The 93014-nt window shown below is 70.9% G+C and carries 66 protein-coding genes and 5 pseudogenes; 38 read left to right on the plus strand and 33 right to left on the minus strand.

The annotated features are described in order from the left end of the window. Positions 1–65 precede the first annotated feature (65 nt). The 9 genes from eccD to ACSU6Z_RS28675 all read left to right on the plus strand — a co-directional run bounded on the left by eccD (position 66) and on the right by ACSU6Z_RS28675 (position 29766). Positions 66–1463, plus strand: coding sequence for a type VII secretion integral membrane protein EccD (gene eccD / locus ACSU6Z_RS28635; protein WP_437050008.1), 1398 nt, complete (start codon positions 66–68; stop codon positions 1461–1463). A gap of 17 nt (positions 1464–1480) precedes the next feature. Next, complete coding sequence (gene eccB / locus ACSU6Z_RS28640) at positions 1481–2953, plus strand: type VII secretion protein EccB (protein WP_437050010.1); 1473 nt, start codon at positions 1481–1483, stop codon at positions 2951–2953. 362 nt (positions 2954–3315) lie between these two features. Continuing rightward, positions 3316–3666 (plus strand): hypothetical protein, encoded by a 351-nt coding sequence (locus ACSU6Z_RS28645; RefSeq protein WP_437050012.1) that lies wholly within the window; start codon positions 3316–3318, stop codon positions 3664–3666. A gap of 68 nt (positions 3667–3734) precedes the next feature. Beyond that, positions 3735–4055, plus strand: coding sequence for a WXG100 family type VII secretion target (locus ACSU6Z_RS28650; RefSeq protein ID WP_437050013.1), 321 nt, complete (start codon positions 3735–3737; stop codon positions 4053–4055). 28 nt (positions 4056–4083) lie between these two features. Further along, positions 4084–4530: a type VII secretion system-associated protein gene (locus ACSU6Z_RS28655; protein WP_437050015.1), complete on the plus strand. Its 447-nt coding sequence runs from the start codon at positions 4084–4086 to the stop codon at positions 4528–4530. Positions 4531–4542: 12 nt separating this feature from the next. Further along, entirely contained in the window at positions 4543–8040 is a 3498-nt protein-coding gene (locus ACSU6Z_RS28660) for an AAWKG family protein (protein ID WP_437050017.1), read from the plus strand. 16 nt (positions 8041–8056) lie between these two features. Continuing rightward, the gene (locus ACSU6Z_RS28665; protein WP_437050018.1) at positions 8057–8569 is read left to right on the plus strand and encodes a YbaB/EbfC family nucleoid-associated protein; all 513 of its coding nucleotides are present in this window, start codon (positions 8057–8059) and stop codon (positions 8567–8569) included. 2 nt (positions 8570–8571) lie between these two features. Continuing rightward, complete coding sequence (locus ACSU6Z_RS28670) at positions 8572–8919, plus strand: hypothetical protein (protein WP_437050020.1); 348 nt, start codon at positions 8572–8574, stop codon at positions 8917–8919. After that, a complete protein-coding gene (locus tag ACSU6Z_RS28675) occupies positions 8920–29766 on the plus strand; it encodes a lonely Cys domain-containing protein (RefSeq protein WP_437050022.1) in 20847 nt (6948 codons plus the stop codon). It begins immediately after the preceding gene. Between the two features lie 674 nt (positions 29767–30440). Here ACSU6Z_RS28675 and ACSU6Z_RS28680 read toward each other — a convergent pair. Further along, on the minus strand, positions 30441–32249 hold the full coding sequence (locus ACSU6Z_RS28680) for a flavin-containing monooxygenase (protein WP_437050024.1): 1809 nt from the start codon (positions 32247–32249) through the stop codon (positions 30441–30443). A gap of 169 nt (positions 32250–32418) precedes the next feature. Between ACSU6Z_RS28680 and ACSU6Z_RS28685 the strand changes: the two genes are divergently transcribed. After that, positions 32419–33435, plus strand: a complete 1017-nt coding sequence (locus ACSU6Z_RS28685) for an SMP-30/gluconolactonase/LRE family protein (RefSeq protein WP_437050026.1) — start codon at positions 32419–32421, stop codon at positions 33433–33435. 14 nt (positions 33436–33449) lie between these two features. Here ACSU6Z_RS28685 and ACSU6Z_RS28690 read toward each other — a convergent pair whose 3' ends face one another. Both ACSU6Z_RS28690 and ACSU6Z_RS28695 read right to left on the minus strand, forming a co-directional pair. Continuing rightward, complete coding sequence (locus ACSU6Z_RS28690; protein ID WP_437050028.1) at positions 33450–34040, minus strand: helix-turn-helix domain-containing protein; 591 nt, start codon at positions 34038–34040, stop codon at positions 33450–33452. A 363-nt stretch (positions 34041–34403) separates the two neighbouring features. Continuing rightward, positions 34404–35030 (minus strand): TetR/AcrR family transcriptional regulator, encoded by a 627-nt coding sequence (locus tag ACSU6Z_RS28695; RefSeq protein WP_437050030.1) that lies wholly within the window; start codon positions 35028–35030, stop codon positions 34404–34406. Between the two features lie 139 nt (positions 35031–35169). Here ACSU6Z_RS28695 and ACSU6Z_RS28700 point away from each other — a divergent pair, with 139 nt between their 5' ends. Further along, the gene (locus ACSU6Z_RS28700; protein ID WP_437050031.1) at positions 35170–35931 is read left to right on the plus strand and encodes an SDR family NAD(P)-dependent oxidoreductase; all 762 of its coding nucleotides are present in this window, start codon (positions 35170–35172) and stop codon (positions 35929–35931) included. An 843-nt stretch (positions 35932–36774) separates the two neighbouring features. Here the strand turns inward: ACSU6Z_RS28700 and ACSU6Z_RS28705 are convergent. The 3 genes from ACSU6Z_RS28705 to ACSU6Z_RS28715 form a co-directional block, all read right to left on the minus strand. Then, complete coding sequence (locus ACSU6Z_RS28705; RefSeq protein ID WP_437050033.1) at positions 36775–38109, minus strand: MFS transporter; 1335 nt, start codon at positions 38107–38109, stop codon at positions 36775–36777. A 113-nt stretch (positions 38110–38222) separates the two neighbouring features. Further along, entirely contained in the window at positions 38223–39323 is a 1101-nt protein-coding gene (locus ACSU6Z_RS28710; protein WP_437050035.1) for an LLM class flavin-dependent oxidoreductase, read from the minus strand. A gap of 103 nt (positions 39324–39426) precedes the next feature. Continuing rightward, positions 39427–40194 (minus strand): MBL fold metallo-hydrolase, encoded by a 768-nt coding sequence (locus ACSU6Z_RS28715; RefSeq protein ID WP_437050036.1) that lies wholly within the window; start codon positions 40192–40194, stop codon positions 39427–39429. Positions 40195–40280: 86 nt separating this feature from the next. Between ACSU6Z_RS28715 and ACSU6Z_RS28720 the strand changes: the two genes are divergently transcribed. Both ACSU6Z_RS28720 and ACSU6Z_RS28725 read left to right on the plus strand, forming a co-directional pair. Continuing rightward, positions 40281–40889, plus strand: coding sequence for a CGNR zinc finger domain-containing protein (locus ACSU6Z_RS28720; RefSeq protein WP_437050038.1), 609 nt, complete (start codon positions 40281–40283; stop codon positions 40887–40889). A 141-nt stretch (positions 40890–41030) separates the two neighbouring features. Then, positions 41031–41636 (plus strand): MBL fold metallo-hydrolase, encoded by a 606-nt coding sequence (locus ACSU6Z_RS28725; RefSeq protein ID WP_437050040.1) that lies wholly within the window; start codon positions 41031–41033, stop codon positions 41634–41636. A 402-nt stretch (positions 41637–42038) separates the two neighbouring features. On the opposite strand, the gene ACSU6Z_RS28730 is transcribed toward ACSU6Z_RS28725, so the two are convergent. Continuing rightward, positions 42039–42521: a hypothetical protein gene (locus tag ACSU6Z_RS28730; protein ID WP_437050041.1), complete on the minus strand. Its 483-nt coding sequence runs from the start codon at positions 42519–42521 to the stop codon at positions 42039–42041. 55 nt (positions 42522–42576) lie between these two features. On the opposite strand from ACSU6Z_RS28730, the gene ACSU6Z_RS28735 reads away from it, so the two are divergent. From ACSU6Z_RS28735 to ACSU6Z_RS28750, 4 genes are all read left to right on the plus strand, one after another. After that, a complete protein-coding gene (locus ACSU6Z_RS28735) occupies positions 42577–44262 on the plus strand; it encodes an RHS repeat-associated core domain-containing protein (RefSeq protein WP_437050042.1) in 1686 nt (561 codons plus the stop codon). Positions 44263–44310: 48 nt separating this feature from the next. After that, positions 44311–45063 carry a hypothetical protein gene (locus tag ACSU6Z_RS28740; RefSeq protein ID WP_437050044.1) on the plus strand — a complete coding sequence of 251 codons (753 nt, stop codon included), beginning with the start codon at positions 44311–44313 and terminating at the stop codon, positions 45061–45063. Beyond that, on the plus strand, positions 45060–45206 hold the full coding sequence (locus ACSU6Z_RS28745) for a hypothetical protein (protein WP_437050046.1): 147 nt from the start codon (positions 45060–45062) through the stop codon (positions 45204–45206). Before ACSU6Z_RS28740 ends, ACSU6Z_RS28745 begins: the two co-directional genes overlap by 4 nt. Positions 45207–46096: 890 nt before the next feature. Next, the gene (locus tag ACSU6Z_RS28750; protein WP_437050048.1) at positions 46097–46861 is read left to right on the plus strand and encodes an IS5 family transposase; all 765 of its coding nucleotides are present in this window, start codon (positions 46097–46099) and stop codon (positions 46859–46861) included. A gap of 113 nt (positions 46862–46974) precedes the next feature. Here ACSU6Z_RS28750 and ACSU6Z_RS28755 read toward each other — a convergent pair whose 3' ends face one another. Then, positions 46975–47556, minus strand: coding sequence for a TetR/AcrR family transcriptional regulator (locus tag ACSU6Z_RS28755; protein ID WP_437050050.1), 582 nt, complete (start codon positions 47554–47556; stop codon positions 46975–46977). Between the two features lie 94 nt (positions 47557–47650). Here ACSU6Z_RS28755 and ACSU6Z_RS28760 point away from each other — a divergent pair, with 94 nt between their 5' ends. Further along, the gene (locus tag ACSU6Z_RS28760) at positions 47651–49096 is read left to right on the plus strand and encodes a dihydrolipoyl dehydrogenase family protein (protein ID WP_437050052.1); all 1446 of its coding nucleotides are present in this window, start codon (positions 47651–47653) and stop codon (positions 49094–49096) included. 325 nt (positions 49097–49421) lie between these two features. Here ACSU6Z_RS28760 and ACSU6Z_RS28765 read toward each other — a convergent pair whose 3' ends face one another. Both ACSU6Z_RS28765 and ACSU6Z_RS28770 read right to left on the minus strand, forming a co-directional pair. Next, positions 49422–50012 (minus strand): NUDIX hydrolase, encoded by a 591-nt coding sequence (locus ACSU6Z_RS28765; RefSeq protein ID WP_437050054.1) that lies wholly within the window; start codon positions 50010–50012, stop codon positions 49422–49424. Positions 50013–50225: 213 nt separating this feature from the next. Next, positions 50226–51293, minus strand: a complete 1068-nt coding sequence (locus ACSU6Z_RS28770) for an LLM class flavin-dependent oxidoreductase (protein ID WP_437050055.1) — start codon at positions 51291–51293, stop codon at positions 50226–50228. Between the two features lie 96 nt (positions 51294–51389). Here ACSU6Z_RS28770 and ACSU6Z_RS28775 point away from each other — a divergent pair, with 96 nt between their 5' ends. Next, a complete protein-coding gene (locus tag ACSU6Z_RS28775; RefSeq protein ID WP_437050057.1) occupies positions 51390–51980 on the plus strand; it encodes a CGNR zinc finger domain-containing protein in 591 nt (196 codons plus the stop codon). Between the two features lie 270 nt (positions 51981–52250). Here the strand turns inward: ACSU6Z_RS28775 and ACSU6Z_RS28780 are convergent. From ACSU6Z_RS28780 to ACSU6Z_RS28790, 3 genes and pseudogenes are all read right to left on the minus strand, one after another. Further along, positions 52251–53584: pseudogene (locus tag ACSU6Z_RS28780) on the minus strand (MFS transporter). A gap of 673 nt (positions 53585–54257) precedes the next feature. Continuing rightward, entirely contained in the window at positions 54258–55061 is an 804-nt protein-coding gene (locus ACSU6Z_RS28785) for an HAD hydrolase family protein (protein ID WP_437050059.1), read from the minus strand. Positions 55062–55196: 135 nt separating this feature from the next. Continuing rightward, entirely contained in the window at positions 55197–56264 is a 1068-nt protein-coding gene (locus tag ACSU6Z_RS28790; protein ID WP_437050060.1) for a GlxA family transcriptional regulator, read from the minus strand. A gap of 79 nt (positions 56265–56343) precedes the next feature. On the opposite strand from ACSU6Z_RS28790, the gene ACSU6Z_RS28795 reads away from it, so the two are divergent. From ACSU6Z_RS28795 to ACSU6Z_RS28815, 5 genes are all read left to right on the plus strand, one after another. Next, positions 56344–56973: an isochorismatase family protein gene (locus tag ACSU6Z_RS28795; protein WP_437050062.1), complete on the plus strand. Its 630-nt coding sequence runs from the start codon at positions 56344–56346 to the stop codon at positions 56971–56973. 310 nt (positions 56974–57283) lie between these two features. After that, positions 57284–58648 carry a rhodanese-like domain-containing protein gene (locus ACSU6Z_RS28800; protein WP_437050526.1) on the plus strand — a complete coding sequence of 455 codons (1365 nt, stop codon included), beginning with the start codon at positions 57284–57286 and terminating at the stop codon, positions 58646–58648. 36 nt (positions 58649–58684) lie between these two features. Further along, complete coding sequence (locus tag ACSU6Z_RS28805) at positions 58685–59050, plus strand: rhodanese-like domain-containing protein (protein ID WP_437050064.1); 366 nt, start codon at positions 58685–58687, stop codon at positions 59048–59050. Then, positions 59047–59784 carry a sulfite exporter TauE/SafE family protein gene (locus ACSU6Z_RS28810; RefSeq protein WP_437050066.1) on the plus strand — a complete coding sequence of 246 codons (738 nt, stop codon included), beginning with the start codon at positions 59047–59049 and terminating at the stop codon, positions 59782–59784. The genes ACSU6Z_RS28805 and ACSU6Z_RS28810 overlap by 4 nt, the downstream gene beginning before the upstream one ends. A gap of 182 nt (positions 59785–59966) precedes the next feature. Continuing rightward, a complete protein-coding gene (locus ACSU6Z_RS28815) occupies positions 59967–60542 on the plus strand; it encodes a rhodanese-like domain-containing protein (RefSeq protein WP_437050068.1) in 576 nt (191 codons plus the stop codon). A 165-nt stretch (positions 60543–60707) separates the two neighbouring features. Here ACSU6Z_RS28815 and ACSU6Z_RS28820 read toward each other — a convergent pair whose 3' ends face one another. The 4 genes from ACSU6Z_RS28820 to ACSU6Z_RS28835 all read right to left on the minus strand — a co-directional run bounded on the left by ACSU6Z_RS28820 (position 60708) and on the right by ACSU6Z_RS28835 (position 64728). Then, the gene (locus ACSU6Z_RS28820) at positions 60708–62156 is read right to left on the minus strand and encodes an MFS transporter (protein WP_437050069.1); all 1449 of its coding nucleotides are present in this window, start codon (positions 62154–62156) and stop codon (positions 60708–60710) included. A gap of 417 nt (positions 62157–62573) precedes the next feature. Beyond that, positions 62574–63440, minus strand: a complete 867-nt coding sequence (locus ACSU6Z_RS28825) for a cytochrome c biogenesis CcdA family protein (protein ID WP_437050071.1) — start codon at positions 63438–63440, stop codon at positions 62574–62576. Beyond that, entirely contained in the window at positions 63437–64186 is a 750-nt protein-coding gene (locus tag ACSU6Z_RS28830) for a DsbA family protein (RefSeq protein WP_437050073.1), read from the minus strand. The genes ACSU6Z_RS28825 and ACSU6Z_RS28830 overlap by 4 nt, the downstream gene beginning before the upstream one ends. Positions 64187–64233: 47 nt before the next feature. Next, the gene (locus ACSU6Z_RS28835; protein ID WP_437050075.1) at positions 64234–64728 is read right to left on the minus strand and encodes a hypothetical protein; all 495 of its coding nucleotides are present in this window, start codon (positions 64726–64728) and stop codon (positions 64234–64236) included. A 329-nt stretch (positions 64729–65057) separates the two neighbouring features. Here ACSU6Z_RS28835 and ACSU6Z_RS28840 point away from each other — a divergent pair, with 329 nt between their 5' ends. Further along, positions 65058–65315, plus strand: coding sequence for a hypothetical protein (locus ACSU6Z_RS28840; RefSeq protein ID WP_437050076.1), 258 nt, complete (start codon positions 65058–65060; stop codon positions 65313–65315). 43 nt (positions 65316–65358) lie between these two features. On the opposite strand, the gene ACSU6Z_RS28845 is transcribed toward ACSU6Z_RS28840, so the two are convergent. Beyond that, a complete protein-coding gene (locus ACSU6Z_RS28845) occupies positions 65359–65640 on the minus strand; it encodes a metal-sensitive transcriptional regulator (RefSeq protein WP_437050078.1) in 282 nt (93 codons plus the stop codon). 1168 nt (positions 65641–66808) lie between these two features. Between ACSU6Z_RS28845 and ACSU6Z_RS28850 the strand changes: the two genes are divergently transcribed. Continuing rightward, positions 66809–67621 (plus strand): IclR family transcriptional regulator, encoded by an 813-nt coding sequence (locus ACSU6Z_RS28850; protein ID WP_437050080.1) that lies wholly within the window; start codon positions 66809–66811, stop codon positions 67619–67621. On the opposite strand, the gene ACSU6Z_RS28855 is transcribed toward ACSU6Z_RS28850, so the two are convergent. The 4 genes from ACSU6Z_RS28855 to ACSU6Z_RS28870 all read right to left on the minus strand — a co-directional run bounded on the left by ACSU6Z_RS28855 (position 67618) and on the right by ACSU6Z_RS28870 (position 72537). After that, positions 67618–69087 carry an aldehyde dehydrogenase (NADP(+)) gene (locus ACSU6Z_RS28855; RefSeq protein ID WP_437050082.1) on the minus strand — a complete coding sequence of 490 codons (1470 nt, stop codon included), beginning with the start codon at positions 69085–69087 and terminating at the stop codon, positions 67618–67620. The two genes, ACSU6Z_RS28850 and ACSU6Z_RS28855, sit on opposite strands and share 4 nt — an antisense overlap. 92 nt (positions 69088–69179) lie before the next feature. Then, the gene (locus ACSU6Z_RS28860; RefSeq protein ID WP_437050084.1) at positions 69180–69701 is read right to left on the minus strand and encodes a flavin reductase family protein; all 522 of its coding nucleotides are present in this window, start codon (positions 69699–69701) and stop codon (positions 69180–69182) included. A gap of 62 nt (positions 69702–69763) precedes the next feature. Further along, the gene (locus tag ACSU6Z_RS28865; RefSeq protein ID WP_437050086.1) at positions 69764–71077 is read right to left on the minus strand and encodes a flavin monoamine oxidase family protein; all 1314 of its coding nucleotides are present in this window, start codon (positions 71075–71077) and stop codon (positions 69764–69766) included. Between the two features lie 35 nt (positions 71078–71112). After that, a complete protein-coding gene (locus tag ACSU6Z_RS28870) occupies positions 71113–72537 on the minus strand; it encodes an LLM class flavin-dependent oxidoreductase (protein WP_437050088.1) in 1425 nt (474 codons plus the stop codon). 353 nt (positions 72538–72890) lie between these two features. On the opposite strand from ACSU6Z_RS28870, the gene ACSU6Z_RS28875 reads away from it, so the two are divergent. The 6 genes and pseudogenes from ACSU6Z_RS28875 to ACSU6Z_RS28900 all read left to right on the plus strand — a co-directional run bounded on the left by ACSU6Z_RS28875 (position 72891) and on the right by ACSU6Z_RS28900 (position 76930). Beyond that, entirely contained in the window at positions 72891–74300 is a 1410-nt protein-coding gene (locus tag ACSU6Z_RS28875; protein WP_437050089.1) for an MFS transporter, read from the plus strand. Between the two features lie 27 nt (positions 74301–74327). Then, positions 74328–74543 (plus strand): helix-turn-helix domain-containing protein, encoded by a 216-nt coding sequence (locus tag ACSU6Z_RS28880; RefSeq protein ID WP_437050091.1) that lies wholly within the window; start codon positions 74328–74330, stop codon positions 74541–74543. 153 nt (positions 74544–74696) lie between these two features. Beyond that, positions 74697–75443: pseudogene (locus tag ACSU6Z_RS28885) on the plus strand (alcohol dehydrogenase catalytic domain-containing protein); the annotation flags it as partial. Next, a complete protein-coding gene (locus tag ACSU6Z_RS28890; protein WP_437050093.1) occupies positions 75424–75792 on the plus strand; it encodes a zinc-binding dehydrogenase in 369 nt (122 codons plus the stop codon). The pseudogene ACSU6Z_RS28885 and the gene ACSU6Z_RS28890, both read left to right, overlap by 20 nt. Before the next feature lie 170 nt (positions 75793–75962). Next, a pseudogene (locus ACSU6Z_RS28895) lies at positions 75963–76124 on the plus strand (mandelate racemase/muconate lactonizing enzyme family protein); the annotation flags it as partial. 44 nt (positions 76125–76168) lie between these two features. Continuing rightward, positions 76169–76930 (plus strand): enolase C-terminal domain-like protein, encoded by a 762-nt coding sequence (locus ACSU6Z_RS28900; RefSeq protein WP_437050095.1) that lies wholly within the window; start codon positions 76169–76171, stop codon positions 76928–76930. A gap of 90 nt (positions 76931–77020) precedes the next feature. On the opposite strand, the pseudogene ACSU6Z_RS28905 reads toward ACSU6Z_RS28900, so the two are convergent. The 4 genes and pseudogenes from ACSU6Z_RS28905 to ACSU6Z_RS28920 form a co-directional block, all read right to left on the minus strand. Continuing rightward, positions 77021–77640 (minus strand): annotated as a pseudogene (locus ACSU6Z_RS28905) (TetR/AcrR family transcriptional regulator). Positions 77641–77810: 170 nt separating this feature from the next. After that, positions 77811–78668: an MFS transporter gene (locus ACSU6Z_RS28910; RefSeq protein WP_437050096.1), complete on the minus strand. Its 858-nt coding sequence runs from the start codon at positions 78666–78668 to the stop codon at positions 77811–77813. Between the two features lie 376 nt (positions 78669–79044). Then, a complete protein-coding gene (locus tag ACSU6Z_RS28915; protein WP_437050098.1) occupies positions 79045–79611 on the minus strand; it encodes a TetR/AcrR family transcriptional regulator in 567 nt (188 codons plus the stop codon). Positions 79612–79742: 131 nt separating this feature from the next. Next, entirely contained in the window at positions 79743–81521 is a 1779-nt protein-coding gene (locus ACSU6Z_RS28920) for a hypothetical protein (protein WP_437050100.1), read from the minus strand. Between the two features lie 119 nt (positions 81522–81640). On the opposite strand from ACSU6Z_RS28920, the gene ACSU6Z_RS28925 reads away from it, so the two are divergent. Beyond that, positions 81641–82849: an MFS transporter gene (locus tag ACSU6Z_RS28925; RefSeq protein ID WP_437050101.1), complete on the plus strand. Its 1209-nt coding sequence runs from the start codon at positions 81641–81643 to the stop codon at positions 82847–82849. Positions 82850–83017: 168 nt separating this feature from the next. Here ACSU6Z_RS28925 and tpg read toward each other — a convergent pair whose 3' ends face one another. Both tpg and ACSU6Z_RS28935 read right to left on the minus strand, forming a co-directional pair. Further along, positions 83018–83575 carry a telomere-protecting terminal protein Tpg gene (gene tpg, locus ACSU6Z_RS28930; RefSeq protein WP_437050103.1) on the minus strand — a complete coding sequence of 186 codons (558 nt, stop codon included), beginning with the start codon at positions 83573–83575 and terminating at the stop codon, positions 83018–83020. A gap of 310 nt (positions 83576–83885) precedes the next feature. After that, entirely contained in the window at positions 83886–84839 is a 954-nt protein-coding gene (locus tag ACSU6Z_RS28935; protein WP_437050104.1) for an IS481 family transposase, read from the minus strand. A 305-nt stretch (positions 84840–85144) separates the two neighbouring features. On the opposite strand from ACSU6Z_RS28935, the gene ACSU6Z_RS28940 reads away from it, so the two are divergent. After that, positions 85145–85729: a hypothetical protein gene (locus tag ACSU6Z_RS28940; protein ID WP_437050106.1), complete on the plus strand. Its 585-nt coding sequence runs from the start codon at positions 85145–85147 to the stop codon at positions 85727–85729. Between the two features lie 76 nt (positions 85730–85805). Here ACSU6Z_RS28940 and ACSU6Z_RS28945 read toward each other — a convergent pair whose 3' ends face one another. Next, positions 85806–86282 (minus strand): GNAT family N-acetyltransferase, encoded by a 477-nt coding sequence (locus ACSU6Z_RS28945; protein WP_388298461.1) that lies wholly within the window; start codon positions 86280–86282, stop codon positions 85806–85808. Between the two features lie 62 nt (positions 86283–86344). Here ACSU6Z_RS28945 and ACSU6Z_RS28950 point away from each other — a divergent pair. Both ACSU6Z_RS28950 and ACSU6Z_RS28955 read left to right on the plus strand, forming a co-directional pair. Continuing rightward, positions 86345–86485, plus strand: a pseudogene (locus ACSU6Z_RS28950) (transposase); the annotation flags it as partial. Positions 86486–86543: 58 nt separating this feature from the next. Beyond that, positions 86544–86885 carry a hypothetical protein gene (locus tag ACSU6Z_RS28955; protein WP_190195500.1) on the plus strand — a complete coding sequence of 114 codons (342 nt, stop codon included), beginning with the start codon at positions 86544–86546 and terminating at the stop codon, positions 86883–86885. Here the strand turns inward: ACSU6Z_RS28955 and ACSU6Z_RS28960 are convergent. After that, positions 86882–87118: a hypothetical protein gene (locus tag ACSU6Z_RS28960; RefSeq protein WP_437050541.1), complete on the minus strand. Its 237-nt coding sequence runs from the start codon at positions 87116–87118 to the stop codon at positions 86882–86884. The genes ACSU6Z_RS28955 and ACSU6Z_RS28960 overlap by 4 nt on opposite strands. A 122-nt stretch (positions 87119–87240) precedes the next feature. Here ACSU6Z_RS28960 and ACSU6Z_RS28965 point away from each other — a divergent pair, with 122 nt between their 5' ends. Next, on the plus strand, positions 87241–87525 hold the full coding sequence (locus tag ACSU6Z_RS28965; protein WP_190195495.1) for a hypothetical protein: 285 nt from the start codon (positions 87241–87243) through the stop codon (positions 87523–87525). A gap of 107 nt (positions 87526–87632) precedes the next feature. On the opposite strand, the gene ACSU6Z_RS28970 is transcribed toward ACSU6Z_RS28965, so the two are convergent. Beyond that, a complete protein-coding gene (locus tag ACSU6Z_RS28970; protein WP_437050108.1) occupies positions 87633–88445 on the minus strand; it encodes a hypothetical protein in 813 nt (270 codons plus the stop codon). An 18-nt stretch (positions 88446–88463) separates the two neighbouring features. After that, positions 88464–88901 (minus strand): competence protein CoiA family protein, encoded by a 438-nt coding sequence (locus tag ACSU6Z_RS28975; RefSeq protein WP_437050110.1) that lies wholly within the window; start codon positions 88899–88901, stop codon positions 88464–88466. Between the two features lie 303 nt (positions 88902–89204). Between ACSU6Z_RS28975 and ACSU6Z_RS28980 the strand changes: the two genes are divergently transcribed. Further along, positions 89205–91205: a hypothetical protein gene (locus tag ACSU6Z_RS28980; RefSeq protein ID WP_437050111.1), complete on the plus strand. Its 2001-nt coding sequence runs from the start codon at positions 89205–89207 to the stop codon at positions 91203–91205. A gap of 485 nt (positions 91206–91690) precedes the next feature. On the opposite strand, the gene ACSU6Z_RS28985 is transcribed toward ACSU6Z_RS28980, so the two are convergent. Beyond that, a partial coding sequence (locus ACSU6Z_RS28985; RefSeq protein ID WP_437050112.1) for a helicase associated domain-containing protein occupies positions 91691–93014 on the minus strand: 1324 nt, incomplete at its 5' end.

The following is a 93014-nucleotide window of genomic DNA, read 5'->3' on the forward strand; positions in this document are numbered from 1 at the left end:
TGCCGCTGCCACCTTCCAGCCACCGCTCATCGCGTGGTCCGCCAGAAAGTGTGAACCCCGAACCCATGACTGAGATTCAGACGGCGAGCCTGTGCCGCGTCACCGTACGTGCTCCGGCCAGGACTGTCGACCTGGCCGTGCCCTCCGACGTCCCCGTCGCCGATCTGCTGCCCACGGTGATCGGCTACGGAGGGGACGGCCTGGAGGAGTCCGGCCTGGAGCACGGAGGTTGGGTACTCCAGCGCCTCGGCGGTCCACCGCTCGACCCCGAGAGTACCTTGGACTCCCTCGGTCTGCGGGACGGGGAGGAGCTTCATCTGCGTCCGCGCACCGAGGCACTGCCCGAGGTGCACATCGACGACCTGGTCGACGGCATCGCCGACGGCATGGGCCGCAGGCCGCACGGCTGGAGCCCGGAGGCGGGCCGGCGGCTGCTGCGCGGGCTGGCCGCGGCCACCCTCACGCTGGGCATCGTGCTGCTGGCCATGCCGGGCACGGCGGGCTGGATGCGGGCCGTCGCCGCCTCGGCCGCCGGACTGCTGCTGATCGCCGGGGCGGGCTCCGCCTCCCGCGCCGTCGGGGACGCCGGAGCCGGCTCGGTGCTCGGCCTCATGGCGGCCCCCTACTTCGCCCTGGCGGGCTGGCTGCTGCCCGGCGGCGACCTGGGCGGCGCCGACGGCGAAGCCGTCCTCGGCGCACGGCTGCTGGCGGCGTCCGCGGCCGGCTGCGCGGGCGCGGTGCTCGCCCTGGCGGCAGTCGGGGTGCACCCGGCGCTGTTCATCGGAGCGGCCTGCGTCGCGGCGGCGGGCGCGCTCGGCGCCGCACTGATCACCCTGGGCCTGGCGCCGGAGCAGGCGGCCGGTGTGGTGGCCGTCGTGGTGGTGCTCTTCGGCGGGTTCGTCCCGGCCTTGTCGTTCCGGCTGGCAGGCATGCGGATGCCGCCCCTGCCGACCAACGTCCAGCAACTGCAGCAGGGCATCGACCCGTACCCCTCCTCGGACATCGACGCGCGCTCCGTGCTGGCGGACGGCTGGATGACCGCCCTCTACGGCGCCATCGGCCTGGTCTGCCTGCCCTGCCAGGCGGCCCTCATGGCAGCGCCGGGCCTCGCCGAGGTCCTCACCGTCGTGGCCCTCTCCCTCCTCCTGCTCCTGCACAGCCGGGGGCTGGGCAACGTCTGGCAGCGACTGGCGCTGACCTGCGCCGGGGCCTGGGGCGCGGCCCTGCTGCTGTTCGTCTCCGCGCGCTCCCTCGCCCCGGTGGACCGGCTGACCCTGACGGCCGGTCTGATGGGGCTGGCCGCCGCGATCACCATCGCCTCGTGGACCGTGCCCGGACGGCGGCTCGTCCCGTACTGGGGACGCGCGGCCGAGCTGCTGCACTCGCTCGCCGCCATCAGCATCCTGCCGCTGACGCTCTGGTCGATGGGCGTCTACGGCTGGCTCCGCGGCATCAACGGCTGACCCGGGAGAACGGCGACATGCACAGCAAGCGCGACCAAGTACAGGCGCACCTCTTCGTCATGGGGCGGCTGGCCTCGGCCATGCTGCGGGCCGAGCCGGACGCCCCGGAGAGCCCGCTGGGCCGGACCAACCGCGGCGCCGCGATCGGCGTGATCATCGCGGTGCTGGTGTGCGCCGGCGCCTTCGTCTTCGGGCTCATCAAACCCGGCGGCAACGACTCGTGGCGCTCGGGGGAGAACCTGATCGTCGACAAGCAGACCGGCGCGCGCTACCTGTACCTGGACGGGAGGCTGCGACCGGTGCGCAACTACGCCTCCGCCCGGCTGGTCACCGGTGGCGACGTCGGCGTCACCACGGTGGGCACGTCCTCGCTGGCCGGCACCCCGCACGGAACGCCCGTCGGCATCCCCGACGGGCCCGAGGCGCTGCCGGGCACGGGCGACCCGGACCGCAGCCCCTGGCTGGTGTGTTCGGACGTCCTGCCGCGGACGACGGGTGTCGTCACGGCGACCACGACGCTCGCCCTCGGCACCGGAACCCCGCAGGACGTGCCCGGCGGCAGGCGCCTGGGCGAGGACGAGGGCATGCCGGTCACCGGCCCCGACGACGCCACGTACCTGCTGTGGCGGGGCAGCCGGCTGCGGCTGGACGAGCGGGCGAAGGCGGCCGAGGCCCTCGGGTACGGCGACGTCACCCCGCGTCCCGTCTCCGCGGCGTTCCTCGACGCCTTCCCGCTGGGACCCGACCTGGCCCCCGCCGAGGTGCCCGGCCGGGGCGGGAAGGGGCCCGAGCTGGCCGGCCGGAGCACCAGGATCGGGCAGCTCTTCAAGGTCGACGTCCCCGGCTCCGCCGACCGCTACCACCTGCTCACGCGGGAGGGGCTCGTCCCCCTCACCGACACCGGCGCCGCCCTCCTGCTGGGCGACCCGCGCACGCGGGAGGAGGCGTACGGCGGGGACGCCGCGACCGTGGCGACGCTCGGCGCGGACACCCTGGCCGGGCACCTCGCCCCCGACGCGCGGAGCGCGGAGTCGGCGAGGCTGCCCGCGACGCCGCCGAAGGCGGTCACCGCCGCCACCGGCTCGGTGGCCTGCGCCGAGGTCGACTCCGGGGACTCCGGCGTGCGGGTGGGTACTTCGGTGCTGCCGCGGAGCGCCCTGCCGGAGGCCGTGCAGGCGCCGGCGCCCGAGGTCGAACCGGGCTGCCTGAGGGTCGATTCCATCGCCGTACGGGCCGGAAAGGGTGGGCTGGTCAGGGCGTTGAGCGCGAGTGGCAGCGCACTGGGCGACACCACGTACCTGGTGACGGACGAGGGCGTGAAGTACCGGCTGCCGTCCCAGGAGGCGGTGACGGCGCTGGGCTACGAGGGCGTCGAGGCGCGGACGATGCCGTCCCCGATGCTGGCCATGCTGCCCAGCGGCCCGGACCTGACCCCCGAGGCGGCCTCCGAGGGCGAGGCGCGGGTGACGCTGCGGTGTCCCGGGCGGTAGCGGGCGGCCGGGTCCCGCCGGTGATCGTCGGGAAGGGAAATTCTTGGTGTCCGTCCGGTCACCGGGCGTTGAGTCGGGTGCCCGGCGGTCCCCGGCGGACGGCGCAGATATCCGATGTGTCCGGTCGGATTCACCGTGCCGCTCACATGAGCGGCATAAATTCCGGGTCATTGCTCAATTGAGCTTCCGGATAGGGGGCTTCGCGGTCCAGCGGGCAATTGCCAAACAAGTTGTGACCTGCATAGCATCTGGCCACCCCATGACCCCGGCGCGTCATCCGTGAGCGCAGGGAAGCCCTGTCTGCCCACAGGGTGAAATGAGGGCCGCAGCCCGGTGAGTTGTGCCGAAAAGGAAGTTCTCTCATGGCCATGCAGCAGTCCGAAGAACGCGCGACCCGCAACGGAATCCTGGCGCTGGAACAGGCATTCTCCGGTGTTCAGCGCTGTCAGCAGGACGTGCAGACCACGTCGCACACGCTCGCCTCGAATTACGGGGGCGTGGACGGCGGCAAGTACAAAAAGTTGCTGGAGCAGTGGGACGAGCACGTCGACACCATCCTGATCAACCTGGACCGGATGATCGACGAACTCAACGGCACCCTTCGGGAACACGGACTGGTGCAGGGATCCAGCAACGACGCGATCGACGCGGAGTACTCGCGCTCCACCCAGGTGTTCGACGAGCTCAACGGCACCGGCACGTCGTCGAACTGATCCTCGGCGCATCCGCCAGGCACTGCCCCTTCCCCACTCGTCATTCTCCCGGTGAATCGAGGAATCCGATGGACTTCTCCGACGGCTACATCTACGTCGACTACAACCATGCCGAAGGTGCGGCGGACGACATGGTCAGCCAGTCCAAGGCGATCATGAGCATCCTGGCCAACCTGGAGATGGAACTGACCGAACTCCGGAACAGCTGGATCGGTGACGACCGGGACGTCTACAGCGAGGTCCAGGCGAAATGGGACAACGCTGTCGAGAACATCAAGAACCTGCTCGCCAACCACTCCGGTCTGCTCACCGAGATCTCCTCCAACTACCGGCACACGGAACAGAACCTGTCGCAGCGGTGGGGCGACATCAGGATCGGCAGCCGCTGACGCCGGCCGGTGACGGAAGGGGGATCACGTGGCCGTCACGGTCCTCGACAGCACGTTCCTGAAGAATTTCATCAACAACCAGATCGACGGCTTCCGGACGTCCCTGGAGAACATCCTCAAGGACAGTCCGACCGCCGGCCCGGCGATCTCGTTCATCGCGGACAGCATCTCGACCACGACGATCCTGTCCTCGAAACCGCTCGTCCTCGGCTCCATGGCCGACGAGAACAGCTTGGTCGGCGGGGGTTCCCTGAACAAGGTCATCCGGCAGGGCGCGGGCGAGGTCGAGCGCATCCTGGAGGACCAGACGGTCCTCTTCGAGGACGTCGAACAGGCGCTGTGGGACACGATCGACGAGCTGGCCAAGGCCCAGGGCAAGAACCTCGAGAACATCACCGCGGACGAGTTCATGGACATCTTCGAGGATGTCGACAGTGATCTCGACAATCCGGGTGGCACCGAAGAGAAAGAGTAGCGGAGTTCGGCGATGGCCAACCCCGAGGACAACAACGACGACTACTGGAAAAAAGCAGTAGATCTGCTCACCGGCTACGTTCTGCCGGAGCGGAAGACGTTGTTCGACACCCTCAAGGGCAACGACGACATCCCGATGATCCACGTCCGGGTGGAGGACGAGGGCGGTCCGGGCTATTCGTCGGGTTTTCTGTCCTCGGGTGGTTGGGGCACGCACAACACCAACTACACCATCCCGTACTACCAGCCGGCCGGTAACGGCACGGACGTCTCCGAAGGCAGCCATCTCTACCAGTACCGCGTGTACATCACTTTTCTCGCCACGCCCTCGGCCGCGCCCCCGAGCGGGGAGAACGTGATCGCGAAGTTCGAGAAGACGAGCAAGGTCCTGATGGACAAGGGCGGCTCGAACAGCGAAGGCGAGAAGCTCGACTGGGACACCAGCGCCCTGGTCCAGTACATCTACGGTTCCAAGGCCGCCCTCGATCAGCTGACGATGTGGCCCTACTCCACCCACGGATTCGAGAACCGCGGCATCACGGTGGGCGACAGCACCTACGTCGACCTGCTCACCTTCACGAAGACGGCCCAGGCGTTCGACCGGGTCGTCAAGTTCTTCGAGGACAGCGCGGTCACCATCGGCAAGTGGGACACCGAGGACATCGGAGAGGGCAGCGACTCCTGGGACGGCACGTCGGCCGCCATCTTCAAGGAGCTCATCCACAAGCTGGCCCGGAACTACGAGGGGTACGCCGATCAGCTCGACGGCAAGGGCACCGGGGGCTCCGCGGTCACCATCGACACGGTGACGGTGACGTCCGAGCCGGCCCGGGCGCTGGCCGCGGCCCAGGGCGTCGTCCTCGAGCAGGCGCAGAATCTGCGCGACGCCTGGGTGGCGTGGAGGGCCGAGAGCAATCCGCAGCGCTGGCTCTACGACATGCTGCAGGAGGCCCGGTTCACCCTCATCGACAACCAGTTCGACAAGACGGATTTCGAAACGGTGTCCAGTGGCTCCGGGCCGTACACCACCTGGCACAACTACGTGGTGTCGACCGCCGGCTTCCGGAACGAGATCGTCATCGGGGAGAAGTCGTACGGCAAGCCGAGTGACATGACCACGTGGAAGGCGATCGCCGACGAGGCGGTGCGCCGTTGGGAACAGTCGGTGCAGGACTGGCTCAGCACGAAGGGCGCCGAGGCCATCGTGGCCATCAACAAGGCGTTCAAGGAAGCCGAGAAGGCGTTCGACACCAGCATCACCGACAGGGACGACCGCCCCCTCTCCGAGATCTCCGCCAAGGAGGAGGCCGACGCCGAGAAGAAGAAGGCGGAGGCCGAAGCGGCAGCGGCCAAGGCGGCGGCCGAGAAGGAGAAGGCCGAGGCGAAGGCGGCGCAGGAAGCTGAGAAGGCGGAGGCGAAGGCGGCGCAGGAGGCGGCGAAGGCGGAGGCTGCCAAGGAGAAGGCCGAGGCGAAGGCGGCGCAGGAGGCCGAGAAGGCGGAGGCGAAGGCGGCGCAGGAGGCGGCGAAGGCGGAGGCTGCCAAGGAGAAGGCCGAGGCGAAGGCGGCGCAGGAGGCCGAGAAGGCGGAGGCGAAGGCGGCGCAGGAGGCGGCGAAGGCGGAGGCTGCCAAGGAGAAGGCCGAGGCGAAGGCCGAGCAGGAGGCCGAGAAGGCGGAGGCGAAGGCGGCGCAGGAGGCGGCGAAGGCGGAGGCTGCCAAGGAGAAGGCCGAGGCGAAGGCCGAGCAGGAGGCCGAGAAGGCGGAGGCGAAGGCGGCGCAGGAGGCAGCGAAGGCGGAGGCTGCCAAGGAGAAGGCCGAGGCCAAGCAGGAGGCCGCCGAGCAGCAGGCGTTCGCCCTCGCGCAGAATCAGAAGGCACAGGACGAGGCGAAGAAGGAGCGGGAACGAGCCGCGGCCCAGGCCGAAGCCGACCGCGCCGAGGCCAAGGCCGAGCAGGAGGCGGCCAAGGAAGAGGCGGCCAAGGAGAAGGCCGAGGCGAAGGCCGAGCAGGAGGCCGAGAAGGCGGAGGCGAAGGCGGCGCAGGAGGCGGCGAAGGCGGAGGCTGCCAAGGAGAAGGCCGAGGCGAAGGCCGAGCAGGAGGCCGAGAAGGCGGAGGCGAAGGCAGCGCAGGAGGCGGCGAAGGCGGAGGCTGCCAAGGAGAAGGCCGAGGCGAAGGCCGAGCAGGAGGCCGAGAAGGCGGAGGCCAAGGCCGAGCAGGAGGCGGCCAAGGAAGAGGCGGCCAAGGAGAAGGCCGAGGCCAAGGCCGAGCAGGAGGCGGCGAAGGCGGAGGCTGCCAAGGAGAAGGCCGAGGCCAAGGCCGAGCAGGAGGCCGCCAGGACGGAGGCCGCCGCCGAACGGGAAGCCGCCGAGCAGGACCAGGACGACGCACGGGCCAGGGCGGAGGCCCAGCAGGAGGAGGCCCGCCGCGAGGCCCTGCAGGAGAAGCAGCAGGCCCGGCTGGACGCCGAGAACGCCAAGGCCGAGGCGCAGGCCGACTACGAGCAGCGGAAGGCCGAGGCCCGCGCCGAGCGTGAGGCAGCCCTCCAGGAGGCCGACCGCCAGGAGGCGGCGGCACGACGGGAGTACGAGCAGGAGAAGGCCGAAGCCCGGGAACAGCGGGACCAGGCGCGCCAGGACGCCGAACAGGAACGCGCCGAGGCCCGCCGGGAGTACGAGCGGGAGATCGCCGCCGGCACCGACGGGAAAGAGGCCCGCGAGGAGTACGACCGGCGGATCGCTGAGATCGACGCCGCCGAGCGGGAGGCCCTCGAACGGGCGGACGCCGCCGAGGCCGAGGCCAGGAGCGAGTACGACCGGGCGAAGGCCGACGCCCAGGCGGACCGCGAGGAGGCGCGTACCGGGGCCGAGCAGGCGCGCAAGGACGCCAAGGCCGAGTACGACCAGCGGATGGGCGACATCCAGGCCGAGTACGACCGGATCAGCGCCGGTGAGAAGAACATCGACGAGCTGATCCGGCAGCGCATCGCCGACCTTCCCCAGCCCCCCGATCTCTCCGCCTACAACGGGGGCGGCCCCACGGGCTCCGCCGGCTCCGCGTACTCCTCCGTGTTCGACGACAACCTCTACAACCAGGACGACCTCGCCTCGGCGCTCGGGCGTCCGCGGAGCGGCGACGCCCCGGCGGGCGCCTCCGCCGGCGACACCGGCACGGGGTCGGGATCACCGGGGATGTACCCGCCGATGACGCGCGGTGCGGGCGGCGAGGCCGGCGGTGGCAGCGGTGAGCGGACCAGGACCGTCATCGAGCCCGGGGTCGGCCGCTCCGGCCGGACGGTCGCCGCGCGGACGGTCGAGGACGAGGAGCACCGCGTCGTCCCCAGGACCACGCAGACCAGCAGCAGCTCGCCCTTCATGCCGCCGATGGGGCCCATGGGCGGGGCGGGGGACAGGCCGCAGACGGAGAGCGGGGACAGGGAACGGACCACGTGGCTGGCCGAGGACGAGGACGTCTGGGGCACCGACGAGGGCGGCGCGCCGCAGGCCCTGGGGCGCTGAGGGAAAGGGAAGCGGGATGAGTCAGTCGATGGAGGACCGGGTGGCCCAGGCGATGGCCCACCTCAAGGCGGCGGAGGAGGCCGCGGCCTCGGCACGGGCCGAACTGGACGCGGCGTCGGCCACCGCGCGCTCGGCGGACCGGTCGGTGCGGGTCTCCGTCGGCGCGAAGGGGGAGCTGACCAGCCTGGAGTTCCTCGACGGCAAGTACCGGACCATGGCCGCCGCCCAGCTCTCCGCGGCGGTGCTGGAGGCCGCGAACGCGGCGCGGGCCGAGATGGCCCGCCGGGTCGTCGACGTGCTCGACCCGCTCACCAGGATGACCGCGCGCGGTGCCGCCCCGGAGCGGATGGGCGTCGACTGGGGCTCGGTCTTCGGCTCGCTGCTCAGCGAGACCGCCGTGACGAAGGGACCCACGGCGATGAGCAGGCTCCGCGACGAGATCGTCGAGGACGACGAGGAACCCACGGCCCCGCCCGGGGCGGCCCGCGCCGCGGGCGACGGACGACGGGGACGACAGGGAGGCGCGTGACCATGGCCGGCAACTACTCCGCCGACATCCAGGCGATCCTGCAGGGTTCCCGGCACCTCGCCGACGCCGTGCGCTACGGCGACGAGATGCTGCCCCGGTTCGAGACCGGCTGCGCGAAATACGCGGGCTGGTGGGGCGAGGAGGGCGGCGACGACGAGTTCGCCAACGCGGTCGGCGAGCAGGTCCGGCGCGAACAACAGCAGGTGAGGGACACGGTCCTGTCCATCACCAGCGGTTTCTCGGCGCTGGTCGACGCGGTCGCCGCGGAGGCCGACCACGTGCGGCGGCCACAGGTCCAAGCGGTGGAGGACATCGAGGCGTACGGCTCGGAGAGCGGGAACAGGCGCTGAATGGCCATCATGTTCCCGCCCGGTCTGCGGGAGTTCATCGAGGTCTGGGTGGGGGCGAACGTCGCCACCGGCAACGAGGACCGGGGCTTCGACAGCCGTAACCCCTACAAGCGGCTGGCCGACGACGTCCGGGACCTCTCCGACGCGATGAAGGGCGCGATCTCCACCGCCGGGAACTCGCTCCCCCCGCAGATCGCCAAAGAGTTCGTCGCCGCGATGAAGCTCTTCGTCGACGACAACGGCCAGAACCACCTGCAGAAGTTCTCCGACGAGCTCCGGGACCTGGGCGCCCAGCAGGTGAACCGTTCCATCAAGCTGTCCGAGGCGAAGTACCAGATCCTCATCGAGTTCATCCTGATGAACATCGAGCTGGCCCTGATCGCCGCGCTGGCGGTCTTCACCGGCGGTACGTCGCTCACCGAGATCGCCATCCAGAAGGCGCGCACCGCGCTCGCCATCCTGCTGATCCTCCAGCGGCTGGGGCGCGCCATCCCCACGCCGCTCTCGGTGCTGCTGGAGGCGATCCAGGAGGCGTTCGTCGCGTTCGCCTCGCAGCTGATCTCCATGACCGCGCCGGACGACCCGGAGCGCCGGCGCATCAAGTTCGACTGGACGGACATCGGCCAGTCGGCGGTCGCCGGCGCGTTCGCGGGACTCTTCGGAGGCATCTTCGGAGAGGTCGGCGGAAAATTCATCAACAAGTACTTCAAGAACAACAACTTCTGGAAGGAGGCCTCCGAGCTCCCGTTCAGTTTTCTCAACGAGGGACAGGCGGAGACCTTCGCCGAGGCCTTCACCGGCCTGATCTTCCTGGGCACGTTCACCCTCAACCCCGGCACGTTCCTGAGCGCCGGCCTCAGCGGCCTGGTCTTCGAAGCGGCGTCGACCGGGGCGGAGTTCGGCGGGAAGTTCGTTTACAAGAATTACTTCCAGAACACCAACTTCGGCTCCGACGGCGTCAACGACCTGCCGGGCGGCGGCAGCGGGAACGGCGGCACGAGCGCGAGCGGCGACCGGTACGGGTACGAGAACCGCTACGACGCCGCGTACGACGGCGGAAGCACGTACCAGGACCTCTACGACGACACGTACAGCGACGTCTACAACGTCCCGACCTCCTCCGTGTGGCCGTACCGGTCGGACGACGAAGAATCGGTCCCCCGCGCCGACGCCATCGATGACGCCTCGCCGGTCCTCAGCGGCCCCAGTGATGCCGCATCGGTCCTCGACGGCGCCTCGTCCGTCTCCTCCTTCCCGGACCACGGCACGGTTCACGGCGCCGGCGACGACGTCAACGCCTACGGACTCCCGGGGACGACGGGCGCGGGCAAGCCGTCGTACCACACCCCTCCGCCGAACGCGTACGGTGACGCCTACCGGGACCCCCTGGTGGACGACACCGACACCGACACCGTCTTCTCCACCCTGAACCCGTCGGTGACCAGGACCCCGGGGAGCGACTGGAACACCGACACGGGCCACACCCCGCCGGTGGACCAGCCGGCCACCGTCGGCTCCACCGTTCCCGTACTGCCCTCGACCCAGACGGGTGGCGACGACTCCGTACCGGACGGGACCGAACGACAGCGGTCGACGGACGGCGACACGACCCGGTTCACCTCCGACGAGCGACAGCAACAGCAGCAGAACCCGCAGGCGCCCCTCGCGCCCGCCCCGCCGAGCACCACGTCCCCGGGCGGTCACGCCTCGCCGAACGCCACCCCGCAGTCGCGGCCCCAGACCACACCGTCCGGCGACCCGGCGGCCACCGTCGGGACGCCGGACCCGGACACGGCCGACCCGGACGACATCCGTACCCCCGCGCCCGAGGAGTCCGGGCAGTCCCGCCCGTCCTCCGCGGTGCCGAGGGCCGAGATCCGGACCACGTCCGACGTCCCGGAGCCCCACCGGCCCGTGCGCACCGAGTCCCAGGAACTGCCGGCCACCACCGGCCCCACGGCGGAGCCCACCCCGGTCGTCTCCCGCGAGGCGCCGGCCACCCAGCCCGTCACCGTCGACGAGACACCGCTCAGCTCCCGGGCGCCGGCCGAGATCCCGGCCGGGGAGTCATCCGGGCCCGGTTCCCCGGACTCGGTCGACATGATCATGGACTGGGAGAACGACCGGGACGCGTCCGAGCCGGACTTCGAGCCGGATCCCGCCACCGAGGCGCTGTACGACCGGCTGCTGGCGGACGTGTTCGGTCCCGCGATCACGACGAGCCCCCTCCACCCCGCCCTCCGCGACGCCCTGACGCACCTCGACCAGCTCCGGCAGACCGTTCCCGCGCTCCGCGGCGGCCCGCTCGACCTGGACGCCGTGACCCGCCAGGTACTGCTCCTGGACACCGCCCACCCGGTGACCGACGCGCAGCGCAGCGAGCTGCTCCGGGTGGCGATGGACCCGGCGGTGGAGTCGGCGGGCAGCCTGGCCGCCCTGGCCGCCTTCCACCTGGAGCTGCGCGGCGCGCTGTCCCCCACCCAGGCGCTGACCGCCGACGGCGGCGTGTGGGGCCGCAACTGGACGAACGCCGCGATCCCCGGCCTCGACCTCACCGAGGTGGGGAAGGTGGCCCGGCAACCCGACGGCACCCTGGGCCGCGGCGACGTGCAGTCCGCGCCCTGGCACCGGCCCGGTGAGCCGAAGCCGTACGTCGTCATGGCGGAGGGCGACCACCGGCGGATCGTCGTACGAGGCTACGACGGCGCCCCGCGCCAGGTACCGATCGACGTGTTCGCCGAACTGCTGGCCCGCGACCCCCGGCTCGCCGGGCTGCCTCCGGGCACCCCCGTGGTGCTGCTCGTCCCCGACGCCGGCGCCCGCGGCCTGGACCTCCCGCGCCGGGCGGCGGACCGGGTCGGCAGGGAGGTCTGGTCGGCCAACGGCACCGTGAAGGTGTCCCCGCAGCGGGACCCGTCGCAGCCGTACGTCGTCTCCCTGCTGTTCGGGGAGGGGCTGCCGCGCGCCGACTGGATCCGCAGCACCCCCGGCCAGGTGCTCGACCCGGCGGAGCGCGAGAACGCGCCGGAGTGGGAGCGCGAGGTGCTGTCGCACAGCGTCGTCGGCGACGGGGGCGTGACCATCGGCAGAGGCGTGTTCGAGGAGTCCGAGGCCCCGCGCCGGATCGCGGTGCTGAAGCTCGCGACACAGTCGTCGGAGCTGTGGCACTACAACCCGGTCACCAAGGAGTCGGTCAAGGACGACGAGCCGGTTCCGTTCGCCGGCAAGCCGGTGTACGTCTTCAGCGCCCACGCCCGGCCGGGCGCGACCCGGGTACCGACCACGACGGACCCGAGGCACCACACCCATCAGCGGGAGACCGGCGGGATGCTCAAGCGGCGTCCGAGCCTGGCCCGGCTCCCCGAGGACCACGCCGTGCTGATGGAGGCGTGCTCGAGCGCCGAGCCGCCGGGCGTGGTCCGTACCCGCGGCGGCATCGACGACACCTTCGTCCCCGACCCGCTGGCGGTCGTCAGCGAGAGCCAGCACGTCGCCAACGAGACCGGGCGCACGGCGTACGGCGGCACCCACATGGTCAGCTTCGCGACGCTGCCGGACGGGAAGTTCGTCCACCGCCTCTACACGGACTCGCGGGGACGGCGCGGGAAGTGGGTGGAGCACCGTCCGGAACCCGCCGGCGAGCTGCTCGACGACCGCGCCCGCGCGGCGGGCCTGCACACCGACCCCGCGCGGCCGGTCACGGAAGCCACCCGCGAACGGACCCTGCGGCTGGTCCGCGCGCTGCGGCTGACCTTCGGCGCGGCGATCGAGGACGACAGCCGGTACGGCGATCTCCTCGCCGGGATCGGCGCGCTGGAGTCCATGCGGGTGGCCGACCCGGTGCTGCGCGATCTCGGCCCGTTCTCCATGGACCTGTTCGAACGCGCGGCCCACGCGGGCGGGCAGCGCGGTCCGGGCACCGACGTCTACCGGGACCTGCTCGACCGGGCCGCCGGCGCCGTACGCAGACAGCCGGGCGCCGTGCTCTCCGACTTCGTCACCCTGCCCCACGTCACCGCCGCCGCGCAGCGGCTGGGCGGCCTGACGGACCAGGAACTGGACACCGAGGCCGCCCGTGTCCTGCACCTGGACGACGGCCCGGCGGCCGTCGGGGAGCCCGAGCGGGCCCGGCTGTTCTGGGCGACGGTGAAGGCCCTGGAGTGGGAGAGCCGGGTGCCCGACCCGGACGCCCTCACCGGCAGGGTCCTGCACCTGGACCGGCCCGACCCGGCCCGGCGGCCCGAACTGCTCGGCCTGGTCGCCCGAGCGGCGGCCGTCGGCGTCGACGTGGACAACCCGACCGAGCTGGGCGCGTTCCACCTGGAGACCCTGGGCGCCCTCGGGCCCCAGACCCGGTTGCTCGGCCTCGACGGCGTCCCGACCGGGCGGCGCTGGTCCCCGACCCCGCCGGACGCGGCCACGACCACACTCACCGACCGTGTCGTCGTCGCCGCCCCGCAACAGGGCGGCGGCTACCGGGCCGTGGGCCAGGAAAGCCCGCCGTGGAGCGCCCCCGGCAGAGCGCCGGCCTACCTGGTGTGGGCGGGCGGCGGCCGGGACCACCTCCTCATGACCCTGCCCGGCGGCTTCCGCGCCCGGGTCCCCTACGACGAGGTCGCCGAGCTGCTGGCCCGCGACCCGGTGCTCAACACCCGCCCGCAGGACACCACGGACGTCGTCCTGGCCGTCCCGAAGGCGGCCCCGGCGGCATCCACCGGACCGGCCGTCGGCGGCCCCCCGGACACCGATCCGCGGGCCGTCGTCAGTGCCGCGACCGGCCGTGCCGTATGGGCCTCGCAGGGCAGTGTGAGCCTGGCCCCGACCGGACCGTCACGGCCGTACGTCCCCTCCCTGCTGCCCAGCGCGCCGGGGCGTCCCGCGGCGGCCGACTGGGCGGCCGTCCGGCCCGGCGACCCCACCGCGCCCGGCGCCGGCGACACCGGAGGGGACGACGTCACCTTCGCGGACCGCCACGGGAACGGGACCCCTTCCGAACCGCCCGCCGCTCCCGCCGGCCCCCTCGGCCCCGGGCCGGCCGGGGGCCTCGACACGCCGTTGCCGAGTCCGGACGGCGTGCCGTACGGCTTCGACGCTCCGTTGTCCGACCCCACGGACGACGACGGGGACGGGAACCGGGCGGAGGAGCCGACCCCGGAGGAAGTCCGGCACCGGGAACTGCTGGCGGACGTCTACGGTCCCGACGTCACGTCGAGCCCCCTGTACCCGGACATCCGCGAAGGTCTCGCGCGCCTCGACCGGCTCCGCCGGACCGACCCCCTGCTGGGCTCCGGCCCGCTCGACCTGGACGCCGTGGCCCGCCGGGTGCTGCTCCTGGACCCCGCCGACCCGGTGAGCAACGTGCAGCGCAGCCGACTGCTGGGGCTGGCCACGGCACAGGAGGCACAGGCGGCGGGCAGTCCGGCCGCCCTCGCCGCGCTCCACCTCCGGCGCCAGGGCGTACTGTCGTCCACCCACGCCATGACCACCGGCCTCGACGGACGCCCCCGCGGCCGCGACTGGACCCGGGGCGAGGACGGGCTCGACGACCTGGACCTCACCCGTACGGGAAGAACCGGGCCCCGGGCCGACGGAAGCCTGTCACGCGACGAGGTGGGACCCGCGCCCTGGCACCGGCCCGGCGGCCCGGACCCCTACGTCGTGCGGGCGGACGGCGACCGTGACCAGGTCGTCGTACGCGGCCACGACGGCGCCCCGCGTGAGGTGCCCCTCGAGGTGTTCGCCGAACTGCTCGCCCTCGACGCGGAGTTGAGCGGACTCCCGGCGGACGTGCCGGTGCTGCTGCTCGTCTCCGACGCCGGCGGAGGAGGTCTGGAACTGCCGCGACGGGCGGCGGACCGGATCGGCAGGGACGTCTGGGCGGCCAACGGGGTCGTGGACGTCGCCGAAGGTCCGGACGGCAACGCCTCCCACCCGTACGTCGTGCCCCTGCGGAGCGGCCGGGGCAGCGACCGCACCGACTGGATCCGCAGCTCCCCCGGCCTGCTGTCCGACCCCGCGGAGTCCGCCCGCGCCCCCTTCTGGGAACAGGACCTGCAGTCCCACACCATCGTCACCGACCGGGGGCCGATCGGCAGGGCCGTGTTCCAGGACGGTGAGCGCGTGCAATTGCTGCGGGGGTTGCGGCACGCGGCGACGGCGACCGGGCTCTACCACGTCAACCGGCAGGACGGGACCTGGACCGAGGACGACGAACCCGTCCCGTTCGCCGGCAAGCCGGTGTACGTCTTCGCCGCGCACGGACATCCCGGCGAGACGGCGCTGCCGACCCGGTCGGGTCCCCGCCACCGGAAACGGGAACGGGCGACGGGCGGCATGCTCAGGCGCCGTCCGAGCGTGGCGCGGCTCCCCAAGGACCACGCCATCGTGATGCAGGAGTGCTTCGCCGCGACACCGCCGAGCATCACCCGCACGCGCAAACTGGTCACGGACACCTTCGTCCCCGACCCGCTGGCCGACGTCGGCCAGAGCCAGCACGCGGCCAACGAGACCGGCCGGACCGTCTACGGACCCACCCAGGAGGTCGGCTTCACATTCGGGGAGGACGGCCGGGTCTCCCACTACATCCTCACGGATTCGCGGGGCCGGCGCGGCCGGTGGGTGGAGCACCGGCCGGAACCCGGCGACGCCGCGCTCGACGACCGCGCCCGCGCGGCGGGCCTGCACCCCGGCCCGGTGGGACCGGCCTCGGAGGAGGTCCGTGAGCGGACGATGCGGCTGGTGCGCGCGCTGCGGCAGACGTTCGGGGCGGCGGTCGAGGACGACAGCCGCTACGGCGAACTCCTCGCGGGCATCGGTGCACTGGAGTCCCTGCGCGCCGCCGACCCGGTGCTGCGCGACGCCACTCCGTTCAGCCTGGACCTGTTCGAGCGCGCGGCCCGCGAGATCCGGGCGACGGAGCACGGCGACCCGGACGGCGAGTTGGGGCCCGACGCCTACCGGGACCTGCTGGCCAGGGCCGCCGACGCCGTGCGCCGGGACCCCGGCGCAGTGCTCACCGACTTCGTGACCCTGCCGCACGTGACCACCGTGGCCGAAGGGCTGGACGGTCTCACGGACGAGGAAGTGAACGACGAGGCCGCCCAGTTCCTGGGGCTGGACCCGGACCAAACGGTGATCGGGGCGTCCGAGCGGGCCCGGTTCTTCTGGGCGACCGTGAGGACCCTGGAGTGGGAGAGCCGGACCCCCGACCCGGTCGCCCTCACCGGCAGGGTGCTGCACCTGGGCCGGCCCGACCCGTCCCGGCTGCCCGACCTCCTGGACCTGGTGGCGCGCGCGGCGGCCGTCGGCGTCGACGTGGACGACCCGGTCGCGCTGGGCGCGTTCCACCTGGAGACCCTGGGCGCCCTCGCCCAGGACACCCTGCTGCTCGACGACTCGGGCGCCCCGGCCGGCCGGAGCTGGGTGCCGGGTCCACCGGGTGCGACGGTGGACGTCGACGCCGCCCTCGTCATGGCGGCGACACCGGACGGTGGTCACCGCCCGCTGCGCCCGGCGAGGATGCCGTGGACCACCGGCACCACCGGGCCCGCCCCGTTCCTGGTGCGGGGCGAGGCCGGACCGGACCACCTCACCATGGAGCTGCCCGGCGGGTTCCGTGCTGCGGTCCCCTACGAGGAGATCGCCGAACTGCTCGCGGTGGACCCGGCGCTGAACGACTTCCCGCGCACGGCCGACATCGTCCTCGCCTCCACCACCCCGGCCCCGACGGTCCCGCGGGTCACCGACCGGCGGGCCCTCGTCGGCGCCGGGACCGGTCGCGGGGTGTGGACCTCACCGGGACCCGTGGGTCTGCTCGCCCGGAGCGACCCGTCGAAGCCGCACGTCCTTTCCCTGCTCCCCATGGCGGACGGCCGGCGCCAGCAGGCCGACGACTGGTCGGCCGTCCGGCAGGACTCCGCGTCCCCGGCGGACACCCGCCTGTCACCCACCACGGCCACGACCGGGGGCGAAACCGGCACACCTCCCGGCCCGCCTCCGCCCCCGGAGCCGGATCCGCCGTCTCCGAACGCCCCGCGCCTCGACCCCGCCATGGAGCCCCCGCCGGTACGCCGCACCCCGGCCCGGTTCGAGGACGGCAGGCGGATGCCCGCGTACGTCGACGACCTCCGGTCGCTGCTGCCGTCCGACCTGTCCCCTGCGGAGCTCGAACAACTCCTCGCCAACCCGAGCACCTTCGGCCAGAGCACGGTCGTCCTGCGGGGCTGCGAACAGGCCCTGGACGCCATCGGCCGCGAGCTGGGGAGCCGGCCGGAGGCCCGGCCCGCGGACGGCGCACGGCTGTTGGCCGACATCAGGCAGACGCTCCGGGACAAGCCGAAGACACTGGCGGACGGCAGGGGACGCCCGTTCCCGTACGTCAACGCCGCGGGAAAGGCCCGCGTCGCGTGGGTCAGAGCGCGCCACCGCGGCAACTGGGTCCCGTTCGACGACGGCATCGGTGACTCGACGAAGATCGACAGCATGCACCGGGCGGCCGCGACCTTCGGGCTGACCAAGAACATGCAGGCCAACTCCCAGTACAACCTCGGCGGGCCGATCGGCCCGGTGGGCAGCGCGGCGTTCAGCGGCTTCGGCCGGCTCGCCGTGCGGTTCGGCTTCATCAACAAGGTCGGCTACACCCTGACCGACCAGCGGATGAACCAGATGGAGACCCGGACACTGGACAAGTCACGGGCGTACCTGGACGACATCCACTACGAGGTGCGCATCACGGACGCCGCCGGGCGGGACCTCACGGGCACCGACACCCGTACGGACAAGCCAAGGACCGACACCAGGACCAAGACCGACACCAGGACCGAACCGGTCCCGCCCGCCCGGTTCACCTTCGGCATCCGCAACGGCCTGCGCGTACGCCTGCCCGACAGCGTGACCAGAATTCCCAAGCCGGGCCGCATCCCCCGGTCGATCACCCTGGACCGCAACTCCCAGTACCGCTTCGTCCGCATCGAGGGGTTCGGCCCGGTCGCCGCGATCCGCGACTGGGCGGCCGCCCGGATCGGAGCCCTGCCCGGCAGCTCGGCCTACACCGAGCTGGACAGCTTCTTCTCCGGCGACAGCTTCCAGCGGCACGGCGGCACGATGGCGCGCGGCCGCATCACCACCCCGCCACTGTTCGCCGACGACAAGAAGAAGTCACCACTGGGCGCCTTCGTGGTGGAGGAACTGATTCCGCAGACGGCGGTGCTCGTCGGCGAGACCGACCAGGCCGAGATGCGGGACATCAACACCTCGACGGTCCGCAGCGAGCGGAGCCGGGCCGATGGCAGAAGCCTGCTGCTGCAAGCCTCCGCCGGACCCGCCTTCAACTTCCACGATCCCGGCACGGCCCCCTTCGACCTGCGGCTCCAGTTCGGGACGACCGCCCAGTACTCGTACGCGAAGACCTGGTCGGTCGGGCTCGGCGGGGCCGCCACCCTCAAGTCGGCCGGACAGGTCAAAGGCCCCAGGACCGCCCTCTACCTGGTCGTGAAGTCGGTGCGGGTGCGGCGGGCCGGCGACAACGCACCGCCGACGCGCTTCCTCACCTGGAGCCTGGACCGGATGACCAGCTCCGAGGCGCGGCGGCTGGCCGGATGGGACGACGGGACCACACTCGCCCTGCGCAACGGCGCCGCCCCGCCGTTCGTCCCGGCCTACCTGACCGTGGACCGCCCGCGTACCCTGGGCATGCACCGGGTGAAGGAGTTCACCTTCGACGACGGTCTGCGCACCCGGGTCGTCCCGGACGCGGCGGACGGCGTCGGCCGCACCCTGCTGGACGCGTTCGCAGACGGCCTGGTGGACTCCCTCGCGAATCTGCGCCAGGGGCTGGTGGTGCCCCTCGACCAGCTGCTTCCGCCGGACCTGCCGAAGGGCTGGCGCGCCCGTCTGGGCGATCTGCTCAAGCGCGAGCCCGGACAGGTGCTCCAGGCGGTCCAGAGCCTGCCCGCGCCGCCCCGGTGGGCCGATCCCGTCAAGTACCGGATCGCGCTCCAGAACACCCTGCAGGTCCTGGGTGTGCTGTCCCAGCAGAACGTGACCGCGAACCTGGAAGGGCTGACCACGGTCGGCCTGTCGATCAGACTCACGGACCCCGACACCGCCGGACAGACCCACTACACCGTCCGGGTGCGCGGAACCCTGACCGGGCGGCGGTACGAGGGCAGGGACGACAGCGAGGGCATGCGCTTCAGTGCCCAGGGCGTCGACCGGCTCGACGGCCAGGCAAGTGCGAAACGAGGCCTGGACCTGGGCTTCGAGGGCACGTTCTCGGGCCGTGACAACAACGTCGACGACCTCGCGGGCCTGCCCCGCAACACCCTCGGGCTGACCCTGGGCGTACGCCACGGATGGCAGTGGGAAACGGAGACCGGCTTCGGTTCGACCGTCATCAACGAGCCGATGTCGGTGAGCAACCAGCCCACCCACCTGTACCGCTACGACCTCTCCCTCACCGCGACCATGAGCGGCTACTGGCGGCCCCGCGGCCTGATCCGCGGCCTCGGCCTCGGGCTGCCGGGGCTGCTGGTCCTGGACGAGCCGGTCAACGTGCTCTTCGGCCGGACCCCGCTGGGTCACCTGCGGGGCGGCGGCCCGAGGACCGGAAAGGTGCTCATCGGCGTCCCCGTGCAGCACACCCCCGACGCGGACCCGCACGCGGACGGAGCGCTCAACCCCTATCTGTCCGACGAGCCCGCCCCCACGCACATGGCCACAGGGCGGGCCCTCGCCCTGGCGAAGGGCGACCTCGTGCTGCCCGCGGGCCCCGACGCGAGCCAGCCCGCCGGACGGCTCGCCGACCGCGGGACGGAGCAGTTCAAGGCGTTCCGGCAGCACCCCTTCGTCATCGTGAACGTGGTGCTGCCACCCGTCCTGCTCGCGGAGGTGGACCGGGTCCTGGAGGCGGCGTCGGGTGACGCCTGGCACCTGACGAAGGAGGGCGCCGTCACCCGGGACGCGATCGTCCGCTCCTTCACCCCCCAGTTCCTGGCGTCGGGCTTCGACCAGAGTTCGGGGCCGCTGGGTCAGGTGGGCAGCGGCCTGCTGGGCAAGGGGCCGTACGGCGAGCTGTGGGGAACCTTCCGGTACGCGACGACGGTCGGGAACCTGCGGGTCCTCACCCCGCCGATGTCCATGGACACCGAGATGACGCTCGGCGGTACCCGGCAGGCGGCCGGCAAGGCCAGCCACAGCAGAAGCCTCGTCTTCGGCGGCCAGTTCGTCTACTCCGTCGCCCGGAACCCGGGACACGGCCTCATGGGCGCGTACGGACTCGTCGCCAACCCCGTATCGACGTCCCACGCGCGCAGTCGCAGCGTCGTGCGCGCGGTCGTCGCGGACATGAACCGCAAGGGCTTCACCCACCAGGTGCTGGTGGCCGGTGACGTGCAGCACTGGTTCGCGCTGTTCTCCAGCCGGCTGGGCACGGGCCGGATCGGAACGGCCGCGGCGGCCGGCGCCCTCGTGCCGAACTCCCTCGCCGGAGCGGCGGGAACGGCACTGACCAGCCCGGGCGGTCTGCTGGGGCATCTGCCGGAGAAGAGCGCCCACCGGATGGGGCTGATCGACGACGGGCTGGGCGACGTCCCTCGCTACACAGGTCAGGGCTGGACGCCGCAGCCCTGGATGCGCGGCGCCGCCTTCGGCACGTACGCGGTGAACCCGCTGGACCCCACCGACGCACTGCTCGCGTTCGACAGGCGGATCGGGCGACTGGGGCTCGACGACGAGAGCCGGGAGCGGATCCGGCAGCTGGTGACGGGCCGCGCCACGCGGGCGCTGAAGGGACAGATGACGACCACCGCTCCGTCGACGTTGGTCAAGGCCGGAGGCTGGGGCTGGGACAGCATCCGGATCGGCAGCCGGCGGGTGCGGGCGCGCGTCGAGCTGATCCCCGGGACACCCGTGTTCGACGGACTCGACCACAGCGCGGAGCTGGAGGAGAACCGGCGGGCCGTCGAAATCGTCCAGGAGAACTCGGAGTCCTCCTCCGGGGCGGACGTGGGCCTCCTGACCAGCCAGCTGGTGTACACCGGCAACGCGCAGGTCCCGGCCGCCGGACCCGCGTACACCGAGGGCGGATCGAACCGGAAGACGGTCGCGTCGGGCCACACGGCCACCACCGTCACGATCTACCGGGCGGCGTCCACCGAACCGCACGCGGAGGTCGTCACCCCGTACCGGATGCGGATCACCCTGGAGGCCGACGACACCCCGAACACCGGCGCGCCGGCCGGCACGGAACCGGCGGAGGCGAAGCCCACGGCCCTCGACCGCTTCCGGGGCCGGCTGCGCATCACCGAGGAGGCCGACGTCGGCGAGTTGCGCGAGCACGTGCCGCTCAGCCTGATGGAGCCGGTGCCGCGGACGGCGGAGGGGACCGGCACCTTTGGAGCCGGCCGGCTGCTGCCCGCGCCCGATCCGGCGGCCGACCCCGCCCTGGCCGCTCCGCCCCGCCCCGTGCCCGTGTCCGAGGCGGGAGAGGAACTGACGGCCCGGAACGGTGACGGCGCCACAGGGACGTTCACCTTTCCCGAGAACGGCATGCACCCGCGCGGGATCATCGGCATCGAGAACATCCGCATGGCCGGCGAGCTCCTCCTCGCGAAGGCGTACGACGTCGGCTTCCCACTCCAGGCCCTGGAGGCCGAGGAGGGCCCCGACCACGGCACCCTCACCGAACTCCTGCGCAGGACCAGGGAGACCGGACTGACCCGGCTGGGCACCGGCTCGGCGCAGGCGCTGGAGGACGGCACCAGCTCCATGGCGGTCACGGCGTTCTTCCCGCGTACCACCGAACCGGACGGCTACCAGGTCGCGGGGCTGACCGAGAAGTCCTTCGTGGGCAGTGACACCGGACAGCTGACACTGCGCTCGGCGCCCGACTTCAGCCGCGCGCTGCTGCTGACGGTCGCCGACGGCAAGAAGCTGGAGGTGCTCAGACGGTACGGGGACAACACCGGCACGTCGTCATCGGTCGAGCACAGCCAGTCCTCGAGCCTCGGCGGCGCCTTCCTGTACGACTCCCCCCACAACGCGGGCCTCAACCAGATCGGAGCCTTCGGTCCCGGTCCCAACGACCTCGACGGCGACGGCATGCCGGTCGGGGACGACCACCTGACCTCGCGCAACCTCAAGCCCAGGACGGGCCGGTCCTTCCTGTTCGCCGTCCCGGCCACCTGGGTCGGCGTCGGCGACGTGCACCGCGCCATCGTGGACTCGAGGTTCGCGAACCGGGTCCGGGGCGGGACCTTCGCCAAGGCCAGATCGGGTCCGCAGGCGATGAGGTCCCAGGCGTACGTCGTCACCTGGGTCCGGGAGGACGTCGCCCGCGAACTGCGGATCATCACCGACACGAACTTCCCCGAACGCGTCTCGAAGGCGTGGGACGCGGTCGAGAGCGCGAGCAAGGCGTGGATCGACGCCGACAAGGCCTACTGGAAGAAGCGGCGCGCCTCCGGCGCGCTGCGCGCGGACCTCGACGCCGCGCAGGCCGCCCTCGACAGGGCAGCTGGGGTCGCCCGTGCGGCCGCACGCACGGTCGACCTGGCCCGGGCCGGCGCCGACGCCGCGGACACCGCCCTGCGGCAGGCCGGGAGCGACGCGCGCCGCGACCACGACCTCGCGGACAGGTCCGTGGCCGCCGCGCGGGCCGAAGTCGACGCGTTCGCCGGCAACGCGTACGGAGCCGCACCCGAGCACGACGGCTGGGCGGAGGTCCTGCGGGAGGAGGAGGACGCCGCTCTGGCCCGCCTGGCCGACGCGGAAGAGGCCGCCGGGAAGCTGCGGAGGGCGGCCGATCTGCGGCTGGAGACCGCGCGCACCGAGAAGGCGGCGGCCGACGCGCGGCTCGACGCGGCCCTGCTGTCCGCGAGGGCGCCCGGCCGGGACCTCGACGACGCCACCGCCCGCCGGGACGCGGCACGCGACGCCTTCGAGACCCGGCGCGCCGAACTGGACGCGCTCAGGGACGCGGCGGAGAAGGCCGCGGCGGAGTACCACCGGGTACGGTCCGGGGCTGACCAGCTCACCCGCTGGCACCGGCTCGCGGCCACCGCGGAGGGCCGCGAGGAGCTGGACGGTCTCGCCGAGCCGCCCGCGGTGACCTACCAGGCCCCGCCCGGGGCACCCGCGGCCAAGCCCCCGGCCCCGCCCCGCTACACCAGGAAGGCCGAGGGACCGGACACCGTCCTCACGTCCCCCGCGAACGAGACGTACACGCTCCAGGACGTGCCCAGGGACGGTGACGCCTTCTTCCGCGCGCTCGCCCAGGGACTCGAACACGTCGCCCCGGGGCTGCTGGCCGCGCAGGGCATCGACCCCGCCGGCCCGCGGGCGATGTCCGAGATGCGCCGGAGGATGGCCTCCTGGCTCACCGACCACGCCGACGAGGACCTGCTGGCCGCCGTCGCCCCCGACCACGACGACGCCTTCAGCGCGGAGGAGATCGCCGCGGCGGGCCTGGACCTCGGAACGGACACCCCCGCACGCCGTGAGTTCGACGGCCTCGGCGGTCTGATCCCGCACATCGCCGATCTGACCCCCGGGGTACGGGCCGAGCTGGCGATCATCCAACTCCTCCGACGGGGTGACGCCCCGTCGGAGACCGGTTGGAACCACGGTGCGGCGGACCTGCTCCCGCTGCTCGCGGCCCGCACCTTTGGCGTGCGCGTCACGGTGGTCGGAGGCGACGGCGGCTTCCAGGACTTCGCTCCCGGGGATCCGGCGGGCGACCTCCGGGGACTCGTCGAGACCCCCGCGCACTCCGGCGCCCATGTGGTGCTCAGCCTCGACGACCGCCACTACCGGCCGGCCCTGCCGACCGGCCCCGCCCCGGAGCCGAAGCCGCCTGCCCCGGAGCCGGACCCGAAGTCCAAGCCCCCGGTCCCGGAGCCGGACCTGGAGTCCAAGCCGCCTGCCCCGAAGCCGGAGCCGGAGCCGCCTCAAGGGGACGGCGGGACGGGTGCCGCGCCGGAGAGCGACAGCGGCCGGGCGAGGGGGCGCCGGGTGCCGGTGCCCGGCACGGGGGAGTGCCTTCTGTACTCCTTCATGGCCGGCGACCCCGTGCACGTCCGCAGTCGCCTGGGCGGCCTCGCCGCCACCGACCGCGCCGCGTACGACTGGCTCGGGGACCCCGACGCGGTACGTGCCGAACTGCGTCACCGGACCGCGGTCCGCGCCGTGACCGGCAAGGCCCCGACCGGCCCTTCGCAGGCCGCGCTCCACGCCATGCGGTCCTACGTGGCGGACTACGTGGGCCGCAGCGGGGGGCGGCTGCACCCGCAGGTCGTCGGCCAGTTCCGGCAGACGGCCGCCGACGCGTTCGCCGCCCGCCTCCAGGGGATGGACCGGGCCGGGATGCTCGCCCTCCTCGACCACCACGGTGTCCGGCGGATCCCCGTCACCGAGGCCCTCGACCCCGCCGAACTGCGCAGGCGGTACGTCGACGCCCGCACGGCGGCGCAGCCCGCCGACCCGGCCCTCTCCCCGCAGGACGTCCGGGCCGGCATGGAGGCGGAGGCCGAGGACCTGGGCCCGCGCCGCATGTTCGAGTACCTCGAGCGGCACGGCCTGCTGCCGGCGCCCCGCGACCTCGACGACACCGCACTGGGCCGTCTCCTGCGTACCGCCTACGCGCAGAGCACCGCGCCGCTGGACGACACGGAACTGCCCGCGCTCCTGGACGCCGTCGTCAACTGGGAGCGGCGCTGGGGGACGCCGGAGGGGGAGGCCTTCCTGCCCCTCCTCGCGCACGCGTTCGACCTGAGGGTCGACGTGGTGCGGTCGCTCCCGTCGGGCCCCCGACGGGTCGCCGGCGTCGGGCCCGACAACGCCACGCGGCAGACGGAGGTCTACTACAACGGCGTCGACCACTACGACGGCAGTGACGCCGGAGCCCGCGACCGGTTCGGTGCCCCGGTCCTCCCGAAGCGGATCAAGGACGAGGAACTCGACCGGGACGGCGACGTACGGCTCAACCCCCTGTGGGTGCCGTTGGACGAGGTCGATCCCGGCCTGCTGGTCACCGGCAACCGGGACGCGGTATGGCTGTACACGGTCACCGATGACGGGCGGGTGATCCTCGGCACGGAGGACCTGAGCGGGATCATCACGCCGGAGCAGTTCGACGCGCTGCTGGCGGGAATGCGGGAGAAGGACCCCGACCTGACGGCGGAGGCGCTGCGCAGGACGCTGGACGGGCTGGGCCACACCGGCATCGCCGCCGGTTTCGCCGACGACGGCGGTGGGACGGCCGGCCGGACGCTGCCGGGCCGCAGCCGGGTGTCCGGCGAGTTCCGCTGGAGCCGGGAACTGCGTTCCTGGGTGGTGAACGACAAGTCGGGCCGCTACATGAGCGAGGCGGTCCGGCCGGACCTGGACGCCGCGGAGGCCGCCGACTGGCTGACCAACGTGGCGGCCCTGTTCAGCGACCGGCTGGGTGTCGCCGTCCGGACCGACCAGGTGAAGACCGCCGCGGCCGTCCCCCCGCCTCAGCCCCCGCCGGAGCCCGCACCCCCGCCTCCGCCGTCGGCCCCCGCCGCCCCGGCCGGCCGAGGTGTCGCAAACTCCCCGCCCCGGCCGGACACGCCGTCCGGCGACGACAGCGCCAAGCTGGACGTCGCGCGCCGGGTCGGCGCCGTGCTGCACGGCCTCGGCCACCCCGTGGTGCTGGCCGGAGCCGCCCGCGGCCGGGTGCAGTTCGGCCAGTCCCGGCCGCTGGGCGCCGTGGAGTTCCGGCTGCCCGCGGCCACCCCGCCCACCGTCGCCGGGATACGCGGGGCACTGGAACGGGAGATGCCCGGAGCAACGGTGCGGGTCCGGCCCGGCACGAACGGCGGCCGTGTCCTCGACCTGTCGGTGGACGGCGTCGACATCACGGTCACGACGGTGGACCGGCCGGCCTCCGGCACGGTCACGGTCGACGGCTTCACCGTGCCGCGGCCCGCGGACTCCCTGGCCGACGCCGCCCTCGCCCTGGCCACCGGAACCGACCCGGAGCTGCGCGGCCGCGACCTCCTCGACCTGCTGTGGGCGCTGCACCGCACCCCCGCCGACGGCCCCCGTACGGTCACGCCGGCCCTCGCGCGCGAGGACGCCTACCGCTCCGCGCGGCCCGCCGGCGCGGCCCCCTCCCTCGCCGTACGGCTCAGCGAACTGCTCGACTCCGCCGCCCTGGACCCCGACGCCCTCGCCCGCCACGAACGGACGTGGCGCGTCCTCGGCGTCACCGACGCCGACCTGCCCGCGCTGCGCGCCGGGCTGACCGCGCTGGCCGACGGGCTGCGGGCCCGTCCTGAGGTGACCGCGGACCCGGTCCGGGCGCTCGCCGCCCGGCTGCCCGGCCTGTCCGCCGCCGACCGTGACACGGCGCTGGCGTCGCTGCCGCCCGCGGACCGCGAGCGGCTGGCCGCCGACCCCGCGCTCGTGGACGCCCTGCGCGCCGGACGCGACCCGGCCGAGTTCGCCTCGGTCGCGGCGCGCCTCATGACGCAGGTGCCCGACGGGGTCGAACAGCCCGTCTCCGCCGGCGACCGGGCCCGTGCCCAGATCGCGCGCTTGCTGCGGGACCCCGACGTCGCGGCACGGCTGCTCAAGAGCGGTTCGCGGGTCGTGGTGGTGCCCAGGGGCGAGGCCATGACCTCCCTGGACGCCTTCCGCTTCCTGCGGGGCGCCGTCACCGGCGACGGCCGCCCCTGGGACGGCGTCCGCGGTGTCGGCACGCGTACCGCGGCCGTCACCGAGGAGAACCTGCTCGGCGAACGCACCACCGTCGGCACCGGCACGTCCGCCTATCCCGACGGCTACTCGACCACCCTGCACGAATTCGCCCACACCATCCACCTGCACGGTCTGGACGCCGTCGACCGGCAGCGCATCACCGACGCCTTCCGCGCCACCGCACGGGCCGGCGAGGCGGGCAACTGGCCCGACGGCCCCCTCCATGGTTACGACGCCGACGGCCGCCGCAGCGCCCCCAACTACAGCAGCCGCGACGAACTCGAGTTCTTCGCCCAGCTCACCAACGTCTACCTCATGGCCAACGGCGGCAACGACCCCTACACCGGGCTGCCCCGCAACAACGCCGGCCCGGAGTGGGTGCGCACCCGCCAGCCCGCCCTGTACCCCCTGCTGCGACGGCTGTACGGCGAGGGCCCCCGGCCCCGGGCCCGCCACCCGCGCAGCGTCGAACCCGCCCGTCCCCGCGGGGCGCGTCCCGCGGACGTCAACCCCGTCGAGGCCACCGACGTGGAGAACGAGGCGCTGGCCCGCGCCCGCGCGCTGTGGGACGCCGCCGAGGGCGACCCGGGCGACGGCAGTGGCTCCTACGTGGCCGTGCGCGCCCTGTGGGACGGCACCACCGGCGCGCACGCGCCGCAGCCGCACACCCCCGCGCCGTTGCCGTCCCCCACTCCGGAGCCGGCGGCGCGGCCCGCCGCCGCACCGCCGCCCACCGACAGCGCGGTCCAGCGGCGTCTTCAGGAACTGTGGGCACTCGTCGACACCACCTTCGGCTCCCGGCCGCTCCCGCAGGAGTTGCGCACCGGGCTGTTCAACTCCCTGCGCGTGGTCGAAGCGGCACGCGCCCGGCACCCGCGCTTCGGCCGCGGCCCGCTGGATCTGGACGGCATCACCCGGACGCTGTTGCACCTGGCGCCGGACGCGCCGGTGGACGCGGCCCTGCACTACGACGCCCTGACCCTCGTGAGCAGTGCCCACCGCCGCGGCCGCGGCGGCAGCCTGGACGCCGTCGCCGCCTACGGGCTGACCCGGCAGGGCTATGCGCAGCAGTCCGTGCTCAGCGGGGCCGACGGCGTGCCGCACGGCAGGAACTGGACCGGACGTCCCGACATCCACCTGTACCTGGACGTAGTCGCCGATCCCGGGGGCGTTCGCCCCGCGCCCTGGGGCCCCGCCGCTCACGCGGTGCTGGCCGAACGGAACGCCGAGGGCATGGTGCTGGCGGACGGAAAGCCGGTGTCGGACGAGGAGTTCGCCGAACTGGTGCTGCACGACCCGGGGCGGCGGCCGGACGTGCCCGTGGTGGTCCTGGTCGGGGAGGAGGACGGCCGCAACGAGGCCCTCGCACGGGTGGTCGCCGACCGCACCGGCGCCCGCACCTGGTTCACCTACGGCGACCTGCGGCTCGAAAGGGCCCCGGACGGCCGCCGGGTGCCGGTCCTGGCCACGCCGGCCGCCGGGAGCGAACCGGCGGGGACCTGGGTCCCCGCCGACCCGGGACTGGTCCCGGACGACCCGGCGGCCACCGTCAGGGCCGCGAACGGCACCGTCTTCCCCGATGCCGACATCCACTCGTACCCGCTGGTCACGGTCGACGGGCGGACCCTGACCGGACGGGCCTTCCTCGACGCGCACGACATGGCGATGCGGGAGGAGGCCCTGCGGGTGGTGTCCGGCATCCAGCACTACACCAATGTCGAGGAAGGGCTGCCCGGTGTGTACGCCGGGCGGCAGGGCGGCCTGCTGCCCCTGCCGCGGGTCCTGGCCGACTCCTACGTCGTCGTCGGCCACGGCGACAGCGGACGCACCACCGTGCCCCGCCGCAGCACCGGCGCCAACCAGGCTCTCCATCCACGGCAGCTGGGCCGGATGCTGGCGCGGCGCGGGAGCCTGCGGGCGCTGTCTCCGGAGAAGCCGGTGTGGCTGCTGCTCTGCGAGCTGTCCATGACGCGCGCCGACCAGGACCTGCTCACCCACCCCTCCTCCGCCCAGTACGTCGCCAACGAGATCCGCCGCACCGTCTTCACCGTGGACCGGCAGATCTCGCCGAGCGAGGCCGAGGGCGGCCTGCCGCCGCGCCTGCTCGTGTACGACGACCCGGACAACCCCGTGGGCCACATCGGGGAGTTCCTCCCCGAGCCCGGGACCGACGCCCTCGACGCGCTCGCCGACCTGGGCGGACTGCGCGAGGGGCTGCCGGGCCGAGCCGACCGCGCCCTGCACTGGGTGCGGGCCCTGCGGCAGACCCACGGCGTGCACATCGACTCCGACCCCGACCGCGAGGCGGAGTTCCACGGGCTGATCGAGGGCTTCGGCGCCCTCGAAGAGCTGCGCTTTCAGGCGGCCGGCAACGCCGACCCCGGTCTGCTCACCTGGGATGAGCTCCGGCACGTCGTCGGTCGGTACGCCGCCCGGCAGGGCTGGGACCGGTCGCTGACCGCCGGCTCCCTGGCCCACCTGCTGCACGCCGCACGCACCGGCCGGCTGAGTCCCTCCGACGCCGCGGGACCCACCGCCCCCGCCGCGCCGCCGTCCGAGGAGGTCCGGCGCCGGTGGTTCGCCGGCCGGGTGAGCGCGCAGGACCTGCCCGGCGACCCGCCGGGGTTCACCGGCGCCGAGATCGTCACCCTGGACGAACTGAGGGATGCGGGCATCGGGATCACTCCCGGAATGGACGTCGAGGCGCAGCTCGGCGGAGGCGTGCGGGGCAGCGGACTGGCACCGCTCGACCAGGTGCGGCTGCTGCTGGCCCGCCCCGGCCCGTGGCCGGAAGCCCTCGACGCCGTCGCGGCCGCGGCGTCGCGCCGGATCTGGCGCTCGGCCTTCACCGACTTCGAGAACGCGACCCCGGACCCGAACGCCGCCCGGGCGTGGGACACGGCCATCGGGCTGCTCCTGCCGGGCGAACCGGCCTCCGCGCTCGCGGACTGGCGGTACGCCGCGGAGGCCTTCCGCGACGCGGTGTGCCGGCTCGCCGCCCTGCTGGTAGCGGAGGCGACGGACCCCCGGGCGGCGGCGAGCCTCGCCGCACGGCTCCGGGAAGGTCTCGGACTGCCGCCCCCCGGCACGGACGGCGAACGGGCGGAGGAGTGGGGCGACCGGTGAACGAGGCGAGTAACAGAGCGGAGCGGCAGCGATGCCCACGCCCCCGAGGACGTCGCCGGGGCCGCACGCTCGCGCCGGAGCACTGGATCAGCATGGTCGACGACGCCGAAGGCGGTGAGGGCCGCTTCGGGGCGAGCAGAGACAGGATCGGCGGGGGCGCCGGGGCCGCCGGGGAGGACCTGGTGTCCTGAGCCGGGAATTGGCTGGAACGCCGGAGAGCACGCTCACCGGGCAGGTCACCAACCGCGCCGGCGACGCCCCGTCGGCCGGCGAGCAGGCGATGCCATCGTTCCGGCGGTCCGCGCGGTCCGGTGCCGGCCGCGCGATGAGCCGTCGGGGGGCGGACGCGCGTGACCGGTACGTCTCCTGCCCCGCGCCCCCGGAGCGGACCGGCGGGGGAGGGGGCGGGTGGAGCGGACACGCACCGGGACGCTCGTGCCGGCCTGACGCAGGGCTGGTCGGTGCCGGGCGAGGGCAGCCCCGTAACCCCGCGCCCTGAGAACCGGAGCACGGCGTGTCCCCCTGCGGTGGCGAAGAAGCGAGATGCCCCGTGGTCCCTTTCGGCCGCTCGTCGGTCCCACGGCGCCACCCCTTCCGCATCGCGCCGTGTGCCGCTCGCGGACAGCCCCGTGAGCGGCACGGTCGCCGACGGCCGGTCCGTGAAGGCCGCGGCACTACGGCTGCGTGGCCGTCCTGGCGCGCAGGACCTCGCCCATGGACTCCTCGCGCCATCGCTTCAGCAGGTGGTGGAAGGCGAACGCACCATGGGGATAGGCGGTGGGGCCGTTCGGCCGGCCGCGCCCCTCGGCGTTGTAGTAGCCGGGGGTGCACTCGGCGTGGAACCACGCGTGATCGGGTGCGCCTTCGGACAGCACGGCGAGCCAGGCGTCCTCGGCCTCCCGGGACGGCTCGATCACGGCGTTCCCCGCCTCGGCCGCCGCCACGAGTGCCGCGGCGTGGACCGCGTGCTCGTCCAGCACGTGCGTGTAGTTGACGCTGCTGGCGCTCTGGACCCCGCCCAACTGGATCAGGTTCGGGAAACCGTTGCAGGTGAAGCCGTGCAGCGTCCGCGGTCCCTCCTCGGCCCACGCCTCCTGCAGCCGGATACCGCCACGGCCGTGCACGGGCAGCCGGCCCGAGTGGATGCCGGAGACCCCGACGGAGAAGCCGGTGGCGAAGATCAGGCAGTCGAGTTCGTACTCGGTGTCGCCGACCACGACGCCGCGCTCGGTCATCCGCTCGATGCCGTGCGTGTCGGCGGTGTCGACGAGGGTGACGTTGTCCCGGTTGAACGCCTGGAGGTACAGGTCGGAGAAGGTCGGGCGCTTGCACGCGTACCGGTACCAGGGCTTGAGCTTCCCGGCGGTGTCCGGGTCGGTGACGATCTGCTCGACGCGGGCGCGGATCTCGTTCATCTTGAGGGCGTCGGCGATCTCGTAGGCCGCCTCGAAGGCCGCTCGGTCGCCCTGTCGGCGGAAGCTCGGCAGGAGCTTTTCCAGGAGGAGGGCCGACCTGGTCCACCGGTCGGCGACGAGGTCCTGCTCGACGTCCTCTCCCGAGGTGACGCGCAGGAAGTTGTCGCGGCGTTCGCGTGCCCAGCCGTGGCGGTCGGCGCCGACGTCCCGGGCGGTGGTGCGGCGGTTGGCGCGCACGTCCACGGTGGAGGGGGTGCGCTGGAAGACGTAGAGGTGCTCGGCGTCCTCGGCCAGCTTCGGGACGACCTGGACGCCGGTGGCCCCGGTGCCCACGACACCCACGCGCTTGTCCGCGAGGCCGGTCAGACCCCCGTCCGGAGTGCCGCCCGTGTAGGCGTAGTCCCAGCGCGAGGTGTGGAAGGTGTGGCCCCGGAATGTCTCGATGCCGGGTATGCCGGGCAGTTTCAGTTCCGACAGCGTTCCGGTGGCCGTGATCACGTAGGTGGCCCGGAACCTGTCACCCCGGTCGGTCGTCACGATCCACGTCTCGGTGGTCTCGTCCCAGGAGAGGGAGGTCACGGACGTGGAGAACAGGGCGTCCGCGTAGAGGTCGAACTTCTCGGCGATCCGCACCGCGTGCCGGCGGATCTCCTCGCCGGGGGCGTACTTCCACCGCGGCACGTACCCGGTCTCGTCCAGCATCGGAAGGTACACGTGCGACTCGATGTCGCAGTGGATGCCCGGGTACCGGTTCCAGTACCAGGTGCCCCCGAAGTCGCCGCCCTTCTCGACGACGCGGACGCGCCCGATGCCCTGCTGCCGCAGTCGTGCTCCCGCCAGGATGCCGCCGAAGCCGCCGCCGACCACCACGGCGTCCACCCCGTCCCCCACCGGCGCGCGCTCAGCCGTCTCGCCCGCGTAGGGGTCGTCGGCGTAGTAACCGAACTCCGCTTCGGCGCCGAGGTACTGCCGGACGCCGTCGGGGCGCACACGCCGTTCCCGCTCGATCCGGTAACGCTGCCTGAGTTCGCTGAGCGTCCCAGGGGGCAGATCCTGCGAATGTGCCACGTGGGGGCCTCGTTCCTTCCGGTCGCAGCAGTGGGGCCGCCTTGTTCTGAACTCGAAGCAGTCGCACGGGTCTTGGGCAGCCATGCATTACCGTAACAACAACCGGACAGTGCTGTCCGGTTGTTGTCGGGTTACTTCCGCTTGCTTTCGGACAGGACAAGTGATTCGCATGCGACGACTGCCGTTCAGGGCTTGTGCCGGACTCACCGTTCTGGGCCTGCTGGGCCTCACCGGGTGCGGCGCGCAGGTCGGGCCTTCCGCGGCGGCCGCCCACGGCGAGAACAGGACGATCCGTGCGCAGCAGGTCATGCGGCTGACGACGGTTCACGAGCGGACCGGAATGACCCTGCTGGAGGGACCGGTCTTCGACAAGCACGGCAGGCTGCTCGTCGTGGACGTGACCGCCCCGGCCGGCGAACCGAAAGTGCTCCGCGTGGACGTCCGGAGGAAGAGGTCGGAACGGTTCCACACCGATGACCGGGGTGCCTACACCTCGGCCCAGTTCAGTCCCTACGACGGGCGGATCTACCTGACCGACTTCTCCCACGGCGACATCGTGAGCCTCGCCCCGGACGGGGGCGACCTGCGGCCCTTCTTCACCGGCGACGTGGACGGCGCGCCGATGAACCCCGACGACATCGCCTTCGACCGGGAGGGCAACCTGTACGTCAGCGACTCACGCGGCATGTCCGACGGCGAGGCCGAGGGACGCGTGGTGCGGATCGACCGCGAAGGGAAGGGCGCCACCGTCCTGGTGGACGGCCTCGCCGCGCCGAACGGCATCTCCTTCGAGGCGGACTACCGCGGGCTGTGGGTCAGCGAGCTCACGCAGAATCGCGTCTCCTACCTCCTCCTGGACGGTGGAGGCGCGGTGGCCTCGCGGCACACCGCCCTGCGGGTCGACGCCGGCATCGCGCAGACCGACTCGATCGCGGTGGACGCGGACGGCAACCTGTACCAGGGGTTGCACGGCCGGCCCGCGATGGCGGTCTACAGCAGGAACGGCGAACGCCTGGCGACCGTCGAGGTCCCGGCGCGTGCCGCCGAGGGGCTGGAATCAGCGACCAACGTGGCCATCGTCCCCGGCGGGAAGCGGGCGTACATGACCGTCAGCGGACCGGGTGGGGGCTACCTGTACGCCTTTGACGCGCTGGCGCGGGGAGTGCGGCAGTCCAACGGCGGCTGACCCCCACGCGGCGCTCACTCCTGGACCGGCCGCACTGGTCCCACCTCGACACCGAGCAACCGCCAGGCCGCGCGTGCCCTGTGTTCCCGGTGCTCACGAGTGGGCCCGGTGGCGGCACCCGCCACCATGGCGACGGCGAGCATCAAGTCGTCGGGGTGGGCGGCCAGCCGATGACCGTCCGGCAGTCGCGCCCGCACGGCCCGCTCCACTCGCGTCGACAGCGCAGAGGCGTAGGCGGGGACACCCGCGTGGCTCACCGCCCCCTCCGCGTGCAAGATGCCCACGAAGGCTGCCGACTCGGTCAGATGCCAGGTCAGCGCACCGAGGACCCGCGCGATGTCCGCGCCGTCCGCCGCCGCGACCTGCTCGATCTGCCGGACGTTCTCCTCCAGCACCGCGGCCGCCACGGCGGCCCGGTCGGGGAAGTGCCGGTACAGCACTCCCTGGCCTACGCCGGCGCGGCGCGCGATCGCGGACAGCGGAGCGTCCAGTCCCTGCTCCGCGTAGATCTCCCGGGCGGCGGCGATGAGAGCGGCCCGGTTCCCGGCGGCAGCTCTGCGACCGCGGTTGGCGGGCCGCTTCTCGTCAGACAGGGCTCGTATCACGCCGGGAGGGTACCTCCGCCTGCCGCTTGCGTCGGGTGCCCTCACCGCGCCGGCGGCACCGTGACATCGTGTTCGTCCCCTCCTCCGATGCGGACGCCACTGCCGGCGGGGCACCGGGAGCGGGGCCCTGGCCGGTCGGGGCGGTCGGGCGATGGCGGAGGGGAGACTCCGGCCGTCGAGCCGTTCCGGGACGCAGCCGGCGGACGAGGGGGTCGAGCGGTTGGCGGACCGTGCCGACGCCTTCGGAGCCGCCGGGGCGTGCACGAGCGCGTCCCGGACGCCGGGACGAGCGGGCGCCACGGCTGGGAGGTGTGCGATCCGGCCGGCTGCGGCTCGGACGACGTGCCTGTTCCGGCCGTGACGTCAGAGGAGACCGGCCGAGGTCATGGCCACAGCGGTGCGCAGGTTGCCGATGAGATCGGCGAGAGCCTCCTCGCGGTCGCTGCCCGGGTCGGTCGTACGGTAGGCGTGGTGCTCCACGGCCGCACGCAGTGCGGCGTTGAGCATGGCGGCCCCGATCGCCGGCCGTGCGTCGTCGGGAGGCAGGCCGGCACGTTCGGCGAGGGCGCGGGCGAAGGCGGGTTCCGCCTCGTCGTGGGTCTGCAGCCAGACCGCGCGCAGACCGGGTTCGGTACGGGTCAGACGTAGCAGGGCACCGATGTCCAGCCCGGGGAGGCGCGAGTCGACGGTCCACAGATCGTCGAATGCCTGCTCCAGGGATCGGCCGGGCTGCCAGCGCCGCAGTGCCGCGGCGACCATGTCGATGCCGGCCGAGAACAACGGCCGTACACAGCTCTCCTTGGTGGGGAAGTAGCGCCAGACGGTCCGCGCCGAGACGCCCGCCGCCCGGCCGATCTGCTCACCTGTGGTCGCGGTGACTCCTTGGGCGACGAACAGTTCGACCGCGGCGTGGGCGATCTCCAGTCGCACGGCGGCCCTGCGCTCCTCGGTCAGCGGCGGCCGTCCCGGCCGCCCGCGTGCAGTGGTCATGCGCCCCTCCGGCGACTTCGAGACACTCGGTGCCGCATTGTCCCCCGAAGACTTTATGTCACTGAGAGACAATAAATAGTAGGGTGCTGGTGCGACGGACACGAGTCAGCTGCGACGACACCTTCTGGACGGAGCTCGCATGACCGACGGCCTGAACGGACGGAGCGTCATCGTCACTGGCGCCGGATCGGGGATCGGGCGGGCCGCCGCCCTGGCCTTCGCCGCGCGGGGTGACCGCGTGGTCGTGGCGGACCTCGACACGGACGCAGCGGCCGCGGTCGTGAAGGAGATGGAGCGGGCGGGCGGCACCGCCGTGACCGTCGCCGGCGATCTGGGCGAGCAGTCGGTCGTGGACCAGGTCGCCTCGACGGCAGTGGAGCGCTTCGGTGGCGTGGACGTACTGGTGAACAACGCCGGGATCATGGACCGCATGTCGGCGGTGGCGGACGTGAGCGACGCCGAGTGGGAGCGGGTACTGCGGGTCAATCTGACCGCCCCGTTCCTGCTCACCCGTGCCGTGCTGCCGCACATGCTGGCCGCCGGCCGGGGCGCCATAGTGAACACGGCCTCCGAGGCCGGCCTGCGCGGTAGCGCGGCGGGAGCCGCGTACACCGCTTCCAAGCACGGCGTGGTGGGGCTGACGAAGAACCTCGCCGTGATGTACCGCAAGCAGGGCATCCGCGCCAACGCCATCTGCCCGGGAGGCACCGCGACCGCCATCACCGTGGACGCCGACCGGACCGCCCACGGCCCGGCGACGATCGGCCCGTACTTCGTGAACCTCGGCCGGATGTCCCGGCCCGAGGAGCAGGCTGCGGTCATCGTCTTTCTGGCGTCGGACGCCGCGAGCAACGTCAACGGCGCGATCATCCCCGTCGACGACGCCTGGTCCGCCGTCTGAACCGGCTTCTTGGCCACGAGGTGTGGCGCATCACGCAGGCGGTGATGCGCCACACCCCCTGTCTGCTGATCTGCGACCGGTACGAGGTTCGGCCGTGTCTGCGGGACGGGGCCGCCCAGTCGGGCGCGTCGGCGGGGGCGAAGGCGGCGACGAGTTCCAGTACGTCCGTCGTCGAGGTGAGGAGATGCTCGCGCGGCGCCAGTGGCCGCAGGGTCCCGCCGGCCAGTTCAGACGGACCGTGCAGGTGGTGCCGCCCATCCCGCCGGCTGCCGCCGACTCCACCGCCGCTACGAACGCACAGCCGGCCACTTCCCCTCGGGCGTTATCGCCGCCCCGGCCGAACGGATCGGCTGACGGCCCGGAGTGACCGGCCTGCACCCCATCGGAACGATTCGCTGGATGGACGAGGACGGCGGGCGACGCACACCCGCCCGGCTCCTCTCCCTAGGGTCTTTCGTTTGGATCAGGTCGGATCAGGGAGCGGGACCTGGTGCCGTGCATCGCAAGGCGGAGGAGGGCGCCATGGCGAAAGCCATGGCAACCGACGACAACGCGGCGAGGCACGGCACCAGGCCCCGCGAGCCCGGCATGATCCGAACGAGAGGCCCTAGTGAGCCGGTGACGCCCGACGCCACGTTCCGTGAGGCAGGGCGAAGTCCGGAGAGGGGTGGGTCTCGGGCTCGGGTCTCCGTCGACTTCTCTGTCAAGTTCAGCGTGTTGAACTCAATTGAGGCGAAGGGTTCAGTCGCCTCCGCCCCCGACCTGTGCGAGTAGCCGCGGCCGCCGTGGCACGGAGCTCTCCCGTGCCCGGCGGTTCAGTTGCTGCGGAGGATCTGGACGGGCTCAGGGTCCGGTGCTGCCCTGTCGGCGTTCCGAGTGAGGCGGGCCTTCCTGGGCGGTGACGATGACCGCGGGGAGGAGGACGAGGGCGAAGGCGGCGCCTGTGAGGGCGAGGAGGGGGTAGCCGGCCGCAGCGACGACGATCCCGGAGGCCATGCCGCCGGTGGCTCCGGCGATGGCGATGGCGACGTCGACCATGCCTTGGGTCCTGGCTCGTGTGGCCAGGGGGACGGCGTTGGTGATGATGGTGGTGCCGCTGACGAGGCCGAAGTTCCATCCGATGCCGAGCAGGATGAGAGCGACGGTGAGCAGGAGGACGGAGTCGGCCGGCGCGGTGGCGGCGAGGATGCCGGCGGCCAGCAGGGTCAGTCCGGAGGCGGAGGCCGTCGCGGTGGGGCCGTAGCGGTCGGTGAGCGCTCCGGTCAGGGGTGAGGGCAGGTACATCGCGCCTACGTGCAGGGCTATGACGAGGCCGGAAGCGGCGGTGCCGTGGCCGTGGTCGTGCATGTGCACGGGGGTCATCGTCATGATCGCGACCATGACGAGTTGGCTGAGGACCATCACCAGCACCCCCAGCGGCAGACCGGGGCGGCCGTGTGGGGCGGGCTGCGGAACGTCGGGTGCCGGTCCGGTGCCGGTGCGCTCGGGTGCCTCCGGCTCGGAGGGGAGGGTGCGGGCGAGCAGGAGCGGATCGGGACGCAGCCAGATCAGCAGGGTCAGTGCGGCCAGGGCGAACGCGGCGCTCGAGATGAGGAACAGGCCGCTCAGCGGGGGCAGTGCGAGGGCGGTGGCGAGGTGTCCGGCGGGGGCGGTGAGGTTGGGGCCGACGACGCCGCCGAGGGTGGTGGCGACCAGGACGGTGGACAGGGCGCGGGCGCGGTGACGCGGGGCGGCGAGGTCGGCTCCCGCGTAGCGGGCCTGGAGATTGGCGGCGGTGCCGGCGCCGTAGAGGAAGAGGGAGATGAACAGCAGGGCCGGGTTGTCGAGGACGGCGGCGGCGACGACTCCGGCACCGCCGATCGCGCCTGCGAGGTAGCCGGCGGCCAGGCCGGGGCGGCGCCCGCGGCTCTGCGAGACACGGCCGATGAGGACGGCGGCGAGGGCGGATCCTGCGGTGAGCAGGGCGCTGGGCAGCCCGGCCAGGGTGGTGGAGTGGAGCGTCTCCTGAGCCAGCAGGGCGGCAACGGTGACACCGGCCGCGAGTCCCACGCCGCTGAGGACCTGGGACGCCAGCAGGATGACCAGGATGCGTCTTTGCGTCTCGGGTATGGAAGGCGCAGGAGTGGCCGATGGGGCGTTCGTCGGCCCGCTGGGGGGCGTCGTCGCAGTGTTGTGCATGGTGTCTCCGTTACGAGCCCAGCGGTGGTGGGCGTGGTGTTGCGGCGCCTGGTGTGGCTGCCTGTCCGACTGCTTGATGGGGCCTGCGCCCACGGCCCGGCAGCGGGGCCGGTTCAGCGCGCGGACGCGAGGACCGGTGCGGAGGGCAGGGTGTAGGCGTCGGCGATGAGTTCGGTCGAGTGCAGGAGCGCCTGAGGGGTGTGGCCCACGCTGGCGATCATGATCTCGTCAGGGCGGGCTGCCTCGTGCAGGCGGTTGAGGTGCGCGGTGACCCGATCGGGGGTGCCGTGCAGGACGCTGTTGGTCCAGCGGTCGAGAACGTGCTGCTCGGAGGCGGTGTAGCGGTAGGAAGCCGCCTCGTCGGGGGTGGGTACGAGGTAGGACCTGCCGTGGAGCATGCGCATCATGCTGTGGGCGTAGCTGCGTGTCTGGCGCAGGGCCTCGTGCTCGTCGTCGGCGGCCATGACGGCGAAGCTGGCCAGTGCGTACGGTTCGGCGAGGACTGCTGAGGGGGTGAACCGGTCGCGGTAGAGCTGGAGGGCGGCGGCGACGTGATCGGGGGAGAAGTGCGCGGCGAAGGCGAAGGGCAGGCCCAGGTGGGCGGCGAGCCGGGCGGAGTATCCGGAGGATCCCAGCAGCCAGACCGAGGGGCGGCCGGTCGCCTGCGGAAGACCGTTCTCCTTGTCCTGTCCCGGCCCGGGCACGGCGTAGACGCGCTCGCGGTAGGGGTGCCCTTCGGGGAAGTCGTCGTCGAGGAAGCGCAGCAGCTCGACGACCTGTTGCGGGAAGTCGTCGTCGTCCGGGCGGCCTCGCCGCAGGGCGGCGGCGGTGGCCTGGTCGGTGCCCGGGGCACGGCCCAGACCGAGGTCGATCCGGTCCGGGGCGAGGGCCTGGAGCAGGCCGTACTGCTCGGCGACGATCAGTGGGGGGTGGTTGGGCAGCATCACTCCGCCCGCCCCGAGCCGCAGCCGCGTGGTGTGGGCGGTCAGCCGGGCCAGCAGGACGGCGGGGCTGGAGGAGGAGACGCCGGGCATGGAATGGTGTTCGGTCACCCAGTAGCGGGTGAAGCCGCGCCTCTCGGCGAGTCCGGCCAGTGCGATGCTGCCGGACAGGGCGTCGGCGGCGCTGATGCCGCGGCCGGCCAGGGCGGTGTCGAGGACGGACAGCGGCGCGGGAGCGGAGCCGCGGGCCGTGCCCTTGATCGGGTCGTTCACGGGGATTCCTTCTGCGGTGCGCCGGCCTGGCGCGAGTGGCCGGGCCGGGGAAGGGGCCGCCGCGGTGCGCTCGTGGCGCACCGCGGGGCCAGGGCGTTCGGTGTCAGGCCAGTTCGACGCGGTCGATCAGCCCGGCGGTGGTGAAGGCGTCCACGAGCCGCTCGCGGCCCTCGGTGAAGTGGGCCCAGCTGTCGTAGTGGACCGGCACGATCCGGCGGGCGCCCAGGATGCGGGCGGCCTCGGCGGCCTGGGCGCTGTCGAGCGTGAGCAGCGCGCGGTCCAAGAGGGGAGTGCGGACCGCGCCGGCGAACAGGACGGCGGTGTCCACCGGGCCGAAACGGCCGGCGATCTCGCGGACCAGGGAGAGCTGGGCGTTGTCGCCGCTGATGTAGACGGTGGGCAGGCCGTCACCGCTCAGGACGAAACCGACGACCTCGCCGACGACCGGTTCGAGGTCCTCGCGCGTCCCGGGGCCGTGCAGGGCCGGAACGCCGGTGACGGTGATCGTGCCGCCACCGGGGCGGTCGAGTTCGATGGACTCCCAGTCCTTCAGGGGGCGTGCGGTGCCGCCCAGCCTGCCTGCGCCACTGGGCGTGGTCAGGGTGAGGGGGACATCGGCGAGCAGGGCCCGGCCCGAGGCGTCGAGGTTGTCGTCGTGCTCGTCGTGCGACAGCAGCACCACGTCGATTCGGCCCAGGTCAGCGGGCCTGGCGGAGGCGGGCGCGGTCTTGGTCAGGCCCGACGGGTAGGTGCCGGGGGCGTCGAAGGTCGGGTCGGTCAGGAACCGCAGCCCGCCGTACTCGATGAGTGCGGTCGGACCGCCGAGGACACGGACGGGGACCTGCTCGCTGGACGCGCCGGTTGCTGTCATGACGAAATAACCTCACGGATAGATTGACCTACATCCGTGACCATAGGGGTTTGTCACGGATGAAGGCAAGCTGTAACGTGAGATGTGTGAGTGAGATCGATACCGTCGAAGCCGTCGGCACCGGGCTGCCGCCGGCACCGGGCGCTGAGCACTACCCCGCGCTCGACCTCGCCAACAGCGCCATCGCCCTGCCGGGCGGCCAGTTCCTCGACATGCTGGGAACCCCATCCGGCGCCAATCAGTGGCTGGTCGACCACAACCTGGCCCCCGCGGACGCCGGGCTGCAGGAGATCTGCGCGGCCCGCCTGCGCTCCCTGCGCGAACAGGTACGCGCCCTGCTCGCCGCCCAGGTCGGCGGCCACCCCGCCCCCGCCACCGCACTGGCCGCCGTCAACGACGCCCTCACCCGGGTCCCCACCGCCTCCCCGCTCGGCTGGGACTCCGTCCGCGGCATGCACCGCACTGCCCCGCACCCCATCGACCAGATCGTCGACCAGGCCCTGGGCATCCTCGCCGCCGACGCCGCCGACCTGCTCACCGGACCTGACGCCGAACGGCTGACGGCCTGCCCCTCCACCCCCTGCAACCGCTATCTGCTCCGCGCCGGGCGCCGCCAATGGTGCTCGGTCCGCTGTGGCGACCGAGCCCGCGCCGCCCGCGCCTACGCCCGCCGCACGCAGAACACCGCCGGCTGAGTCCGGCCGCCCTCGCCCCGCCGCCGGTTCACCGAACCGCGCCGGGGCGCGGTTTCGCACACCCTCGAGCCCCGGCATGGACGGCACACCTCGCTTTCCACCCGGCCACTCCCCACGATCGACGAAGGACCATCACCTCCCATGACGGCCACATTCACCCTGCTGACCACCGGCTACGACAGCCTCGACGCCCGCAATGCGGACCGCGACGGCCGCGAGAAGCCGTGGCACGTCGCCTCGACCGTCTGCCTCCTGCGCGACGGCGACACGATCGTCGTCGTCGACCCCGGCATGGTCGAGGACCGCAGACTCATCCTCGACCCGCTGGCCGCCGCCGGAATCAGCCCCGAGCAGGTGACCGACGTGGTCTTCAGCCACCACCACCCCGACCACACCCTCAACGCCGCCCTCTTCCCCAACGCGCGCGCCCACGACGTCTGGGCCGCCTACCACAACGACCTCTGGTACGACCGGCCCGCCGACGGATACCGGCTCTCCCCTTCGATCCGCTTGATGGAAACGCCCGGCCACACTCCCCAGGACATCTCCACCGTCGCGGAAACCGCCGAAGGGACCGTCGTCCTCACCCACGCCTGGTGGAGCGTCCACGGCCCCGCCGAAGACCCCACCTCCGACGACCACGAGGGCCTGCGTGCCTCCCGCCGCAAGATCCTCGCCCTCGAGCCCGCCCTGATCGTCCCCGGCCACGGAGCCCCCTTCGTCCCCGACGAGAACACCCCCGTCTGAACCGCGGAGGCCGACCCCGAGACCAGCTTCGATACGCCGTCGTCGTCCCGGTGCCTGCTCGCGGTACGCCTGCTGGAACCGGACCCGGCATCGGACGGCCGCCTCAGGCCCGGCGGCCCCGGATACGGGCTGCCGCCGGGCCTCGGCTGTGCCGGCGGGACCCGGCCGACGTCGGCACGGTCGGCCAACTGCCGGCGCAGCCGCTTCTCGTTGTCCGGCATTTCGACCCGGGCACAGATCTTCTCGCGGAACTCGCTCCTCAGGTCAGTGTGGCGCTGGGTGAGTGCGTTCCAGGGAACCTGAGCCTCGGCCGCGAGCGCGGCAATCGTCAGCGCGCCGTTCGAGCGCTCGGGCGTGCCGCCCAGGACGCGGTCCGTCGCCGCGCGGATGCGATCGCGCTCGTCAAGGGCTGGGCTCGTGCGTGCGGCTCCTGCAGGTGCTTTCGACCCTGATACGGCGGTTGGACAGCTCCCGCAGTCGCGCAGTGCGCCGGGCCGGCCGGTCGGCGAGCGGCCCGGGCAGCACCTCGGAGGCGGCCTGCTTCCCCAGGGCCTGAGCGTGCTGCAGGAACTGCTCGGCATGACGGTCGGTGCGTGCAGCGCTGTTTGCGCACGACGGCCCGCATCGGTCCAGCCGAGGGGCGTCGACGGCGTCGAGCCGGTGGCACAACGCCCGGTCCCGGTTGCAGACGCACGTCAGGAGGGAGCGCGGGCTGCCGTAGACGGTCAGGGCGGGGTTGCCCGGGATGTAGCGGGCCTGGCGGTGGGGGCGGATCGATCCGGCGAACGTCGGGGCCTGCGCGGCCGCGTGGATCGCACGCCGCGCGACGGGCCTGGAGATACCCGTTCCGCAGACACTCCCACACTCGGCCGAAGGCATCAGCACCTACACCTACGACCTGGCCGGGAGCCTGCTGCGCTCCGCCAACGCCACCACCACGGTGGAGCACACCTACGACCTGGCCGGTCGCAAGCTCTCCGAAAGCATCAACGGCCGAACCACCACCTGGACCTACGACGCGCTGGGCCGGCGCACCTCGCGACGTACCCCGTCCGGAACCGTCTCCACCTGGACCTATGACGCCGCCAGCCGCCCCACTGCCCTGGACACCGAGGGACACCGCCTGGACTTCACCTTCGACGACACGGGCCGTGAGACTCTGCGCGGTCTCGGCCCCGACCTCGCTCTTGCCCACGACTGGGACCCGGTCGGCCGGCTCGGCGCCCAACGGATCGTCCGCGGCACCGAACTCCTGCAGCACCGGCAGTACACCTACCGCCCGGACGGGTTCCTCACCGACATCCGCGACAACGCTGGCACGCGACGCTTCGACCTCACCCCCGCCGGCCGGATCACCGCCGTCGAAGCCCACAACTGGAGCGAGTCATACGTCTATGACACCACGGGGAACCTCACCCGCGCGGACACGCCCGGCGCCGACGGCCAAGCCAAGCCCGTCCGTGACTACGCCGCAGGCCGCCTGCACCGGTCAGGCCGCACCACCTACACGTACGACGCGAACGGGCGGCTGATCCGCCGCCACACCCGTCTGCTGAACGGCCAAACCCGCACCAGCACCTTCACCTGGAACAGCGACGACAGACTGACCGGCGTCATCACCGCCGACGGCGCCCAGTGGACCTACGAATACGACGCCGCTGGCCGCCGCACCGCCAAGCGAAGGCTGATCGCGGACGGCCGCGTCGCAGAGGAGACCATCTTCAGCTGGGACGGCACCCGACTCGCCGAGCAGGTCACCGCCACCGGCACCGTAACCACCTGGGACTACCACTCCGGCACCCACCGCCCGCTCACCCAGGTCGACCGCGGCCCCGACGGCGCCCCGCGTTTCCACGCGGTCGTCACCGACGTGTCCGGCGCCCCGAGTGAACTCATCACTCCCGACGGCGCCATTGCCTGGCGAATCCGCACCACCATCTGGGGCCTGCCCCTGCCCGGCTCCTCCGACGGCTCGACGACACACTGCCCGCTGCGCTTCCCCGGCCAGTACGCCGACGCCGAGACCGGCTGGCACTACAACTACTTCCGGTATTACGACCCGGAAACCGCCCGCTACGTCAGCCACGACCCCCTCGGCCTGGCCGCAGCCCCCAACGACTACACCTACGTCGACAACCCCCTCACCATCGCCGACCCGCTCGGCCTCATGCCGGCCATCAACGGCCCGGGCGGCCGGTGGATGCGGGACCCTAACTCGCCCATCATCCAGCACAACCGCGACACCGAGTACCCCAGCAGCTACCGACAGTCCACCCATGACGCCATGGCCGCGCAATGGACCGTGGAAGGGCAGCAGCAGGGCGGCGTTCCCGTCTACCCTGCCGGGCACCCCAGCGCCGGCCAGCGCATCCCCCGTGACCAGCTGAACTGGTTCGATTCGAACGGCAACCCGGTACCCAGCGACCAGCTGACCTACGAACACATGCACCCGGTCGTCGACCACTGGAACCAGACCGGATACAACACCGACCGCGCCACCCGCAACGACTACTACAACGACACCAATAACATGGTGCCGATGACGCGCAGCGAGAACTCCAGCGGCGGCGGACGCATGACGGCGACCTACCGGCAGGACACCGGTCCGAACTACTCCTGCTCCTGACCCGGCAGGGAACAAACAGGCACAGGCCAGGACGAGGAAGAGAGACAGATGAAGGACCTGACGGCGAAGGTGTCCGCCCAACCCGGTGTCGCCCCCATCGACGGCCTGCCCGACGCCTGGCACTGGTCACGGATGATCTTCAACTTCGACGCCATCCTCACTCCGGACCACGAGCATCTGCTGGAAATGCGCGTGATGGGCCGCTACGACGCGACCCTGGCCCGCGCCGTCCTGAAGTTCGCCCGCGAGCACAGCACACGGATCGTCGGCAGTGGCCAGCCGCTCGTGGCACTCGCTGGGTTCTCCTGCCCCGGCTGGGAATTCGACACCGTCGCCGCCGTCAGCCCCGACGTCCACGACAACCACGCCCAGGACGACCCCGACCTTTATAAGGCCACCTACACCCTCTTCCCCGGCTACCGATGCGAGTTCTCCGGAACAGAGACCAAAGACGAAGCGGTCCACCTGTTCCGCTACGCACTCCAGCCGACCAAGCTCGACCGTGAGCCCGCCCCCTTCCTGAGGATGCGCTACGACAACCAGCGCACCAAGAGCCACAGCATCGGGTTCGACCGCGGCCTTGCCCCCCTGCCCGTCCTGCTGAACGAACTGTCGCTGCTCGAGGGCGCTCCCGGAAGCTGGGTCGAATGGGAGAACCGCCTCGGCAACGTCCTGAAAGCCGAAGCCGGCACAGCTCCCGCCCTCACCCTGCACACCGCGTCAGGCCGCCGCGAAGTCACCACCGATGAATTGCTCACCTTCGCCGAACAGACTGTCACCCGCGCCGACGAGGGCCCATGACCCACATCCGCGCCACAGCCTGGAACGGGGACACCTGGGAGGACCCCGACGAGGACACGCTGTACGATCTCCTCAGTGAACTCAACCTGGTCCACCGCTTCCTCATCATCGAACGCACCGACTCGCGCGACCACGGGCAGTAATACATTCAGGTGCGCCTCGAGGAAGACAGCAGCTGCCTCGTCGAGTACCGAGAAGGCGGACCTCACGCCCATTTCCAAGCCCGCGTACCTGCCCCCTACGCCATGCACGGCCACGACATCGCCGCCGACGTCGTGAAGAGCTGGGCACGCGGCGATGATCACTGGAGGACAGCCCTGACTTGGACACCCTTGGGCGGCCTCGCACGCGGCGGTGACGGGGGACGCCACACATAGCGGGGACGGGCCTCGCCTGGCTTCGCCGTACGTCTCCTTGAGACCGAACAGCTGCCGCCTTACGGCAGTCGCGCTGACGCGCCCGCATCCGCCAACGCGCCGACCACAACGCTCCCACGGCTCCGCCCAGAGACGGCTGCGATGTGCCACCGATGTCGCGCGCCGCGTGGATGTCGCAGGCGGTGACGTCACCGCCGCCGCTTTTACCAGCGGCTCATAGACATCGGGCGCATCAAAGCGGATGCGCAGATCCTCCCTCCTGGCATCCGCACCTGGCGCCCCCGCTAACCCGGTGAAGCGCGCGGGAGTACAGGCCGCCCAGAGATGGACGGCAACAGCCTCAAGCCCCCGTCGGCAGCGCCCTCGCCTCTGGGTGAGAAGCCCGAGCCCCCCTTTGCTGCTGCAGTACCCCCTGGCGGAGATCTCGTCCTGTGTGATCACTGCGGAGTGACAATCGTTCGATATGGGCCCTCGTTCGAGGGACTGCGGGAACCCTTCCCCGGCCTCTAGCCTGTTCTCATATGAGTCACACCTTGAGCCGTTTCCAACTTGGTTGATGAGCTGGTCAGTTGGCGCGGAGGCGGTGTCCGGGAAGAGGTGAAGCTCCTGGTAGATGGGTTGTCGACCAAGAGCAACCTGTCCGCCCGGAGCTTCACGTGCTTGTCTACCCATCGGGGATCGATCTGTCCAGCTCGACCCTGCGGCGCCTCTCCCGACTGCTGTCCGCCCGGCGCCGGGAGCGGGGCACGCGGTGGCGCCGGCTGAGCGCGGACCGGCAGGCCCTGCTGGTCCTGGCCCATCTGCGCTGCGGCCACACCTACGCCCAACTCGCGGCCGGATTCGGCGTCGGGATCGCCACCGTCTACCGCTACGTCGCCGAGGCGGTGCAGGTCCTGGCCGCCATCGCCCCGAACCTCGCTGCGGCCGCCCGCACTGCCGCGCGCAAGGCGTTCGTAATCCTGGACGGCACCCTGCTGCCCATCGACCGGATCGCCGCCGACCGCCCGTACTACTCGGGGAAGCACAAGCGCCACGGCATGAACGTACAGGTCATCGCCGACCCGTTCGGCCGTCTGCTGTGGGCCTCGCCCGCCCTGCCCGGCGCGGTCCACGACATCAAAGCCGCCCGCACCCACGGCGTCATCGAGGCGCTGGCCGAGGCCGGCGCGCGCTGCTGGGCGGACAAGGGATACCAGGGCGCCGACGGCACCGTTCGGGTCCCGTACCGCGGCCGCTGGGACAAGCTCTCCGCGGGCCAGAAGGCCGTCAACGTCTCCCACGCCAGGATCCGCGCGGTCGGCGAGCAGGCGATGGCCACCTTGAAGTCCTGGCGCCTGCTGCGCAAGCTCCGCTGCAGCACCACCCGCATCACCGACCTGGTCAAGGCCGTGCTCGCCCTTCACCTGGCGACGTCAAGCTGAGGTTGGAAAAGCCTCAAGGCGTGCACCTGGCTTCTGATGGCGGGCCGGGGCCACGCTCGGCGCGGCGCCCGTAGCGAGAACGTGCCGCGTTCACCTCACGCCGGGCCGGAGGATCACTCCGGCAGGGTAGTCGGCAAGGGGTGACATGCCAGGGCGACGGCTGTCGGCCGGACGTCGGTGAAGGCGGCGGGCCCGGTGGACATCGAGGCGACTTTGGCTCCGTCGAGGAGGGCCAGGATAACGCGGGCGGCCGCGGCGCGCTCGCCCTCGGTCTCCCGGTCGATGTTCTCCGTGAGGAAGGCCAGCAGGTCGGCACGGTGCGCGGCGATGATGTCGCCGACGGGGCCCGGCAGGTGTTCGGCTGCGGCATTGATGAAGCCGCATCCCTGGTAGCCCGGCTCTGCCGCGCTCGCGGCCGCACTGTCGAACAGCACGCCGATGCGGGCGGGGCCAGGCGCTGTCGCGCGGGCGGCCTCGGCCAGACCGGCACGGACACGCGCGGCATCACGGCGCAGGCACTCTGCGACGAGCTCGTCCTTGGAGCGGAAATGCGTGTACAGCGTGGCCTTGGCGACCTTTGCTTCGGCGATCACCCTGTCGACGCCGACGGCACGGATTCCGTGTGTGTAGAAGAGCTGCTCCGCAGTGTCCAGGATGCGGTCACGGGCGGGGCGGCGGAGTGGTGCGGAAGGCATGGATTTGACGTTAGCAGACGGGTCTGTCTACCTTCGAGACTCAAGCGAACAGACAGGTCTGTCTGTCCTGATCCGGGAATGAGTGGACCACCTCATGAGCACGCTGCACGACACCAGCCCCCACGCCTCCGCGCACCGCTACGATCTGGCCGTCATAGGCAGCGGTCCGGCCGCGGCCACCGCCGCCATGGCCGCCCGGGGGCGCGGCAAGACCGTCGCCCTCGTCGAGCGCGGTGCGTATGGGGGTGTCTGCCCCAACACCGGCTGCGTGCCGTCCAAGCTTCTGATCTCCGCCGCCGCGACCCGCGCGGACGCCGGAGCCGGGCGCTTTCCCGGCATCGCCACCACGGCGGGCCCCGTGGACATGCGCACCCTGATCGAGGACAAGCGCCGCATGATCGCCCGACTGCCGGGCGCCGACGCGGACCTCGCCAAGGCCCGGGGCGTCGAGATGTTCCAGGGAACCGCCTCCTTCAGCGGCGGCGCCGGCGGCGCACTGCCCGTGCTGTCCGTGGCGCACGCGGACGGCACTCACACCGAGATCACCGCCGAGCACGTACTGATCGCGACCGGCGCCGAACCGTTGATCCCGGCGATCGACGGCCTGCCGGATGTCGACTATCTGACCTCCACCACCGCCATGGAACTGGACCGCGTCCCCGAGACCCTTCTCGTCGTCGGCGCCAACGCCGTCGGACTGGAACAGGCGCAGATCCTGTCGCGGCTCGGCGCCACGGTGACCGTCATCGACATCGCGCCGCGCATCGCCCCGCGCGAGGATGCCGCCGTCTCCGCCGCCTTGGAGAAGGCACTCACGGACGAGGGCATTTCCTTCCGCACCGGTGTCACGCCGGTGCGCGTCGCACCCTCCGGCGACCAGATCGTCCTCACCGTCGATGACGGAATGGGCACCAGCACGCTGTCCGCCGAGCGCCTCCTCGTCGCCACCGGCCGCCGGCCCGTCACGGACCCGCTCGACCTCAAGGCCGCCGGACTGGAGACCGGCCCTGCCGGAGAGGTCGTCGTCGACGAGCACCAGCGCACCGCCCACCCGCGGATCTGGGCCGCCGGCGACGTGACCGGACGCGCCCGACAGTTCGAGTACGTGGCCGTCGCCCAGGCGGAACTCGCCGTCACCAACGCCTTCGACGGCGACGGGACCGGCACCCTGGACTACCGGTACCTGCCACACGTCACCTTCACCTCACCCGCCGCCGCAGGCGTCGGCCTGACCGAGGAGCAGGCACGTGAGAGCGATCGGCCCTACGAGGTCCGTGTCCTGCCCCTGGCACACATCGGGCGGACGATGGTCAGCCGCCGTCCGCACGGCATGGTCAAGCTGGTCTCCGACGGTGAGACGGGCCGCCTGCTGGGCGTCCACATCGTCGGCGACGAGGCCGGCGAGATCATCGTCGCCGCTGGCTACGCCCTGGAGGCCGGCTTCACCGTGGCACGGCTGGCTCGCGCCTGGTCGCCCTTCCTCACCATGGGCGAGTCCCTCAAGATCGCCGCACAGCAGCCCGCCGCCATGTCGGCCTGACCCGCCTCTGGCGTGACCGCAGGCACCCCGCCGCAGCCCGGTGCCCTGTCGCCGAGTTCACCCACCTCAGCCACGAAGGGGATGCACGGGCGTCTGGTCGGCTTGCTGGCGCGCTCGTCCTGGCACGCCGTCACGGCCTGTGGGAACAAGGCCGTGACGGCGCGGGGCCGTTGAGGTCCGGCAGGCTCTGCGTGACCTCACGACCGCGGTGACCGACCAAGGCAAGGGACCGCCGATTCACCTCTGATTCCCCCGCAGAACGTGCTCCGGCCTGGGAAAAGATCGACAAAGGCCGAGAAGGCCGTGCTGATCGCGAAAAGCCTGGTCACCTCCGACAAGACATGATCGGACGCCTGCGGCGCGAGATGTGGATGAGATCAGTTCTCGGTAAGGGTGTATCGGCGGGACGTGTCCCAGGGGCGGCTCCATGCGAGTTCGTCGAGCAGCCGGTCCAGGACATGGGCGGTGAAGCCCAGACATGGACGCCGTCGAGCCGGAATCCCGGCCCTGTCCAGCGCTCCTCGTACGTCACGGTGGTGCGATTCTCCGGGTCCACGAGGTGACTGCGGGGCACCCAGTGCGTCGACTGGGTCTCGCGGTTGTGCCAGTGCTGTGCCGGGCCGTCCGGGACATCGTCTCCGGCCCAGGCCAGTACCGGCGTGACGACGTTCGCGCTCGCCTCCAGGGCCAGGGTGGGCAAGGTGCCGAGCACGTGCGGTCGGCCGAGAGCCACGCCGGTCTCCTCGTGGCACTCCCGGAGCGCGGCCGTGACGGGGGTCTCGTCCGGTTCGATGCCGCCGCCGGGGAACGCGAACTCGCCCGGATGGTGGCGCAGGGCAAAGGAACGCCGCACGAGCAGGAAGGCGATGTCGCCGACGACCGGCTTGGCCACTACCACCACGGCGCTCGCGCGCATCGTGCGTCGGTGCTACGGCGTGGCCCGCGGGAGTCCTGCCCGGCCCCATGGGCGCCGCCCACGCCGTCCGACGAGACCGGCCAGCTGCTCCCTGGCACTGATCGTCGTCTCCGTCATCCTTCCTCCTGCTCTTGCGTCGGAGTCCTCGGCGTGCGCGTCGGCGCGAACGCTGGCGCGCCCAGCGACACCGCCGGTGCCGATCAAGCGCAGAACTCACCGTGAAGTGAGCCCGTAGTGGTCGGCAATGAGCTCGACCGTGCGGGCCTGGGCCCGGCGTGAGTGGCCCATGACCACGAGCATCACTTCGTCGACGCCGGTGCGGGCGTGGAGTCGTTCGAGGGCCGCGGCCACCTCCGGGCCGGTGCCGTTGAGGAACCGGTGGGTGTAGGTCTCGAGGATCTGCTGCTCCTGGAGACTGGCCGGGTACGCCTCGACCTCCTCCGGGGGAAGCAGGCTGTAGGGCTTGCGCTGGAACATCCGTAGCATGGCCATCGCCGATGAGGCCGCCTGACGCCGGGCCTCCGCGGGATCATCATGGGCGACCACGCCGACGCTGACGAGCGTGTACGGCTCGGCCAGGACCTCCGAAGGACGGAAGTTCTCCCGGTACAGGCGCATGGCCGAGGCCACATCGGCGTCGCCGAACTGCAGTGCGAAGGCGTAAGGGCGGCCGAGCTGGGCCGCGAGGCGCGCCGAGTAGGGCGAAGAGCCCAAAATCCAGGTCTCCGGCGCGGTCTTGGGGCGGGGCACCCGGTTCTCGTCCGCCTGCCACGGGCCCGGGACCGCGTGGACGTTCCGGTAGGGGTGGCCGTCGGGGAAGTCGTCGCCGAGGAACCCGAGCAGTTCCAGCACCTGTTGCGGGAAGCCGTCGTTGGCGTCGTGGTGGCGGCGCAGCGCCGCAGCGGTCGGCAAATCCGTGCCGGGCGCCCGTCCCAGTCCCAGATCGACCCGCCCCGGGGCGAGGGCCTCCAGCATGCCGAACTGCTCGGCGATCACCAGCGGCGCGTGGTTGGGCAGCATGATCCCGCCCGCGCCGAGCCGGATGCGGTTCGTCTCGCCGGTCAGACGCGCCAGCATCAGCTGCGGCGAGGAGGTCGCCGCGGCCGGCATGGCGTGGTGCTCGGACATCCAGAAGCGGTGGTAGCCCCGCCGCTCGGCCAGCCGCGCCAGTGCGATGACTTCGCCGAAGGCTTCCTCGACGGTCTGCCCAACAGCGGTGTGTGCGTTGTCGAGCACCGACAGGGCGAACGGTGCGGTGCCCGAAGGCGGTGCGGGGATCACGCCACTCCTCGATCCTCACGGGAAATAGCTATGTTCATCGTGAGATCCACGGTAGCAGGTGTCTCACGGGAGACCGACGCTGATACCATGAGGGTGATGTCGAAAATCCCGCTCCCACCCGCCCCTGGAGCTGACGAGCACGTCAGCCTCGCGCTGGTCAACGGCACGGTGACTCTCCCCGGTGGACATCGGGCAGACGAATTGGGCACCCCTGAGGAGGCGACCGGCTGGCTCGTCAGCCACGGCCTCGTACCCGCGCGTACGACGCTGCTGGCGTACTGCCAGAACCAGCTCACGGAACTTCGGGGCGACCTGCGCGCTCTCTTCACGGCGCACGTGGAGGGCGAAGCTCCCCCGGAGCCAGCCCTGGACGGCATCAACCGGGCCCTCGCCAAGGTCCCCAGCGCGCGGTTGCTGCGTCACGAACCGGACGAAGGATTCCGTCGGACCCCGGTGCATCCAGTGACGCAACTCGTCGAGCACGCTATGGCTCAGATCGCCGAGGACGCCGCCGCCCTGCTCACCGGCGACGAAGCATCTCGGATCGCGCGCTGTGAGGCGCCCCCCTGCGACCGCTTCCTCCTGCGCACCCATGGGCGCCGCCAGTGGTGTTCCACCCGTTGCGGGGACCGCGTCCGAGCAGCCCGCGCCTACGCTCGCAAACAGCAAGGCCGAGCCTTCGCTTGAGACTGGTCCGCGTATCGGCGAGGGCCCGCCGCCGACATCGCCGCTGCGTACCAGGCGTACCCGGAGGCCCCTCGCCGGGAGATCAACCCTGAGCGCTCCGCCCGGAAGCCGTTCGGCACCCCGCGCACCACTCGTGAGGGGCCGGATGAGATCGGCTGCTGAGCGGACCTGGACAGCAACCGGTGATCGGGGCATTCTCGGGCCCCGCGGGCTCGCAGTGTGCAGACCCGCGCACAGGAAGCTTTCCTGACCCGGGCCTGAGCATCGCCCCTACTTCACCTTACGCTGCAAGCCGTTGCCGCCCTGCCCCTGCCGTATTCGCAGGGCCGCCACCATGATCGCAGGCAGGATCGCAAGGGCGAGCGCACCTCCCGCGATGGCAAGCACGGGCTAGCCCGCCGCAGCAACGACCAGGCCGGAAAGGAGTCCACCAGCCGCACCCGCGATGGCGACAGCGACGTCGGCCAGGCCCTGTGTCCTGGCGCGAGTGGCTGCCGGCGCAGCTTGGGTGACGATAGCGGTTCCGCTGACCAGGCCGAAGTTCCAGCCTAGTCCGAGGAGCACGAGTGCCACGGCCGAAGCGCGACGGAGTCGCCGGGTGCGCACGCGGCAAGGACGCCGGACGTGAGGAGGGTGAGCGCAGAGCCGGTGGCGACCGCCGTGCTGCCATAGCGGTCGACCAGGAAACCTGTCAACGGGGACGGCAGGTACATGGCGCCGACGTGTAGACCGATGACGAGCCCAGAGGCTGCTGTGCCGTGACCGTGGTCATGCAGGTGGACCGGCGTCATCGTCATGACCGCGACCATCACCAGCTGGGAGAGGCCCATGACGAGCACACCCACCAGAAGTCCTGGACTACGGTGAGCGAACCGCGCTTCCATCCGTTTCGCCCTGCCTAAAGCCTTTCGTGCCCCGGAGAGGGTGCGGGCAAGCAGCAGCGGATCGGGGCGAAGCCAGGCGGTCAGGACGACGGCGGCCAGGGCTTAGGCGAGACACGACAGCAGGAACAGGCCCGTCAGGCTGTGAAGTCCGAGGGCTTCGGCGGCACGCCCCGCCGGAGTTGCCAGGTTGGGCCCGAGGACGCCGCCGAGGGTGGTGGCGACCAGCGCGGTGGAAACGGCGCGGGCCCGGTAGGCGGGAGATGCGAGGTCGGCTCCGGCGTAGCGCGCCTGGAGGTTGGCGGCGGTCCCGGCGCCGTACAGCACGAGGGAGACGAAGAGCAGGACGGAGTTGTCCAGTGTGGCGGCAGCGACGACACCTGCGCTGCCCAGTGCCCCGACGACGTAACCTGCGGCAAGTCCGGGACGCCGACCGCGAGCCTGTGAGATTCGGCCGATAGCGACAGCGGCGAGCGCGGACCCGCCGGTGAGCAGCGCGCTGGGCAAGCTGGCCAGGGTGGTCGATCCGAGCATGTCCTGGTACAGCAGCGCGCCGACGGTGATGCCTGCTGCGAGTCCGGCGCCGCTGAGGATCTGGGAGATCAGCAGGACGGTCAGGATGCGCTTCTGCGTCTCCGGGACGGAACGGCCGAGACCCGTTTCCGGCAGGCGGTTACTGGTATGCGGCGAGACCTGCGCCGAATAGGCCGCAGGCTTGGGCATGAAAATTCTCCTGGGGTATTGAGCGGGGATGGGATGTGATGGCCGACAGCGTCGATCGCCGAGCAGCGCCATGCCCAAGACGTGTGCGAAAGCGGTCTGGCGGAAGGTGCCGGCCGCTTCACTGTCCGCCGGGGCCGCAGCTCGGGGAGTGGGTGCTCGGCTGCTACGAGCGCTGCTGCGCTCCGCCCTCCTTGAGCGGTAGTCGTTGCTATTCGCTCAACCGTGCCGCAGACCAACGGGCTACGCACATCCGTGGGACCGCGAGCACGGCCCAGCAGATGGCGAAACAGCAGCGGACCGAACGGCTCTCTGCCCGTCAGCGAGACTGGCCTGGGCAATCGACTGATGGATGCCGTGCCGACTCCGGCGGTCGCCACGGCGATGAGGGGCGCGCTCACCGCGGATGATGACGCCGCGTCGAGGACGCCAGGGCGAACATCTTGCACCATCCCGTCGCGCCGGAGAAGCATCTGTCGACGACGCCGGCGAGATCGACAAGTTGTGCGCGCGAGGGCCGCAAGGGAACGCACTGACAACAGGCGACCGAATTCTCACTCTGGTCTGAGACGTCATCGACAAGCCGTGCATCGTTGATGCACTGGACAGTTGGCCGACACACGCACCGGCAGGTTTGCCATTGCCTTCCCCGCCGTGCTTCGCCTACCAGACATCCTCATCTGGGTCCGAAACTGACTGGGGGCTGCCTTAAGGCCGCAGGAGCTACCAGGGCAAATCTGGATATTTCGTCAGCGACAGCCTCCGGGGCGGCGGTGACGCTGACGTGGGCGACATCGTCCAGGCCGGAATGGGCGCCGACACGGACTGCGTGCTGTGCGTTACGCAGCAGGTCAAGATTGTTGATGTCGTTGCCGAAGGCGTTGTACTGGTCGATGCCGAGCGAGGTGAGTGCCTCCCACTTGTTTGTGATGCCCGGGGCGAAGTCGATGATCACCTCGTCGAGGTGGTGGTTGACGGTCATCCCGAGCATGCGACCGACCTCGGCGAGGGCTGCCATGTCGGTCGCGTCGACCACGAGGAACTTCACGATGGCGGGGAGGTCTGCGAGGACAACCTGGCGGGCGAGGCGGCCCTGGTCGACACGGTTGAGGATCGGATGCTCGGCCGGCCCGGTGTAGGTGTAGTCCCACGGGCCGTCGGCGAGGTAGCCCGCCCGGAACCGGGCGACCTCGGCCAGTAGCTTGCCGAGGTCGCCCGCCTCGAACGCGGCCCGCGCCCAGACGCGGCCGCCGACGGAGACGATGCTGCCGTTCCCGCCGATCAGCGTGGCACTGGGGAAGGCCCTGCCGAGGACGGGCAGAAGGTCGCGGACAGGTCGGGCGGAGGCGAAGACCAGCTGATGACCAGCGCGCTCACAAGTTGCGAGGGCGGTCAATATCCGGCGGTCGATCGTCCGGCCGTCGAAGCAGAGCGTGCCGTCGATGTCGAAAACCGTGGTGCGGGCAGTGGAAACGATCACGACGGAGAACGTATCGAGCCGACATCGTGCACGATCTACTGACCGCCAAGGCGGCCTCGCCGGGTTTCGGAAGACCGCCGCGCGTGCCAACGCAGCACCGGGGCGCACGGGGACGCCGCGGGGCGGCTTCGATTCCTACGCCTCCTTGACGGAGGCGGCGCGTTCTGCACATCCACCCAGGGCGAGCTCGGGGGCTCCCGGAGCAGAGCCGTTCGTCCGGGTGCGATCGGTAAAGCGGTGACGGTAGGACGTCGGTGTGGTCGCGTAGTGCGCGGTGAAGTTCTGCCGGAAGGTCACGGCGCTGGCGAACCCGCATGCCGCAGCGATGCGGGTGATGCTCCAGGCGGTCGTCTCCAGCAGTCTGCGGGCTTCGTCGAGCCTGCGCGTGAGAACCCACTTGGCCGGGCTCATGCCGGTCGTCTCGTAGAAGCGGCGGGAGAAGTTGCGGGTGCTCATGTGGGCGTGGGCAGCGAGTTCGGTGACGGACAACCGCTGATCGAGGTTGGCCAGAGCCCAAGCGATCGTGTCGCCGATGGGCCCCGCGGCGCCGTCGGGCACGGGCCGATCGATGTACTGCGCCTGGTCACCCTCCCGGTGAGGCGCGATGACGAGATGACGCGCGACGGTCGCGGCCGCCGCCGATCCCAGCCGGTTACGGACGATGTGGAGGCAGGCGTCGAGCCCGGAGGCCGTGCCGGCCGAGGTGAGCACGTCACCGTGGTCCAGATAAAGGGCATCCGCGTGCACGTCCACGGCGGGGTACCGCTCGGCCAGTTCCGCCGCCGAGGCCCAGTGGGTGGCCACGCTACGCCCGTCGAGCACGCCGCTGCCCGCCACGGGGAACGCGCCGAGGCAGAGTCCGACGATTCCCGCTCCGCGAGCGTGCATGTCCCGGATCAGGGCGACAAGGTCGCCGTCCGGTTCCGGAAAGTCAACGGGCCAGGAAGGAAAGACGAGCAGGTCGGCCCCTTTCGCCGCGGCGGGTCCGGCGAGGTCGTCGATCACGATCCCCTCCGAGGTGCGGACCGGGCGCGCGTCCGTGCTCCACACCGTGGTCGTCCACTCGGGGGCCAGCCCCTGCCGGGCCACCTCGCCGAACACGAGCAGGGGCGCGGCGAGGTGGAACGCGGTGATCCCGTCGAAGGCGTGAACGGCGATACGCATGCCTGTCCTGATCTCATCGATTAACAGCTTTTCTGCCACTCACTGTAGCGCCCACTGCCCCCTGAGGATGGAATCCACGGCGCCGTCCGCGCCGTACCACCAGAAACAGGAGAGAACGTTGACCACCCCACGCCGCGCCCTTGTCCTCATCGACGTGCAGCAGGAGTACTTCGACGGACCGCTGAACATCCAGTACCCGCCCCGCGACGAATCACTGAAGAACATCCTGCGCACCCTGGACATCGCCGCGCAGGCGAACCTGCCCGTCGTCGCCGTCCAGCACGAGTACCCCGAAGGCACCCCGGTCTTCACGGCTGGCTCGCCCGGCTGGGAGAACCACCCGGAGGTTGAGCGCCGCATCGGCTCCACGACCAAGCGCGTGGTCAAGAACTACTCCGACATCTTCACCGCCACCGGCCTCGCCGAATGGTTCCGGGAGAACGAGATCGACACCCTGACCCTGGTCGGCTACATGACGAACAACTGCGTCCTGTCCACCTCCGCCGCGGCCGAGCCCCTCGGTTTCACGATCGAGGTCCTCTCCGACGCCACCGGCGCCATCCACCTCGCCAACGAGGCCGGCACCGCCTCCGCGCGACAGGTCCACGAGACTCTGATGGCACTGCTGCACTCGAACTGGGCCGCGGTCACCACCACCGACACCTGGGCATCCGCCGTCACCGACGAGAACCGCCTCACCAAGAGCGACCTCGTCACCTCGGCCACGCAGGGCCTGGCCGCTCACTGACGGCACCACGCTGCACAAGGTGGGAGCGCCTCGCACCAAGACGGGGCCGTGGCGCTCTCACCCTGGCGGGCCGCACGGGGGAGCGTCAGACATGCCCCGCCCTTTCCCGCCGCCCGCGCGGCAGCCACCAGGCGGCCGCCACCCGGGCGCAGGCCCGCTGACCGGCAGGCCGTGAGTGCTGCCGAGAAGCGGCCTGCCTGACGGCTGCCAGAAGTGGGATCCCGACCGGTGGAATACCCCCCTGGGTATAGATGTTAGCGTGGGTGACAGATACCCCCCCGGGTACACCGTTCGAGAGGAGTGGAGCGCCGTGTTCTTCGTCGACACCCTGGAGTTCGAGGGTCTGGGCAACCGCAGCTACCTGGCCGGCGGACCCGACGTCGCGGTGGTCATCGACCCGCCGCGGGACATCGACCAGATCATCGCCGCAGCGGCCCGCCGCGGGGTGCGCATCGCTTTCGTGGTCGAGACCCACGTGCACAACGACTACGTCACTGGCGGCCTGGAGCTCGCCCGCACCACCGGCGCCCAGTACCTGGTGCCGGTCGGTGCGCACGTGTCCTTCCCTCACACCCCCGTCGCCGATGGCGACACCGTGACGGTCGACGAGAGCCTGGTGCTACGTGCGATCGCCACCCCCGGGCACACCCCGCACCACACCTCCTACGCCCTCACCGAAGGCGGGCGCGGCGTGGCGGCGTTCACCGGCGGATCGCTGCTGATCGGCACCGTGGGCCGCCCCGACCTGGTTGAGCCACGGCTGACCGAGCAGCTCGCCCGCGCCCAGCACGCCTCCGCCCACCGGCTCGCCGACGAGCTGGACGACGAAGTTCCGGTGCTGCCCACCCACGGCTTCGGCAGCTTCTGCTCCTCCTCCCAGGCCGAAGGGGACGCGACCACGATCGGCCAGGAGCGCAAGACGAACGACGCGCTGACCCTGGACGTCGACACCTTCGTTGCCCAGATGCTCGCCGGGCTGGACGACGTGCCCGCCTACTACACGCACATGGCACCCGCCAACGCCGCCGGTCCCGCACCGATCGACCTCACCCCGCCCCAGCGCGCGAACGCCGAAGAGATCGCCTCCCGGCTGGCCGCGGGCGAGTGGGTGGTGGACCTGCGCAACCGTGTGACGTTCGCCGAGGGGCACGTGGCCGGGTCGTTCAACTTCGAGGGCGAGGGCAAGCTCGCCACCTACCTGGCCTGGCTGATCCCGTGGGGCAAGCCCGTCACCCTGCTCGCCGACACCCCGGAGCAGATCAGCGCCGCACAGCGGGAACTGGCGCGGGTGGGCATCGACCGCCCGGTCGCCGCCGCCACCGGCGACCCGGCCGCCTGGGTCCGTGAGGGCGAACAGCTCGCTTCCTTCCCCCGCGCCCGCTTCGCCGACCTCGCCGCCGTCCGCGAGCGCGGTGACGACGTGGTCGTCCTGGACGTGCGCCGGGACTCGGAGCGTGCGGGCGGTCACATCCACGGCTCGGTTCACATCCCGATCCACGAGCTGCACGGCCGCATCGGCGAGGTGCCGGACGGAACGGTGTGGGTGCACTGCGCCGGTGGGATGCGCGCGGCGATCGCCGCCTCCCTGTTGGATGCCGCCGGCCGTGACGTGGTCGCCGTCGATGACGGCTTCGACGCCGCGGCGGATGCCGGGCTGTCCCTGCTCTCCGGCTGAGAGCGACCGTTTTGCCTGTAAGGAAGGAAGCGTGTGATGTTTCTCTTTCGCCGAGCCGGGGCCCGCGTCACGGTCGACGAAGCACGCAGCCGCACCAGCGGCGATCAGCCCGAGGCTGTTCTGCTGGATGTCCGTGAGAAGCCCGAGTGGGCCGCAGGCCACGCCCCGGGCGCCGTCCACGTACCGCTGACAGAACTGGCCGCCGGCGGCACCCTGCCCACCGAGGCGCAGGGGCGTCCGCTGGTGGTGATCTGCCGCAGCGGTCACCGCTCCCAGCAGGCGGCGAAGCTCCTCGCCGAGCGCGGCGCGCAAGCGGTGGACGTCGAGGGCGGCATGAACGCGTGGGCCGCCGCCGGGCACCCGGTCGTCGACGCACGCGGGAACAGCGGCCAGATAGCGTGAGCGTACTCGTTCTCGCCCTCATCGCCGGGGCCGTCATCGGTCTGGCCCTCGGAGCTCTCGGCGGCGGTGGCAGCGTTCTTGCCGTGCCGGCACTGATCTACCTGCTCGGCTTCACCCCGGCCGCCGCCACCACGGCCAGCCTGATCATCGTCACCGCCACCTCCGCCACCGCCCTGTACGCCCATACCCGCGACGGAAATGTGGCGTGGAAGACGGGGGCGCTGTTCGCCGCGGCGGGCATCGTCCCCGCCTTCCTCACCGGGGCCGTCGCCGGACGCCTGCCCCAGGCGGTACTGACCGCGGCGTTCGCGGTCATCGCCGCGCTGGCGGCCCTGCGTATGCTGCGGCCGTCCGAGGCCGAGCCGCCGCACCGGATCCGTCCCGGCAAAGCGGCCGGTACCGGTGCCGGGCTGGGCGCCGTGACTGGACTTCTCGGGGTCGGCGGGGGGTTCCTCGCCGTGCCCGCCCTCGTCAGCGTTCTGGGACTACGGATGCGGCAGGCAGTCGGCACCAGCCTGCTCGTCATCACCATGAACTCGCTCGCCGCGCTCGCCGCCCGCACCGGCACCGGCCTCCACTGGGAGGTCATCGGGCCCTTCACCGGAGCCGCGATCCTCGGCGCCTGGGACGGCAAACGCCTCGCGACGAAGATCTCCGGCACCACCCTCCAGAAGATCTTCGCCGGTGTCCTGCTGGCAGTGGCGGCGTTCATGCTCGTCGACGTAATCGCCTGAGACACAAGGCTCGCCGGCTGAACTTTTCATTCTGGCTCGCACCGTGCCGACGGCCCACCCCGATGCCGACCAGACGCTGCTACAGCCCGCAGTCCGGCTTCCGTCAGATCAAACTCCCCCGACCCCGCACGACAACAGGGCCCCCGCCGGGGCACCGTCGACACGCAAGGATGACCTCTGCCATGACCACGTCCACCGCCCTCACCACCGACCAGGCACGCACCCGCCTGCACGAACTGACCGTCGTCGACGTGCGCACCCCGGGCGAATACGCCGGAGGTCACCTCCCCGGCGCGCTCAACATCCCCCTCGACCAGATCCGGCGCGCGCTGCCCGAACTCCGGCACGCAGCCGACCGCAGCGACATCCTGGTCGTCTGCGCATCGGGTGCCCGCTCCGAGAACGCCTGCCGGATCCTCGCGGAGAACGGCGTCACCGCCGCCACCCTGACGGGAGGCACCGGAGCCTGGGCTGCCGACGGCCACGAGCTGCACCGCCCGCAAGGCACCTCGCGTGCCACGTGGGGCATGGAACGGCAGGTGAGGCTCACCGCAGGAGTGATCGTGCTGCTCGGCCTGCTGCTCGGCCTCATCGTCCACCCCGCCTTCCAACTCCTCTCCGCCGGCATCGCGGGCGGCCTGGTCTTCTCCGCCCTCACCAACACCTGCGGCATGGCCGCCATGCTCGCCAAGCTGCCCCACAACCGTCCCCGCGTCGCCGACCTCGACAACACCCTGACCGCACTGCGCAACCGCTGAACCATGCGTTGAGGAGGGGACCGGGTCCGGTCCCCTCCTCAACGCATGCCAAGCGTGCAACCGAAGGCGCCATACTGATCGCTTCAGATGCCGTCACGGGTCTTGTATCCGAGAATGATCACTTCTGATTCTTCGAGACGAGCCCGGCGCGTGATCGGCACTCGGTCAGCTTTCCGCCCCGGTGTTCGTTTCTACCGGCCCAGATATGTCGTGTTCTGCGGTGGGACGGGCGCTGAGGGTGGTGAGTGCGAGAAGACCGGCGGCGAGGAGGATGCCTGCGGCGACGGTCAGGGCCGTGCCGTACCCGGCGACCAGCGCCTCGCCGGTGCCCAGCGCAGCCATCTCCGGCTGCGCGGTGACGGTGGCGGCGACCCCTGCGAGTACGGCCAGGCCGAGAGCGACACCGATCTGCTGGGCGGAGTTGAGCAGGGCCGAGGCGATCCCGGCCTTGTCCGCATCGACACGGTAGACCGCGGCCTGGGTGAGGGCGAGGATACCGAGACCGAAACCGAGCGCGAGGACGAACATCGCCGGTGCCAGGTGCAGCCAGTAGCCCGTGTCGACGGTGATTGTGGAGAACCAGAACGCGGCCAGCGCGCTCAGCAGTGCGCCGAGAGCGGCGACAGAGCGGGGGGCGGTTTTGAGGAAAAGCTTGGGGGCGGCGTCGGCACCGAGGACGAGTCCGGCGGCGAACGGCAGCCATGCCACCCCGGTGTGAAGGGGGCTGAACCGCTGCACCTGCTGGAGGTAGAGGGTGATGACATAGAAGGTGCCCATCGGGCCGATGGCCAGCAGCAGCATCGTCAGGTAGGCGCCGGAGCGGTTACGGTCCTTGAACAGGCTCAGCGGCACCAGAGGGCCGGAGTTGCGGGCCTGGGTGAGGACGAACGCGACGAGCAGCACAACTGCGGCCGTCAGGAGGATCAGCGCAACCGGGTCGGTGAAGCCGTCCTCGCCGAACCGCGTGATCGCGTAGACGAGCGCGACCATTCCGCCGGTACCCAGTACCGCACCCACAGTGCCGACCCGGCCGGGGTGGCGGCCGGCTGCGACCAGGGTGCGGCTGCCGACGAGAACGAGCAGGCCGAACGGGATGTTGATGAAGAACACCCACCGCCAGTTGAGGAGGTCGGTCAGCACACCGCCGAGGAGCAGTCCGACGACGATGCCGAGCGCGGACATCGCCCCGTAGAGGGAGAGCGCCAGGTCGCGCATCCTGCGGTCGGGGAAGGTGGTCGCGATCAGCGCCAGTGCGTTCGGGGCGGTCAGCGCCGCTCCGATGCCCTGCACGGCCCGGGCGACGACGAGCATCGTGACGTTCTGCCCCAGCCCGCCCACCAGGGACGCGATGATGAAGACCGCGATACCGAGCTGCAGGACGCGACGACGCCCCCACAGATCACCCATCCGGCCCCCGAGCAGGAGCAGTGACCCGAACGCGAGTATGTAGGCGTTGACCACCCACGGCAAGTGCTCCGCCGTCACGCCGAACTCCCGCTGGATGCTCGGCAGCGCGATGTTCACGATCGAATCGTCGAGCACCAGCATCAGCTGAGCGGTCGCGATGACCAGCAGCGGGATCATTCCGGCCCGCTGCTTCGTCGCCGTTGTCACGTCGTCTCCTTCACTCGGTGCACGCAAGGCTTCCAGTCGTCGGCGCATGGTCACGACACCTGACCGCCGTTGCAGTCACCCAACGGACCGTATACCCCCCTCCCGTATCTAAACATATACGGGAGGGGGGTATTCTGCTCGGGGGGCGAGGTGCCCGAAGGCATGACGAGGGCAGAACGATCACCGGGGTGGGCGGACCGGCCCAAGGCGGCGGACACCTGCGGCCCGCTCCTGGTGGAGTCGGCGGAACACAGGGATGCCAGCAGCCGGGCAGGCCCGGGCGCTAGAAGGAGAACCGGCAGACCGGGCCGGCACATGGCTGCGCACGAGGAGGCGCGTACGTGCCCTGCAGTGGGTGGCCGAGGCCGCCCGTTCAGCCACCTCCGATGCCCCCTGGAGGTATTCCGGAACGAACAATTACTCGCGTGCGGCTGGCTCCGTTTCCGGTGGTGACTGCGGAAGCCGCCTGCTGGCCGGCCGGAGCAGCGCCAGCAGGGCGGCCAGCGCCGCCACACCGGCCAGGACCAGCACGACCAGCCGGTCGGACACCGCTGCGCCGGTGTCAGACAGCCGTTCTTCCAGGGCGAACTCGGTGTCGGTGCTCAGTACCGACGGCAGCGCGGATGTTCCGTCGAAGGCCAGGAACGCCGCCCCGAGAGCGATGAAGAACAGGCCACCGACGAGAGAGGTGCTGTGCAGCGCCACCGACCCCACCCGGAAAACCCGGCCCCGCAGCCAACGCTTGCGGCCCAGATTGAACCGGTCCCACAGCAACGCCAGCACGAACATCGGAACCGCCATGCCCAGGGCATAGACGGCGAGCAGTACCCCGCCGTGCAGGGGATCGCCGTCCACCGCCGCCACGGTCAGGATGCCGCCTAGGATCGGCCCCGCACAGAAGCCCGCCAGCCCGTACACCGCGCCCAGGGCGAACACCGACAGGGCCGAGCCTGAACGGCGCTCGCCCGCTGCCTGCGCCATCCGGCGGGACCCGAAGCCCACCCCGGCGATCTGCGCCACGCCCAGGGCGATGACCGTCCACCCTCCCACCGTCACCAGGGTGTCCCGGTGGCCGTAGAAGAGGCGGCTGGCGAACGAGCCGGCCACGCCGAGCGGTACAAGCGTCGTGCACAGCCCGGCGTAGAACAGGCCGGTACGCGCCACCAGCTGGGTACGGCTGGTGAAGGAGTAGGCGAAGAAGGCCGGCAGCAGCAGCGCGCTGCACGGACTGAGCAGGGCCAGCAACCCGCCGAGGAACGCCACCGCCAAGCCGACCTCGCTCATCGCCCGGCCGCCTTCGCCGCCGTCTCGACGGCTTCCTCGAAGGCGGCCGTCGGCTGGGCTCCCAGGATCGGCCGGCCGTTGACCAGGAACGCCGGAGTGCTGGTCACACCGAGGATGTAGCCCTCCTCCTGGTCCTTCTGCATGGCGTTGCGGGCCTGGTCGGAGGCCATATCGGCCCGGAAACGCTCGATATCGGTGATTCCCGCCTCGCGAGCCATGGTGATGAGCTTCTCGGCACTGAAATCACCGGCGTTGCGTTCGCGGGGCTTGCCGTAGGCGACGTCGTGGAACTCCCAGAACTTCTTCTGCCGACCGGCTGCCCAGCCGGCCAGGGCAGCTTGCTCGGATTCCTCGCCGAAGATCGGGAAGTTGCGCCATTCGATGCGCAGGACTCCCTTGTTCACGTACGAGCGCAGCAGTTCGGGCTTGGTCTCGCGGGCGAACCGGCCGCAGAACGGGCATTGGAAGTCGGAGTACTCGATCATCACCACCGGGGCGTCCGCCCGCCCGAGGGCCAGCGGATCGGAAGGGTCGCGGCGGGCGAGGGCGAGCAGGCTGTCGTCGGCGGGCGCAGGAACGGTGGATTCAGTGACCACCGCGGGCTCGCCGGCAGTCTCGTTGTGGTTGCTCGAATCGTCGAGCGTGAGGGCGAAGGTCGCGGTCACCGCGGCGGCGGCGAGAACCGCGACGGCCGAGATGGTCCGCCTGCGGCTGCGGCGGGACGAGGACAGGGTGGATCCAGACATGGGACACCTCAGGTGTTGAGGGAAGAGGGTGCAGAGCTGGTCGCGGGTCAGGCGGAAGCCGTGACCGGGCACGCGGTCTGCAAGGACAGGCGGCGCAGCGCGGCTTCCGCCAGCAGTCCTGCCGACAGGAGGGCCAGCAGCGGCTGCAGGGGGGCCCAGTAGCTCAGGGCACCGGAAGCTCCAAGGAGCACGAGAACGAGCTTGTTACAGACCGGGCAGCCGACGGCGAAGAAAGACAGCACCCCACCGATCGCCCCGAGACGACCACCGTCCAAGGGTTTCGGCTCCGAGGAGGTCGAGGGCGGGCGCACGTAGGTGCTCAGGACGATGCCGGCCAGGACGGCCGTGACGGCGAGGGCCGGGTAGTTCCACCACTGCACCGGTACCGACCGGCCGAACAGCGGATTGGGCACCACATCGGTGGGTGCGCCGACCAAGATCGCTGTGGCCAGGGCACCTGCACCTGCCACAGTCCACTGCCGGGTGCGCCAACCATGCAGTGCTGCACTCGCCCGGCTCCATGAGCGAGAGGAAGAGGACATCCTAAAGAACTCCGTTCTCGAAGATTCAGGGGCACGGCCAACGGGACGGCCTAAATCCGCAGAACGGAGTGAAGTGTCGCGGGCGGCGGAGCAGAGCTCCCCGATAGCACCCCGGAGTACTGTGACACGGAAGGTGCGGGATGGCTGGACTGCGATACGGAACCGGAGGACGAAGCAGACGGCGCAGGAGTCTCGGCCCGCGACGCGCTGTGATCAACGATCACCTTCTTGCCGCAGGGCGCAGCTGCACCGCCTGACGGCCCAACAACCGCCGGGCTCTGTACACGTTCCACGGTGGACGGCGGGGTGTCAGGCTCTCCGCGTTCCGTGTGCCCGAAGACGCACAGCAACGCCACCACGGCCACGAGCAGAGCCAACACACCACGAAACCGGGCGTGCGCCCGCCCTCGTACTGCTCGCTTCATCGCCACTCCTGCGTCCTGTTTGCAGACACGCCCAATCTGGGCCACTCGTTCCGGGCCGTGGTCGCCCAGGTCGGCGAAGAAGTCGTCAGCACCCTCCAGATCCTGATCACCGTGGCGTTCGCCGTCGTGCTGCCGTCCGGAAGCCGCCTTCGTACCCGGTGACGCCCTCACCTGAAGAGCAGAGCGATCCGGCGCGGCTACGCACTCAGGCCAGCGAGAGGAACAACTTCTCCAGTCGAGCCCGCATCTGCTCCCGGTCGCCGGAGGCGGCCATGTTCGCATCGGTCAGGCAGTGCTGCAGGCCGGTGGCAATGATCGCGAAACCCGCTTTGTCCAGCGCTCGGGAGGCCGCCGCGAGTTGTGTGACCACTTCCTCGCAGTCCCGCCCTTCCTCGATCATCTTGATCACCCCGGCGATTTGGCCCTGCGCCCGCCGCAGCCGGTTGACCACCATCTTCAGTTCCTCAGCAGCCATCGCCAGTTCCACGACCCACGCCCCTTCGATATACCCCCACGGGTAATTTACCTGGCGGTCGGGAGCTCAGCCAAGTTCGTGAAAGCGCAGACACTCCAGGGGCTTGTCGGCAATGAAACCTCTGCTTCGTCCGTTGGGGCGTGGACGGCTGCGTAAGCAAGGTCAAACGTTACCCAAGGGACGAAGGCGGGTGCGTACCTGCCCTTACCCCGTATGCGGTAAGGGCAGACGCCGGCGCGTTTCTCACTGTTCCGTACGCCACTCTCCCGACTGTGCCCGCTTTGTGCGAGGCGGGCACAGCCACAAAAGGAGGTGGGTGGCGGGGTTGGGCTGGCCCTGGTGCAGCTCCCGGCGGCTCGCGGGGCACAGATGGTGGCGCTGACCAGCGCGTCCAAGGCCACCGCGCTGCAGGAGGCCGGCGCCTCAGCGACGCTGCCCAGGAACACGGACCCCGCCGACCTGGAACTGCGACTGGCGGCGACGGCGCCCAAGGGCCTGGACGCCGTAGCGGACCTGACGGGAGGGCCGTGGCTGCCCGCCCCTTCGGGAAAACGGGCGCTGGGACATCGCCGGCGCCGTCGCGGGCCCTGTCATCACCTTGGATCTGCGCCGCCTCTACCTGCACAACCTCTGCCTCATCGGCTCCTCCCTGCACACCCGCGCCCATTTCTCAGCCTTGGCCGACCTGGCCCGCGCCGGGGCATGAAGCCCCGCATAGCGGCCAGCTTCCCCCTGAGCGACATCCACGCTGCTCAGGAGGCATTCCGGGACGGCACTCACGTAGGCAAGATCACAATCGGCCCGTGACGTGCGAGGGCACTGCCCAACGGATGCACGCTCTGCGGTCGGCGAGGGTCGTGGAGTCATGGTGAACTGGACGCTCGCTGTGCCCGCTCCCGCAGCCGCCGCCGCGTGGCGGCCACCCCAACTCGCCGACTCTGACCACGGCTCGGATCGGTCGTCGTGCGGTCCTCTTATCCTCGGCCGGGGAGTCGTCACACGAGAGATCGAGGCGTCCACCCTCTGGCTTACGAGCGGTATGCCATGTGTCGGGGTGGCTCGGCGGGTATGGCGCTGCCTGTGGCCTGCGGAAGAGTTGTCGGTAGGGTGGAGCGGTCATCGACCGGGTGGGCGGGCCAGCGTGCCGGGTCGCCGTAGCGCAGAAAGGCGGTGACGCATTGTGTCCGGGGACAGCAGCGCCCTCCAGCAGAAAGAAGCAGCGGAGGCGCCGGACCTGACGAACAAGTCCGTCGTGAAGGCGACGGTGCTCCTCAGCGAGCTGGGAAGGCACCGGGACGGCATCACGGTGACGGACTTGGCGCAGGCGGTGGGGATGACCCGGCCCACGGCGTTCCGGTTGCTGCTGAGCTTGGAGCAGACGGGTTTCGTTGTGCGGACCGACAACAAGTACACGCTGGGCTGGGAGATCGCTCGGCTGGGTCGGCTGGCGGACCCGTACCGGGGGATCGTCGCTCGTGTGCAGCCGGTTCTGGACGAGGTGGCGATGGACCTGAAGGAGACCGTCGGCTACGCGGTGGTGGCTGGTGAGACGGAGTTCGATCTGGTGGCGGAGGCCTCCGGATCGCGGCTGCTGGCGGCTTCGGAGATGTATGTGGGCGTGCGGTTCCCCGTCCATGCCAGTGCCACGGGCAAGCTGCTGCTGGCGGAGCTGTCGGACGAACGGGTTGAGGCCCTGCTGCCGGCCGAGCTGCCTGCTGTCACTCCGTACACGATCACGGACCGTGTGGAACTGCTGCGCGCTCTTCAGGAGACGCGACTACTGGGGTACGCGACGATCGACAATGAGATCGAAGAGGGGCTGTTCTCCCTGGCTGTGGGAGTGCGGAGCGATGAGGGCCGACTGATCGGCGTTCTGACGGCGAACGGGCCGACTGAGCGGATGAAGTCCGGCCGCCTGCCCCAGGTGGCCGAGCGCCTGCGGCAGGCGGCGGTGGAGATCGCACAGCGCCTTGCGCCGTCGGCGGCGCTCTAGCGGACGGGGGATTGGTGTATGCCGTTCACCCGTCGTGTGATGCCCCAGGGGTTGTCGTCCTGGAGGGCCGGCGGCAGTTGCGGGTCGGGGAAGGACTGGTAGGTCACCGGCCGCAGGAAGCGGCTGATGGCCGCGGTGCCGACCGAGGTGGTGGCGGGGGCCGTAGTGGCGGGGTATGGGCCGCCGTGGTGTTGGGCGTGGGTGACGCTGACGCCGGTGGGCCAGCCATTCCAGATGACGCGTCCGGCCAGGGTGCGGAGCCGGTCCACCAGAGCTGCCGGTGTTTCGTCGGGTTCGGCGTGGACCGTGGCGGTGAGCTGGCCCTCCAGGAGCCCGGCGAGCTCGAGCAGTTCGGACTCGTTGGTGTACGAGATCAGGACGGTGGCCGGTCCGAAGAGTTCGCGCTGCAGGAGCGTCGGGTCCTTGCGGATCGCCTCGGCTGTGGTGTGCAGGATGGTGGGCCGGGGGGCATCGGCGTCGTTGCCGGCGAGAAGAACTTCGACATCCGGCAGGGCGACGATTGCGGCGAGTGCGGTGTCGAAGCCCTCCCGCAGATGCGGAGTGAGGAGAGGGCTGGGCTGCAGGTTCGCCAGGTGGGTGCGCAGCACTGCGGCGACTTCGGTGAGGGGGAAGCGCGGGACGAAGACGAGTCCCGGTTTGGTGCACAGCTGGCCCATGCTGCCGGTGGCTGCGTCCGCGCAGCCGTGGAGGATGCTGTCCCGTCGGGCTGCCCAGGCGCGTTCGGTGACGAACACGGGGTTAAGGGAGCCGAGCTCCCCGAAGAAGGGGATGGGAGCGGGGCGGGCCATGGCACGGTCGAAGAGCGCACGGCCACCGGAGGTCGAGCCGGTGAAACCGATGGCCTGCACGAGTGGGTGATCGACCAGTGCTTCACCGGCGGTGCGCCCGGTGGCCGTCGAGAACAGCCCGGCTGGCGCGCCCGCGGCGGCCAGGGCGGCGGTGACGATCTGCGCGGTGCGCTCGCCGAGGGTTCGGTGACCGTTGTGGATCTTGTGGACGACGGCGCAGCCTGCCGCGAGCGCGGAGGCGGAGTCGCCGCCGATCACGCTGAAGGCGAAGGGGAAGTTCGATGCCCCGAAGACCCCGACGACCCCCAGGGGGATGTTCATGCGCCGCAGGTCGGGCCGGGGCCCCATGCCCCAGTCGGGATCGGCGTGATCGACGATGGCGTCCAGGTGGCCGCCGCTGGTGATTTCTTCCGCGAAGAGGCGGAGCTGGAACACGGTGCGCTTCAGCTCTCCCTGCAGGCGTGCTGTGGCCAGGTGGGTTTCCGTCTGGGCGAGGGGGATGAGCTCGTCGCTGTGCGAGGTGAGGGCGTCGGCGACCGCGTTGAGCCAGGCGGCGCGTGTGCGGGGCGGCATGTCGCGGCCGGCCTCGAACGCGGCCTGGGCGTCGGCCAGTCGGTCGAGTATCTGCTCGGCGGTGGTGTCAGTGCGCAGGTTCATCGTGAGTCCTTGGCGGGGGAGGGGCGGTGCAGGCCGCCGGGAGCCCGCACGTCGTGGTGGTGACAGGCCCCCGGCCGGGGTGAGTGTGTGGTTCAGGCGGCGGAGGTCTCGCGGAAGCTGCCCAGGCGACCGCCGTGGAAGACCAGCGGATCGCCGGCCTCGGCGGCGGCCATGCCCTGGACGGTCGCAATGATCAGCGTGTGGTCGCCGCCGTCCAGCTCCTGCATGATGGAGCAGTCGATCCAGCCCAGCGCGCCACGCAGGTGGGGGGTGCCGTGAGCGGACCACTCCCAGTCCAGGTGACGGAACTTGTCCTCGTCCTTGCGAGACAGTGCCTGGCAGACGTTCTGCTGGCCGTCGGCGAGCAGGCTGACGCTGAAGCGGCCGTTGCGGGCCACCTTCGGCCAGCTGCTCGAGGTGCGGGCGACGCTGAACGTGACCAGGGCGGGTTCCAGGGACAGCGAGGCGAAGGTACCGACGATCAGGCCGCACGGCTTGTCCGTCGCCGGGTCGGTGGAGCAGATCGCGGCCACGCCGGTGGGCAGGTGGCGCATCACGGTACGGAAGTGGGAGGGGTCGATGGTGCCGAGGGCGGACATGGCGGCGCTGCTCATGGTGACTCCCGGTGCGTGAAAGAGGACTGTGGGTTTGTGAGGGTTCTGCGGGCGGGGCCTGGTCAGGTGAGACTCTCGCGGACCTGGCGGGCGACGCGGGTGGCGCTTTCGACGGCGCCGTCGATGAATCCGGCCCAGATGTTGGCGTAGTCGCCGCTGGCGAAGTGCAGCACGCCGGCGGGGGCCTGCAGGGCCCGGTGGTGTCCGGTGAACTGGCCGGGGCGTTGGATGAGCCATGTCTCGCGGGCATGCGGGTCTGTCATCCAGTCGTGGCCGCCGACCTCGAGTACTTCCAGGTCGTCACGCCAGACCTTGAGCGCTGACGCGACGGCTTCGCGGTCGTTGACGTCGATGCGGGTGGCATCGGCGCCGAATGCCACCAGCAGGGCATCGTCCTCGCCGAGGAACTCCGTGCGGACCACCGAGAGCGGGTGGTGCTGGGAGGAGTAGGCGAAGAACGGCTTGATCGGGCCGCGTACCCGGATCCACGCCTTGGCGCCTTGCGATGCTGTCTTCTGCTGTGCCGGGACGAGCTTGTCCTCCGGCAGGTTCGGAGTGACGTCGAGGCTGTCGAGGAGGTTCTGTCCGAGGGTGACGACCACGCGGCGGGCACGGACCGTCTGCCCGTCCCCGTAGGCCACGCTCGCACCGTCGGCGTCATGGCTGATGTGGTGTACGGGGGAGTTGAGACGGATGGTGGCGCGACCGGTCTCCTGGGCGTCCGTGGCAATGGCGTTCACCAGGGAGCGGGTCCCGCCGGCCAGACGGAAGATCGCTGAGGACTCGTGCATGAGGTGCCAGGAGCCGGCCGTCGCAGCGGTCCAGCGCAGCGCGGAGACGTAGGAACACTGGGTCAGCGGCGCGTTGAAGTGGCCCACCCATGCGGCCTCGTTGGCGTTCTTCTCGTCCTCGGTCAGCTGGAGCTCATCCAGTTTCTGCTGAACGGTCCAGGCGTCCGCCCGAGGAAGGTCGGGGTTGCGCAGCGGGTCGTCGGGGCGGGGTATCCACTGCATGGTGTCGGCCAGCAACCGGGTCATGCCCGGGTCGATGAGGTTCATGAAGTCGTCGAGGGTGCCGCGCCGTACTTCCTCGCCGGCCAGCCAGAAGGTCTCCTCGGAGCGTGGCCCGCGGGTGACCTCCAGGCCGTACCGGTTGACCTCGGCCCAGACGTGCGGCTGGGTCCAGTGCAGCCAGGTGCCGCCGATCTCCAGGTCCCTGCCGAGGCGGTGGTCGGTCCACGTGCGGCCGCCGAGCCGGTCACGTGCCTCCAGAACGAGGGTTTTGAGCCCGGCGCGAGCGAGTTCACGCGCCGTGATCAGCCCGGCGACGCCGGCTCCGACGACGACGACGTCGGCCTGCTGGCGATCGTTGTGCATGGATGCCCTCCAGGGGTGCACTGAGAGGTTGTGGGTCACTGGGCCGCGGAACCGGAGGGGGCCGTGGGGGTGCCGGCGCGCTGTCGGCGCAGCGCGGTGGCCGGGTGCCGGTCACCAGTGTGGGCGTGGCCGGGGCCGTAGAGCCTTTCCCGCAGGGTGAGGGGCTCCTGGCCCTCCTCGCGGGGTGCGGCGACCAGGCCCCGGGAGCGCAGCTCGGGAAGGGCGAGCTCGATGAACTGCTGCCAGCCGCCGGGCTTGGAAGCGTAGGACAGGTTGATGCCGTCGATGCCGGCCTCGTCCCGCCAGCGCTGGATCTCTGCCGCCACCGTCTGGGGGGAACCGACGATGGTTGAGCCGGTGCCGCCGATACCGAGGAACATCGCGACCTCGCGGGCCGTCCACTTCCGGTCCGGATCGGCCTTGGAAAACATGTCGATGAGCGACTGGACGCCCTTGGTCTCCACGCTCTCCAGCGGCATGTCCAGGTCCCAGCCGGACATGTCCAGCCCGGTCCAGCCCCCGAACCGGGCCAGCGCACCCTCGATGGAAACACTGCGCAGATAGGCCCGATGCGCCGCCTGGGCTGCTTCGTCGCTGTCCGCGACCACCACGGTGAGCAGAGCAAGGATTTTGATGTCCTGCGGGTCACGGCCCTCGGCCTCGGCGGCCGCGCGGATCTTGTCGACGCTGCGGCGTGCCTGTTCGACGGAGACGGCGTTGATGAAGACCGCCTCGGCGTGACGGCCGGCGAACGCCATGCCCCGCGAGGACGCTCCTGCCTGGAACAGCACGGGGGTGCGCTGAGGCGACGGCTCGGTCAGCGGGATCCCGGGGACGGTGAAGAACTTTCCGGAGTGTCCGATCGGATGGACGCGGGAAGGGTCCACGTAGGTGCCGCGCTCGGCGTCGCGCACCACGGCCCCGTCCTCCCAGGAGCCCTCCCACAGCTTGTAGAGGACCTCCATGTACTCCTCGGCGAGCTCGTAGCGCTCGTCGTGGCCGAGCTGCTGCCCGAGCCCCAGGTTGCGGGCGGCGGACTCGGAGTAGGACGTGACGATGTTCCAGCCGACCCGCCCGCCGGTGAGGTGGTCGAGGGTGGCGTAGCGGCGGGCAAGCAGATAGGGCTGCTCGTAGGTGAGCGAACAGGTCACGCCGAAGGTCAGGTGCTCGGTGACCGCCGCCATGCCGCTGACGAGCAGCAGCGGGTCGTTGATCGGGAACTGGGCGGCGTCGCGTATCGCCGCGGCGGGGCTGCCGCCGTAGACGTCGTGGTAGCCGACGGTGTCGGCGAAGAAGATGCCGTCGAAGCTGGCGTCCTCGAGCATCCGGGCGATGCTCTTCCAGTACGCCAGATCCGTGTACCGGTGTCCTTCGTCCCCGTCGTTGCGCCAAGAGCCGGCCGTCAGGTGGGCCGGGGCGGCGACGTCGAAGGCGAAGAGGTGCAGGGGCTGGTTCTTCATGTCGGTGCTGCTCCCTCGTGAGCGGGATGGGCGCGGCATCCAGCGGCCGACGTTCGATTGATGAACGTAACGTTCAAAGTAAGAACGCCTTTGAGGGGCGTCAAGAGGGCCGGGCGACCTGAATCACGCAACCGGCGGTAACTTGGTAGGTGACTTCTGGGAAAACTTTTGAGGGTGCACGGGTCTTGACCCTCGCCTTGCCGCACTGCCAGATTCATGAACGCGCCGTTCAAATGTTGACCGTGGCTTTCAAGCGTGTCGGCACGGCTGGGAACCCGGCATCGCGGCACCGTCAATGTCGCGCCGCAGGTTCCCGGCCAGGCGTCTCCTGCCCCCGGACGAGGGAATCCCCAGTGACTCAGTCCACCGCGCGTTCAGCCCTGCCCGCCCACCGTCCCCCGGTGCCTTTGCCGCCTGCCAAACGCCGCTTCCTGGTCAAGCTGAGCACCGTGATCGCCGGCGGGATGTTCATCGACGGCTTCATCCTCGGCGGCATCGGCATCGTCATGCCCGCCATCTCCAAGGACTTGAACCTCAGCGCCACCTGGGAGGGCTTGATCGGGGCCTCCGCACTGATCGGCATCTTCCTCGGCGGTCCGCTGGGTGGGTATCTCGCCGACAGGGTCGGACGGCGCCCGATGTTCACGGCCACCCTGATCATGTTCCTAGTCGGGTCGGCTGCTCAGTTCTTCGTCACCGACGCGCTCCAACTCTTCCTCGTCCGCACGGTGATGGGCCTGGCGATCGGCGCGGACTATGCCATCGGCTGGCCGCTGCTCGCCGAGTTCTCACCCGCCCGCCTCCGCGGCAAACTCCTCGCCTTCCAGGAAGTGGCCTGGTACGTCGGCTACCTGCTCGCCTACGCCGTCGGCTACGCACTCGCCGTTTCCACCACGGTGAACTGGAACATCGTCCTGGGCCTGTCCACCGTCCCCACGCTCATCGTTCTGCTGCTGCGTCTGGGCACCCCCGAATCCCCGCGTTGGCTGATGAGCAAGGGCCGCACGGAAGAAGCCACCCGGCTGGCAGCCGAGTTCATGGACGAGGACGACCAGCGCGACCTGGCCGGCCAGAGCCCGGACGGCGCCGACGGCAAGGGATTCCGTGCGCTCTTCTCCCGCGACTACCGCAAGGCAACGATCTTCTGCAGCATCTTCTGGATCTGCAACGTCACGCCGTACTTCGCGATCGGAGCCTTCGCACCGATTGTCCTGGAGGAGTTCGGCATGAAAGACGGGCTGTCCGGGGCGTTCCTCCTGAACGGAGTCGTCGTCGCAGGCGCCATCATCTCGGTCCTGCTGATCGAACGGGTGGGGCGGCGCAAACTGGCCGTGCCACCGTTCTGGGTCTCCGCGGCAGCATTGATCGTCGTCGGCGTCTGGGCGGACCTCTCGCCCTTGCTCGTCGTCGCTTGTTTCTTGGTGTTCTCCCTGGCCAACGCAATCTCCACCGCTCTGACCGGCGTGTACCCAGGCGAAGTGTTCCCCACCGAGATCCGCGGGGCAGGTGTCGGCTTTGCCACCGCCGCCTCCCGGGTCGGCGCCGCGGCAGGAACCTTCCTGCTCCCGGTCGTGATGAGCGACTTCGGCGTGGCGGTCACCATGCTGTGCGCCGCCGCCATCAGCCTCATCGGTGGCGTGGTATCCCACTTCCTCGCGCCGGAGACCAAAGGACTGCAGCTCAGCGAGGCCTCGGCACCCGATGGGGGAGGAGCCGCTCCTGCCACCGGCACCGCACCGAATCCGGTCTCGCTACGCGGCTGACAAGACCACCACCCAAAGGACTCAACCGTGCGCAGCCAGGACCAACGACACCTGCCCGCATGGGCCGTCCATCGAGTCGTCTCGGCGCTGGGAACGACTCAGGACGCCCATGTCACACGCACCCACCCGACAGAGCTGGCCCGACGCACCGGCTTGAGCAAGAGCCTGGCTCGTCGGTGCCTGCACTTCCTCCAGAGACAGGACTGTGCACGGCAACCGGCCGATCAGGCGGCCCACCGCTGACGCCGCCCGGGGCTCCTGCTGGCCACCTGCGGCGATGCACCGGCACAACCGCCCGCCGCTCTGATACCTGTCGTCCCTGACCCAACTGCCGCCCGACCACCGAACCCTGCATCTGCATCACATAGACAAGGAGGCCACGTGCTGCCCGACGCCATGTCCGCCGTACTCCTCACCGGCCACGGAGGGCTCGACAAACTGGTCTACCGCACCGACGTACCCGTGCCCGTCCCGAAGCCGGGAGAGGTACTGATCCAGGTGGGCGCGGCCGGGATCAACAACACGGACATCAACACCCGCATCGGCTGGTACTCCAAGAAGGTCACCGCGCAGACCGAATCCGGGGGGACAAAGGGCTTTGCCGCGGTCGACGACGGTGAGGCCGATGCGACCTGGTCCGGCGCCACGCTGGAGTTCCCTCGTATCCAGGGAGCCGACGCATGCGGGCGGATCGTCGCCGTCGGCGACGGCGTCCCTGCCGAGCGTGTCGGCCAGCGCGTCCTCGTCCGCACCATGCTCCGCGTCCCAGCAGACTTCCGACCCTTCGCCTGCTGGACCTTCGGCAGCGAGTGCGACGGTGGATTCGCCCAGTTCACCACCGCCCCCTCCCGCGACACCTACGCAGTGAACTGCGACTGGAGCGACGCGGAACTGGCAGCCGTCCCGTGCGCCTACTCCACCGCCGAGAACATGCTGCACCGTGCGTCCGTGGGTGCCGAACGCGTCGTGGTGAACGGCGCCTCGGGCGGAGTGGGGCTCGCAGCGGTGCAACTCGCCAAAAGGCGCGGCGCCACCGTCATCGCAGTCTGCTCGAGGGACAAGGCGGATGCAGTGACCGCCCAGGGCGCGGACCTCACCGTCGACCGCGGCGCGGACTTCACCGATGTACTGGGCCCAGGCACGGTCGACGTCGTCCTCGACCTCGTCGGCGGCCCCCAGTGGCCCGCTCTCCTCGACATCCTTCCTCCGTGCCGGCGGCCAGTACGCCATCGCGGGAGCCATCGGAGGCCCGGTCAGCGAGATCGACCTGCGCACGGTCTACCTCAAGGACCTGACCTTGTACGGCTGCACGTTCCAGCCCGATGCGGTCTTCGAGAACCTCATCTCCTACATCCAGCGCAACGAGATCCGGCCCGTCGTCGCCGCTACCTACCCCCTGGCCGAGATCGCCGCCGCCCAGGAGGAGTTCCTCACCAAGAAGCACACCGGCAAGCTCGTCCTCATCCCGCCCCCCGCCACGCAGACCAACTGAAGGAGCAAGCGAAGGTGAAGATCACCCGCATAGACCTCTTCCAGGCCAACCTGCCTTACTCCGGTGGTGTCTACCAGCTGTCCAAAGGCCGGACCTATACCTCCTTCGACGCCACCTTCGTCCGCATCACCTGCGACGACGGAACCCAGGGCTGGGGCGAGAGCACCCCCTTCAGCACCACCTACGTCGCTGCCCACGCCCGCGGCGTCAGGGCCGGCGTGGAGGAGATCGCACCCCAGCTCCTGGGCCGCGACCCGCGCCAGACGAACCGCATCAACGACGTCATGGACGAGGCACTGCTCGGGCACCCCCACACCAAGACAGCTCTCGACATCGCCTGCTGGGACGCATTCGGCAAGTCCGTCGGGCTCCCCGTGTGCGAGCTCCTGGGCGGATCGACGAACACCGGCATGCCGATGATGTCCTCGATCCACGCAGGCGACCTCGAGGACATGCGACAGCGCGTGGCCGAATACCGCGCACGAGGCTACCGCTCCCACTCCATCAAGATCGGCGCGTCCGAGAGGAGGGCGGACCGACACTCGACGCCGAGCGGATCACCGCCTGCCTCGCCGACCGCCGCAGCGGCGAGTTCTTCCTCGTCGACACCAACGGCGGGCTGCTGGCGGAGTCCGCGCTGCGCATGCTCCGGCTCCTCCCGCACGGCCTCGACTTCACTCTGGAAGCACCGTGCGCGACTTGGCGGGAGACCATGTCGCTGCGGCACCACTGCCCGTACCCGATAATTGTCGACGAGCTCGCCGAGACGGACGCAGACATTGCCTTCGCCCTCGCCCACGACGCGGCGGACGGCATCGGACTGAAGATATCCAAGGCCGGCGGCCTCACTCACGCCCGCCGCCACCGCGACCTCGCACGCGCCGCGGGGATGACCACAACCGTGCAGAACACCGTGGGGTCCGCTATCGCATTCGCCGGTATCGTCCACCTCGGCGCGACCGTCCCACCGCAGATGCTCCGCTCGGTGCTGAACTGCGCCGACATGGTGACCCTCCAGACCGCACGGTTCGAAGCAGTCGGTGATGACGGTTTCGTCCGCCCGTCCGACGCAGCCGGCCTCGGCCTGGAAGTCGACGAAGACGTCCTCGGCCCCCCAGTCTCCTCCTGGAGCATCTGACCCCCACCGCAGAGCGGTGGACGACGAGACACCGAGAATGGTGCACCTGGTAGCACTGTGGCTAGGAGCTCGTCTTCGAGCGCATCCGCCTTACTCCTGGGCGGGCGGCGGGCCTTCCAGCAGCATCAGGAAGTCTCTGAAGGCGCGAGGCATGTCGACATCCTGCGGGTCGTGTAGCCACTGCAGCTGGATCCCGTCCATGACGGCGAGTAGCAGCGGTCCGGCGTGCTGGGGGTGAGCCCGCTGGGCAGCGTGTCCCCGCAGGCGGCGCGCAGCATTGCGGTGGCCCGCTCGCGCATACCGCGGTAGCGGTCTTTGAAGTACTGGCGTGCTGGATGGTCCTCGGTGAGGCTCTCGGCGGCCAGGATGGTGAAGACCTGGATCAGCCGAGGACGCGTGGCGTTGTACTCGACGAGCTGGGCGTACATCTCAAGCGGTCACAGGTGGCTGCTGGTCAGCGCGGTGGCAGCGTTGTCCCACTGGTCGCGGGCTTCGAGCACCGCGACGAACAGGTCCTCTTTGGAGGGGAAGTGGTGCTGCAGCCCTTGCTGGGTCAGCCCCACCCGTTCTGCCACCGCCGCTTGGGTGGTGCGCTCGTAGCCGTATTCGGCGATCACGTCGAGAGCGGCCGTGACGATCTGGGCCCGGCGGTCCTCGCTGCGGGGTGCGCGCCCGCCCGTACTACGGCGACCGGGGTCGGTGCTGGTCATCAGAGGAGCCTAACCGGTGCCGGGTGCCGGGTGTCGGGGGTGCGGTTCCTGCGGCGTCTGCGCTCAGGCGTGGCGCTGTCGGCCTGATCTGCCTGGACGCGGTAGACCGCGGCCTGGGTGAGTGCGATCACGCCGAGTCCGAAGCCCAGGCCCAGGGCACATCGCCGGGGCTAGGAGCAGCCACAGTGCGTCTCGACGCGCAGTGCGGACAACCATAGTGCGGCCAGCGTGCTGAGCAGGGCACCGGGCGCGGCGAGGAGACGCGGAGCCTGACGCATCAGGAGCTTGGGCGCGGTGCCGGCGCCCAGGATGAGACCGGCCGCGAACGGCAGCCACGCCACGCCGGTGAGCAGCGGGCTGAAGTGCTGCACCCGCTGGAAGTACAGGGTAATGATGTACGGGGAGCCCATCGGGCCGATGGCCAGCAGCAGCACCGTCAGATAGGCGCCCGAGCGGTTGCGGACGCGCAGCAGGCCCCGCAGCACGAGCGGGGCCGTGCTGCGGGCCTGGGTGCGCACGAACATGACGAGTAGCACGGTCCCCGCTGCGAGCAGGGCCAGGGCCGCAGGGTCGGTGAAACCGTCCTCGCCGAATCGGGTGATGGCATACACGAGCGCGACCATGGCGCCGATGCCGAGCACCGCGTCCGTCGCGCCGTCACGGCCGTGGTGGCGGCCGGCGGTGACGAGATTGCGGCTGGCGAGGAGGAAGAGCAGCCCGATGAGGTTGTTGATGAAGAACACCCAGCGCCAGCCGAGGGTGTCGGCGAGCACACCACCGAGCAGGAGGCCCAGGACGACGCCGAGGCCGGACATCGCGCCGTTGAGCGACAGCGTCGTGTCCCGCATCTCGCGGTCGGAGAACGTCGTCGTGATCAGTGCCAGTGCGTTCGGTGCCGTCAGTGCCGCTCCGATTCCCTGCGCCGCCCGGGCAACGATCAGTATCGTCGCGTTCTGTCCGAGACCGCCGGGAGCGAGGCGGCGACAAAGAGTGCAACTCCTGCCTGCGGGGTGCGGCGGCGTCCCCATACATCGCCGTGCGTCCGCCGAGCAGGAGCAGGGACCCGAATGCCAGGAGGTAGGCGTTGACCACCCAGGGCAGCTGTGCGGCGGAGATGCCGAACTGGTGTTGGATGCTAGGCAGGGCGATGTTCACGATCGAGTCGTCGAGAACCAGCATCACCTGCGCCGTCGTGATGGCCGAAAGCGGCACCGCCGCTGCGGCCGCTCGCGTCGCTGTTGCCACGTCTGTCCCTTCGCGCGTGTGTGTCGCCGCCGCGTCGGCCGCCCCGGTCCTGGGCGGTCGGCGCAGCGGTCAGCACATGTCTCCCGTCGGCGGGCGCAACCGGGGTGCGCGGTGCGGCGGGTGTGGAACTGGCCGCAGGTGGGCGGACGGGGCGGGGTGTCAGGCCTGGCGGGCGGCCGCGAGTACGGCGTCGGTGAGGGACTCGGCGTAGGCGTCGGTGAGCCGGTCGAAGTTGAACAGCAGCGCGTACCACAGCGGGCCGTAGACGAGATCGATCAGCAGGTCGTCGTCGCTGCACAGGAGCTCGCCGCGCTCGCGGGCGCGGGCGAAGACGGCGCGGAAAATGTCGCGGCGCGGGTTGATGACCTTCTCGAGGGCCTGGCGGGCGAAGGCGGGACCCTGGGCCGCTTCCGCGGCGACGGCCTGGCTGAAGGCGCTGTTGCTGGAGCGGTGGAAAGCGAAAGCTGCCCGCACCAGGAACAGCAGGTCCTCGCGCAGGCTTCCGGTGTCAGGGGCGGGCAGGACCTCCTCGGCGAAGGCGTCCAGCGCGGCGAGCAGCAGTTCGCCCTTGGAGGCGTAGCGGCGGTACAGGGCCTGTTTGGAGACGCGGCTGCGGGCGGCGACGCCCTCCATCGTCAGCCGTTTGTAGCCCTGCTCGGTGACGATGTCGAGGGCGGCCTTGCGGATCGCTGCGTCGAGGGCGGGGTCGCGTGGTCGTCCGTGCACGCGGCCAGCCTACTTTAATTCCGTACCGTTGCGTATTGATAGTGTGGCGGGACCCGCAACACGGGGGATAGTTGCGAGGGCCGTGGCATCTGACCCCACGGCCCTCGCCGTCCGCAACCGGTGCTGTCAGCTCACTGCGGCCGGCAGCAGGCGCACTCCGGCTCGTCCGTCGCGGCGGAGTCCGGGGTCGGTGCGGGGTGGGGGAGCGCGGCTGCCGTCTCGGGCGCGGTGCAGCATCCGTCGGTGTCGCCGAAGGCACTCAGGCGGCAGAAGCAGGAGGCCGCGACGGGGATGTCGGCACCGGCGACGGCGATGTCGCGGGCGAGCGCGATCTGGTCGGCCTCTTCGACGCGGCCCAGTCGGGTCAGGCATTCGTGCAGGCCGTGCAGGCTCCACACGTTGTTGGGGCGGGTACGTCGGCGTGCCAGGGTGCGGTCCAGATAGAGGTCGGCGCGGTAGACGGCGGCGGCCTCTGCGGTGCGGCCCTGTTCCATCAGCAGGGCTCCGTAAGCGTGGCGCACCGGCTGGAGCCAGGCGGGCGGGTCGGTGTAGGGCAGCGCGTCCTCGAGATCGATGGCGCGGCGCAGGGAGGCGAAGGCCTGCTCGAAGTTGCCCTTACGGTACTCCAACTCGCCGTCCAGCATCGCGGCGGCCACCGCGAGCACCTCGACCTCTCGGGCCGGCAGGGCGTTGAGCCGGGTGTCGGGAACGGTGGCGCGGGCCGCGGCGAAGGCCTCGCGGGCGGCCTCGGCCTCGGTGATGCGCCCGAGCGCGGAGTAGGCGATGCCCTGCGCGTAGTGGATCATCGCGGTGGTCGAGCAGTACAGCTCCTGGTCCACTGGCAGTTCGAGGTCGAGGATTTCCTCCCAGCGGCCGAAGCGGATCAGCACGTGTGGCAGGGTGGTGCGGTAGCTCTCGACCAAGTCGGCCATCGGCGGGCTGGTGACCTCCAGCACGTCGGGGGTCAGAATCTCGTCCAGGCGCCGGGCGGCCTGCAGTGCATCGGCTGAGCGTCCCGACATCATCGCGCCGTAGGCAAGAACGCACAGGTTGTGTGCCCTGTAGAGCCAGATCCAGCCGGTCGGCCTTTCGCGGGCGAAGTACTTCTCGTCCGCCGCGACCGCGACCGCGTTGGAGTCCACCACGCGGCGCCAGTCCCCGCAGGCGGCGTCGATGTGCGTGGCCATGTGTGCCATGTGCGAGCCGTCGGGAGCTAGCCCGCGCAGCCGGTCGGCTGCCGGCAGCGCCAGTTCGGGGTGCGGGGACATCTCCATCAGGTGGATGTAGAGGTGGTTGAGAACCGGGTGGCGCTCGCCGCCCGGCAGGGTGAATGCGTGCTCGATCACCTCGCGGGCTTCGGTCGTGCCGTAGCCGGCCGGCTCGCCGCTGTCCAGGTGCCACAGTGCGCGCGGGCTCACGCACATCAACGCGTCGGCGAAGAGCGCTGCCGCGTCCAGGTCCAAGGCGTGCGCCCGGTAAATTTCGCGCATTGCCTCGGCGTAGGCCACATCCAGCGCGGCGAACTCCTCCGGGCCCTCCGGTACGCCCCGGACCGGGAAGCGGGCAGCCATCGCCTGGATGAGGGCCTGCTCAAAGGGGGTGCAGGCGTCGCTGCAGGCGCGGGCCCGCTCCAGTGCGGCGCGTGCCTCGGTGACAGAGGCCTGCAGGTCGACGGCGTCGAACAGGCGCCATGCCTTGTTGTAGTTCGGGCCCTTGGCGAAGGCGGTCCCCCAGTGCGCCATCGCGCAGTGCGGGTCGTACCCGGCGGCACGCTCGAAACAGCGCGCCGCCTCCTCGAAGTTGAAGCAGTACGCCCACAGCAGGCCGCGGTCGAACCACAGCTGGGCCTGCGGCGAGGAGGTGGTCACCGGGCGGTGGTAGACCCCGAGGTCGTAGTAGGTGTCCGGCACGGAAGCTGACTCCGATCGCTTGTCTGGGCAGGGGTGGTCGGCAGACCCGTCGCTTTCAATACGGGCCGGTGCGTATCGTATAACCAATACGAACCGCACCGTATTGAAAGGTGGACTGCATGACGTCCCGCTCCCGCACCCCGGCCCTGCTGGCCCTGTCCGTCGCCTACTTTGCGCTGGTGGCTGCCGCCCTCGCGGTCGTCGGACTCGGTACCTCCATCACCGGTGACCTGGGCCTGGCCCCCTCCGCCACCGGCACGCTGGTCACCGTCTACACCCTGGTCTTCGCCCTTGGCTCCCCGCTCGCCGCCATTGCCCTGGGCAGGCTGGGCAAGAAGCCCGTCCTGCTCATCGGCCTGGTCCTGATGCTGCTGGGCGGACTGGTCAGCGCCGTCGCACCGGGACCGGTCCTCCTGGTCGCCGCCCGCCTCATCCAGGGAGTGGGCGCGGCTGTCTTCGCACCGACCGCCTCCATCGTCGCCGCGGCGATCGTCCCGCCCGAGCGCCGCGCCTGGGGTCTGTCGTTCATCGGAGTGGGCGCCACCGCCGCTATGGTCCTCGGCGCGCCGCTGGCCTCCACAACCGGCGCGATGGTCGGCTGGCGCTGGACCCTGGCCGCCCTCGCCGGCCTGCTGCTCGCCGGCCTCATCGGCCTCATCGTGTTCCTGCCGCCGCTGCCCGCCGGGGCTGCGCTGCAGTTCCGCGCCTTCGCTCCGGCCGTGCGCACCTCGGGCGCCCAGTCCATCCTGTGGACCACCCTCCTCGTCTTCACCGCCCAGTACGTCGTCTACGGAGCAGTCGGCGGCTACCTCGCCCAGCGTTTCGACACGACGGCCACCACCGCATCGGCCGTCCTGCTCGTCTTCGGTGTGACGGCCCTGTGCGGCAACACTCTGGGCGCTCGCCTGTACACCCGGCTCGGCGGAGACCGGGTGCTCGCGGCCGGGATCACCGGCATCGCGCTGGCTTTCGCCGCCGCGGCCCTGCTGCCCGGCCGCGCTTGGGCCGCCTTCGCGGTGTTCGGCCTGTGGGGGCTGTTCAACCCGCTCTTCCTCGCGCCGCAGCAAGCCCGTCTGGTCGACCTGGATCCGACGGCCAGCGGCGTGCTGCTGCCGCTCAACACCACCTCCGTCTATCTGGGCATGAGCCTGGGCAGCATGTTGGGCAGCACGTTCCTGGCTGCCGCCGGGGCCCCCGCACTGTCCGCGCTCGCCCTCGTACCGCTCGCCCTGGCGGCCCTGACGCACCGTGCCTCCTTCGCCCCCCGCCTCAACGCCCGCGTCGGCAAGAGTGCCGATCCGGCGCAGGAGTCGATCGGGGCCGCCTGAGAAACATCCGCCGCAGCCTTTCAAGGCCCCCGCTCGGTGTGGCCGCGGCACCTCAGACCTCCCCGTGAGGGGCCGTCCGCGATGGACAAGGCCCTCCAGCGCCGACCAGTCGCGTCAGGCCCTCACGACGCTGAACACCCTGACGTGGTTACGCGCGACGGACCAGGCTCAGCCGATCGAGAAGCCGGCGAACTCGATGTCGCTGAACGCGATGTGCAGACCGTGGGCCCGGCGGCCCCATTCGCGAAAGTAGGCGTGCCCCAGCGCGCGGGCGAGGATCACCGTCTGCTGCTGCTCGCCCGCGCCGGCATCCCGGGCGGCGAACAGCTCCCGAGCCACCTTTCCCGGCAGATCCTGGGTGATCCACCGCACCCGCGGGTCGTCCGAGGAACCTGCCGCAGCAGCAAATCCGAACCGCGCCCTGGTATGGAAGACGAACCCTTCCGCCTCTGCCTGGGCACGCCGACGGGCCCGTACTCGCGGCTGCCACCGAGCCAGGACCGCTTCCTCGATCGCCCGGACCTGCGTCGGACCCGGGGGACGACGCGCTCCTGGCTTCTTGGTCACCCACCGCTGCACGGTGCGCTGCGAGACCTCCAGCACGGCGGACACCTGCCGAGTGGAACCCCGATGCGCTGCCAGCAGAAAACGCAGGCGGGCCTCGGTACTTGAGGGAACGGACCGGGTGCGCAACGCGCGCTCCAAACCCTGCTCGATCTGTCCCATGTCCGCCTCTCGAAGCGGCCAGCCGGCGGGGCCGACACATCCAGTCCGTTGCGTCAGTTCTTCCACGTCGTCTGCCCCTGCCTGCCAGTTTCTGCATTCTCCAGACAGCGCTGGCTGACGCAGGCTACGAGCCCCTGGGTGAGCGTCAGCGATAAGCCGAAGGAGCGGGTCACGACAGACGCCACCGGCATCCCAGTGCTGTCCTTCTGGTACGGAGCCCAGGGCGAGGCGGGAGAGCTCCGCCGGGAGGAGATCTGGCGTGCCCCTTCGACTGCGCCTCGTCCACGACGCCGTCCAGCATCCACATGCCCTAGCTGTGCTGTCCCGGCAGGTTGGTGACGCGGCTGGCGGGTGTGTGGCCGTCGATGCCGGTGTGGGGTCGGTGGTAGTTGTACCAGTCCAGCCAGTCGGGAAATGCGGCCTGTCGTTCGCGGTCTGAGGTGTAGGGCCGTATGTAGGCCCACTCTTCGAGCAGGGTGCGGTGGAAGCGCTCGACCTTGCCGTTGGTCTGCGGTCGCCACGGTCGGGTCCAGCGCGGTTGGATCCCCGGGTTCCGGCAGGTGTCGCGCCAGGTGTTCTTCGTGTAGGCCCAGGCGTTGTCGGTCAGGACCCGCTCGACGGTGATGCCGTGGGCGGCGAACCAGGCGGTGGCCCGGGTGAGGAAGGCGGCGCAGGTGGCCGCCTTCTCGTCGGGCAGGTCTTCGGTGTAGGCAAGCCGGGAGTGATCGTCCAGGGCGGTGTGGAGGTAGGCGAGACCGGTGCCGGTGCGGTTCTTGCGGCCGGCTGCGCGGCCGAGGACCTTGTGGCCGCCGCCATCGGGGATGCGGCCGAGTTTCTTGACGTCGATGTGGACGAGTTCGCCCGGGCGGGCGCGTTCGTAGCGGCGGACGGGCTCGCCGGTGGCCCGGTCCAGCGTGGCCAGGGCGGGCAGGTTGTGGCGGACGAGGATGCGGTGGGCCGTCGACGGCGCGATGCCGCACCGGGCGGCCAGCCGGACGGGGCCGACGCGGTGCTCGTGCCGCAGGCGTACGACGTGTTCCTCGACCATGGCAGGAGACCGGCGGGGCTGGTGGTGCGGGCGGCTGGAACGGTCGTGCATCCCTTCGGGGCCCGCCTGCCGGTAGCGCCCGGCCCAGCGGGCTGCGGTGGTGTGGCTGTCCTGGAAACGTTCCGCGGCCCGGCGCACCGGCCAGCCGTCGTCGACGACGCACCGGGCCAGGCGAAGCCGCCCGGTCGGGGTCAGCGGGGCATTACGGTGGGACACGAGGGCCTCCTGCGGTCGGGTGCAGATGTCGCAATCCACACCGAACCCAGAAGGCCCTCACCCGTTCAAGCACCCAGCACGCGTGTCACCAACGTCCCGGGACAACACACCTAGCCAGTATCCTGCTCGCAGGGCTGACGCCTCGGGCTTCGCCGATGCCCACACCGCACTCGGACACCCACACTGCCCGGAACACTGGTGGAAGGTCTTCCGGGATCAACGGACCGCTTGACGAGCACCTTGACGATCCATCGAGCCGGGGTTGCCGTGTGGGGGCGAGGACCCGGTGCCGAGAGGACCCGTCCATGACCAAACGCACCACCGAGCAGCAGCGCGCCCGCGAACTCCAGCGCACCGCACGCGCGCAGGGAACAGACCTCAGCTACCACGAAGCCCTCAACTGGGTACGTGAAACCGCCCGAGTCCAGGCCAAGCATCCGGACAAAATCGCCGTCTGCGTACCGCACGACCACTGCGTCATGGTCTTCCCCGCGAACACGGACCCCGAGTACATCCGCAACGCGGTCACGCCGATCTCCGAAGCCGAACGCGCGCTCGCCAACGAGCTGCTCCAGCGGAGGAACGCTCTGATGGACAATCACTCCAAAGCGGAAATCATCGCCATGATCCTCAGGAGGTGGCGCTACGAGCCGGGCGAGGATCTCGCACGCTGGACCAAGCAGGAGCTCGCCAACGAGCTGGTGGACGCTGAGGACGGCCGTGAGCGCTACGAGGTGTACGGGCGGATGGCGCTGCTCAACGGAAAACCGGCGCCCGACTCACGACCTCTTTGCGGGGGTGCCGGCTGCCCCGGACACGACAGCGTGACACCCTGGCCGGAAACCCGCGCGCGCTTCCGCGCCCAAGGGCCCTGCATCGACGCACAGTAGCCCGAATGGCTTTACGCCCTCGCCTACTCCAGTCCGAGGTCGGCGAGCGCGGCGAGCTGTTTACTCACCTGCGGCGTTAGCCGTTCGCCTTTACGGCGAGAATCTCCGAGACCGGGCAGCCCCAGGCCGCGCCCGGTCCGGCGGGGCCGTAGAGCGTGAACCCGCACGCCTGGAAGAACGCCTGTCGTCCAGCCGCGTCGGCGCCGTCCTGCGGAACCAGGGCCAGGAACGTGTGACCGGCTTCCTGGGACCGGTGGGCGATCTCGGTGAGAAGCGCCCGGCCGACCCCGCCGCGACGATGGGTATGAGCGACGGCCATCGTCGAAATGAACGTCTGCACGCCGGGATGCGCCTCCCGGCCTTCGTCGTGCCCGAAGTCGCAGTGGAGCTGGAACTCGGCGACCCCGACGACACACCCGTGGAGCTCGGCCACGACCACGTCCAGACCCTCGAGCTCGGGGTCGTAGAACCCGCCGTCTCCCAGATGGTTCGAGTACAGCAGCTCCTCCACCACCGAGTAGTCGGCTTGGACGATGTCACGGATGAGCGGCATAACCCGAGTGTTCCAGGACCGCCGCGCAGAGGCACCAGTGAGCGGGAGTTGATCGAGCGTTTCTGCCGGTCGGACAATACGGCCCGTACCCGCAGCGGCTGCGTGAGCAGTTCGAGGGCTTGGTGTGGCGGTTCCGGACCGGCAGCCAGTGGCGGGAGATGCCACGGGAGGAGTTCCGGGACTGGCAGACGGTCTACGAGCGCTTGCCTACCGGCCCATAGTGTCGACTCTGGCAGAGCTGCAGAGCATTACGCTCCTTCCATGTGGAGTGAGTCGAACAACTATGGCTTCGAGAACGAGCAGGACTACCTGCGGTCGATCAAGAAGGACGACAGCTATACGTTCACGTACCCGTTCGAGTACATCGCTAAGAACCACGGGAACGACGATTACGACATCGGCACAGCGGACATGGTGGTCCGGGTCCAGTGGACCGACACGGAGGCCGGGTACACGGTGACCTACGACGTCCCAGAGATGGACAAGATCGACCCCGCTGAGGGGAACGGCGATGCAGCGAGCTTCTACGAGAGCGACGTTTACTGGAGGCTCGTGAGCGACCTCGACGGCATGGGGATCGGCGTCGAGCTTCGTGCCTTCTAGTCACGCTCGGCTTGCCGCCGCAGACGCCAGGCTGTGAACGAGACGACATCGGCTCCGCGGCGGTCCCGCCCCCCCCTTGTGAAGCCGGGTACCGCCACGGGCCGGCAGCCAGAGTCGACGGAGGCGGTGGTGTAGAGCGGGACGTCGACGGCCCCGGCCCGGCTGGTGCCGAAGCGGACCTCGATCGACTGCGGGGAGCGGACCCAGCCGAGCCGGACCACCGTGCCGTACACGTGCTACGCCTTGCAGGCTCCTGTACCCCCATCGGGGAGCGGGCAGCTGGGGGGTAACGGAGCCACCGACACCTGAGCCCGGATTCGTCAATCCTTCCCAGCCGGCCCTCTAGGCTGCCGTCATGACGCTGAACGCTGATGAGTATGAGCTCCTTCGCCTGATCGCCCAGTCACCAGAGCCCGTGGCCGTCTCCGACTTCTTTCACACCATCCACCCGGCGGACTTCGAGCGAAGCGCCGCCGAGGAAGACCCCCGGCGCGTGGCATGGCAGGAGAAGCAGTTCGGGCTCTACAAGGCGACGATCGACCTGCACGACGGCGGTCTCATCCGGATCGTCCACCCGGCGAACGGAGAGCGGCCCGACCTGATGGAGGCCACCGAGGCCGGCCACGCTGCCCTGACCTGAGGGCCTTGCCCGGTGGGCCCGGTCGGGCCCACCCAGCGCCAAGGGAAAAGAGGCAGCACCACGTGGTTGCGATCCTGCTGCCGTTGAAGCGCTGCCAGACGGCCGCTTCAGCACACGGTGAGCTGCTCGTGTTCGGGCAGGTCGAGGTGGACGATCCGGCCCTGGGGCAGGACGGCGGCGAGTTCGCGCGCCTCGTGAGCGTTACGGGCCAAGACCAGCTCCTCCGCGAGCGTGGGGCAGGCGGCTACCAGGTCGGGGCAGGGCCGCACGATCCCGTACAGCGTCCGCCGCTTGTCGGCCACCTGAACCGGAACGCCGCGGGCGTACTGCGGCCACATCATCGGCTTCTCCGGGACCTCCACCCGAACACTCGACTCGCGCCAGGCGTACTCAGCGACGGCAGTAAACAGCTCGGTCTGCTGCTGCGGCGACAGCCGACCCCACCACGCCCGCGCCGTCTCCAGGTCCTGGCGCTCCTGCTCCTCACGCTTGGCCTGTTCCCGGGCCAGACGCGCCTCGCGCTCCGCCCTCTCCCGTTCCCGGCGCTCAGCTTCCTCCGCCCACCGCCGCCGCGCCTCCTCAAGGCGCAGACGCGCCCCCTCTTCTCGCTCCAGCCGTCGACGCTCAGCCTCCTCGGCCTTCCGCACCCGCTCCTGCTCCTCCACCTCCCGGCGGCGCCGCTCCGCAGCCTCCTCCTGCTCCTTCTGCCGCGCCTCCCGCTCCGCCCGCGCGGCATCCTGCCGCTGCCGCATCACCTCGTGCCTGCCCTGGTCAGCGATCGACTTCTGCGACGTCCACCACCGATCCCGGCGGAACCGCCGCTGCTCACCGTCGACCACCAGATACACCCGCCGGTACCGGGGCAGCACCTCAGCGGAAACGAGCTGTTCCTCCAGCGCCCACCGCACGAACCGCTCCAAGGGCTCTTCCTGGAACTTCTATCGCCCGCTTCGGTACACGAACCCGGCGAGGCCGTCGTCCACCACCCACGGCTCATTCCGCTCCTGCGGAGCCCTGACCCGGACGGCCGGCACCGCGGTGATCCACTGCGGCGGCCGCGCGCCCGGGTGCACCCAGCACACTCGGATACCTTCCTTGGCGTACCGGTCAGTGCGGGCGGCGATGTCGTCCACAGTGATCGGCGACAACTGCGCCTCCCAGGCCATGCGCCGGCTCTCGTCCGTGGACGAGGCCATGACGTCCGCCCGCCACGACCCGTCCTCCGCCGGCACTTCTAACGTCGCGAACCACCCGGCCGTCCGGATCGCACCCGCCATCTCCAGCTTGAGCATGTGGTGCTCCCACGACTCGTTCAGCAGCTCACACGACTCCGGCCGGTCAAGGTCCTGCGGGGCCGCCCCTCCCTGTTCTCGCATTCCGGTACCGCGTGACAAGCGCCAGTACTATCCTGGTTAGTTGACGCCGTTGATGCAGCGGCCGGACGCCTGCGCATAGGACTGCGGTCCGCGTGCGCACGACCCGCGTCTCCTCACCCGCCATCCCTGGGGTGGGCAACCGGATTGCCGACGGCTTACACACTGACGCCGAGTACGCCCCGTGGGACTGCGGTCCTCCGATGGCGACGAGGGTGCGTAGCTCCTCCGAATGGTGCTGCCTCGCGTACTTCCGCAGGCCGCGCCATCTTTTTTGTGTGCGGCCGTACCCAGAAGGGCGGTCGCGTGAGCGACACCTCCATGCCGGAGTTCGAGTCGGCTGACAACGAGATCCAGGTTATCCCCGTTACCGACTTCCGCAACGTCGACGGCGACTTCGAACATCGGCTTCCTCCGCCGAGCGCGACGACGAACGCGGAGGAGTACCTGCAGAACCACCCCGACGTCCACCTCTCCGATGAGGCAATCCGCCGCCTCGTCCAGGGTGCCGTCGAGCCCCAGGACCTCGAGGGCATTCGCGTCGAGCGGCACCGGGTGGAGACCGGCTGGCTGATGGTCATCTCCTACCGGGCCTACTCTCCCATGGTCTCGCTCGCGATCGAGAACGACCGTCTGCTGGCCGAAGTCTCCTACGCGGCCGATCCGCACGCCGCCGACGTACGCAAGGCCCTGGCCATGCCCGGGCCCCACACCGAGCATGCTGTCCTGATCCACCCCGACGCCTACAAGGACATCGAGGAGTCCGTCGATCGGTCCGCGAAGCGCGTACTGACCGACAACCCTCAGGAAGTGGGGGAGCGGCTCGTTGAGCGCCCGCTGATGCTGGTGCCGGTGACCTTTAAGTCCGAGACCGGCGAGCCCGCTGACGACCTCACCGCCGTCGACGGTAACTGCCGCCTCGCCTTCTGCTACCACCGCATCCCGCCCGTGCCGCGCGGATGGGTGGACGACTCCCTGATCGGGGACGCGAGCAAGAAGCGTGTGGTGCTGCGGCCCTCGCACCTGATGCGGATGTCTCTCGAGCGCCGTCGCGAGCTAGTCCGCAAGGTGATCAAGGCCGCGTACAGCCGTCTCAAGGAGCCGCGCACCGGCTCCTCGGCCGACATCAGGGACCGCAACAAGTGGGCCATGGCCCTCAACGCCCTGACCATTCCCGTCACGGTCATCGTGGGTTACCGCGACGACAACGCTCAGCGTGGAATGCAGCGCTTCCCCGCCGGCGTCCGCTCCCTGCTGCTGCGCATGAACACCGGCGGCAAGGTGTTTGCCGACGGCGCGAAGAACGCCGTGAAGGCGGAGGAGATCATCAACGGGCTGTACGACGAGGGGCTCCTGGGCCCCGAAGCGCAGGCCCGGCCCACCCGTGACGCCCTGATCGGCCGTGGGGACGTCGCCGCCTCGATGGAGGGACTCGGCTTTAACCCCGAGCTTCCCGACCTGCGGTTTGCCCTCGTTATGCAGCATCTGACCTACAAGAGCCCGAGGTTCAACGCGCTGGTGCGCAGCAAGCTGCAAACCGAGGGCAACCTCGTGCTCAGCCGCCGTAACGGGCCGATCGTCGAGCTGGGGCTGCGCTCCTACTCCGCGAGCATGCCCACGAACTCGCCGCGGACTGCCCTGGAGACGATCTGCCTGTGGCAGGACCTCGTCGACAACTCCTGGGTCGTCGAGAACATCGACACAGACACGAAGGTCGACGAACTCCTCGGCCGCGCGGACACGGGAGAAACCCAGGCCACGCTGCTGCTCGGCGCACTCGGCATGATTTCCCTGGTGATGAGCGGCCACCTCCTCGCGGCCGCCGGCTCGGCCGAGGCGGACGCCGGGACCACCATCGCCCGCACGAGCGTCGGTCTGATCACCAAGGGATTGCTCGCCCAGAGGGAAGGACGCCTGATTCTCGCGGACGCGATCAAACGCGTACGCGCGGGCCTGCCCCTGCGCTGGTGGGACACGGAGAAGCAGGAACTCGTCGAGCAGAAGACCGACTGGCGGGGCTCCACCTACAACGCGATGCTCCGCAGCGCCGTCCGGCACGGCTGGAACGCCAAGGCCCCAGGCAAGGAGAAGAAGACCCCGGCGGAGCAGGAGGCCGACAAGCTGACGGTGTTCCAGGAGCAGCTCAGCACCGCCGTCGACCGCCTGCGTGACCTGTTCGAGCTGCGCGAGAAGAACGGCACCACGGACAAGCTCGCGTGGGTCGAGGTCGAGGCGTCGTTCAACCAGATCGACGACATCGCCGACGATCTGCGCCTCATCTCCGAGCGCAAGCCGCGCAACCGGTGACGGCTCCCGTGTGGTCCGGCGTCGTCACCATGACGCCGGACCGGTACGCGGCGCTCGCACACCTGGCTCGGCCCTGGCTCGAGGAGTTCAGGTGTTGTCCCCTCGGCATCGATGAGGACAGCGGCCGGGAGGAGCGGGCCGTGTACATCGTCGTCAACGCCGACGGCATGGCCTGCTACGCCGGCCGGACCCGACCGACCCGACTTCCGCGTCGGGGGGCAGCTGTCTCTCGGCTGCGGCAGCACACGGCCAGCGCCCGTTCGAAGTATGAGGAGTGGGCGAGGTACTGGGTGTTGCCCCTCCAGCCGGACACGCCTGACGAGTTTGTCGACTGGCTCGAGCGCACCGTCCAGGCCCGGCTTGGCCTGCCCCGGCAAAACCGCCGTTGGCGCAGGTCGTAGCGCGGCCTTATCGACGTTGGCACGGGCGGCACAGAGTTGCCGCCCGTGGTCCGGTGGACGCGGATTAGCCGGTAGCCGCGGCCCTCACGCCCACTTCATGCCGAGTTCCCGGAGGGCGGCGAGCTGGTCGGCGTCCAGCCGGTCCCTCCTGGATTTCGTGTTCGAGATCCATACGCCCAGTTTGACGGTCACCGGCTCGTCTTCGCCGTCGAGGGTGATCTCCTCGGTGTGGCCGCGCGGCACCGGCCGGTCGGCGCCCTCCCGCTCCACCCACTGCGCGAGGGCCGCAAGGCCCCGCTGGAACGCTTCTTGCGTCTTGCTCGGCCCCTTCCTCGCGCGCCTGGCCGCCGGGGCGGCAGACGGCTCCTCAAGCGGCTTGATGCCCAACACGGACAGTCGCTCCTGCTGCTCGGGCAGGAGCCGGGCCCACGTGGCTGGCTGCTTCTGCTGCTGGAGCCACTTGCCGAGGTCGTCGCCGTCCATCAGCACGCCGGGCTGGATCTCGGGCAGGCTGCCGTCGGCCTCGACCAGATCCGCGAGCACGCGGTAGTGCCGCTGCCAGTCCAGCGGCCACTCGCAGTCCCAGTCCGGGTCGATCGCGGTGAGCTGCGCTCTTCGTACGGCGGCCCGCTCCGGGTCCTTGCCCAGGCCGTTCTTCGCGCCCTTCCGCCGGAGGTTGGCCATGTGCTGCCCGATCGGCACCTGCGTCCCATCGGCAGGGTCGGTCCACCTCGCGTCCTGGCGGGGCGCGAGGTGCCCGGTTGCCCGCCGGTACGACCGCAGCGCGGCGAGCTTGGCCTCCCATGCTTCCTCGCCCGGCTCCCAGACCATCCCGGCCTCCGGGGCGTCGAGCAGCTCCTTCCGGTGCGGATCGAGTTCGCCGGCGCGCAGCGTCTTGCGCTGCTGGTGCACCCACCGCCCAAGCGGAAAGTCCTTGGTGACGCCGACCTCGACCTCGGTGTCGTACGGGACGGCGTACAGGCCGGTGATCTGGTTCTCCCTGCGCCAGCGCAGCAGGGCCTGGTAGCCCTCCAGCCACGCCAGGGACTCCGGCCGGTAGACCCGCGTGCGGAGGAAGGCCGCGATGGTCGCGGCGTCGCGCGGGCTGGAAAAGTGGAGCAGGGCGGACTCGGCAGCAGCGTCGGTGCCGTCCTGGTCCTCACCGTCACCCTCGCCGCCGCCGGCCCCGACGATCCGCCCTTCTTCGTCACGCCGGACGTGGACCTTGCGCTTGCCGCTGGTGAGCGCGCGGGAGGCGAGCTGCTCGACCAGACGTTCATCGTGGCTGCGCAGGCCCTGGAGCACGGCCACGAGCGGCTTGAAGCTCGCGGAGGCGACCATGTCGGCGGGGTCCTCGCCGGGCTCCAGGAACACCGGCACGATGATCCTGGCCACTTTGGTGGAGCCG

The organism is Streptomyces sp. enrichment culture (genome assembly GCF_964273145.1).
Classification (GTDB): Bacteria; Actinomycetota; Actinomycetes; order Streptomycetales; family Streptomycetaceae; genus Streptomyces.

What these genes read in the sequence shown, in the direction of transcription:
- eccD (WP_437050008.1), top strand. Translation starts at nt 66, where the DNA reads ATGACTGAGATTCAGACGGCGAGCCTGTGCCGCGTCACCGTACGTGCT.
- eccB (WP_437050010.1), top strand. Translation starts at nt 1,481, where the DNA reads ATGCACAGCAAGCGCGACCAAGTACAGGCGCACCTCTTCGTCATGGGG.
- ACSU6Z_RS28645 (WP_437050012.1), top strand. Translation starts at nt 3,316, where the DNA reads ATGGCCATGCAGCAGTCCGAAGAACGCGCGACCCGCAACGGAATCCTG.
- ACSU6Z_RS28650 (WP_437050013.1), top strand. Translation starts at nt 3,735, where the DNA reads ATGGACTTCTCCGACGGCTACATCTACGTCGACTACAACCATGCCGAA.
- ACSU6Z_RS28660 (WP_437050017.1), top strand. Translation starts at nt 4,543, where the DNA reads ATGGCCAACCCCGAGGACAACAACGACGACTACTGGAAAAAAGCAGTA.
- ACSU6Z_RS28665 (WP_437050018.1), top strand. Translation starts at nt 8,057, where the DNA reads ATGAGTCAGTCGATGGAGGACCGGGTGGCCCAGGCGATGGCCCACCTC.
- ACSU6Z_RS28670 (WP_437050020.1), top strand. Translation starts at nt 8,572, where the DNA reads ATGGCCGGCAACTACTCCGCCGACATCCAGGCGATCCTGCAGGGTTCC.
- ACSU6Z_RS28675 (WP_437050022.1), top strand. Translation starts at nt 8,920, where the DNA reads ATGGCCATCATGTTCCCGCCCGGTCTGCGGGAGTTCATCGAGGTCTGG.
- ACSU6Z_RS28685 (WP_437050026.1), top strand. Translation starts at nt 32,419, where the DNA reads ATGCGACGACTGCCGTTCAGGGCTTGTGCCGGACTCACCGTTCTGGGC.
- ACSU6Z_RS28695 (WP_437050030.1), bottom strand. Translation starts at nt 35,030, where the DNA reads ATGACCACTGCACGCGGGCGGCCGGGACGGCCGCCGCTGACCGAGGAG.
- ACSU6Z_RS28700 (WP_437050031.1), top strand. Translation starts at nt 35,170, where the DNA reads ATGACCGACGGCCTGAACGGACGGAGCGTCATCGTCACTGGCGCCGGA.
- ACSU6Z_RS28705 (WP_437050033.1), bottom strand. Translation starts at nt 38,109, where the DNA reads ATGCACAACACTGCGACGACGCCCCCCAGCGGGCCGACGAACGCCCCA.
- ACSU6Z_RS28715 (WP_437050036.1), bottom strand. Translation starts at nt 40,194, where the DNA reads ATGACAGCAACCGGCGCGTCCAGCGAGCAGGTCCCCGTCCGTGTCCTC.
- ACSU6Z_RS28725 (WP_437050040.1), top strand. Translation starts at nt 41,031, where the DNA reads ATGACGGCCACATTCACCCTGCTGACCACCGGCTACGACAGCCTCGAC.
- ACSU6Z_RS28740 (WP_437050044.1), top strand. Translation starts at nt 44,311, where the DNA reads ATGAAGGACCTGACGGCGAAGGTGTCCGCCCAACCCGGTGTCGCCCCC.
- ACSU6Z_RS28745 (WP_437050046.1), top strand. Translation starts at nt 45,060, where the DNA reads ATGACCCACATCCGCGCCACAGCCTGGAACGGGGACACCTGGGAGGAC.
- ACSU6Z_RS28755 (WP_437050050.1), bottom strand. Translation starts at nt 47,556, where the DNA reads ATGCCTTCCGCACCACTCCGCCGCCCCGCCCGTGACCGCATCCTGGAC.
- ACSU6Z_RS28760 (WP_437050052.1), top strand. Translation starts at nt 47,651, where the DNA reads ATGAGCACGCTGCACGACACCAGCCCCCACGCCTCCGCGCACCGCTAC.
- ACSU6Z_RS28765 (WP_437050054.1), bottom strand. Translation starts at nt 50,012, where the DNA reads ATGCGCGCGAGCGCCGTGGTGGTAGTGGCCAAGCCGGTCGTCGGCGAC.
- ACSU6Z_RS28775 (WP_437050057.1), top strand. Translation starts at nt 51,390, where the DNA reads ATGTCGAAAATCCCGCTCCCACCCGCCCCTGGAGCTGACGAGCACGTC.
- ACSU6Z_RS28805 (WP_437050064.1), top strand. Translation starts at nt 58,685, where the DNA reads ATGTTTCTCTTTCGCCGAGCCGGGGCCCGCGTCACGGTCGACGAAGCA.
- ACSU6Z_RS28815 (WP_437050068.1), top strand. Translation starts at nt 59,967, where the DNA reads ATGACCACGTCCACCGCCCTCACCACCGACCAGGCACGCACCCGCCTG.
- ACSU6Z_RS28825 (WP_437050071.1), bottom strand. Translation starts at nt 63,440, where the DNA reads ATGAGCGAGGTCGGCTTGGCGGTGGCGTTCCTCGGCGGGTTGCTGGCC.
- ACSU6Z_RS28830 (WP_437050073.1), bottom strand. Translation starts at nt 64,186, where the DNA reads ATGTCTGGATCCACCCTGTCCTCGTCCCGCCGCAGCCGCAGGCGGACC.
- ACSU6Z_RS28835 (WP_437050075.1), bottom strand. Translation starts at nt 64,728, where the DNA reads ATGTCCTCTTCCTCTCGCTCATGGAGCCGGGCGAGTGCAGCACTGCAT.
- ACSU6Z_RS28855 (WP_437050082.1), bottom strand. Translation starts at nt 69,087, where the DNA reads ATGAACCTGCGCACTGACACCACCGCCGAGCAGATACTCGACCGACTG.
- ACSU6Z_RS28860 (WP_437050084.1), bottom strand. Translation starts at nt 69,701, where the DNA reads ATGAGCAGCGCCGCCATGTCCGCCCTCGGCACCATCGACCCCTCCCAC.
- ACSU6Z_RS28865 (WP_437050086.1), bottom strand. Translation starts at nt 71,077, where the DNA reads ATGCACAACGATCGCCAGCAGGCCGACGTCGTCGTCGTCGGAGCCGGC.
- ACSU6Z_RS28870 (WP_437050088.1), bottom strand. Translation starts at nt 72,537, where the DNA reads ATGAAGAACCAGCCCCTGCACCTCTTCGCCTTCGACGTCGCCGCCCCG.
- ACSU6Z_RS28890 (WP_437050093.1), top strand. Translation starts at nt 75,424, where the DNA reads ATGTACTGGGCCCAGGCACGGTCGACGTCGTCCTCGACCTCGTCGGCG.
- ACSU6Z_RS28910 (WP_437050096.1), bottom strand. Translation starts at nt 78,668, where the DNA reads ATGGGGACGCCGCCGCACCCCGCAGGCAGGAGTTGCACTCTTTGTCGC.
- ACSU6Z_RS28925 (WP_437050101.1), top strand. Translation starts at nt 81,641, where the DNA reads ATGACGTCCCGCTCCCGCACCCCGGCCCTGCTGGCCCTGTCCGTCGCC.
- tpg (WP_437050103.1), bottom strand. Translation starts at nt 83,575, where the DNA reads ATGGGACAGATCGAGCAGGGTTTGGAGCGCGCGTTGCGCACCCGGTCC.
- ACSU6Z_RS28940 (WP_437050106.1), top strand. Translation starts at nt 85,145, where the DNA reads ATGACCAAACGCACCACCGAGCAGCAGCGCGCCCGCGAACTCCAGCGC.
- ACSU6Z_RS28945 (WP_388298461.1), bottom strand. Translation starts at nt 86,282, where the DNA reads ATGCCGCTCATCCGTGACATCGTCCAAGCCGACTACTCGGTGGTGGAG.
- ACSU6Z_RS28955 (WP_190195500.1), top strand. Translation starts at nt 86,544, where the DNA reads ATGTGGAGTGAGTCGAACAACTATGGCTTCGAGAACGAGCAGGACTAC.
- ACSU6Z_RS28965 (WP_190195495.1), top strand. Translation starts at nt 87,241, where the DNA reads ATGACGCTGAACGCTGATGAGTATGAGCTCCTTCGCCTGATCGCCCAG.
- ACSU6Z_RS28975 (WP_437050110.1), bottom strand. Translation starts at nt 88,901, where the DNA reads ATGCGAGAACAGGGAGGGGCGGCCCCGCAGGACCTTGACCGGCCGGAG.